The organism is Falcatimonas sp. MSJ-15 (assembly GCF_018918265.1).
In the GTDB taxonomy this organism is placed as follows: Bacteria; Bacillota; Clostridia; order Lachnospirales; family Lachnospiraceae; genus Falcatimonas.
This window is the reverse complement of record NZ_JAHLQC010000006.1, coordinates 57,672-173,014: the sequence shown is the minus strand read 5'-3', so window position 1 is coordinate 173,014 and position 115,343 is coordinate 57,672. Positions and strand designations below refer to the sequence as shown.

The 115,343-nt window shown below is 33.3% G+C and carries 99 protein-coding genes and 1 pseudogene (2 of these 100 cut by a window edge); 15 read left to right on the top strand and 85 right to left on the bottom strand.

The genetic code is table 11. The annotated features are described in order from the left end of the window. Positions 1-1,278, top strand: partial view of a CTP synthase gene (locus KQI85_RS06435; RefSeq protein ID WP_216575262.1) — the 3' portion only. The gene continues 327 nt to the left of window position 1, outside the view; only the last 1,278 of its 1,605 coding nucleotides appear in the window; its start codon lies off the left edge, out of view; the stop codon is at positions 1,276-1,278. 848 nt (positions 1,279-2,126) lie between these two features. On the opposite strand, the gene KQI85_RS06430 is transcribed toward KQI85_RS06435, so the two are convergent. Both KQI85_RS06430 and rbr read right to left on the bottom strand, forming a co-directional pair. Next, the gene (locus KQI85_RS06430) at positions 2,127-2,936 is read right to left on the bottom strand and encodes a CAP domain-containing protein (RefSeq protein ID WP_216575261.1); all 810 of its coding nucleotides are present in this window, start codon (positions 2,934-2,936) and stop codon (positions 2,127-2,129) included. 395 nt (positions 2,937-3,331) lie between these two features. Then, on the bottom strand, positions 3,332-3,871 hold the full coding sequence (gene rbr / locus KQI85_RS06425; RefSeq protein WP_216575260.1) for a rubrerythrin: 540 nt from the start codon (positions 3,869-3,871) through the stop codon (positions 3,332-3,334). A 490-nt stretch (positions 3,872-4,361) separates the two neighbouring features. Between rbr and KQI85_RS06420 the strand changes: the two genes are divergently transcribed. Next, a complete protein-coding gene (locus KQI85_RS06420) occupies positions 4,362-5,423 on the top strand; it encodes an SGNH/GDSL hydrolase family protein (protein ID WP_216575259.1) in 1,062 nt (353 codons plus the stop codon). A gap of 239 nt (positions 5,424-5,662) precedes the next feature. Here the strand turns inward: KQI85_RS06420 and KQI85_RS06415 are convergent, their stop codons facing one another. From KQI85_RS06415 to KQI85_RS06375, 9 genes are all read right to left on the bottom strand, one after another. Further along, entirely contained in the window at positions 5,663-6,262 is a 600-nt protein-coding gene (locus KQI85_RS06415) for a DUF4340 domain-containing protein (protein WP_216575258.1), read from the bottom strand. Next, complete coding sequence (locus KQI85_RS06410) at positions 6,262-8,385, bottom strand: Gldg family protein (protein ID WP_253293770.1); 2,124 nt, start codon at positions 8,383-8,385, stop codon at positions 6,262-6,264. Before KQI85_RS06410 ends, KQI85_RS06415 begins: the two co-directional genes overlap by 1 nt. Beyond that, positions 8,369-9,352, bottom strand: a complete 984-nt coding sequence (locus tag KQI85_RS06405; RefSeq protein ID WP_216575257.1) for an ABC transporter ATP-binding protein — start codon at positions 9,350-9,352, stop codon at positions 8,369-8,371. Before KQI85_RS06405 ends, KQI85_RS06410 begins: the two co-directional genes overlap by 17 nt. A 221-nt stretch (positions 9,353-9,573) precedes the next feature. Next, complete coding sequence (fliB, locus tag KQI85_RS06400; RefSeq protein WP_216575256.1) at positions 9,574-10,743, bottom strand: flagellin lysine-N-methylase; 1,170 nt, start codon at positions 10,741-10,743, stop codon at positions 9,574-9,576. 53 nt (positions 10,744-10,796) lie between these two features. Continuing rightward, positions 10,797-13,580 carry an ATP-binding protein gene (locus KQI85_RS06395; protein ID WP_216575255.1) on the bottom strand — a complete coding sequence of 928 codons (2,784 nt, stop codon included), beginning with the start codon at positions 13,578-13,580 and terminating at the stop codon, positions 10,797-10,799. Positions 13,581-13,670: 90 nt separating this feature from the next. Then, complete coding sequence (locus KQI85_RS06390; RefSeq protein ID WP_216575254.1) at positions 13,671-13,838, bottom strand: hypothetical protein; 168 nt, start codon at positions 13,836-13,838, stop codon at positions 13,671-13,673. A gap of 1 nt (position 13,839) precedes the next feature. Then, positions 13,840-14,343, bottom strand: coding sequence for an RNA polymerase sigma factor (locus KQI85_RS06385; protein ID WP_216575253.1), 504 nt, complete (start codon positions 14,341-14,343; stop codon positions 13,840-13,842). A 30-nt stretch (positions 14,344-14,373) separates the two neighbouring features. Further along, entirely contained in the window at positions 14,374-15,306 is a 933-nt protein-coding gene (locus tag KQI85_RS06380; protein ID WP_216575252.1) for a GDSL-type esterase/lipase family protein, read from the bottom strand. Positions 15,307-15,319: 13 nt separating this feature from the next. Beyond that, positions 15,320-16,660: an MBOAT family protein gene (locus KQI85_RS06375; RefSeq protein ID WP_216575251.1), complete on the bottom strand. Its 1,341-nt coding sequence runs from the start codon at positions 16,658-16,660 to the stop codon at positions 15,320-15,322. 150 nt (positions 16,661-16,810) lie between these two features. Between KQI85_RS06375 and KQI85_RS06370 the strand changes: the two genes are divergently transcribed. Beyond that, positions 16,811-18,010: an FKBP-type peptidyl-prolyl cis-trans isomerase gene (locus tag KQI85_RS06370; RefSeq protein WP_216575250.1), complete on the top strand. Its 1,200-nt coding sequence runs from the start codon at positions 16,811-16,813 to the stop codon at positions 18,008-18,010. Positions 18,011-18,190: 180 nt separating this feature from the next. After that, positions 18,191-19,198, top strand: coding sequence for a sugar kinase (locus tag KQI85_RS06365; RefSeq protein ID WP_216575249.1), 1,008 nt, complete (start codon positions 18,191-18,193; stop codon positions 19,196-19,198). A gap of 172 nt (positions 19,199-19,370) precedes the next feature. On the opposite strand, the gene KQI85_RS06360 is transcribed toward KQI85_RS06365, so the two are convergent. From KQI85_RS06360 to KQI85_RS06315, 10 genes are all read right to left on the bottom strand, one after another. After that, the gene (locus KQI85_RS06360; protein WP_216575248.1) at positions 19,371-20,873 is read right to left on the bottom strand and encodes an aminotransferase class I/II-fold pyridoxal phosphate-dependent enzyme; all 1,503 of its coding nucleotides are present in this window, start codon (positions 20,871-20,873) and stop codon (positions 19,371-19,373) included. Between the two features lie 226 nt (positions 20,874-21,099). Continuing rightward, entirely contained in the window at positions 21,100-23,238 is a 2,139-nt protein-coding gene (locus KQI85_RS06355; protein WP_216575247.1) for a YhgE/Pip domain-containing protein, read from the bottom strand. Further along, a complete protein-coding gene (locus KQI85_RS06350; protein ID WP_216575246.1) occupies positions 23,238-23,570 on the bottom strand; it encodes a hypothetical protein in 333 nt (110 codons plus the stop codon). The genes KQI85_RS06355 and KQI85_RS06350 overlap by 1 nt, the downstream gene beginning before the upstream one ends. Before the next feature lie 100 nt (positions 23,571-23,670). Next, positions 23,671-25,794 carry a YhgE/Pip domain-containing protein gene (locus tag KQI85_RS06345; protein WP_216575245.1) on the bottom strand — a complete coding sequence of 708 codons (2,124 nt, stop codon included), beginning with the start codon at positions 25,792-25,794 and terminating at the stop codon, positions 23,671-23,673. Between the two features lie 88 nt (positions 25,795-25,882). Then, entirely contained in the window at positions 25,883-26,839 is a 957-nt protein-coding gene (locus tag KQI85_RS06340) for a DMT family transporter (RefSeq protein WP_216575244.1), read from the bottom strand. Between the two features lie 21 nt (positions 26,840-26,860). Next, the gene (locus KQI85_RS06335; protein WP_216575243.1) at positions 26,861-28,222 is read right to left on the bottom strand and encodes an MATE family efflux transporter; all 1,362 of its coding nucleotides are present in this window, start codon (positions 28,220-28,222) and stop codon (positions 26,861-26,863) included. A 481-nt stretch (positions 28,223-28,703) separates the two neighbouring features. Continuing rightward, a complete protein-coding gene (locus KQI85_RS06330) occupies positions 28,704-30,497 on the bottom strand; it encodes an oleate hydratase (RefSeq protein WP_371820561.1) in 1,794 nt (597 codons plus the stop codon). Positions 30,498-30,900: 403 nt separating this feature from the next. Further along, positions 30,901-31,761, bottom strand: coding sequence for a type II restriction endonuclease (locus tag KQI85_RS06325; protein WP_216575241.1), 861 nt, complete (start codon positions 31,759-31,761; stop codon positions 30,901-30,903). Between the two features lie 2 nt (positions 31,762-31,763). After that, positions 31,764-32,582 (bottom strand): site-specific DNA-methyltransferase, encoded by an 819-nt coding sequence (locus KQI85_RS06320; RefSeq protein WP_216575240.1) that lies wholly within the window; start codon positions 32,580-32,582, stop codon positions 31,764-31,766. A gap of 57 nt (positions 32,583-32,639) precedes the next feature. Next, on the bottom strand, positions 32,640-33,482 hold the full coding sequence (locus KQI85_RS06315) for a DNA adenine methylase (RefSeq protein WP_216575239.1): 843 nt from the start codon (positions 33,480-33,482) through the stop codon (positions 32,640-32,642). 238 nt (positions 33,483-33,720) lie between these two features. Here KQI85_RS06315 and KQI85_RS06310 point away from each other — a divergent pair, with 238 nt between their 5' ends. Next, on the top strand, positions 33,721-36,636 hold the full coding sequence (locus KQI85_RS06310) for an insulinase family protein (RefSeq protein ID WP_216575238.1): 2,916 nt from the start codon (positions 33,721-33,723) through the stop codon (positions 36,634-36,636). Between the two features lie 453 nt (positions 36,637-37,089). Here the strand turns inward: KQI85_RS06310 and KQI85_RS06305 are convergent, their stop codons facing one another. Further along, entirely contained in the window at positions 37,090-38,922 is a 1,833-nt protein-coding gene (locus KQI85_RS06305; RefSeq protein WP_216575237.1) for a DUF6055 domain-containing protein, read from the bottom strand. 702 nt (positions 38,923-39,624) lie between these two features. Here KQI85_RS06305 and ndk point away from each other — a divergent pair. Next, complete coding sequence (gene ndk / locus KQI85_RS06300; protein WP_216575236.1) at positions 39,625-40,053, top strand: nucleoside-diphosphate kinase; 429 nt, start codon at positions 39,625-39,627, stop codon at positions 40,051-40,053. 145 nt (positions 40,054-40,198) lie between these two features. On the opposite strand, the gene KQI85_RS06295 is transcribed toward ndk, so the two are convergent. Continuing rightward, positions 40,199-41,170 carry a DMT family transporter gene (locus KQI85_RS06295; RefSeq protein WP_216575235.1) on the bottom strand — a complete coding sequence of 324 codons (972 nt, stop codon included), beginning with the start codon at positions 41,168-41,170 and terminating at the stop codon, positions 40,199-40,201. A gap of 164 nt (positions 41,171-41,334) precedes the next feature. Here KQI85_RS06295 and KQI85_RS06290 point away from each other — a divergent pair, with 164 nt between their 5' ends. Then, positions 41,335-42,216, top strand: a complete 882-nt coding sequence (locus KQI85_RS06290) for a LysR family transcriptional regulator (RefSeq protein ID WP_216575234.1) — start codon at positions 41,335-41,337, stop codon at positions 42,214-42,216. A gap of 58 nt (positions 42,217-42,274) precedes the next feature. Here KQI85_RS06290 and KQI85_RS16515 read toward each other — a convergent pair whose 3' ends face one another. The 16 genes from KQI85_RS16515 to KQI85_RS06210 all read right to left on the bottom strand — a co-directional run bounded on the left by KQI85_RS16515 (position 42,275) and on the right by KQI85_RS06210 (position 57,801). Then, complete coding sequence (locus tag KQI85_RS16515; RefSeq protein ID WP_253293769.1) at positions 42,275-43,405, bottom strand: GGDEF domain-containing protein; 1,131 nt, start codon at positions 43,403-43,405, stop codon at positions 42,275-42,277. 143 nt (positions 43,406-43,548) lie between these two features. Beyond that, a complete protein-coding gene (locus KQI85_RS06280) occupies positions 43,549-44,493 on the bottom strand; it encodes a M15 family metallopeptidase (protein WP_253293768.1) in 945 nt (314 codons plus the stop codon). A 155-nt stretch (positions 44,494-44,648) separates the two neighbouring features. After that, positions 44,649-45,506, bottom strand: coding sequence for a hypothetical protein (locus KQI85_RS06275; RefSeq protein ID WP_216575233.1), 858 nt, complete (start codon positions 45,504-45,506; stop codon positions 44,649-44,651). 393 nt (positions 45,507-45,899) lie between these two features. After that, positions 45,900-46,193, bottom strand: a complete 294-nt coding sequence (locus KQI85_RS06270; protein ID WP_216575232.1) for a hypothetical protein — start codon at positions 46,191-46,193, stop codon at positions 45,900-45,902. Positions 46,194-46,282: 89 nt separating this feature from the next. Beyond that, positions 46,283-48,688 carry a ferrous iron transport protein B gene (feoB, locus tag KQI85_RS06265; protein WP_216575231.1) on the bottom strand — a complete coding sequence of 802 codons (2,406 nt, stop codon included), beginning with the start codon at positions 48,686-48,688 and terminating at the stop codon, positions 46,283-46,285. A gap of 487 nt (positions 48,689-49,175) precedes the next feature. Continuing rightward, positions 49,176-49,607: a flavodoxin gene (locus tag KQI85_RS06260; protein WP_216575230.1), complete on the bottom strand. Its 432-nt coding sequence runs from the start codon at positions 49,605-49,607 to the stop codon at positions 49,176-49,178. Positions 49,608-49,666: 59 nt separating this feature from the next. Further along, entirely contained in the window at positions 49,667-50,263 is a 597-nt protein-coding gene (locus KQI85_RS06255; RefSeq protein WP_216575229.1) for a DUF3793 family protein, read from the bottom strand. 347 nt (positions 50,264-50,610) lie between these two features. Continuing rightward, the gene (locus tag KQI85_RS06250; protein ID WP_216575228.1) at positions 50,611-52,683 is read right to left on the bottom strand and encodes a heavy metal translocating P-type ATPase; all 2,073 of its coding nucleotides are present in this window, start codon (positions 52,681-52,683) and stop codon (positions 50,611-50,613) included. A gap of 95 nt (positions 52,684-52,778) precedes the next feature. Next, on the bottom strand, positions 52,779-53,117 hold the full coding sequence (locus KQI85_RS06245; RefSeq protein WP_216575227.1) for a DUF6110 family protein: 339 nt from the start codon (positions 53,115-53,117) through the stop codon (positions 52,779-52,781). A 281-nt stretch (positions 53,118-53,398) separates the two neighbouring features. Continuing rightward, positions 53,399-53,764, bottom strand: a complete 366-nt coding sequence (locus tag KQI85_RS06240) for a heavy-metal-associated domain-containing protein (protein ID WP_216575226.1) — start codon at positions 53,762-53,764, stop codon at positions 53,399-53,401. Further along, on the bottom strand, positions 53,737-54,234 hold the full coding sequence (locus KQI85_RS06235; protein ID WP_371820558.1) for a transcriptional repressor: 498 nt from the start codon (positions 54,232-54,234) through the stop codon (positions 53,737-53,739). The genes KQI85_RS06240 and KQI85_RS06235 overlap by 28 nt, the downstream gene beginning before the upstream one ends. A 92-nt stretch (positions 54,235-54,326) precedes the next feature. After that, complete coding sequence (locus KQI85_RS06230; RefSeq protein WP_216575225.1) at positions 54,327-54,464, bottom strand: FeoB-associated Cys-rich membrane protein; 138 nt, start codon at positions 54,462-54,464, stop codon at positions 54,327-54,329. A 37-nt stretch (positions 54,465-54,501) separates the two neighbouring features. Further along, entirely contained in the window at positions 54,502-54,639 is a 138-nt protein-coding gene (locus tag KQI85_RS06225; RefSeq protein ID WP_216575224.1) for a hypothetical protein, read from the bottom strand. Next, complete coding sequence (locus KQI85_RS06220; protein WP_216575223.1) at positions 54,629-57,031, bottom strand: ferrous iron transporter B; 2,403 nt, start codon at positions 57,029-57,031, stop codon at positions 54,629-54,631. Before KQI85_RS06220 ends, KQI85_RS06225 begins: the two co-directional genes overlap by 11 nt. Positions 57,032-57,339: 308 nt before the next feature. After that, entirely contained in the window at positions 57,340-57,561 is a 222-nt protein-coding gene (locus tag KQI85_RS06215) for a ferrous iron transport protein A (protein WP_216575222.1), read from the bottom strand. A gap of 30 nt (positions 57,562-57,591) precedes the next feature. Continuing rightward, positions 57,592-57,801, bottom strand: coding sequence for a FeoA family protein (locus tag KQI85_RS06210; RefSeq protein WP_216575221.1), 210 nt, complete (start codon positions 57,799-57,801; stop codon positions 57,592-57,594). A 281-nt stretch (positions 57,802-58,082) separates the two neighbouring features. On the opposite strand from KQI85_RS06210, the gene KQI85_RS06205 reads away from it, so the two are divergent. Further along, positions 58,083-58,454: a metal-dependent transcriptional regulator gene (locus KQI85_RS06205; RefSeq protein ID WP_216575220.1), complete on the top strand. Its 372-nt coding sequence runs from the start codon at positions 58,083-58,085 to the stop codon at positions 58,452-58,454. A gap of 178 nt (positions 58,455-58,632) precedes the next feature. Here KQI85_RS06205 and KQI85_RS06200 read toward each other — a convergent pair whose 3' ends face one another. From KQI85_RS06200 to KQI85_RS06070, 27 genes are all read right to left on the bottom strand, one after another. Then, complete coding sequence (locus tag KQI85_RS06200; RefSeq protein ID WP_216575219.1) at positions 58,633-58,851, bottom strand: cation transporter; 219 nt, start codon at positions 58,849-58,851, stop codon at positions 58,633-58,635. A gap of 199 nt (positions 58,852-59,050) precedes the next feature. After that, on the bottom strand, positions 59,051-61,795 hold the full coding sequence (locus KQI85_RS06195; protein WP_216575218.1) for a heavy metal translocating P-type ATPase: 2,745 nt from the start codon (positions 61,793-61,795) through the stop codon (positions 59,051-59,053). Positions 61,796-61,817: 22 nt separating this feature from the next. Further along, a complete protein-coding gene (locus KQI85_RS06190; RefSeq protein ID WP_216575217.1) occupies positions 61,818-62,189 on the bottom strand; it encodes a metal-sensing transcriptional repressor in 372 nt (123 codons plus the stop codon). Positions 62,190-62,520: 331 nt separating this feature from the next. Beyond that, on the bottom strand, positions 62,521-62,889 hold the full coding sequence (locus KQI85_RS06185) for a helix-turn-helix transcriptional regulator (protein WP_216575286.1): 369 nt from the start codon (positions 62,887-62,889) through the stop codon (positions 62,521-62,523). 22 nt (positions 62,890-62,911) lie between these two features. Then, positions 62,912-64,777: a heavy metal translocating P-type ATPase gene (locus KQI85_RS06180; RefSeq protein ID WP_216575216.1), complete on the bottom strand. Its 1,866-nt coding sequence runs from the start codon at positions 64,775-64,777 to the stop codon at positions 62,912-62,914. A gap of 181 nt (positions 64,778-64,958) precedes the next feature. Further along, positions 64,959-66,143, bottom strand: coding sequence for a sodium:proton antiporter (locus KQI85_RS06175; protein WP_216575215.1), 1,185 nt, complete (start codon positions 66,141-66,143; stop codon positions 64,959-64,961). Between the two features lie 18 nt (positions 66,144-66,161). Continuing rightward, complete coding sequence (locus tag KQI85_RS06170) at positions 66,162-67,835, bottom strand: AAA family ATPase (protein ID WP_216575214.1); 1,674 nt, start codon at positions 67,833-67,835, stop codon at positions 66,162-66,164. Between the two features lie 206 nt (positions 67,836-68,041). Further along, positions 68,042-68,575: a hypothetical protein gene (locus tag KQI85_RS06165; protein WP_216575213.1), complete on the bottom strand. Its 534-nt coding sequence runs from the start codon at positions 68,573-68,575 to the stop codon at positions 68,042-68,044. Further along, positions 68,575-69,075 carry a sigma-70 family RNA polymerase sigma factor gene (locus tag KQI85_RS06160; protein WP_216575212.1) on the bottom strand — a complete coding sequence of 167 codons (501 nt, stop codon included), beginning with the start codon at positions 69,073-69,075 and terminating at the stop codon, positions 68,575-68,577. The genes KQI85_RS06165 and KQI85_RS06160 overlap by 1 nt, the downstream gene beginning before the upstream one ends. 362 nt (positions 69,076-69,437) lie before the next feature. Next, entirely contained in the window at positions 69,438-71,954 is a 2,517-nt protein-coding gene (locus KQI85_RS06155) for a transglutaminase domain-containing protein (RefSeq protein ID WP_216575211.1), read from the bottom strand. 114 nt (positions 71,955-72,068) lie between these two features. Further along, entirely contained in the window at positions 72,069-74,774 is a 2,706-nt protein-coding gene (locus KQI85_RS06150) for a translation factor GTPase family protein (RefSeq protein ID WP_216575210.1), read from the bottom strand. A 269-nt stretch (positions 74,775-75,043) separates the two neighbouring features. Beyond that, entirely contained in the window at positions 75,044-76,972 is a 1,929-nt protein-coding gene (locus tag KQI85_RS06145; protein WP_216575209.1) for a DUF5050 domain-containing protein, read from the bottom strand. A gap of 27 nt (positions 76,973-76,999) precedes the next feature. Further along, positions 77,000-78,055, bottom strand: a complete 1,056-nt coding sequence (locus KQI85_RS06140; RefSeq protein ID WP_216575208.1) for a hypothetical protein — start codon at positions 78,053-78,055, stop codon at positions 77,000-77,002. 99 nt (positions 78,056-78,154) lie between these two features. Continuing rightward, positions 78,155-79,000, bottom strand: coding sequence for an ATP-binding cassette domain-containing protein (locus KQI85_RS06135; protein ID WP_216575207.1), 846 nt, complete (start codon positions 78,998-79,000; stop codon positions 78,155-78,157). A 19-nt stretch (positions 79,001-79,019) separates the two neighbouring features. After that, complete coding sequence (locus KQI85_RS06130) at positions 79,020-80,003, bottom strand: hypothetical protein (protein ID WP_216575206.1); 984 nt, start codon at positions 80,001-80,003, stop codon at positions 79,020-79,022. A 41-nt stretch (positions 80,004-80,044) separates the two neighbouring features. Next, positions 80,045-81,193 carry a hypothetical protein gene (locus KQI85_RS06125; RefSeq protein WP_216575205.1) on the bottom strand — a complete coding sequence of 383 codons (1,149 nt, stop codon included), beginning with the start codon at positions 81,191-81,193 and terminating at the stop codon, positions 80,045-80,047. A gap of 134 nt (positions 81,194-81,327) precedes the next feature. Next, a complete protein-coding gene (locus tag KQI85_RS06120; RefSeq protein ID WP_216575204.1) occupies positions 81,328-81,735 on the bottom strand; it encodes a LytTR family DNA-binding domain-containing protein in 408 nt (135 codons plus the stop codon). A gap of 420 nt (positions 81,736-82,155) precedes the next feature. Beyond that, entirely contained in the window at positions 82,156-83,340 is a 1,185-nt protein-coding gene (locus KQI85_RS06115; protein ID WP_216575203.1) for a pyridoxal phosphate-dependent aminotransferase, read from the bottom strand. Between the two features lie 89 nt (positions 83,341-83,429). Continuing rightward, positions 83,430-84,323: a thiamine pyrophosphate-dependent enzyme gene (locus KQI85_RS06110; protein ID WP_216575202.1), complete on the bottom strand. Its 894-nt coding sequence runs from the start codon at positions 84,321-84,323 to the stop codon at positions 83,430-83,432. Further along, complete coding sequence (locus tag KQI85_RS06105; protein ID WP_216575201.1) at positions 84,313-85,491, bottom strand: transketolase C-terminal domain-containing protein; 1,179 nt, start codon at positions 85,489-85,491, stop codon at positions 84,313-84,315. Before KQI85_RS06105 ends, KQI85_RS06110 begins: the two co-directional genes overlap by 11 nt. Position 85,492: 1 nt before the next feature. Next, positions 85,493-85,786 (bottom strand): 4Fe-4S dicluster domain-containing protein, encoded by a 294-nt coding sequence (locus KQI85_RS06100; RefSeq protein ID WP_216575200.1) that lies wholly within the window; start codon positions 85,784-85,786, stop codon positions 85,493-85,495. Next, positions 85,779-86,315 (bottom strand): 2-oxoacid:acceptor oxidoreductase family protein, encoded by a 537-nt coding sequence (locus KQI85_RS06095; protein WP_216575199.1) that lies wholly within the window; start codon positions 86,313-86,315, stop codon positions 85,779-85,781. Before KQI85_RS06095 ends, KQI85_RS06100 begins: the two co-directional genes overlap by 8 nt. Before the next feature lie 97 nt (positions 86,316-86,412). Further along, a complete protein-coding gene (locus KQI85_RS06090) occupies positions 86,413-87,267 on the bottom strand; it encodes an amidohydrolase family protein (protein ID WP_216575198.1) in 855 nt (284 codons plus the stop codon). Continuing rightward, positions 87,236-88,636: a phenylacetate--CoA ligase family protein gene (locus KQI85_RS06085; RefSeq protein WP_216575197.1), complete on the bottom strand. Its 1,401-nt coding sequence runs from the start codon at positions 88,634-88,636 to the stop codon at positions 87,236-87,238. The genes KQI85_RS06090 and KQI85_RS06085 overlap by 32 nt, the downstream gene beginning before the upstream one ends. A gap of 160 nt (positions 88,637-88,796) precedes the next feature. Continuing rightward, entirely contained in the window at positions 88,797-89,705 is a 909-nt protein-coding gene (locus KQI85_RS06080; RefSeq protein ID WP_216575196.1) for a LysR family transcriptional regulator, read from the bottom strand. Positions 89,706-90,080: 375 nt separating this feature from the next. Further along, positions 90,081-91,730 carry a glutamate--tRNA ligase gene (gltX, locus tag KQI85_RS06075; RefSeq protein ID WP_216575195.1) on the bottom strand — a complete coding sequence of 550 codons (1,650 nt, stop codon included), beginning with the start codon at positions 91,728-91,730 and terminating at the stop codon, positions 90,081-90,083. Between the two features lie 62 nt (positions 91,731-91,792). Continuing rightward, positions 91,793-92,944: an ATP-binding protein gene (locus KQI85_RS06070; protein ID WP_216575194.1), complete on the bottom strand. Its 1,152-nt coding sequence runs from the start codon at positions 92,942-92,944 to the stop codon at positions 91,793-91,795. A gap of 381 nt (positions 92,945-93,325) precedes the next feature. On the opposite strand from KQI85_RS06070, the gene KQI85_RS06065 reads away from it, so the two are divergent. The 5 genes from KQI85_RS06065 to KQI85_RS06045 all read left to right on the top strand — a co-directional run bounded on the left by KQI85_RS06065 (position 93,326) and on the right by KQI85_RS06045 (position 99,813). After that, the gene (locus tag KQI85_RS06065) at positions 93,326-94,480 is read left to right on the top strand and encodes an ROK family transcriptional regulator (protein WP_216575193.1); all 1,155 of its coding nucleotides are present in this window, start codon (positions 93,326-93,328) and stop codon (positions 94,478-94,480) included. Positions 94,481-94,568: 88 nt separating this feature from the next. Continuing rightward, positions 94,569-95,174, top strand: a complete 606-nt coding sequence (locus KQI85_RS06060) for an HD domain-containing protein (RefSeq protein WP_216575192.1) — start codon at positions 94,569-94,571, stop codon at positions 95,172-95,174. Positions 95,175-95,176: 2 nt separating this feature from the next. Continuing rightward, on the top strand, positions 95,177-96,529 hold the full coding sequence (locus tag KQI85_RS06055; RefSeq protein WP_216575191.1) for an MATE family efflux transporter: 1,353 nt from the start codon (positions 95,177-95,179) through the stop codon (positions 96,527-96,529). A 449-nt stretch (positions 96,530-96,978) separates the two neighbouring features. Further along, positions 96,979-97,581 (top strand): hypothetical protein, encoded by a 603-nt coding sequence (locus KQI85_RS06050; protein ID WP_216575190.1) that lies wholly within the window; start codon positions 96,979-96,981, stop codon positions 97,579-97,581. Between the two features lie 549 nt (positions 97,582-98,130). Beyond that, the gene (locus tag KQI85_RS06045) at positions 98,131-99,813 is read left to right on the top strand and encodes a S8 family serine peptidase (protein ID WP_216575189.1); all 1,683 of its coding nucleotides are present in this window, start codon (positions 98,131-98,133) and stop codon (positions 99,811-99,813) included. A 54-nt stretch (positions 99,814-99,867) separates the two neighbouring features. On the opposite strand, the gene KQI85_RS06040 is transcribed toward KQI85_RS06045, so the two are convergent. The 10 genes from KQI85_RS06040 to KQI85_RS05995 all read right to left on the bottom strand — a co-directional run bounded on the left by KQI85_RS06040 (position 99,868) and on the right by KQI85_RS05995 (position 106,469). Next, positions 99,868-100,797 (bottom strand): GTP-binding protein, encoded by a 930-nt coding sequence (locus tag KQI85_RS06040; RefSeq protein ID WP_216575188.1) that lies wholly within the window; start codon positions 100,795-100,797, stop codon positions 99,868-99,870. Positions 100,798-100,905: 108 nt separating this feature from the next. Beyond that, the gene (locus tag KQI85_RS06035) at positions 100,906-101,076 is read right to left on the bottom strand and encodes a zinc ribbon domain-containing protein (protein ID WP_371820560.1); all 171 of its coding nucleotides are present in this window, start codon (positions 101,074-101,076) and stop codon (positions 100,906-100,908) included. A 14-nt stretch (positions 101,077-101,090) separates the two neighbouring features. Then, a complete protein-coding gene (locus KQI85_RS06030) occupies positions 101,091-101,303 on the bottom strand; it encodes a hypothetical protein (protein WP_216575293.1) in 213 nt (70 codons plus the stop codon). A gap of 1 nt (position 101,304) precedes the next feature. Continuing rightward, the gene (queE, locus tag KQI85_RS06025; RefSeq protein ID WP_216575186.1) at positions 101,305-101,970 is read right to left on the bottom strand and encodes a putative 7-carboxy-7-deazaguanine synthase QueE; all 666 of its coding nucleotides are present in this window, start codon (positions 101,968-101,970) and stop codon (positions 101,305-101,307) included. Between the two features lie 15 nt (positions 101,971-101,985). After that, positions 101,986-102,405, bottom strand: a complete 420-nt coding sequence (gene queD / locus KQI85_RS06020; RefSeq protein WP_216575185.1) for a 6-carboxytetrahydropterin synthase QueD — start codon at positions 102,403-102,405, stop codon at positions 101,986-101,988. Between the two features lie 274 nt (positions 102,406-102,679). Continuing rightward, the gene (locus KQI85_RS16510; protein ID WP_371820557.1) at positions 102,680-103,048 is read right to left on the bottom strand and encodes a hypothetical protein; all 369 of its coding nucleotides are present in this window, start codon (positions 103,046-103,048) and stop codon (positions 102,680-102,682) included. A gap of 342 nt (positions 103,049-103,390) precedes the next feature. Beyond that, positions 103,391-103,951: a hypothetical protein gene (locus tag KQI85_RS06010; protein ID WP_216575184.1), complete on the bottom strand. Its 561-nt coding sequence runs from the start codon at positions 103,949-103,951 to the stop codon at positions 103,391-103,393. A 21-nt stretch (positions 103,952-103,972) separates the two neighbouring features. Next, a complete protein-coding gene (locus tag KQI85_RS06005; RefSeq protein WP_253293767.1) occupies positions 103,973-105,802 on the bottom strand; it encodes an AAA family ATPase in 1,830 nt (609 codons plus the stop codon). A 38-nt stretch (positions 105,803-105,840) separates the two neighbouring features. Then, on the bottom strand, positions 105,841-106,242 hold the full coding sequence (locus KQI85_RS06000; protein ID WP_216575182.1) for a type II toxin-antitoxin system VapC family toxin: 402 nt from the start codon (positions 106,240-106,242) through the stop codon (positions 105,841-105,843). Continuing rightward, positions 106,239-106,469 carry an antitoxin gene (locus tag KQI85_RS05995; protein ID WP_216575181.1) on the bottom strand — a complete coding sequence of 77 codons (231 nt, stop codon included), beginning with the start codon at positions 106,467-106,469 and terminating at the stop codon, positions 106,239-106,241. The genes KQI85_RS06000 and KQI85_RS05995 overlap by 4 nt, the downstream gene beginning before the upstream one ends. A 494-nt stretch (positions 106,470-106,963) precedes the next feature. On the opposite strand from KQI85_RS05995, the gene KQI85_RS05990 reads away from it, so the two are divergent. Continuing rightward, positions 106,964-108,166, top strand: coding sequence for an ATP-binding protein (locus KQI85_RS05990; RefSeq protein ID WP_216575180.1), 1,203 nt, complete (start codon positions 106,964-106,966; stop codon positions 108,164-108,166). Between the two features lie 166 nt (positions 108,167-108,332). Here the strand turns inward: KQI85_RS05990 and KQI85_RS05985 are convergent, their stop codons facing one another. The 8 genes and pseudogenes from KQI85_RS05985 to KQI85_RS16905 all read right to left on the bottom strand — a co-directional run. Continuing rightward, on the bottom strand, positions 108,333-108,647 hold the full coding sequence (locus tag KQI85_RS05985) for a hypothetical protein (RefSeq protein ID WP_216575179.1): 315 nt from the start codon (positions 108,645-108,647) through the stop codon (positions 108,333-108,335). A gap of 51 nt (positions 108,648-108,698) precedes the next feature. Further along, positions 108,699-109,154 carry a hypothetical protein gene (locus KQI85_RS05980; RefSeq protein ID WP_216575178.1) on the bottom strand — a complete coding sequence of 152 codons (456 nt, stop codon included), beginning with the start codon at positions 109,152-109,154 and terminating at the stop codon, positions 108,699-108,701. Between the two features lie 123 nt (positions 109,155-109,277). After that, the gene (locus tag KQI85_RS05975; RefSeq protein ID WP_216575177.1) at positions 109,278-110,042 is read right to left on the bottom strand and encodes a hypothetical protein; all 765 of its coding nucleotides are present in this window, start codon (positions 110,040-110,042) and stop codon (positions 109,278-109,280) included. Positions 110,043-110,055: 13 nt separating this feature from the next. Further along, the gene (locus tag KQI85_RS05970) at positions 110,056-110,553 is read right to left on the bottom strand and encodes a hypothetical protein (protein WP_216575176.1); all 498 of its coding nucleotides are present in this window, start codon (positions 110,551-110,553) and stop codon (positions 110,056-110,058) included. 113 nt (positions 110,554-110,666) lie between these two features. Next, the gene (locus KQI85_RS05965; protein ID WP_216575175.1) at positions 110,667-111,530 is read right to left on the bottom strand and encodes a single-stranded DNA-binding protein; all 864 of its coding nucleotides are present in this window, start codon (positions 111,528-111,530) and stop codon (positions 110,667-110,669) included. Positions 111,531-111,681: 151 nt separating this feature from the next. Next, complete coding sequence (locus KQI85_RS05960; protein WP_216575174.1) at positions 111,682-111,819, bottom strand: hypothetical protein; 138 nt, start codon at positions 111,817-111,819, stop codon at positions 111,682-111,684. Between the two features lie 9 nt (positions 111,820-111,828). Next, entirely contained in the window at positions 111,829-112,026 is a 198-nt protein-coding gene (locus KQI85_RS05955) for a hypothetical protein (RefSeq protein ID WP_216575173.1), read from the bottom strand. A gap of 20 nt (positions 112,027-112,046) precedes the next feature. Next, positions 112,047-112,148 (bottom strand): annotated as a pseudogene (locus tag KQI85_RS16905) (helix-turn-helix domain-containing protein); the annotation flags it as partial. 386 nt (positions 112,149-112,534) lie between these two features. Here KQI85_RS16905 and xylB point away from each other — a divergent pair. Then, a complete protein-coding gene (gene xylB / locus KQI85_RS05945) occupies positions 112,535-114,007 on the top strand; it encodes a xylulokinase (protein ID WP_216575172.1) in 1,473 nt (490 codons plus the stop codon). A 97-nt stretch (positions 114,008-114,104) separates the two neighbouring features. Here the strand turns inward: xylB and KQI85_RS05940 are convergent, their stop codons facing one another. Further along, on the bottom strand, positions 114,105-115,343 hold the 3' portion of the coding sequence (locus tag KQI85_RS05940) for a methyl-accepting chemotaxis protein (RefSeq protein WP_216575171.1). Its footprint extends 807 nt past the window's final position; the window shows 1,239 of its 2,046 coding nt (coding positions 808-2,046); its start codon lies beyond the right edge, outside the window; the stop codon is at positions 114,105-114,107.

Sequence of the window (115,343 nt, the reverse complement as noted above, 5' to 3'; positions counted from 1 at the left end):
GGAGGTACTGTTCAGGTAATTCCTCACATCACTAATGAAATTAAGAGCCGTTTTTATCGTAATTATACAACTGACGAAACACAGATAGCAATTATTGAGGTTGGTGGTACAGTCGGAGATATCGAAAGCCAGCCATTTCTTGAATCAATCAGACAATTCCAGCATGACATCGGAAGAGAAAATGCAATTCTTATTCATGTAACACTTATTCCTTACCTTAAATCATCAGGTGAGATGAAGACTAAACCTACTCAGGCAAGTGTTAAAGAGCTTCAGGGTATGGGTATTCAGCCAGATATTATAGTATGTCGTTCTGAACATCCTGTTGACAAGCAGTTAAAAGAAAAAATTGCATTATTCTGTAATGTTCCAAGTTCACATGTATTGCAGAATCTTGATGTAGATATTCTCTATGAAGCACCACTAGCAATGGAAGAAGAACATCTTGCACAGGTTGCTTGTGAATGTCTTAATCTTGATTGTCCTGAACCAGATCTTACTGAATGGAGAGCTATGTGTGATGCATGGAAACATCCAAAGACAACTGTAAAAGTTGCACTTGTTGGTAAATATATTCAGCTCCATGATGCTTATATCAGTGTTGTTGAAGCACTCAAACATGGTGGTGTTGCTAATTCAGCTGATGTTGAAATTAAATGGATAGATTCAGAACTCCTTAATAATGATAACGTAGGTGAGATGCTGTCAGACGTATCAGGTATTCTTGTTCCTGGTGGTTTTGGCGACAGAGGTATTGAAGGTAAGATCACTGCTATCAAATATGCTCGTGAAAACAACGTACCATTCCTTGGTCTATGTCTTGGTATGCAGCTTGCAATTGTTGAATTCGCAAGAGATGTAATTGGTTATAGTGATGCACACAGTGTTGAACTTAAGCCAGATACAACACATCCTGTAATTCACCTTATGCCAGAACAGGAAGGTATAGACGATATCGGTGGTACATTAAGACTTGGTTCATATCCTTGTATTCTCTCTAAAGATTCTAAGGCATACGCATTATATGGCTCAGAAGAGATTCATGAGAGACATCGTCACAGATATGAAGTAAATAATGATTATAGATCTCTTCTTACATCTAACGGAATGATGTTATCAGGTATGTCACCTGATGGAAGAATTGTTGAGATGATTGAGTTAAAAGATCATCCTTGGTTCCTTGCAACACAGGCTCATCCAGAACTTAAATCAAGACCTAACCGCCCACATCCATTATTCAAAGGATTCATTGAAGCGGCATTAAAGAATAAAAAATAATTGTATCTCATACAATATTCTTCTTAAATAAGCAAAAATCCATTCGCATAAGTTTACTTATACGGATGGATTTTTTTTAATATGTACTTATGCGAAACTCATATATAGATATCTAAGATTACCGGAGTATATATGGCATCAACAAAAACACGCTCTCGCTAAGTGTCCATCGTAGCGGTACTAAGTTTGTTGGAAGTCTTTGCCTTCCAACGCACTAAGTGCCGACGATTACCACAATGTTTTCTTTTGATGCCATATATACTCCGGTAATCCAATTTTCGTTTCGATGAGTTTCGCAGCTACGTTTTCGCATGGTATTCACATAATAATATCTATTTAAAGTGCTAAAAATTCTATCATTAAAACCAAAATACCACGTCTATAACACTTGCAAGATATAATAAAATAATGATATTCCGTATAATCGTATATCGTATGCCGATAATTCGTTTAAAAATCTCTGAAAAACGTATATTAGCTACGCACGAATTAATATGTATCAAAAGAAAACAATGTGGTAATCGTCGGCACTTAGTAAGCTATACATCTAAGATGTATGGCGAACTTAGTACCGTTACGATGGACACTTAGCGCAAGCGTGTTTTTGTTGATACATATTAATCCTGGCGTAGCTCACAGAGTAGCTAGTGAGATTTTTAAACGTATCCTTTTAAAAAATAAAATGCCATGAGCGTTCTCTTTCGAATCACCCATGACACTTTCTTCTAATTTATATCATTAACAAAATATGTAATTTATCATTATCTTAAATCTATGTCTATCGACATATTACCTGTTGTATTCATTCATACTACAACTTTTTATATATTATAATACTGCCTGTATTATTAGTTTGTAAAACACTGTACCCAATATATTGTTCCATCTCCTGCAACACATACACCGATACCAATCTTATTATAATCACCAATCATTGTATTGTAATGACCTGATGATGCAACCCATGCGTCAACTACTTCCTGTGGTGATTCCTGACCGTATGCTAAATTCTCTCCAGCACACATATATACTACACTGTAATCATCAAGAATTGAGAAACATGATCTTCCATCTGGTCTTGTATGTGAAAAGCAATTATTACTTGCTATCTCATACGCTCTTGCACAAGCTATATTAGTAAGTTCACTGTCAAGTGATAATGACCACTTTCCGGCATTAGCTCTTACTGAATTAGTAAGATTATATACTTCATTAATCATTGAGCTGTTCTGTCCTGCTAGTGCACTTCCCTGAGAATATAAATCATTATAAGAAGGTGCTGCATTAACTGCTTCAGGCTCTGCTACAGCTATTGGTTCAGGCTCAGTCTCTGCTTCTGTCTGTGGCTCAGTAGCTACAGGTGTAGGGGCTTCTGTCTGTGGTTCTGTCTGAGCCTCTGTCTGTGCTTCAGTAGTTAATGGTGTAGGGGCTTCTGTTACAAGAACAGTTTCTACTTCATCTGGTGCTGCTGCCACAACCTGAATGTCATGACTAACAATCTCTGCGTCATCTTTTAAGTTTACGTCAAATGCTTCATATACCTGGCTGTTAGCTTCAACAGCATCTCTTGATGTAATCTTTGCGCTACATCCTGTTGTTGATAATAATAATGTTAAACCAAGGATACCTGCTAATATTTTCTTATTACTATGTCTCATAATTATCTGTCTCCAAACTCTTAGGCAATTTATTTTTGTTATTTATTACTTACAATACATTTATATCAATTTTAGTTTCCAAACTCAATAGGTATTAAGTCCTAGTTTTAAAAAAAACCTATTACTACTTTCCTATTTTTTGATGAAAAAGGACCGATTTATGCCACTTTTTCAAGAAACAATTTTTTTTCTGTTAGTTTCGCACATAAACGTGTCGGTTTTGGATGAATTAGTTTCCATGCCCATTTTATGGGCTTTAGAGCCATTTTGGCTTTCATTTTTCACCCTAGCCGACACTCTTTTTTATCTTTTAGTATATTCAAATTTTTTGAAATTTATTTTTTTCGATAGGTTTTGTCAAAACCATCTCAAAACCTATACCTAGTGCTTTTGTACTAATAGTTTTCTGCTTTTACTCTAAAATAGCTCTGAGGATGTGCACAAACCGGGCATATTTCAGGTGCTTCCTTGCCAATACATATATGTCCACAATTACTACATTGCCAAACAGTTTCCTCATCTTTACTAAACACAACTTTCTTTTCAATATTATCAAGAAGTTTTAGGAAACGTTTTTCATGTTCTTCTTCTATCTTAGCTACGTCTTCAAACAACTCAGCAATCTCATCAAAGCCTTCCATTCTAGCCTCCCTTGCAAAGGTAGCATACATATCTGTGAACTCAAAGTTCTCTCCACTGGCAGCATTTTTTAGATTCTCTTTTGTGTCATTAATACCACCATTTAAAAGTTTATACCATATCTTAGCATGTTCTTTTTCATTCTCTGCTGTTTCTTCAAATATCTCTGCTATCTGCACATAACCGTCTTTTCTTGCTTTTGACGCAAAATAAGTATACTTATTTCTCGCCTGTGATTCACCTGAAAATGCAGCTCTAAGATTATTTTCCGTCTTACTTCCACTAATATCCTTCATACTATATTACCTCCATATTAATTTACACTTTTATATTTGGGAACTTCTAAAAACTGATCTGTGACTATCAGTTTCACAAACATTGTAAATTTTGCATCTACTTATTAATCGAATATATGCTAAAACATATTAATATTTTCTGCTTATTTTATATTTTTATACACATATATATGTCTTTAGATACTACATAACAGTAACGTATCTGGTCCTCGAGTTTCCTATATATTTTTTTATATCAAAAAACTATTTTTTTAATTTAGGTCTTTGCAGATTACTATTTATCTGCTATTCTAAGTACTGTAATAATTTTTGATGACACAAAATGAATGTAAAAAAAGCCGTTAAAAACACTCTATTTTAAGATAGAGTTTCCTAACTATTATAATTTACTTCATTCAATATTTATATGAAGAAGTATATATAACTTCTTCTTTACTCAAATACACTAACTGGATTATATGTGTCATCACAGTTTTGGTGGAGGATATATATGAAATACTTATTTGACGAAATTGAACACATTAAACTACTTGGCAGAAACGCCGGCAAATCTGCCATAACACATTGTTATCCGCTATTTTATACCGGAAGTGGTGTTGAACTTAATGTTAAAGGCAGCGAACTTTATGTTGAATTTGATAGTAGTTTTTCTACTAATGAAAACTATATATGTATATATATTAATAACGCTCTTATCCAGCGTAGAATGATTGATAACTGCCATGAAAGAATCTGTATATTCAGAGGCATGGATTCTTCTAGTATTAAAAATGTAAAAATTCTTAAAGCAACACAGGCTTTTGGTTGTGATCCTGTTAATTATCTCGCAATCACAGGTTTTGATTCAGATGGTGAATTTCTTCCTATTAATGAAGCTGTATTTAAAATAGAATTTATAGGTGACAGCATCACTTCAGGCGAAGGACTTTGTGGTGCAAAAGAAGATATGGAATGGCTTCCTATGTATTTTGATATCGATGGCAATTATGCCAAACTGACTGCAGATATGCTTGATGCAGACTTTAATATAATCTCACAAAGTGGCTGGGGTGTTATGTCATCATGGGATAATATAACTGATAATCGAGTTCCTGCAATATATGAATATGTATGTCCACCATTAACTGATGAACGCAATGTCCAAAATGGTAGCCAGGAAAAATATGATTTTTCATCATTCCCTGCTGATTATGTAGTAATTAATCTTGGCACTAACGATTTTACCGCAATGAATGGTAGTTTTGATATGGAACGAATTAACAATCTTACTCATGCTGTAAGTGATTTTATTGCAATGGTAAGAAAAAATCAGCCTAATGCTTCTATACTATGGGCATATGGTATATTAGATGATTCACTTGAATCTGTTATAAGTGATGGTATTGCTGACTATATCAGAGAAACTAATGATAAAAAAGTATACTACCTTCCTATCGAACCAATAAGTGAAGATGATTTTGGTTCAAGAGAACATCCAGGACGTGCAGCTCACGAAAGACTTGCAACTACGATAAGCAATCGTATCATAGGACTGCGTATTCACGAATTATGAAAGACATATATCCCAGGATGCATAAGAAGATAATATGTAGACTTGCCTATGGAATTTGCCACTAATTCATAACAATGCTTAATTTAACATACATATACTAATTTTGATTATCTATAATATAGATATTTTTATTCTATTCAAAAGAAGACAACTAAATGCCTGTCTGGTATTTATTAATTGATAATAATACCAAGCAGGCAATTAGTTGTCTTTTCTACTGTAGTCTATTCTACTGTAGTCTATTCTGCTGTAGTCTCTTCCATTGTTGTCTCCTCTGTTGTAGTCTCTTCCTGTGTCGTCTCCTCAACAAAATCATCAAGTGTCTTGTCAAGTTTCTGAACTGCTACAGAACTTATTGCATACACATCATCACTATCATTAAGTGTCATATAATAGATTGATGATACACTATTATATCCACCAATAGTATAAGTGTAAACTGTATCATCTAAAAGAGTTACTGTAAGTACATTTGTAGGTGTACTCATCTCATATTCTTCATTATCTTTTTCACCATCTAATCTGCTTTTTGCTTCAAGATGATTAAAAGTCTCAAGAAATGCTTCTATATCTGATGTGCTAAGATTAAGTGATGCATCTGATGCACTTGACCATGTATCATTATCTTTTACAAGTTCTATCTCTTCACCATTACATGTATATGATACTTTTTTTACATCACTTACTTCATAATCTGTCACATATATCTTATCTGCTTCACTTTCGGCTTCATCTTTTGCCTGTTTCTTATCTGCAAGAACTTTTACGCCAAAATACATAATAACAAGAACAACCAGGCATATTATCCCTATAATCAGATGTTTCTGTTTCTTTTCCATTATCTTCTCCTCCTCTTAAGCCATATTACAAGACCTGTAATTAGCAGAGCAAGCGGTATTATAACAGTTACAAGTGCACCAATTATTACAACGCTCTTTGAAGGTATTGTCATCTGTGCAAGAGTATATTTCTTAACAGGAATTGTAAATGCTGCTGCGTTATCGTCTGTATTGACAAGTTTTCCAAGAAGTCCTGAGAACAGACTTAAGTTATTACCTGATACCATACTATCTGCACTTGATGTAAAGAGATATGATGATGCGAACACTGCTACTGTTGCTTTAGTGTCCTCTGAACCTGAAATAGTTTTTTCAACAAGCATACCTTCTGTGAATGGTCCTGTTATATCACTATCTGTTTTTGTATAATCTGTCATCTGTGATACATTCTTCTTAGCATAAGCAGCATCCGATGTCTCAAGCAGTTTAGTATATGTGTAATCTGTATTATCTGTATCAAATGTAAGTGCTACTGAATATGGTGAAAAGATATATTTACTACTGCTTACTGCTGATGTATAGTCACTTGACTGTACTGTTGGTAATGTAAAGAAAGGTGACTGATAATAGTTAGATGAGTTTCCTTCGGCAATCATTGCATAAGTATTAGTTATACCAAGTGTGCTAAGTATCTTATCAAAATTAGGTAATTCCTTATCTGTATAAGCTGTTGACAGTATAACTTTTCCACCACCGTTAATATAATCTATAACTTTATTAGCATCATCTTCTGAAAAATCTGATGATGGTGCAAGTATTGTAATACATTCAGCATCTTCTGGAACTGCATCATTCTCCATAAGATTAAGAGACTTAACTTCCATATTTAGTTTCTCTGCTGCATCTGTAAATGTATCTTCAAGTTCGACTTCATCATGTCCTTTTACCTGATATATAACAGGCATATCATCTGTTGTTACATAAGATATTGCACTTGTAAGTCTTCCTTCACCGTCATATCCTGTTGTTGTCTGTGTATATGTTGTATAATCAACACTATACTCATACATATCACTATAATTTATAACTTTTGATTTTTCACCACATACAACAACTATACTCTTCTTAGTCATTGATGATGAATATTCTTTGTAAAATGTTGGATATACTGTTGGATCTTTGTATTCAACATTTATATGTGATGACATATCAGCATACCTCTCAAGACTCTTATTAATGGCATCATCCTGCTCATCTTTTGATGATATTACATATATATTAACATCTTTTGTAAGTCCTTTTATATAATTCTTAGTATCACTTGTAAGTGAATATAATTTCTGTGATGTTATATCAAACTGTGTATATTCAATAGGTACTTCCTTGATAACAAGATTGACAAGAACTGTTGCTACAATTCCTATGATTATAAGACCTACACTATATGCACCTGTTTTTAAACTCTTTGATGATACACTCCATCTTCTTTTCTCAATGCTTTGACATGTAAGAAAGATAAAAAGTAATATAAGCGTTACATAATATACAAGACTTGACACATCAAAGATACCATTAAGAAAATTCTCAAGTGGTGAATCAAGGTCAAATACGCCTAATATCTTAGTTATAAAATTACCATTAGCAGATATAAGACTACATATATTCTTCATCATATATCCAAGGAATAACACACCAAATGATAATACTGCTGCTATTACCTGGCTCTCTGTTATAGATGAGATAAACATACCAATAGCTATTGATACTGCACCAAGTGCAAAATATCCAAGTATCGCAACATACGACTGAAGCATTGGTACTGTTCCAAATCTTGATAATACAAGTGGATAAATACATATAACTACCATTGCTATTGCAAGAATTGATAACATCGCAAGATATTTACCAAGTACTATCTTACCAATTGATACCGGTGCTGTAAGAATAAGCTGGTCAGTCTTTTGTTTTCGCTCTTCTGCAAGAATCTTCATTGTAAGTACAGGTATTGTTATAAAATACAAAAATGATACACTAGTCAATGCATACGATATATATGGATATCCATATAACAGACAATATATTGTAAAATAAAGTCCTACAAGGCAAAGTGTTGCTGCGAGGAACAGCCAGCCAATACCTGTGTTAAAATAAGATTTTAGTTCTTTTTTATAAATTGCTGACATTCTCTTCTTCCTCCTTATTACTCTCTTTTTCGTCATTCTGACTCTCTGTAAGTTCAAGGAAGATCTCCTCAAGTGAACTTTCTTTCTTATTAAGGTACATAATCGGAAGCTTTCTCTCACTTAATGCATAGAACAGTTCTTCTCTTATATCTCTGTCGCCACTGGTATTAATAACAACTTTCCACATTCCATCATCAGTCTTTTCCATATTGCTTGACGTAATAGCATCTATGCCTTGTAGTGCCATATTAATATCAGTCTCTTCACCCTTTATAACCGCTTCTATAACACCTTTTTGAGAAGCATAGTTTCCTATATTTTCAATGTTATCAGAAGCTACGAGTTTTCCTTTTGATATAATAAATACATAATCACATACAGCATTAATCTCCTGCATAATATGTGAACTTAATATTACTGTATGTTTTTTCTTAAGACTTTTAATAAGTTCTCGTATTTCGATAATCTGCTTTGGATCAAGGCCTACTGTTGGTTCATCAAGAATAATTACATCCGGATATCCGATAAGTGCCTGTGCAAGCCCAACTCTCTGTCTGTAACCTTTTGACAGATTACGTATCATTCTGCCTGATACATCATTAAGTTTTGTCATATCAATTATCTCATCAATATGTGCTTTTGTATCTTTTTTAGGTATCTTCTTAAGTTCAGCAACAAATTTCAGATACTCCATAACTGTCATATCCATATATACCGGTGGCAATTCAGGGAGATAACCTATACTCTTCTTCGCTTCTTCAGGATTCTTAAGTACATCATAACCATTAACTTTTACTTCACCACTTGTAGCGGCAAGATAACCAGTTATAATATTCATAGTTGTTGATTTACCTGCACCATTAGGTCCTAAAAATCCATAGATTTTTCCATCTTCAACCTTGAGTGATAAATCATTTACAGCAACATGATTGCCATATTTTTTAACAAGATGATTAATTTCAATCAAAATAAAAACTCCTTTCATATCTGCGTCTATGTCCATATTATGGCAAATATGTGAAATTTAGACGTTCAAAATATGAAAAGAGTGTGTTCATTTGACAAACTTTTAGTCACAAATTATAGACAGCACCTTATCATATATATGCTAAATGCTGTCTACTAAAATATTATATTATTTTATATAATATCAGTACTACCTAATAGACCATTTTATTTCCTTATAAACTACAAACTGTCTATAAGAAGACTTATAAGAACATGATATGAGAATCTCTCATCTTCAGATAGCATAAGTGATAACTTTTCAAAATTCTCATAAGAATGTTCTATCTCTCTTGAATAAATATGCATTATATCAACCTGCTCTTCAAAAGAAAGACTTCCTTCATTGTCACAGAATCTTAGCACATCAAGATCCTTTATAATAAGAAAGCTCACTACTGCCATCTTAACTTTCGAGAATACATCATCATCATTAACAGCCTTCAGATAATATCTGAATATAAAATATACTAAAAGCTGCTCATACTCATATTCTTTTTCATGATAATATTGTTCAAATCTGTTATATCTTGACTTATATTCTTCATTTGAAGATTGTTCATACATATATTCTTTTTCATGATTAACCATATCAGTCCATGATTTGTTAATTATCTCAAAATCGTCAAATATTTTTAAATATTCATATATATATGAATATCTTGTATATTCCTCATTATGTAAAATATTAAATGTCTTAGTTCTCTCTCTAAGATATTCTTCATTGCTATAATTATTCTTAATATTCATTATCTTTGATAAAGTACCTTTGTCTATCATCTCCTGGATATCTTTAGCATATTCAAGTACAAGACAGTATCTCATTACAATATCAAAATCTCTATTCTGTGCTATGTCAAATGCTGTCTTTCTTGATGCCATTAACATCATATATAGTTCAGGATCTATATCATTATATGTACTTACCATCTCATCATTTTCTGTAAGTTCAAACGTAACTTTTTTATCTGACTTTAATATAAGCTCACCGGCAGTCTTACATGAAAGTGCAATTCCTATCTCTCTAAGACTTCCATATTCTTCTATAAATCTTGGATAATTAGTACATGTATCACATAATTTATCTTCTCCAAGTTCAGTATACAGATCACATAAGTTATTATCGTTAAGGAATGGACATCTTCCATTATTAAGTGTAAAACATGCTTCCTCTTCTTCTGTAGGTGGTACCATTACAGACTTGATTCTATCACCAAATGGACCTGTTACAGTCTTATAATATTCATAGGAATCATCATCAACATCAACTTCCCATCCGGCACAGCATGTATCTTCACATTTATCTGCTATACATTTAAAATCTTTATAATAATCAGGAACTCTTATCTTCACTTTCGTCTTACTCCTTTTTTCTCATATAAAACTCAATTTTACATTTGTAAAATTTAAACTATCTTATTATAAAACTCTTTTACAAGAATGTCTACCACTTCTCTTCTCTCAAATGGTTTAGTTATATGATAATTAATAGCTGCTTCTTCAATTCCTTCTTCATCTTCTATGTATGAATTAGCTGTCATCATTATTATCACAATATTCTTTCCTCGTTCTGTCTGCCTGATTATCTTAGATGCTGTTATTCCATCTATCACTGGCATAAGCACATCCATAACAATAAGATCTATATCTTCATTTTGTTTAAATTTCTCAACAGCCTCACTTCCATCTGATGCTTTGACAACTCTCATGCCAAGTTTGGCAAACATATTCTCAGCTATCTCCATATTAATATCATTATCTTCTGCCACAAGAACTGTCATATTCTTAAATCTTATATTATTTGCTTTCTTCTCTTCTAACCTCTTCTTTTCAACAAATCTAATATCTGTAATTCCATTAAATATCATAAGTATTGTAACTTTTGTTCCTTCTTCTTGTTTGCTGTCTATCTTTATCTTGCCATTCATAAGATCTACAAGTTTCTTAGTTATCGCAAGTCCAAGTCCTGTACTATCTGATTTGCCCTGATGTTCCTGTTTGAATGGTTCAAAGGCATGTGCCAAAAATTCTTCGCTCATACCTATACCATTATCAATAACCTGAAAACTCACTTCTACAAGATTATCTTTTTCTAAACTTCTCTCCTCAATATTAAAGATTATCTTTCCATTCTCAGGTGTATATTTCACTGCATTTGAAAGTATATTAAGAAGTATCTGTTTAAGTTTTTTATCATCACATACAACACATTCATAGATTCTATTATAATGATTACATTCAAGTGTCTGATGTTTTTTTGCTGTAAGTGGTTCAATTACCGTCTTAATATATTCTTCAAGTTCATCAAAATGTGTCATTTCTTTTTGTAATTCCATATTACCACTCTCAATCTTTGAATAATCAAGAAAATCATTAATGAGTGCAATAAGGTTATTCGTTGCCATAATAGCTTTGTCTATATATTTTTCAACTTTGTCCGGTTCATCTTTTATAATCTCAAGCAGTCCTTTTACTCCATTAACCGGTGTTCTTATCTCATGTGACAAGCTTGACATATACTTTTGTTTCTCATTATTTCTATTCTGTGCATTCATAAGTGCATTCTCTAGCCTGTTTTTATTCTCAACTTCACGAACCATAAAATCATCTATGTTACGTTTGAGGAGAAGTATTGTATTCTTATCTTCATCAAAATATGTAAATTCATATTCATACCACAGTACATTTCCATCTGATATTCTTCGAAATTCCATGATATATTTACCGTCATTATCAACAATCTGTTTTTTTATATTCTCAAGTTTTATATCTTTCTTATAACGTTCTCTGTCTTCTTCTACAACGGAATCTATTCCAACCAAAAAAGCTTCTTCATAATCATGAAGATATTTTCTGTTACTATATTTTCCATATTCAAAATACATAAAACCTTCTCTTGTATTAACATCTATAAGTATTACCTTACTAAATTCCTGTTTTACAGTAAAATATACAATATTTCTAAATACATTTATATCTTTTTCAAGCATCTGTGTTTTCTCTTTTGACTCCTGTTCTATTCTTATTGATTCATTAAGTCTTTGCTTATTTTTAACTTCTTTGAGTAATATAAGCACAAATAGAACTGCAAATACTATACTTAGTATTATAAATGGAAGTATTATCTTTAATTCACGTCCGCTTATCAACGATTCTCTATTAAGTATTGTACTGTCTTGTGGTAGCATAACTTCAGATATCCCATATTTTTCCATCATCTTGTAATTGAATATATACTCACATGGTGTACTCATAATCCTAGTTCTGCTTTCTATATCAGATCCTGACAATGTTGATTTGATTATCCCTGCTGCAAGTTTCCCTGATACATAATGTGATACTACCATACCACCAAATACACTGTCTGTTATTCCGCACTGATTCATTCTGAATATTGGAACATTACAATAATTCTTAAATATCTCTTCTCTCTCATCTAATGTATATACATTGCCATCTTTGTCAGATGACATAATAAGATAGAATATTACTGTATTATTACCATATTCTGATAATTTTTCTTTTACTGTATCTTTATCATAATCAGAAACGTTGAGTTCTTCAAATGTATATTGTGGATATTTTTTTGATGCCTCGATAAACTGTCCTTTTTCGCCTATTCCAGTATTAGTTGAATCTACAATTCCTACAATTGTATCAACTTCAGGAAAAATAGATCTTATAAGATTAATATTAGCTTCATACGGAAGAACTTCTACAACTCCTGTAATCTTACTGTCAGATGCCATTCTCTCAGCAAATTCTATATCATTAATTCCAAGATATGATACTGGAATATTTTTAAAGAATTCATCTTTATATTCATCTATAAAATGAAGTGCATCATCATCACCTACAATAACTGCATCATATACATAACCATTTTTTCTCATATTTCTAAGTTTGTTGCTTAATTCTATTGATGCAACATCGTATGAGACTCTCTTCGTGTCCATAAATTCATATATTATACTATAACATTCAGACAGCACTTCATCTACGCCCTGCATCTGTAATGGGACTGTTCCCCAATCATACGAATATGAACTTATATATAGAATATTCTTAGCATGTTCTTCATCTTTTGCACTAACCTTGGCACTGCCACGCATAAAAAATAAACATAATAACATCGACATTGTAAATGTTATTATGACTGTTGCTTTTAAAATTTTCTTTTTATTTTTCATGCGCCCACCTCCAAAGTATTTTTCGGTCGTGTCGCATTAATAGTATAGTAATCTTTACTACAGTAACTCCAAAAATTACCTGTTTCTTAATTATAGTTTACTATTAATATTAACAGGTTCCTCTTTTTGTGGTTTTCTTGAACTGTTGTAAGACTCTTGCCCTTTCGCAACTGCTTCTTCAATGCAGTGTAACAGGCACTCAGGAATATTAATCTTCATATATGCATCTTTAATATTCCAAATATCGTCTTCACTCATTTCAAGAGCCTCCTCCCGTAATTTCTGTTTTTAATTTTTTTAAACTTCTATATAAAACAGATTTAACTGTATTAATATTCTCTCCAAGGCATTGTGCCACTTCGCTAATCTTCATATCTTCAAAATAACGAAGTATAACTACTGCCTTTTCTCTGTCACTTAATATATCAAGTGCTTTTAGCATATCTATATCTTCATATATATCAATAAAAGGTTTGTCAACCATAATCTCTTCATTATCAGAGATATCAGAGATTATCACTTCTCTTTTATTCTGTCTTACATAATCAATCGCTGTATTAACAAGGATTCTCCAAATCCAGCTTTTAGCTGACTCTATATTGTCTATCTGATCCGAGTTCTTAATTGCCTTATATATACTCTCCTGCACTATATCAAGTGCATCCTGCTCATTCTTCACATAAGTATATGCAAGGCGATACATCGATTCATAAGATGTAAGAATTATATCTTCAATCGCATGATGTACTGTTTCGTAACTCATTGCAATACCTCTTTCTATTTGTCGATATTATTATTTTATAATACCATGCTCCAGATAGAAATTCTGCCAGTCCCCAACATATCTTGCAAGTATATGCACTCCGTCTGCTGTATAGTCCGGATTTAACTTGCCTGTCTGTGGATCATCGAATAATTGGTTGTTGTCTATATAAAATACATTCTTATTGTCTGCTAATGTCTTTATTTTATCATTTCTGGCATTAATCTCATCATTATTGATGTATGTTCCTTTGTGGTCAATCTCATCTGTAACATGCATAATGCTCTGAATAAATATGACTGCATCAGGCTGTAATTCCCTTATCGTTGAAATTACTGTCTTAAATTGTTCAAAATACGTATCTGCTGTTCCTGTTCCTAATTCATTTACTCCTAGCATAATATATATTTTACCATACTTTTTAGCTGATAATCCATCATAAACTGAAATTTTTTCATTACTTCCCGGAACACTAGCTATTGGTGCATCAAGAACATCCCATATTGTAAGTCCATACTCAACATAAAAATCTGTATTATCCCATCCTGCATACTCATAAAGTGTCGAAGTTCTTGAATCTCCTATAAAAAGTGCGTCATCCAGATAGCTTATATCAACCTGTGTGAATTCATATGTCTTATCAGATTCATTAGTAATCTCAGGTGCTTTTGCTTGTGTTACTGACTCTGTAGCTTCTTCAGTTTGTGTTTCTTCAATATTATCTGCTTCTTTTGTATTCTCATCTGTTTCTGTAACTGATATACTCTCGCTTATATGTTCATCACTTTTTAAAGTATATGTTGCATACTCATTATCTTCTTTCTTTCCTTCTTCACTAACTATACTGCCATTTATCTTATTCTCATTCTTCTCAACATAACTGTTAAGCATCTTAAATTCTCCATATATAATACTACTTAATACAATTGCTGAGAAAAATGGATATTTAATACGTTTATTCATATCTTTTTCTCCCTTAAAATCTAAAGTACAAAAATGGATTGGCGGCACTTGTTGCCATTCTATATACACATAACCAGAATACAACAAGGAGAATTCCTGCCAAAATATATGTTTTTCCATATTTTTTATATAACTTTTCACCTATTGGTGTGCTAAATATAATCCCAATAATAAGGAATAATCCATATCTTTTTAATGCACTTACATAATCCAAACTGTTAATATATGCCGATGCACTACCTTTTATCACAGGACACATTCTTAAAAGATATGTCTTAACACTCGTTAAATCTTCTAATGAGAATATAACCCAGCTTATATTAATAAATAAGAACATATAGATGGATGATATAATCTTACTCTTATCAAGTATCTTGTGTAAAAAAACTTTTTCTAAAGCTATTAATAGAAATGTTGATATTCCCCATAACACGAATGTTACTCCACATCCATGCCATATTCCTGTAAGAATCCATACTATAAGAAGATTTCTTATTGTATTAAATCTGCCCTTTCGGTTACCTCCAAGTGGTATATATACATAATCTTTAAACCATCTTCCAAGTGTAATATGCCACCTTCTCCAGAATTCACTTACTGAACGTGATATATATGGATTATCAAAATTTCTTGGAATATGAAATCCTAACATTCTGCCAAGACCAATTGCCATAAGTGAATATCCATTAAAATCAAAATAGATCTCAATTGAATAAGCTATCGCACCAATCCATGCCATTATCGTTGTTATACTATCATATCCGGTAACTTTTATCTCATTAACAAGCATTGCAAGAACATCTGCCACAAGTACTTTTGATGCAAGTCCAATGACAAATATCTTTAGTCCTTCTTCTATATTTTCAAAATTATATTCTCGTTTTTCTATCTCTTTATCTATATCAGTGTATAGTATAATCGGTCCTGCTATAAGCTGTGGAAACATACACAGATATGTTCCAAGATTCACATAATTATGCTGTGCTTTAGCATCTGTTTTATATACATCAATAACATACGCAGTTATCTGAAACGTATAAAAACTTATTCCAAGTGGTATATGTTTTGCGAATCCTTTGTAATATATAAGTATCCCAAAATCTACAAAAAGTATTATAGAAAGTATAATTTTTTTCTTGATATTACTCTTAGAATCTTCAATTAGTTCTGCTGCAAAATAATTAACAGTAAGCATTCCTATCATAAGTGGAAGATATTTTAACTCTCCTATTGAATAGAATATTATACTTCCAATAAAAAGTACTGCGTTTCTGTATTTTTTGCCTGCTATATAATAAATGATCATAAAGATCGGTAAAAATGCAAATATAAATATCTGGCTTGAAAATAACATGTCTTTTTTTCTCCTAAATAATCTTCTCAATATATAGACGCATAACCATTATAAAAAGTTTCAAAAAATTTAATTTTTTTCACAAAAGTAACATAAATATATGTTATAATAACGACGTTGTACAAAACTATACAGGAAGAGGTTATATTAATGAAGGAAGAAAAAAAAGTTGATACTTCTGGATTAAGTCTTAGTAAGCAGCGTAAAATCCAGAGAGAAAAAGAAATTAAAAAAATGAAACGTAACAGGATACTTTTAAAAGCTGCAAAAATTACCTTTTTAACAGTTGTTATTGTAGGTTTTGCATCAGTTGCAGGTATTAAAATCTATCGTGAAGTTACAAGAATCAAACCTAGCAGTGATTTCAGTGCTTATCTTGATGACAATGGATTCATATCAGGTATTAATGCAACTGACGTTTTAGGAACTTTTGATTATAAAGGTCTTGAAGTACCACAAAGTGAAGTTGAATATACAGATGAAGATGTTGAGACCAGTATCCAGTCTATCTTAAAAAGCCATAAGACTGAAGACACTTCAACCGAGACTAAGATAAAAGATGGCGATACTGTTAATATTGATTATGTCGGAACAGTAGACGGCGAGGAATTCAGTGGTGGAAATACTAATGGTTCCGGTGCAGATCTTGAGATTGGCTCTGGTACATATATAGATGATTTTGAACAGCAATTAATCGGACATGCACCTGGCGAACATGTTACAGTTAATGTAACATTCCCAGATCCTTATGATACTAATACAGAACTTTCAGGCAAAGATGCTGTATTTGAAGTTACTATTAATAGTGTATATCAGATTCCTGAATTCACTGATGATTTTGTAAAAGAGAATCTCTCTGATTATGCAACTACTGCTGACGGATATAGAGAATATCTAAAAGAGACTAATTATAATCAGAAGCTTGAATCTTGGATTTCAACATACATTGATGAAAATATAACAGTTAATACTGTTCCTGAGAAATATTTCTCACACCTTAAATCATTACAAAAATATGTTGATGAATCTAATTATAACTACTACAAATCAATGTATACATCACTTTCAAGCTTTGAAGATTATGTAGGAAAATCAGAATCACAGTATGACAAGAGCCTTGATACTTCTGTTTTAAAGACTCTTAAGACTAATCTGTTCTATCAGGCTATAGCTGAAAAAGAAGGCATATCTGTTACTGAAGATGATTATAAAGCATACTTAACAGAACAAGGTAAATCAGAAGACGATTATACTTCAATGGTTGAGACTTATGGCAAGAGTTATCTTATGCAGAATATGATTGCCGAAAAAGCCCTTGAAATTGTAAAAGATAATATTGTTGTAAAATAATATATCAGGTAAAAATATCAGCAGTTCTTATATTTATGTATATAAGCTGCTGATGTTTTTTGCTTTTCTATACTAAAGGTTGTTAAAAAAAATATTCAATTTTTAGTACAAGCCACTAAAAATATGCTATAATATAATTTGTGGGAATTATTTAAAGATTTATTTGAGAGGTGCAATTTAATGAAAAACAAAATTATTACTTTTGGCGAAATTATGCTTCGCCTTTCACCTAACAACAATGAACGTTTTACACAGTGTCATTCATTCGAAGCTGTATATGGCGGCGGTGAAGCTAATACTGCTGTTTCATTATCTCACTTTGGTATTAATACATCTTATGTTACAAAGCTTCCAAAGCATACAATCGGTCAGAGTGCTGTTAATGCATTAAGACAGTATGGTGTTGATACAAGCAATATCGTTCGTGGTGGTGATCAGATAGGTATCTACTTCCTTGAGAAGAAGACAAGCCAGAGACCTTCTAATGTTATATATAACCGTGCTGATTCTGCAATCGCTCTTGCAAGCAGAGATGATTTTAACTGGAACGAGATATTTAAAGATGCTACATGGTTTCATTTTTCAGGAATTACTCCTGCACTAAGCGATGAGATGGCTGTAATCACACTTGAAGCCTGTAAAGCTGCTAAAAAACTAGGACTTACAATAAGCTGTGATCTTAACTATAGAAGTAAATTATGGAGCAGTGAAAAAGCTAAAAAAGTTATGTCTGAAATCTGCCCATACGTTGATATATGTATTGCTAATGAAGATGATGCTATCGGTATCTTCTCCATCGATCCTTCACAGGCTAACGGTGAAGAAAAGAATGCTTATATTGCAAAAGAACTTCTTAAGATGTTCCCATTCAAAATAGTAGCTTCTGTATGGCGTACAGAGACATCTATTACAACATTTAAGCTTCAGTCTATGATCTATACTAAGGGCAAAGCTTACTACAGCAAAGAGTATTATATGAGTATTCTTGATTATATCGGAGCAGGTGATGCTTATTGTGCAGGTATCATCTACAGTTATATTCATGGATATGATCCTCAAAAAGCTGTTGAATTCTCTAATGCAGCAAGCTGTTTAAAACATACAGTAAGTGGTGACTTTAACCTTGTTACAGTTGACGAAGTTAATAGACTTGCATTCTCAGCAAGTGGTAATGAAGTTCAAAGATAATTCATTACAATAAGAACATTAAAATAAAAATGCAAAAACAGATGGATTAAGATATAATTTAAATCCATCTGTTTTTATTTAAAGTGACTTATATTTTATTGCTTAACTTTTTATTATCATCTTTTCTACAAATACAATCTTGCAATCAGTATTATAGGCTTATATGCATCTTCTATTTCTGCTGATAATGTGCAAAGAAATCTGCCATATTCTTCATTGATTCATCAAGAACTTCTATTCTTGGAAGATATACTACTCTAAAGTGATCAGGCTCTGCCCAGTTAAATCCACTTCCAGGAACAATCAATACTTTTTTCTCTTTAAGGAAGTCAAATGCAAACTTCTCATCATTATATATATTGAACTTCTTAATATCAATCTTAGGGAATATATAGAATGCTGCTTTTGGCTTAACTGCACTTATTCCCGGTATATCATTAAGTGCTTTGTATATGAACTCTCTTTGTTCATATATTCTTCCACCAGGCTGAATGTAGTTATTAACACTCTGATAACCCCAAAGCGCTGTCTGTACTATTGACTGCGCCGGTACATTAGAACATAGACGCATATTAGAAAGCATATTAATTCCAGCCATATAATCTTTTGCCATTGCTTTATTACCACTTAATATCATCCAGCCAACTCTAAATCCAGCTATCATATGTGACTTTGAAAGCCCACTGAATGTAACACAGAACAGATCCGGTGCAAGTGAAGCTATTGAACAATGTTCCTCACCATCCATACATAATCTGTCATATATCTCATCTGAGAATATTATAAGCTGATGTTCTCTTGCTACTTTTACAATCTCTTCAAGAACTTCTTTTGGATATACTGCTCCTGTTGGATTGTTAGGATTAATGATTACTATAGCTTTAGTTCTGTCTGTAACTTTTTTCTTAATATCTTCAATATCAGGATACCAGTCTGCACTCTCATCACAGATATAATGTACAGCTTTACCGCCTGCTAATGTAGCTGTTGCTGTCCATAATGGATAATCCGGTGAAGGAATAAGTATCTCATCTCCATCGTTAAGAAGTGCCTGCATACATAAGTTAATCAATTCACTTACGCCATTACCTGTATATATATCACTTATTGCTACATTAGGTATATGTTTTATCTGAGCATATTGCATGATCGCTTTTCTTGCTGCAAAAAGTCCTCTTGAATCTGAATATCCTTCACAGTCTGTAAGCTGCTGACGCATATCATATATAACTTCTTCCGGTGCTCTAAATCCAAATGGTGCAGGATTACCTATATTGAGTTTTAGAATATGCATCCCTGCTTCTTCCATTCTTGCTGCTTCATCTACAACCGGTCCTCTTACATCATATAATACATTATCAAGTTTTGTTGATTTCTTAAATTCTCTCATACCATTCTCTCCTATCGTATCAGGCATATATTTTTTGCCGCTCTTCATATCTACGTCTTCACCCATAAGCCATAATTCACTTACATCAAGTGTCTTAGCAAGCACTGCTATCACATCAATTCGTGGTTCTGTCTTACCACTTATATACTGACTTATATGACTCTTGCCAAGTTTTATTCCAACTTCCTTGCCATAAGGTTCTGACATCTTTATTATATCAACCTGCTTAAGACCTTTTAGCTCCATTATCTCTTTTAATCTCTGCGATACTGTAGCTTTTGCCATAAATGTCACCGCTTTCTTAATCTCTATTCTGAATATATTTGTTTCACAGACACTGTATCTATATCTGTGCATATATAAAAGACGACATTCTTATACTACTTATTATATATACTGCTTATTATATATACCACATTCCGTCTGTACCCGTTTAGAATAGCACAAGTTCAATTTAAGTTCAATATTAGTTCAATAAGTTGAACCATTTTCGTATAAATATAATATTAGATTATATCATAAATCCTGTCTTCTCTTTACTATGCTCAATCATCTTGTTAAGTCTTCTAAATGGTATCGCTACAAGAATTCCTATTATAAGTGAAATTCCTACATAAGCATACAAAGACATTATACTCTTAAGATAATCTAGTCTGTACATTCCACCTATTGTCTCTTTGATTGCTGTCATTCCAAATTTGAATGGCAGATAATTATATATAAGCTGATATGCCTTTGGTAATACTTCTATAGGAAATGTTCCACCAGCTCCTGCAACCTGTATTACCATAATTATTACTGCTAATGCTTCACCAACATTACCAAATGCTACTGTCAATGAATATATGAAGATTGTAAACATAAAGCTGCATTGTGAAGTTGCAAACCAATACAAAAACGGATGTATACACTGTATCTCTATATAATATACATTACCGAGCACTGTTAATAATGCCTGTACCTGACCAATAAGGAAGAATGTTATATATCTTCCAAAATATGCCTGCCATGGTTTTACTCCTGTAATGCCATCTCCTTCATGAACTGTTACATGTATAATCGCAACAAGAATAAGTGAACCAAACCATATTGCAAGTATCGTATAGAATGCTGCCATCTGTGATCCATACGTTTCTATCGGATATATCTTCTCTGTCTCCATATATACCGGAGATTCTGCAAACTCAGATGCATTAACAGAATCTGAAGTAATTATATTAATCATCTCGTTAAATGATTCGCTGTCAGACAAAACTTTTAGTCTGTCAGATATCATATTAATATTGTTAAGCACTTCTTCAGCTTCAGCTCTTGATGCTTTAAGACTATCTGTTCCTTTTGTTATTGAATCTGAATATTTTGATATATCAATCGTAAGATCTGTAAAATCTCCAGACATTGAAGCTAATAATTCTGACGCATCCATAAGTGATGCCTGTAATCCATACATATCCTCATTAAGTTTTGGTTTTACTGTATAATTGTATGAATTTTTCACACTTTGTACTGCCATTAAGCATCTGTCGGTTTCGCTCTTAATGCTGTCTTTGACTTTCTTAATCTCTGAAATTGTAAGTTCTTTTCCAGAATTAAGTGAATTAATCTCATTCTCTAATCTGTCAAAATCTGCACGAATCGCTGCAATCTCACCTGCATATTTATTCTCATCAATACCTGTATTAGTTATTGTTCCATTAAAAAGCTCTCTCATATAAGGAACTACCTGTGTCACACCATCTACACTAATATCTACAAAATCTCCTGTATTCGTCAGTACTGTTAATGTATTCTCAATCTTTTTAGATATTCCGGTAAGATTATCTTCTATAAGATCAAGGCTATAATTAACAAGCATTGTCATAGTCTCTGTTGTCTGTGACGCTGTAAGAAGCATACTCTGCATTCCTGATATAGTACTTCTTCCTGCTGATGTTATAGTATTAAAATTAGATGTAAGTGCATCTGTCGATGCTACTGTACCTTTTGCAGATTCAGTAACTGTAATTAATGAATCAATTATATTAATATATTGCACAAAGCTACTATTAGTCTTAGCTAACTGTGAATCTAATTCGCTCATAACAGTCCCACCAGTTATATTACTTATACCACTTCCAATTTTAGTTACAGTCTCTGCTATTGTTCCAATGAATGTGGCATTAACCTGATTCTGTACCGCTGTCTTTGCCTTAGCTGTAATCTTTGGTGCTATTGCATTCTTTTTATCATTCTCATAATATATAATCTCTGGATTAATAACTTCGCCTTTTGCAAAACTTATAATATTCTCTGTAAAATTCTCAGGTATAATGAGTGCTGCATAATAATCTCCTGCATATACACCATTAATTCCATCTGATGCACTTTGTGTAAATACCCAGCCTATTGTAGTATTACTCTCAAGTGCTGATACAACAGATGCTCCTACATTAAGTTCTATTCCGCTTATGTCTATTCCCTTATCCTCTGAATATACAGCAACTTTTATATTCGATGTCGCATCTGCACCATACGGATCCCAGTTAGATATAATATTAAACCACGCATACAGACATGGTAATATACAAAGTCCCATTATTACTACAACTGCAACTACATTAGTACTTATTCTTCTCGCATCTTTTCTAAATATCTGCAATATCATCTTCATTACATATCACCTTCTCTTTGCTTTATTCTCTTAAGTGTCTCATGTACCTGCATAAGATCATCACCTAAAAGTCCATCAAATTCTGCATCTTCATCACCTGTGAACTCTTTAATCTTCTTTTGCAGATTATAATCCATATATTCAACAGCAATAAGATAGGATGCTATTACAAATAACGACACTATCCATAGTATCAAAAATATTACCTTTGAACTCTCTGTAACAAAAAGTAAAAATAAAAATATCATAGGAATTATTATTATACATCTAAGTCCTATTTTAATTCTTTTCTCATTTTTAATATGAATTTTTCTCTCATATTCAATTATCATATCATATCATATATCTCTTTATATTTTATAGTATCTTCATCATTAACCCTAACATCTGTTTTTTGATTATTTTTCTTCTCTCTGCTCATACTAATTCCTCCTACATCATCTTAGTATCCTTCATTCGTTTCTCCATAAAGTGATTAACTTTTATAAAAGGTTTTCGTATTACAAGCCCTAATAAGAGTGATGCAACTGCAAATATAAGAAGCTGTAATATTGACATAACGTATGTATCTCCATACATTCCTCCTACAGTTTCTCTTAATGCATTGATTGCATACGGGAATGGGAAGAATATATATACAGCCTGGTAGAATGACGGAAGTATCTCTATCGGATATGTTCCACCTGAACCTGCTATCTGAAGAACTATCATTACAACCGATATTGCTTTACCTACATCACCAAATGATATAGTAAGTGCATAGATTAACAATGTAAATGTTAGGCTTGTAAGACATGAAGCTAGTAAAAACAGTCCCGGATATACTACCTGACATTTTATAAGATATATGTCTCCAAGTACGCATATAACTGTCTGAACCTGCCCAAGCAGGAAAAATAAAAGATATCTTCCAAAAAACAGCTCATATAACTTTGGATTATCAAGCCCTTTTTTATCTGCATCGACTTTTATCAGTGATACAAGCACAAGTGCACCAACCCATATTGCAAGTACTGTATAAAATGGTGCAACGCCTGAACCATAATTTGCAATCTCATATATAAGCTCTGTATGTACTTTAACAGGCTCTGAGAAAAATTCTGAAAGTGTCTTTGGATCTCCTGATAAGAGATTAATAAGTATCTCTTTTTTCTCATCATAATCTTTATCTCTCATCTCATTAATTGCTGACTGCAGCTTATTATTAACATCATCAACAACCTGTTTAGTCGCTATAAGGCTGTCATTAATGTTATTAACTGTAGTATCTGCGCTATTAATCACATCACTCACTCCATTGACAGTAGATGCTATTCCTGTAAGAAATGTATTAACATCATCAATTACTGTCGTCATATTATTAGTAAGTGTCAAAAGTTGTGGCTTCAGACTGTTATTATATATTTTTTTCAGATTATCAACCTGTGTTATGCTATTATCTAAGATCTTCTTTATTGAATCACCTGTAATATCAGGTATTATGTCAAGATTAACTTCTATCTGTGATAATATCTGATTTATCTGATTTATGTAATTTTTTATATTCTGAATTGTATCTGATGCAGCTATTCCTGTATTTTCATTAATTACCGCTTTTACAAGTGTATTAAGATCATTCTCAAGATTCTTCGTATCATTAAGAGCCATAGATATACTTGTCTTAACAGTATCTAAGCCTTCATCAATCTTTGCATTATTAAGTGTCTGCCTGATTGTATCAGCTGATTGTGATATGCTGTCTGTCATGGCTGATAATTCACTTGCAAATAAATCTGCATCTTGTGTTGATGTTCCAAACTGTGTCTTTGTCTGATTAAGCTTATTAATACCTGAATCTATTCTGTCATTAATAAGAGGAATCTGTGACTTCATATCTGACATAGACTGTACAAGTTCATTATTATTAGATATAAATGTATCAATTGTTGTACTCATCTGTGTAAGCTTATCACTTATCTCTTCTACTTCTGATATCATATTATCTATTGATTCAGAGTTATTAAGCTTATCAGCGACTACATTAGTCTTGTCAAATACTGTTCCCGCCATAGTCTTAATAAGGCTTGCATTAATACTTGTCTTAAGTGTTGACACTGCTGTATCTGTTATCTTAGCTGCAACAGCATTCTTCTTAGAATTCTCATAATAAGTGATTGTAGGATTCTTATAATCCTGTTTAGAAATGTTATATATATTATAAGTAAAACTGTTATTTATAATAACAGCCGCATAGTATTTTCCACTTTTTACGCCCTCTATTGCATCATCTTTTGTATCAGTAAATACCCAGCCGATACTCGTACTTTTCTTCACACTTTCAAGTACCTGCTCTCCTATATTACTATAATTACCATCTTCATCTGTATATCCTTCATCTTCTGAAAATACTGCTATATTAACTGCCGAAGTATTAGCATAAGGATCCCAGTTTGAGTATATATTAAACCATGCATATAGCGAGGGAATAAAACATAATCCCCCCGCTATTAAGAGTGCAAAAATATTAGTAACGAGATTCTTCATATCCCGTTTAAATATAAACATTATATTTTTCATATTATATCATTCCCCCAGATATGTATTCCTATTTTTTACAAGTTATACACAATCTATCGGCAAAACATATATAATGCTATAATTTATTTTATTCTGTAACCTTATCTTTTCGATTAACTATATATATTCCAATACATACAAATACAAGTGCTATAAGTGCTTTTACACCAAGGTCATTACCTGTCTCATTAAGCCACCATGCTGATAAGATTACTCCAAATACCGGATTCATAAAACCAAATACTGCGACTTTAGAAACCGGATTATATTTTAATAGTACTCCCCATAGTGAATATGCAACTGCTGATATACATGCAAGATATATAAGCATCATTATTCCCTGTGGATTTACTTGTGTAATTCTTCCACCCATTGCAAAACCTGCTATCATAAGAAGGATTCCACCAAATAAGAACTGATATCCACTTAACATTACAGGGTTATCATCCTTTGAATATATCTTAATAAGTCCTGAAGATATCGCATAAGCTACGGCTGACATAAGAATTGCACCTTCACCCATGAATGTCATATTCATATCAATTCCATCTTTTGTTATATTAACAAGTACAACTCCGGCAAAACCTATAACACAGCCTAATATCTTCTTAAGATTAAGTTTCTCCTGTTTAAATACTAGACAAGCTATTAATATTGCTATGAATGTATTAGAGCCTTCAATTATAGAAGATTTTACGCCACTTGTTCTTGCAAGTCCCATATAAAAAAATATATATTGTAAAACTGTCTGAAACATTGACAATTTTATTATATTAGGTATTGACTTTTTCTTAGGAACAAGCAATTCTCTGTTTAGTACACTTCCAATTAATATTGTAAGTATTCCTGCAAGTGTAAATCTGATTCCTGCAAACAATATCTGCGTATATGTATTATCTGACGGAATATCAAAAAGACGATATCCTATCTTAATACATGGAAATGCACTTCCCCACAGGAATGTACATATTGCTGCCAACAATGCAACTACAAGTGTCTTTTGTAGAAAATTTTCTTTTTCGTTAGTATTCTTTTTGTTTTCCATTTTCCCTCTTTTTCCTCACTTTTACTTTTTACCAAGACCAAGCCTCTGTCTGATTATTATATATGTAATAACATGTATTGTAAATGTAATTGCCCACGATATTGGATATGCAACATATACAGTTGTTACATTATGATATTGTGGTATCTGAAATACAGTTGCTATCCAGATAAGTCTTAATCCACATGCACCAACAAGTGATACAATCATAGGAATTATTGAATATCCAAGTCCTCTCATTATTCCAACCATTACGTCCATCATTCCACATAAAAAATATGTAGTTGTTATAACAATCATTCTCTTCATTCCTGCTTCTATTACTTCAGGATTATTAGTATATATTCTAAGAAGCCATCTTCCGCTAAATAATGCTGTAAGTCCAAGTATAAGTCCTGTAAGTATAACAAGAATCTGTGCTGATATTGCAATCTTTCTAACTCTTTCTTTTTTACCTGCTCCCATATTCTGGCTTGTGAATGATATTGCTGCCTGATAGAATGCATTCATTCCTACATATATAAAGCCTTCAATATTCTGTGCTGCTGAATTACCAGATACAATGATATTACCAAATATATTAACTGATGACTGAATTACAACATTAGACAGTGAGAAGATAACGCCCTGAAAACCTGCCGGGATACCCACTCTTAATATTGGCATAAGTTTGTCTTTGTGTATCTTAAGCTTTGATATATGAAGTTTGATTCCTTCTGATTCTCTCATAAGACATCTTATTACAAGAAAAGCAGATATATATTGCGATATTATAGTCGCAAGTGCAACTCCGGCAACATCCATATTAAACACAATTACAAATATAAGATTAAGTATAACATTAACTATTCCCGCTGCAAAAAGAAAATATAATGGTCGTTTGGTGTCTCCAACTGATCTTAATATAGCACTTCCAAAATTATATGCCATAGATGCAGGCATACCAATAAAATATATCTTAAGATACAATGACGCTAACGGAAGTATCTCATCTGGTGATTTCATTAATATAAGTATCTGTCTTGAGAACAAGACCCCTACAAATGTAAGTATAATTCCACTTATTATACTTAACATCATAGATGTATGAACAGTCTTACTAAGTTCATCCTTGCGATTGCCACCATAATCTCTGGCTGCAAGAACATTAGCTCCTACAGACAATCCCATAAAAAGATTAACTAACAGATTAATAAGCGCTGTTGTCGAACCTACTGCTCCAAGTGAATTATCACCAGCGAACTTACCTACTACAACAATATCTGCCGCATTGAATAATAACTGCAATATACTAGAGCACATAAGCGGTATTGCAAATATAAGCATCTTACTAATTATTGGACCATTGCACATGTCCATTTCATATTTCTTTTTCTCCTTCATCAGTTCTCCTCTTTTCCATATCATTATTAATTATCATTCTTTGTAATCATCGGTCAATATTATTCTTTTAATAATTTGGCGAATTTTGTTTTAACACAATTCTTTGCAGATGTCAATTGATAATATGATTCAAGAGTCAAAAGGTATCATCGACACATGCTTGCATGTATTTCGATGTATACCTTATTGACTCGCACTACACCAAGAAAGTAGCAATTTACTGCTCAAAGGCAGTAAATTAGCGGATTTCGAGGTGTAGTCAGATTACAGGAATGCGTAGCATGTAGTAATCTGATGAATCATAAATGACGGGCAAAATACCTTTTGACCGTCATATCATAATATTTTTTCATTAATTCATCTCAACACAAAAACTACTGCCATCTCTGACAGTAGTTTCCATATTAGTTATATAATTTATTAAAGATACTTTAATATATTTTATAAAATTTATGCTATTATAATATCATAAATTCTATCTCTATTTTAGCATATAGTCTTTAAGAACATCATGGTCTCTTAAAAGTTTTTCAATTACAGTTCCTTTTATCGCCTTAATTACAGGTTTTTTAAGTGCATTAAGTGGTCCAGGAAGTTCTATCTCTAATGGTGATTTGCCATCCATTAACTTAACTGAACTATCAAGAAGCTCTCGTACATCATATACACTTCCCCATACTTCAGGTACACCTCTGTCTACACCTAACAGGCCATATACAGCTTCCATACCTGTTCTTACTGAATACTCTGTTGTAAAGATTGTATCTCTTGGTGTCTCTGCAAACTGTCCAAGGAATGCAAAGTTAACACATCCATCAGGAATTACATCCGGTCTGTCACCTTTTCTTCTTGGCATGAAGAATGCTGTAATATATGGCATCATTGTAGGTACACATATTGCACTATTCTTAGCAAGATCTGCTATCTCATTAACAGGTACTCCAAGATGATATAACCATTCCTGTGTAATCTCTTCACCAGTACATTCTTTCATAGGTTTCTTAACGAAATCACCGATTGCATCTGTGAATAATCCATATACCCATACACATACCTGATCTTTACTCTGTTCTTTGAACTGTACCTGTCTGTTGATTGTCCAGCTAAGTAACCAGCTTGAATCTTTACAGCTTACAATACCACCTGTTACTACTTTACCACTTCTTGGATCTCTCTTACATATTCTCTCAATATATGGAATAATCTTATCATCAAGTGTTGTAACTGTAGCTGACTCCCAGTTAGTCTTCTCTATATCTGAACAGAACTTCTCAGGATGTCCAAATGATGGATCCTGTCTTGCTATGTTCTTCCATAGATCCCAACATCCACTATTTCTTACTTCTGCATTACCAACAGGTGCATGTGTCTGATCTCCATAGATTGTTCCTTCTGTACAACTTCCATTTGTTACAAATACAAGGTCATTCTCTGTAAGTGGAATCTCTTTCTTCTCACCATCTATCTTGCACTCAATTGTCTTTGCAATCTTCTTATCGCCTTCAAATTCAAATACAACATTAGTTACCTGTGTATTAAACTGGAATTTTACACCTGCAGCTTCAAGATATCTCTTCATAGGAAGAATAAGTGAATCATACTGATTGTATTTAGTGAACTTAAGAGCACTAAAGTCTGGAAGTCCTCCAATATGATGAATAAATCTTTGGAAGTATAACTTCATCTCAAGTGCTGAATGCCAGTTCTCGAATGCAAACATTGTTCTCCAGTATAACCAGAATGTTGAATCGAATACTTCTTCATCAAATACATCTTCAATTGTCTTATCATATAGATCTTCATCTTTTGTCATAAAGAGCTTCATAATCTCCATACAGCCTTTCTGACTAAGATTGAATTTGCCATCTGTATGTGCATCATCACCACGATTCTCTGTTGCACGACAAAGTGAATAGTTAGGATCATGCTTATTAAGCCAATAATATTCATCAAGTACTGATACACCCGGTGTCTCAATTGATGGAATACTTCTAAATAAATCCCAAAGACATTCAAAATGGTTCTCCATCTCACGTCCACCACGCATTACAAATCCTCTTGTTGGATCATTAATGCCATCACATGCACCACCTGCTATATCCATAGCTTCAAGGATTGTTATATGATCTCCAGGCATCTGACCATCTCTTACAAGGAAACATGCAGCTGCTAATGATGCAAGACCACTTCCTACAAGATAAGCATATTTATTATCAACGCCTTCAGGTTTTTCAGGACGTGCAAATGCTTCATAGTTACCATTACTATAATATATTCCCTTACTATTTTTCTGGTTCTTTCCTCTCTCTGTATTTCTATAGTTACTTCTCTCTTCTTCTGACTGCTTCTTAGCATTCTCACGTTCTACATTAGCCTGAGAACTCTTTTTACTCTTTGCTACAACAACTCCTGCACCTGCTGCAGCTGCTACCATAAGACCTAATTTTAATTTCGATTTTTTTGCCATAATAATACCTGCCTTTCTTAAGCAAATAAATATAATATTACTTACTGATAAACATTTGTAAATGACCAATCGTCATTTTTTATTTTGCATTTTTTTATATTAAAAGTCAAGCATCTAGGAAAGGTTTCTACACATTTTAAGATGTGTAGTACTCTTTATCGCTAAAGGCATTATCCTCTATCTTTTAATAATAAAAAAAGTATTAAATCTATTATTTTATTGCTTTTTTTATTATATCATTCTCAAGATCTTCTATACTGTAAATATGTTCCATAATGTCAAAAGTCTCACGAAGATTACCTTTTGCGCTTTTCCATCCAATTCCGTCAGTAAACCATACAAATGTAAATCCATTGATTGTATCGGCTTCTGTTGCTAACATCTTATAACTTCTGGCTGTCTCATTTAGTTTAGATCCACCACTTCCATAAAAATTAGTCTCAATACCATATATCATATTCTCTGTCTTTATGACATAATCAAATCTCTTGGCAGCTTTGCCCTGATTAGATAATGCACTAAGATCTATATTCCATTTTTGTTCTACTTCTCTAAGATACATCTCTTTGTAATAATTCTCATCCCTTATAAAGCCGGCTTTAATTATATAATTCTCAACAAGATCTTCCATCTGATGTCCGCCTCTGTTCTTACGGCCATTAGAATCAAGACCTGTCTCAACACCAAGAACATAATCGACAAGATTATTAACAATATGTTTTGACAACATATCAAATAATCCTGTCTTTCGCATAAACATCTTATATCTGTCAATATCATGATTCATATTCTTAAAATTATACAGATATGCTCCATCTTCATCCTGTGCATATATCTCCTCACCACGAACTGCAAGAAGAATTGGTATACATGAAAGTGTCTCCGGATATCTCTTAACTATATGCTCAAATTCATCTTCAATGTTATTAGCACCTACAAGTGTATTAAGAATATTAAGTTCTATCTTTATACTATCAACATTGCGTATAACTTTTTCAAAATCAATATAATAATCATAACCGGATATACTTGCCCGAAACCCACTTAACCATTTATCAAAATCTCTGCTCATACTTATTCCTCTCTTATATTCACTGTCTTATCAATCCTTTTTCTTGATATATCAAGATATTCTTCTTCCAGATCTATTCCTACAAAGAATCTGCCAAATCTCTTTGCTACTACACCTGTTGTTCCAGAACCACAGAATGGATCTAATATAACATCTTTTTCTTTTGTAGATGCTAATATAATCCTTTCAAGAAGATATTCCGGCTTCTGTGTAGGATGCTTTCCTTCCTTTTTCTCTGATGCTCTTGTAAGACTTCCTGTCCATACATCTTTCATCTGCTTGCCATCATTTAACTCTTTCATCTTTGCATAGTCAAAATAATGTCTGGCTTTTTTATCATTCTTCTTAGCCCACAATATCGTCTCCGTTGAGTGTGTAAAACAACGACACGCAAGATTAGGTGGTGGATTAGTCTTTTGCCATGTTATATTATTAATTATCTTAAATCCTTCTTCTTCAAGTGCCATTCCGATTGAATATATATTATGAAGTGTACCACTAATCCACATAGTTCCATTTTTTTTAAGAAGTTTTCCACAAAGTCGTATCCATTTTCTGTTGAATTCGTGCTTATCATATACAGAAGTAACTTCGTTAACTCCAAGCTTATCCCATTCTCCTTTATTAACAGATACCATCTTGCCACCCTTACAGGTTATCCCATTATTACTCAAAAAATAAGGTGGATCTGCAAATATCATATCCACCGATTCAGGTTCTAGCTTCTCTAATATATCAAAGCAGTTACCCTTAATCAATATTGTATTGTCTGTCTCATAATAAGCAGTTACTTTCTCACTGCTCTTAATAATTCTATTCATACTCATCCCATTCTCAATATACTTTTTATTATCTATCTCTGACTTAGACTAACAGCTTTAATAATTTCTTATTATAACTTCCTTGCCTTTTCTATTGCTTGCATCAGAATTAATCATTCTTCTTACACTTACAACATCTATTGTATATCCTTTATTACTGTACAGTTCATTAATAAGTTCAGTATTATGATTAGTAAGCATACAATAACATCCTCTCTTAGTCAGTTCATCAAAAAGTCTTGCTACTCTCTTATGACTCTCTATATCAAAGCCTTCCTTAGTATATGACTCAAATGAAGTCGGATTAAGCGGTGCATAAGGACTGTCTATAAATACAAAATCACCTTTACCTGCCTCCTTACATGCTACTTCAAAATCGCCTTCCATAATCGTAACATTCTTAAGGTAAGCTGCTGTAAGCCTTAATGATTCTTCATCACATGATACTCTTCTTGCTTTGTTGCATGGAACATTAAAAAGACCTTTTCCATTAACTCTGTAAAGGCCATTAAAACAATGCTTATTAATATATACAAAAAGTGTTGCCATCTCCATGTCAAACTCTTCTTTCATAAGCTTGTCATTATATTGTTCTCTTAATGAATAGTAATAAGTATCAAGCTTCTCTATATTATTATCCATTCCCTCGTCAAGCACTTTTATTTTATCAATAAATTCTTCCGGATAATCTCTTATCTGCCTGTAAGTGTTAATAAGAGCCCTGTTAATATCATTAATCAGGGCATTCTCTGGAAGCAACTCAAATATTACTGCACCACCACCAACAAATGGTTCATAATAGTTATTAAATTGTTCTGGCAGTCTCTCTTTTATCTGTGGCAGAAGCTGTCTCTTTCCACCTGCCCATTTTACAAATGGTGCTGCTTTTGCTTCACTCATACAATCCTCCCGTATCTTTATATAATGATACTTCTATTAATAATCAATTCTCATCACCTAAAAGGTGAACACTTATACTATTATAAGTTGAAAGAAGTAAAATGACAAGCATTTTTAGAATATTACTATTTGTAATTATCATACTCTTTGATATAATATTTCTCATAATGCAAAAGATATCAGTTAATGAATTTGTAATTATTTATCATGTAATATATTAAGGAGACTATACATTTTTATGAATAATTATATTTTAAAAGAAAGCTATACTCTAAGTCGTCCCAAAAGCGACTTAAGCTTATGGGTACATAAAACAGGAGCAAGAGTTGTTTTTATTAAAAACGAGGACAAACACAGAGCTTTTACAGCAGCATTTTGCACACCACCTGAAAATAGCAGAGGTATTCCTCATATCGTTGAACATTCTGTTTTCTGTGGTTCTAAAAAATATCCATTAAAAGATCCATTTGTTCAATTGATGAAAGGATCTCTTAATACATTTTTAAATGCAATAACATACAGCGACATGACTCTTTTTCCGGTTGCAAGTACTAATAAAAAAGATTTTGACAATCTTACTGATGTATATCTTGATGCTATATTCAATCCGGCTATCCTTAACGAACCAGCTATATTCGGTCAGGAAGGCTGGCATTATGAGTATGATTCGGATAATAACTTACAATATAATGGCGTTGTATTTAACGAGATGAGAGGACTTAGCAATGATTGTGATTTTCTTCATAATAATGCAATTCTTCAATCTCTCTTTGAAGATACATGCTATAACTATGTATCTGGTGGACTTCCATGCGATATCATCAATGCTTCATATAAAGAGATGAAAGACTTCTATTGTTCACACTATCATCCTGCTAACTGTATCCTTATAATGTATGGTGACAATGATATAGAAGAGAAGCTTGAATACTTTGATAAAAACTATCTGTCAAAATATTCTTATATTGCTAATGATATCAAAAAAACATATCACATTGATATGCAAAAACCTCATAAAAACACTGTACGGCTTGAAAAAGTATATCCTATTGATGACGAAAGTTATCTTGATAATGGCTACTGCTTCTCCTACAATATTGTCTATTCTGACAACCACAACTTATTAGATTTTATTACTATGATAGTCATCAATCATTGCCTATGTTCAGCACAAGGTTCATATATAAAAGAAGCTCTTATAAAAGAAGGCATAGGAGAACTTACCGATGGTATAATCAATACCAAATTAAGGCAGCCAATCTTTAGCATCATGTGTTATAACTGCCATGAAGATGATGAAAAAATGTTCTTTAAGACAATAGAAGATACTCTAGAGAATGTTGTTAAAAAAGGTATTGATAAAGACCGCCTTCATTCAGTTATAAAAAGTTATGATTTTCATAGTCGTGAAGATTCATCTGACTATACTTCAAAAGGAATCTCTATGGCTGAACAGTTACTTGATACACTTTTATATTATGAAGATAATCCTCTTGAGATCCTTGATGTCACTAAAGCTATCGATTTTCTAAAAGAAATGGCTGATACAGATTATTTTGAACGATTCATTGAAGACAGACTTATTAATAATACATTCAAATCTAATGTTGTAATGAAACCAGTAACTGATGCCATAGATGCCGAGAATGATTATATTACTGACAAAGCACTTGCATATTATAATTCATGTGACAAAGATGAACTTGACCTTGCAATAAAAAAACAGCTTGAATTTCAAAAAACGCCAGACAGTGAAGAAGCTCTAAGTCTTATTAAAACTCTGACTAAAGATGACTTAGATCCTGAATTTGATTATACAAAGCCAAAGATTACAGACATTAATGGAACTACTGTATATCTTCTTGATAATGTAACAACCAATGGAATAGGATATCTGTCACTTATGTTTGATCTGTCAGGTGTTAGTAAAGAACATCTCATATATGCAAGATTTCTTGGAGAATTAATTGGTGCACTTAATACTATTAACTATTCTTATGATGAACTTAATTCCCTAATTAATTATCATACCGGTGGAATATATCATAAGCTAAGCTGTACTCCTGACTTTGATAATGAGAATTTTCCATTCTATCTTATACAAAAGAGTTCATTTCTATATGAATCATGTGAGAAAAATATGGAACTCAATCTCGAATTCATCAATGGCAGATTGTTCAATGATAAAGAGCATATATATGATCTTCTTCTTAGTTCACTCAACTCAATGCGTGAATATTATCAGTCATCACCATATATGGCATGCACTGAATTCGGAGAAAATCAATATTCCAAATATGGCATACTCAATGATCAGTTTACAGGCTATTCATACTACCAGTTTCTTAACAGTCTTATTGCTGACTTCGATGCACGATATGCTGAATTCATCAATCTGCTTTCTGAGACTGCGGATGAACTTTTTACAAGGCAAAACTGTATTCTAACTTACATTGGTGAAAAAGGTTCTTATGAACAATGCTTAATATACTTTAAAAAATTCTTAGATGAATTGCCCTTAGGTAATAATAATGAACCATATCCTATTGCCTGCTACTATGAATTAAGTCCAAAAAGAAATCTTGCATATTGTCTTAATTCAACTGTATGTAATGTAACTTTAGCAGGAAAAATTGCACCTGACATTATGCAACAGTACCGAGGACACTTTATAGTTCTTGAACAGATACTTAATTATGAATATCTATGGCAGAATGTAAGAGTAATGGGAGGTGCTTATGATTGTGCAGCTAATCTTCGTTATGATGGATTTATAACAATAGCTTCTGTTCGTGATCCACATATAAAAGAAACTCTTGATGTCTTTCATAACATAAGCACATTCATAAGGAATCTGTCACTTACAGAACGTGAATTAACTCAATATATAATAGGTGCATATAACAATATGACTCTGGTATTAAATCCAGTTGAATCTGCCGCCATAGATATATCAAAAACACTTTGCAATATAACACATGAATCTGTTGTTAATATACGAAAACAACTTATAAATACAACGCTTAGTGATATTAGAAATCTTGCTGATATATTGGATGACTATATTAATAATGCATCCGTTATAGTATCTGGTAACAGTGACATAATTGATAAAAACAGTTCTATATTTGATGAGATAAGTGAGCTTTTATAATAGACTATGCCTATAATCAAATCTGGTATGCATAAGTATATATTTTATAATATTCTTTATTATAAGAACTCTTTATCTTATACAATGTTTTTAACTAAAAAACATTGCATAATTGACAAAAAACATTGCATCTAAGATAAATGTCCTTAGATGCAATGCTTTTAATTGGGTATTTTTTATTTTTGGTGTTCTTTACTTTATTTAACTTTATAATAATTCTATTCTAACATCTCTAGATGATGCCACGTTCATCATTATCCTGTCATCTAAAATATGATGTCTATATCATTATTGATTATCATCTTCTGACTTTCAAACCCTTCAAATTCTTCCGTCAGAACATATCACGTTCGCTTAATTCTTATTATCTATTATTATCATAATCTAAGTTACTATTTATATATCCTGTATCTTAGATTATAATTCTTAATCTTATTCTATATTATATGGTATCTACTTTGTCACAACAATTTTTACTGTATCACTATTCTTACCGTCCGCTGTATATGCAGTAATTGTAAATGTGTAACCATCTGAAAGTCCACACCATGTATTAATTGAGAATGTATTAGTCTTATTATTTATCATAATATGATTATAATGACTGTTCCATACATCGACAAATCCATTAACCGGTTCAAACCACCATCCGGCATTATTCAGTTCAAAATAATAATCGCCATCTGATACTGTATCAAATGATACTGTCTGTCCTGCTTTTACTGTAATAGTATCTTGTGTTATGTTAATTGCACCTGAAGCTGTTCCTTCTGTTGCTTTTTCTGTAACTTTTTCAGTTGCTTTCTCTGTTGGTGCTTCTGTCTCTTTTTCTGTAGATGTCTGTGTTGTTGCTTCTGTTATTGTCTCAGCTTTCTTATCTGAGTATGTTATCTTAACTTTATATGTATATCTTGTACTTGCATCTGTTGATTTACTATTTGCATCTACTGTAAAATCTTTAATCTCATCTGGTGTTGCACATACTACTAAGTATGCTTTTGTCTCATCACCTTTTAGATTAATTGACGCTGTACCATTACTTACTGTATTAGAATATCTTGTCTCATTAGCTGCATTCGCTGTAACGATTGTAGCTCTGAAATCTGCTTCTGAAGCTGTTGATGTATTAACAAAATCAATATTAATACTTCCCTTAGAGAAATCTGCATCTGTAAGTGGAATAATATTGAATCCTGTCTGCATTGGTGCTCTATCTGATGGTACGCTCTGATATCCCTGTGAATCTGCAGCATTAAGTGTTGTATATATCTTAGCATAGTTACCATCTACTGTTAATGCTTCTTCATTAAGATGCTTAAGGTATGAATCCTGTCTTTCAAAGTCCATTGTTGCCATTCTCTTTGACATTCCTGCAAGAATTGTCTTGATTGATACACCTGAGAACTTCTCAATTGTTGTATACATTGATGTTGAAGAATCTCCTTCTTCAAGAATCTTATGCATAAGGTCAAGACCAAGTCCATCTATATTATCAGGATTCTCTGTAATATATAAGAATATTGGCCATGTATCATACCAGTTTAACATATGCGGAACATAACAGTCTGCACTTGTCATATATGGTGTAAAAAAGTCTGAAGTTGGTCCATACACATTATCTCCATAAGCATAATATGTACTTCCAAGATACTGATCTCTGAACCAGTTTGCCATTGATTCATACCATGTTCCAGGAACCTGTCCACCCTGATGATATGTGAATGCATGTGCAAGTTCATGAGGAAGTACCCAGCTTGGTTCGTCAACTCTCATAGCACCTGGCGCAACAAAAAGATATGAGAATCCTTCATAATCTGCAGACATATATGCCCAGTCATCTGTAAACTGAGTAAGTCCTGTCGCTGAGATATATAAGTTCAATTTATATTTACCTGATATAGCACCTGTTGTTGATGTTGTAACATCTTTCATTCCAAGTTCATTAATATAAAATGCCCTGATATTCTCAAGATTAATAAGGTTACCTTTTACAAATTCTGTGTTAACAGTTCCTGTTGTGTCTCCATTACCCCAGATAATCTGGAAGTGTTCTGATGCCATTCTGTTAACCGAGCTGTCCGTAAGGCTGTAAAAGCTGTCTCTTACTTTGTACTCGTCTTTTGCTGTAAGTTCTGATATTGTCTTAGATGAACCTACAGTTGTTACTGTTGAAACAGTCTTCTTATATCCGGTTGCTGCAAATACCGGTTTTAGAAATACTGCCGAAGTAAGTATTGCCATTGCAGTTATAAAAAATGCAAGGACGATACCAAGAATTTTCTTCATTCCTATTTCCTCCCTGTTTGGTTCTTAACTATCCATGTCATTATCATATTCTATTAATTAGCATAATACTTCTGGTTTTTGATAAAAACATATTGCGAATAGTCAGAATAGTGGAAACCAAATTTCAATTTTTGGTCTTACTACACGATTATTATACAGTTAGTTTCCAAATTTATCAATGAGACTATAGTACCATTTTTATATAATTAGTTTCCCACTTTTTTAAGTTTTCCAGTTTCCCGACACTACAGCTATTCAGTTTCCATATCTATCGCATTTACAGTCTTTTAGCCGAGTACCACTATTTTGAGTATTTTAGTTTTTATCTCAAATCCACAGGTTTTCTAATTTTGTTTTCCTATATGCATGTTAAATATCTATTTTTAAAAAGTCATCTGACTATATCTATGTTTTCATTCTATAAACATACGACTGTCGTTCGTTTTATTCTTATTAATTGTACTTAAAAATATACATGTATATATAAGTATTAGTAATATCTAAATATTTTGTTCAAATATTATACTTTTTTGACTTGTGCGAATTAGATAACTTATGTATTTTTATTTGTGTACTTTTCCCATTTTTCAATATTAGCCATAATATTTTTCTAAAAATATGCATAATTTTTAGTTACAAGCCGAATATTTTATGGTATAATAACTTTATAATACTTAATGTAAACGAGGAGGTACACTAGTTATGGTTGAAAAAACATTAGCTCTAGTAAAACCAGATGGGGTAGAAGCAAATCACGTTGGAGAAATTCTTGATATGTACGAAAAGGCCGGTTTAAAAATAAAGGCTCTTAAAATGATTAAAATCAATAAAGAATTTGCACGACAGCACTATATTGATCTTAAAGATAAACCTTTCTATCAGGAACTTGTAGACTTTATCTCAAGAAGTCCACTTGTTGCAATGATTCTTGAAGGTGAGAACGCAGTTGATACAGTTCGTCACGTCAATGGTTCAACTGATCCTAAGACTGCAGCTGAAGGAACTATCCGTTATAAATATGGACATGGCAAGACAGATAATACAGTTCATGGTTCTGATTCTGTTGAACACGCAAAGAGAGAAATCTCAATGTGGTTCCCTGAATTCCTTGATTCTTATCTTGATGATTAATTTTACCTGATTAAGTAATTAATTAGTAAAATGAGATATATTAAATAGAATATGCGGGATTAAAATAAGCCTCGAAGAATATCTATATCATATTGAATATTAATATAGATATTCCTGAGGCTTATTTTTATTACATTACTGCATATTATTCATGTTGCAAAAGTGCAGCTGCTTTTCCGCCTTTAAGCACTTTAGCATGAACTTTAAGCTGTGACTCATTATCTGTATCTCTGTCTTTTGATAATACAGATGCAATCACAACACCAAGCATTACAAGAACAGCTCCTGTATATCCTTGTGTACTTAATTTTTCTCCAATGAATATGTAAGCAAGAACAGCCGAGAATACCGGTTCAAGTGCAAATAATAATCCTGTATGTTCTGGTGTTGTATACTTCTGTGCTACAGGCTGTACTACAAATCCAAATCCACTGCATATAAGTGCAAGTCCAAGAATTGCTCCCCACTGTGCCATACTCTGTGGAAGTGATGGTGTCTCAAATATCAGTGACATGATAAATCCATACAAAGCTGCAAATCCAAGCTGCCATATTCCTAGTAAAAGACCTTCTTCCTTCTTGCTATATACATCTGTTAAGATTATATAAAAAGCATATGATACAGCACCAATAAGACATAACGCATCTCCACTGTGTAATACAAGTGAACCCTGAAGACTTAAAAGTGCTATTCCTGTAAGAGTTACAAGACAGCCTGCTATAACAGGACGTGCCGGCATCTTCTTAATTATAAGAGCATTGAATATTGGAACAAATACAACTGTCGTACTTGTTAAAAAGCCGGCATTAGAAGCAGTTGTTGACTGCATACCATGTAACAAAAATGCAAATAGCCCAAATAGCATAAGTCCTAATAATGCACTATGCATAATAATCTTCTTCGTCGTATTCTTAAGTCTTTTTGCAAATAACAAAGCAACTGCAATAAATGCTATTCCAAATCTTAAAGCTATTATAGTATATGGTGATATACCACCAAGCCCTATCTTCATAAGAAGATATGAGCTTCCCCATGTCATAGCTACAATTCCAAGCATAAAGTCTGCTTTTGTCTGCGACCAGCCACCCAATAAAGATATTTTTTTACCAGATTTCATATTGTTTCTCCCTCGCTACATTTATTATCACTTAATAATTCATGAATATATTTACTATTCCAAAAAGTTATTATATACTGATATATGCATTTGAAAAGAGAATGTTATGAATGTATACCATTCCGAAAAGTTATGGTATCTAATATTATCAGGGGGAATTATATATGAATCTTAATAGATATGAAATATTCTTAAAAGTCGCTGAGATTGGCAATATAACAAGAGCTGCTGAGATCCTTAACTACACTCAGGCCGGAATAAGCCATGCTATATCCGCACTTGAAAAAGAAGCCGGTGTTACTCTGCTTATACGAAGTTCAAATGGTGTCACTCTTACAGATAATGGCTTACGACTTATCGCACCTATTCAGGCACTTGTCAATGAACAGCGTAATCTTACACAGACTATATATGAGATTAATAATGTTGTTGCAGGAACACTTAAGATTGGCATATTCACAAGTATATCTACATGGTTTCCATCTGTTATGAAAGGATTCCACAATCTATATCCTGATACAAGATTTGAATTATTCTCTGGTGATTATGATGATATAACGGACAATATTATATCCGGAAGAATCGACTGCGGTTTTCTGTCCACTTCCGTAACATCAGTAGACAAAGGACTACTATTTACACCAGTATATGACGATCCTATGCTTGTACTTATGCCACCTTCACATCCACTTACAGCTAAAGAGGCACTAAGTATAGAGGACATAAAAAATGAATCTTTTATACTTCCATCAAAAGGCTCAGATAATGATATTCTTGCTGTTCTAAAATCTATGGAACATAACATTAATGCCCGCTATATATTAAATGATGAATTCTCTGTAATGTCCATGGTCGCCGGTGGCTTTGGCATAACTATAATGCCTGAACTCATATATCAGAACTTTAAACTTAATCTTGTTGCAAGACCACTTATGCCTAAATCTCACAGAACAATAGGTGTTGCATCACTTCCTTCTAATAAGATATCAATTCTTACAAGAACTTTTATTAAATATCTGGCTGATACAGGATTTTCATTCAAGTAAAATACTTTAAATCCAAAGTTTCAGTTTTCATAAAAAAACAGAGAAGAAACCTGCGCTTTTAGTTTCTTCTCTGTTTTTTATTCTCATACATCTTCTTATCCGCTTCTTCTATGACCTTTTTCAAACCGGCATACTTGCCTATCGCATATCCTACCGAAGCTGACAATGGAATATCGCTGTCTTTTGCCATCTGCTCTATAACTTTTTTCCATCTGTCTATAATTATCAACACTTCCTGCTCTGTTGCATCCGGTATTAACATTATAAACTCATCTCCGCCATACCTGTATATCGGCATATCTTTTTTAGCAACACTTTTTATTGACTTTGCAACCTTTGTAATAAGCAAATCTCCATAATAATGTCCATAACTATCATTAACATATTTTAGTCTGTTAACATCCCAGTATACTACTGCAACAAACCTGTCTATCTTACTATTTTTGGCTATATCACTTATAAGCCTGTTTTTATTATAGAGTCCTGTCATATCATCTCTTTCTGCTCTACTCTCCATTATGACTGCATTCTCCATAGTTCTTCTAATCATAATACTAACACTGTTGCTTAGATAAGCAAATGCTACTGCTATAACACTTCTTGGAAAAACATAATACAGTGCAAGTGTTGATATAGGATGTCCATTCACTTTATTTAATAAGAATACTCCATCTTTTTGAAGTTTATCAAGTGATGTTGTTGTGATTAGTACCATATTAGCATCACATACTCCCTTATAATATCCTACATACGTCGTTACTGTAATCGATATAATAGATAGTATAAATGCATAACCAAACAATTTCTTAGATGAATACATACTTGCAATAACAATAGGTACTAATGTAAGAGGAAACATGTGATATGTAAGTCCACTTCCTGTAATTGTTACTGTAAGTGCCATTGCAGTTATACTAAGATACTTACTATATCTGTTCTCTATTCCCATATACGCAAGCACCAGAACATAGAGAAATATAAATATAATTTCTAATATATATGTAGTCAAAAATATTTTTTTATCAATTATAAATATATTTAACTGATTAAGTATAGTCTCAACAGTATAAAAGATCACACAAACAAATGCAAATCTGCATACAAAAATGTTCTGCATCACATCTTTTTCCTGAAAATCCGATTTTTTAGAAAATACTTTTTGCATTAACACTTTAAGTTTTTCTAGCATATCTTTCCTCCATATACAACTGACAGTCAGAATATATACTTATCTAACTATCCTAACTAACAATATTACTCTTATATACATTGTATCAATACTTTTATTTTAACATATATAATTGTTCGGCATTTATATCCTTTTTAACAAGTTTATTTTAGCCCATTAACATATGCTTCACTTACTGCATCAGATACTTCAAAATGTTGGTAATCTTTGGCACTGCTCCAGTCTCCACCCCATTCAAAACCATGTTCTGTAAAAAGTCTGTAGCATAGATCATTATGATCTATCTTATGTTCAAACTCTTTATCTCTATCTACATATTCTGTCGCATTAGCCGGTTCTATGTTAAGTGCTCCATTAACAGTCTTTACATAAGGATTGTAAAGTGTATTAATATCAATTGCAAGTCCAAGACCATGCTTAGATATTGTCGTTGTATATGATATGAATCTAAAATTAAATGCTGATGAATTATTATCACTCATCGAAGCTTCATCATCTGCATTATATTCATCAACAAGTTTCACTTTTTCAATAGGATAGCTCTGATTATATAATTCTCTAAATATCTCAAGAATATCTTCTGCTATAAGTCTGTTAACTACAAGTTCACCTTCCTTAGTATTGCCTTCAAAATCCTTATGAAGAATATGAACATATCTAAGATCTTCATAAGGAACTGTACAATTATCTTTGTATGATTTGCCTTGCATTAAAGCAAATATCTCATTAGGAATCTCTGATATATAGAAACTATTCTCTATATATTCTTTTTCTGCTGATAACTTATCTGTATTCTCTTCATTATTAACTTCTGATTCTATACTATTATCCGATGATTCTTTTTCTATATCTGATACTGATTCTTCTGTATCTGATATATTATAAACATCCGATATTGATTCATTATTCGTAACTTCTTCATCTGTCTTTGATGTCATTTCATCAGTAGTTATATCATTCTTATCAGCTATATCCTTCTCATCAGCTATATTTTTATTATTCTTATTCGCATGAATAACAATTCCACCAATCGCAACTGCTGCAACTGCTATTCCTGTCAAAGTTCTCACTAATGTTTTTTTCTTCATGACTATTCACTCCTTTAATATTACTTTTTAAATATTACTTCTTGTTATTATTCCTTAAATATTACTTCTTAAATATTACTTTTTGTTTATTACTCCTTAAATATTACTTCTTAATTATTACCGTTTAATAATTACTAGGTTGCCCACACTCATTACTATTTTTTGCTTATCTTCTCAGGCAGCTTAACTTTTGACAAATCAACATCAAGTAATACTTTAACAAGCCATATAAAGAATATTATTACAAGTATTGGTATTACACATGATGTAATAATCATAACTGCAATAGCTTCAACAAAATTATTAAGGCAATTTTGAACTTTGTTAACAAGTTTATCTGGTGAGACAAGCACTGTCTCAACACTGTTAGTAACTGAACTTCCGGCTTTTTTAATACTATCTGCTATGCTGTTCCAAAAGCCTTTGTCATCCTTAGCAGCACTGCTGTCAGTATCACTCTTAATGTCATCATCATCTATAAGACCATCTGTATTACCTGCTTCTTCAATAGCTGCATCTATCTGAGATCTATAAGTATTCTCTATAAGATCTGACACTTTTATACTAGCCGGTACAACAAGGAATACTGCAATTGCAAATACAATAAGTCTTCTTGCAAGTTTCTTCACTGTAGCATTATCATATACAAGTGTTATTATAAATAATATACATGCTACCGGTATAAGGATCTTAAAGGCTACATAACCTGTGATTGTAACAAGATATTTTTCAAGAAATACTGCACACAATACTATAAGCAGGTATTGACTAAGATCTGCAACCTTATCTGCTATCGGAGTCCCTGTATCTCCAGGAAGAAGTGTTATAAGAGCCGAAGTTGTCGTTGTCGCTGCTGTAAGTTCAAGAACTGTTGTCTTCTTATCATCAAGTGATGCGATAGTATTCTTATGATAGTCAGGTGATGCTGCATAGCCTGCTATTACAGCAAATGACAATATTCCAACTATTAACAGCACTGCTGTCATCATACACTTTTTAGTATTAATCTTCATATATTACTCTCCATTCTATAAGTATATCATTGAAAGCATATTATTAAGTAACTGTAAAACCAGATTTTTACATTATAATTTAATAAAAATGATTTTGATAATCACTCAATATATCATCACTGATAATTATACTTGTTTATCGTAAAAATGTGAATACCGGAATTTAATCGAATATCATTAAATTCCGGTATTTTTATATTAGTAATTATATTTTTTCTTCTTTCCAATAAGGAATGTAACGGATATTATACTTGCACATATCTCTGCAACTGCAAGTGAATACCATATTCCATCTATGTCAAATATTATTAATCATGCAAAAACACCTGATACATTAAGCATCAGGTGTTCAATTTGGGACTTTATCCCACTCTTAACAATGAGCATATAATATCAGCCATGTAATCCTGCTGACTGACGAATCATATCTTCTACTACTATATCATATATCTCACCGATTGTATTGCAATATTCAAGCACTTTCCAAGGCTCATTAGTATGGAAATGTATCTTGATCAGATCTTCATCTCCTGCTGCAATAAGACAGTTACCTTCAAAGTGATCTGTTATATAATCTGCTATCTCGTCCTCATCAAGATCTTTATCTCTTCTATCAATAAGAAGCTGTGTATCATAACGATATGCAAACTGATCATCTTCGACATCTATGCTATTAACATCTGCCATCTCAATTCCTCCCTTATTCACGAATTTTCCGAATATTATTCTATCATATATAATGATAAATCGCAATTAGTCATCACAAACTCTTATGATTAAAATCCAATAAGTGTTCCTATAATCTTCACAAGGAATGCCATAATCCATGCTATAACACATTGTAATATAACTACTGTTACTGCCCATCTTCCACCAAGTTCACGCTTAACTGCTGCTATCGCTGCAACACATGGTGTATATAACAGACTGAATACCAGAAGGCTAAGTGCAGATAATGGTGTAATTACATTCATAAGATTGGCTGTTGTTCCAAATAGTACAGATATTGTTGCAACAACACTTTCTTTTGCCATAAATCCTGTAATTAATGCTGTTGATATTCTAAAATCTCCAAATCCAAGTGGTGTAAATATCGGTGCTATAATACCTGATATCTTCGCAAGCATACTGCGACTTGCATCATCAACCATATTAAGATGCGTATCAAAGTTTTGGAAAAACCATATAGCAATTGTCGCTATAAATATAACTGTAAATGCTCTCTGTAAGAAATCTTTTGCCTTATCCCACAGAAGATGGCTTACATTCTTAATTCCCGGCATACGATAATTAGGTAACTCCATTACAAATGGAACTGCTTCACCTTTAAAAGTAGTCTCTTTCATTATTAATGCCATTATTATTCCGACTATAATTCCTGTTAAATACAAACCAATCATTATAAGTGCACCATGTCCCGGGAAAAATGCTGCTGTAAAGAAAGCATATATCGGAAGTTTTGCTGAACAACTCATAAATGGTGTAAGTAATATTGTCATCTTACGATCTCTTGCTGATGGTAAGGTTCTAGTTGCCATAACACCCGGAACTGAACAGCCAAATCCTATAAGAAGTGGAACAATACTTCTTCCTGACAGACCTATTTTTCTAAGAAGTTTGTCCATCACAAATGCAACTCTTGCTATATATCCACTGTCTTCCATTAATGATAAAAAGAAAAATAGTGTTACAATAACCGGCAAGAAACTTAATACACTTCCTACACCATTAAATATTCCATCAATTACAAGCGAATGTACTGCTTCATTAACATGTCCTGCCGTCATAGCTTTATCGCACAGATTACACAAGTTATCAATTCCTATCTCAAGAAGTCTTTGAAGCCCGGCACCTATTACATTAAACGTAAGCCAGAATACAAGTGCAATAATTCCTATAAATGATGGAATTGCTGTATACTTTCCGGTAAGGACTTTATCAATCTTTCTGCTTCTTATATGTTCTTTACTCTCTTTTGGTTTTACAACTGTATTATCACATAACTCTTTTATAAATGTAAAACGCATATTAGCAATAGCTGCTGCTCTGTCTCTGCCATTCTCTTTTTCCATCTGCACAATAATATGCTCTATCATCTCTTTTTCATTCTGATCAAGATTAAGTGCTTCTAACATAATATTATCGCCTTCTGCAATCTTACTTGCAGCAAAACGAACCGGTATATCATATTTCTTAGCATGATCTTCTATAAGATGCATAATTCCATGAAGGCATCTGTGCACTGCACCACCATTCTTATCTGAATTGCAAAAATCAACTCTTCCCGGTTTCTCCTGATATTTAGCAACATGAACTGCATGCTTTACAAGTTCATCAATACCTTCATTCTTCGCTGCTGATATTGGAACTACCGGTATTCCAAGAAGTCTCTCCATCTCATTAACCAAGATTGAACCACCATTATCTCTTACTTCATCCATCATATTAAGTGCAAGTACCATTGGTATATCAAGTTCTATTAACTGCATCGTAAGATAAAGATTACGTTCAATATTTGACGCATCAACAATGTTAATAATTCCTTTTGGATGCTGCTTTAATACAAACTCTCTTGTAACAATCTCTTCACTTGAATATGGCGACATAGAATATATGCCTGGAAGATCTGTAATTAATGTATCTTTATATCCTTTTATCTGACCATCTTTTCTGTCTACGGTTACTCCGGGAAAGTTACCAACATGCTGGTTAGAGCCTGTAAGCTGATTAAAAAGTGTTGTCTTTCCACAATTTTGATTACCTGCAAGTGCAAAAGTAAGTACTGTACCTTCCGGAAGTGGATGTTCTTCTTTTTTTCTATGATACTTTCCTTCTTCTCCAAGTCCGGGATGTTCTACATCTTTTTTTATATCAGCTTTCTTTTTTCTTTCAGATAATCTCTTTTTGTCAAATTCTTTACTATCATTCTTAACAGTATTATCTATATTCTGTCTATTAACAATGTCCTCTATCTCTATCTTCTTCGCATCATCAACTCTTAATGTCAACTCATATCCATGGATTAAGAACTCCATCGGATCGCCCATCGGTGCATATTTGACAAGTGTAATATCTACACCCGGAATTACACCCATATCAAGAAAATGCTGTCTTAATGCGCCTTCTCCACCAACGAAAGTTATCGTTGCAGTCTTTCCTATCTGTAATTCACTCAATTTCATAGGAATTACTCCTCTCCTGTGTATTTTTTCATATAATGTTATATAAACTATATTTCGTATAAAACAATCTTGTTATAATGTTTATATATTGATAATCGATACTCAATAATCATTTTTTAACTCCAATATTTTTTTCGAATTATACCAAGATTATTTAACAGATATAGGATAATCCACAAACAAATTCAAGTCAATACCAATGATCTATATGTCTTACTACACAGGCATTATACTATTCATAGTATGTAAAAAGACTTTAGAATTACCCTTATATATAATAATTCCAAAGTCTTAATTATCTTCTCTTTCTTAATTATCTATAATCTTCTCGCTACAAACTATCTATATAATATACTCTTATATATTACCAACCACTGATTTTCACAATACAAGTTCTCTATATAATATATTAAGTATATTCTCCACCAAACATATTACTTCAAATAGCTTAAATATAGTCTTTTAATATATTTATTCAAAATATATCCTACAAAGATGCCAACTTCTTGCCAAGTTCATTAAGTTCCTTAATTGTTGTATCATCTGGTGCTTCTTCGCATATAGTTCCTTCTCCATTAACAACTTCTGCTCCTGCACCTGTCATTCTATCTACCCAGTCACGCATCCATGTTCCATCTCCCCATCCATAAGAACCAAACAATGCTATCTTCTTGCCACTTACTTTTCCTTCAAGTTCGGTTACAAATGGCTCAACTTCTCCTTCTTCAAGGTTCTCAGCTCCCATTGCAGGACATCCAAGTGCAAATACTTCATTAGCTGCAAGTTCATCTGGTGTTATCGCACTTATCTCGCATACATTAACTTCTGCTCCTGCACTCTTAACACCATCTGCAATCGCTTCTGCCATTGCTTTTGTATTACCTGTCATTGACCAGTATACTACATTAATTTTACTCATATCTATATCCTTCTTTCTTTTTATTTGCTATAACGCTTATCATCTTTAACTCTTAGCTGTTATACTGCTAAAAGCTCAACTGCTTCATCAATGCTTACACCGTAGAACATCATTGTTATAAAGCTCTCTCTTACCTGTTCAAATCTTTCAAAAAGTCTTATCTTAGCCGGTACATTCTTATATACTTTCCAATATCCTGTATACAGACTATCTCTCCCCTCATTCTCTATGAATCCTTTAACATCCTCAATCGGATAACCTAGAAATACTCCCATCTCATGTGGAAAATATCCACCATGTATCATATATTCTCTATACCTTCTTATAAAATTCTCAAGCATCCCACACTCTGATGTTATGTAATTTAAGTCTATATTATGCAAAAGTTCTACTACCTCATCATCCTTAAGATATTCTGCAAGTTTCTTTTCCCTATACAAAAAGAAAGATATTCTTCCTCTCTTTGCAATGAGTGTTATAAGACTTATATCCGTCCCCAAAAACAATTCTCTAACTCTGTCTGTATATTCTTCATCAATTGTAAGAATATTAGATACTACAAGTCCGGCTATAAGTGGTGCACACTGCATAGCTATCTGTCTGTCGAATTCATCCATATCCGTACCCCTGACAATATCAAGAACTTCCCTGCTCATACAATCTCCCTTCAAGATTAGATTTTCTAATCTCCAATCAACTATCAGATCTTTTTAGTTATTGTTGTATTTTTTATGTATAGTTTTTGCTATCTTTTGTTAGCTGTATCTAACACAAGTTAATAATAACTATTTACAATTCAAATGTCAATACTTTTTTGCCCATAAACTGCTTTGTGAGATTTTTTAATCTATAATTTTACAAAAAAACTAACTATATATTTTATAAAAAAGACTAACCATCTCATAAAAACATTATGTTTCTATTGATACTGTTAGTCTTTTTACTTTGTAATATTCTATTTTTTATATTCTTTTTTGTAATATTCTGTAATCCAAATTATTACTTATAGTATATCTTCCATACTCTTAAGGCTTATAAGAAGTGTTGATGAATTATGTAAAAGTGCTGATGTTGTCGGTGCTATAATGCCTAATACGCCAAGTGCAATAAGCAATGTATTAAATGACACTATCTTCTTGTAATTACGGTTAATTCGTTTCATCAGACCATTACTTATCGCTTTAAGTGTCACTATCTCATAGAGATTATCAGGACCTATTGTTATGTCTGCTATCTCTCTTGCAATCTCAGCACCATCGCTTATCGCTATTCCTGCATCTGCTGCCGAAAGTGCCGGTGAATCATTAATTCCATCACCTATCATAATTACTTTTCTTCCTTTTGATTTCTCAAGTTCAACAAATCTTGCTTTATCTTCCGGAAGAACTTCTGAATAATATTCATCTACACCAACTTTAGCTGCTATGGCATTCGCAGTTCTCTCACTGTCACCTGTCATCATTACAACTTTCTTAATTCCGCTCTTTTTAAGTGAATTAATAACAGCCATCGCTTCTTCTCTTAATGGATCTTCGATACATATAACAGCTGACAATTTTCCTTCTATTGCCATATACAGATGTGAATATTCTAATGGAATATTGTCAAATATACTCTGCATTCCGTATGGTATCTCACATCTCTCATCTTCAAAAATAAAATGATAGCTTCCTATTATCGCTTTTTTGCCTTCTATAGTCGTTGATATTCCATGTGCTACTATATATTCAACTTTTGAATGCATCTCATCATGTATAAGTTCTCGCTCCTTAGCTGCATTAACAACAGCATTAGCAATAGAATGTGGAAAATGTTCTTCCATACATGCTGCTATTCTTAGAAGTTCATCTTCATTTCTTCCATCAAAAGATATAACTCTTGCAACTCTTGGTCTTGCTTTTGTAAGCGTACCTGTCTTATCGAATACGATTGTATCTGCATCAGCCACAGCTTCAAGATATTTACCGCCTTTTACAGTTATATCATAATTACTCGCTTCACGAATTGCTGATAATACTGCAAGTGGCATTGACAATTTGAGTGCACATGAAAAGTCTACCATAAGAACTGATATTGCTTTTGTAACATTGCGTGTAATAAGATATGTAAGTCCTGTACCAAGTAATGTATATGGAACAAGCTTATCTGCAAGATGTTCTGCTTTACTCTCGACACCTGATTTAAGTTTCTCAGATTCTTCTATCATCTTAACTATCTTCTCATATCTTCCCTTACCGGAAGCTGCAGCTACTCGTATTGTAATCTCGCCTTCTTCTACTATCGTTCCTGCATATACAGTCTTACCACTAATCTTTCTTACCGGCATTGACTCTCCTGTAAGTGAAGCCTGATTAACCATCGCTTCTCCATCTGCCACTATTCCATCAAAAGGAATCATATTGCCCATATGTACAACAACTATATCATTCTCTTTTATCTCACTTGTCTTAACCTGAATAAGAGTATCGCCTTTCTTTAACCATACTTTATTAATATTAAGTGACATACTTCTTGCAAGATCATCTACCGATTTCTTATGTGTCCATTCTTCAAGAATCTCTCCAATTCCAAGTAAGAACATAACACTTCCAGCTGTATTATAATCATTTCTTAGAACTGATACCGTAATTGCTGTTGCATCAAGAACCGGCACTTCTATTTTACCTTTTCTAAGACATTTTAATCCTTCATAAATGTATTTTACCGAACATGCACATGTGTACCATGCATTAAGAGGATATGGTAAAAATAATTTTCTTGCATATCTTAATACTACTTTATTAATTAATTTTTCTCTGTATGTACTATTAAGTTCACGACCGGAATTATCAAGTATCTCTGACGGAACATCAACTTTGTCATATGCAAACTTCTTAAATGCACTTATTACTTCACTTCTGTTACAAGTATATGTAATCATTGCGTCAGATGTATTCTCATATACTTTCGCACTCGTAACTCCACTAATGTTTTGTAAATAATAGCAAAGTATGTCAGCCTGTCTGTATGACATTCTATTTTGAACCATATGGACTCTTATTCGTCCCTTTGATTCATGTTTTATAACAAATCGCATACTATCACCTTCACTACAATATAAGTGTCAAAAAAAGCTAACTTCTTTGACACTTATATATTCTCATTATATTAACAGACAATACCTTTTAGCTGTTATTCTTCTACTGAACTACAATCACATCCACATGATGTCTGTTCTTCTTGTGTACTTTTACATTCACATGATTCATCTTCAACAACTACATCTTCTGCAGCTTCTCTTTCTTCATTGATAGCTTTTGCATCTGCGAGAATATCTTCAGCATTCTCCTGAATAGTTGTTGCTGTCTTCATAACTGTCTTTTTTGCACGAAGAACAGCTGCTGTACAATTAGTATAAAGTTTTTTTGCATCTTTGCTTGATAAAATTTTAATACCTGCTGTACCAAATAATACTCCTGCTGCAAATAATCCTGTCTTTTTTAAATTAGCTCCTTTAAAACAATCTAACATAAAAATGTCCTCCTTTTTTTTTGACAATTATTTTTATTTTCACTTAGCATATTCCTTTTTTCGACATTTTAAAAGCATTATTTTACTTTTTGAGAAATCTTATCAATAACGCATTAAAGCAGTGGTATACGCAACATTTTTATACTATCTGTCACTTACATCACTGCTTTTTTAATAAATAACAATATTAATTATTTTAACTATCCATTATATATTCTCTAACCATTGCGAAGTATATTATTATATTTTATAAATAATAATATATTAATCTGCTGTTCCTATTATGCAGTATGTATTGATTTTATAAAATATCCACTACCTGCAACAATATCTTTTATCTGTTCTTCGGATATGCTTTGCTTGGCATTAAGTCTTGCAACTTTTTTCTGTAAATCTACTTTTGCATACATTCCCTCATTAGTATTAAATGCGTTTTCAAGTCTTTTTCTGCAATTATCACATACAAGACCATCTACCTCTATATTATATTTATATTTATAATTATTTTCATTCTTATCTGTAACTTTTACGGACTTTACTTTTTCACTTCCACCGCCACAACATCCGCTTTTTACTCTCTTCATTGTACTCTTAATCCCTATATAGCACAATATTATTATTATTCCACATATAACTGCTGTTCCCATTTTTCATCACACTCACATTCTCTTACAATCACACTTTTTATATTTCTGCTCTTATCATAACCGCAGGCTCTAAGTCCTTCTGTAATTACTGTGTTTAATTTACTTGCTGACAAGTGACATACTGTACTATCATCAAATTCTATTGTACATGCCTCCATGTCACACTTCTCATTGCATGCTATCTTATACATATTTCTTCGGCTTATTGCACCGATACTCTCTAACGTATTAATCATTCTGTAAACTGTTGCTGTTCCTATTCCATATCCCATCTTGCAGGCTTTATAGTATATCTCCTTGCAGCTTGAACAGTCTTCTTCAAGTATGATATCTAAAAGTCTTAATCTCTGTTTTGTAATTCTGCATCCTTCATCTTTAAGTCTCTGTATAACTATATCTTTTTGCATCTTCGTACGCTGATATTCTCTTGCTTCACCAGCTTTACTATCAATACACTTACATTCCTGCACCTTAACCTCTCCTCTCTATCGTCCTAATCAGTAATTAATACTGTCATATATTAATCTCTAATCCCCATTTGCCAAATATGTAATATCACTAACTAATGGCAGTGTCCACCACAATTCTTACAGTCACCACCACATGATATTGACTTTCCATTTTTCTTATCACGAATCATGCTCTTAATGATAACTCCCACTATTGCTATCAATATTATCAGTACTACTGCTGTTCCCATAATATCTACCTCTTTTCTACTACAATATACTTTACAGTTAATATAGTTCATCTTGCTTATTATTACCACCTGATTTTTTAAACCCGGCTGCAGATATTCTCGTTGCAGGTCTGATTCTTTTTATAGCAGGCTGTGACAACTCTGCCACAGCCCATATAATTATATTATTTAGCACCTGCTACATTTTTTAAATCAACACTAAGTGTCTTACTCTCTTTGTATGGTCTTACTAATAAGTAGATTATTGCTGCTACCAATAAGAATGCTACAACTGTACCAAATCCAAATGTTCCATAGATGATAAGTGAACCAATCTGGAAGATGATAAGTGCTACAACGTATGCAAGTAATGTCTGATATCCGATTGCGATCCAGAACCATTTTGCATTGTTCATCTCTCTCTTAATAGCACCCATAGCTGCAAAACATGGTGCGCAAAGAAGATTGAATGCAAGGAATGAATAAGCTGCTATCTGTGTCATGCTCTCAAAGTCAAGTACACCGAATACACCAACTACCTCTTCTTTTGCTACAAGTCCCATGATAGTTGCGATTGTTGCTTTAATATTATCAAATCCAAGAGGAGCAAATATCCACTTAATAGCTCCACCAATTATACCAAGTACACTTGATTCAAGTTCCATCTCTGTATCAAATAAGAACTTGCCATCTACAACACCAAAGCTTGAACCAGCCCATATAATGATTGATGATAATAAGATAATTGTTCCTGCTTTTTTTATAAATGATGAACCACGTTCCCATACACTTCTTGCTACGTTACCAACTGTTGGCCAGTGGTATGCTGGAAGTTCCATAACGAATGGTGCTGGATCTCCTGCGAATATCTTAGTCTTCTTTAAGATAATACCTGAGATAATAATTGCTGCTATACCTAAGAAATAAGCACTTGGTGCTACCCACCATGTGTTATTGAATAATGCTGCTGATATTAATGCTATAATTGGAAGCTTAGCTCCACAAGGAATAAATGTTGTTGTCATAATTGTCATCTTACGGTCACGATCATTTTCGATTGTTCTTGATGCCATAATACCTGGAACACCACATCCAGTACCGATTAACATTGGAATGAATGATTTACCTGAAAGACCGAATTTACGGAAGATTCTATCCATAATGAATGCAACTCGTGCCATGTAACCACATGCTTCAAGAAATGCAAGGAATATGAATAATACAAGCATCTGTGGTACGAAACCAAGTACTGCACCTACACCACCGATGATACCGTCTAAGATTAATCCTTTTAACCAGTCAGCACATCCGATTGCGTCAAGTCCGCTTTCTGCAAGAGCTGGGATACTTGGAACCCATACGCCATAGTCTTCTGTTGCTGGTGCCTCTTCAAGTGACGCTTCTACCTGCTCTGATACATCAAATCCTTCTTCTGCAAGTGAATCTGCATATGTACCAAATGCTTCATCAAAAGCTGCATAATCGCCATCTTCAATAGCACCTTTTATATCTTCAGCACCGATAACGCCTGCTTCTTCTGCTGCATCGATTGTCTTAACAACATCATTTGTCCATACATTCTCTGCTGCATATTCATTGATTGCTTCTTCATACTGACTTGTTCCTATTCCAAAAAGATGGAAACCGTCACCAAATACGCCATCATTAACCCAGTCTGTTGCGGCTGTACCAACTGTTGTTATTGATACATAATATACAATGAACATAATTAATGCAAAGATTGGAAGTGCTGCCCATCTGTTAGTAACTACTTTATCAATCTTATCTGAAGTTGTTAACTTCTCTTTTCTGTTCTTTGTATAACAATCTTTAATTATTGAAGCAATATATGTATATCTCTCATTAGTAATGATACTTTCTGTGTCATCATCCATCTCTTTTTCAAGAGCATCTATCTCTGTTTTAACATCTGGAATCTCTTTTAACTGAGTTCCAATCTTGTCATCTCTTTCAAGAAGTTTGATTGCAAAGAATCTTCTCTGTTCTGCTCTTACATCTGCACCAAGTTTTGCTTCTACTGATTCAATAATACTCTCTACTTCATTGGCAAACTTATGAACTGCAGGTCTTACATTCTTATCTTTTGCTACTTTGATTGCTCTTTCTGCTGCTTCTTTAATACCTGTTCCTTTAAGAGCTGATATCTCAACAACTTCACATCCAAGTTTCTTAGATAATTTGTCAATATGAATCTTATCTCCATTCTTAGCTACAAGATCCATCATATTTACAGCCATAACAATTGGAATTCCAAGTTCCATCAACTGAGTAGACAGATATAAGTTTCTCTCAATATTAGTACCATCAACAATATTAAGTATTGCATCCGGTCTCTCACCGATTAAGTAATTTCTTGCAACTACTTCTTCAAGTGTATAAGGTGATAATGAATAGATACCAGGTAAGTCCATGATAATTACATCTTTATTACCCTTATATTTTCCTTCTTTTTTCTCAACTGTAACACCAGGCCAGTTACCAACGAACTGATTTGAACCGGTCAGTGCATTAAACAGAGTTGTTTTACCGCAGTTTGGATTACCTGCTAATGCAATTTTAATCGACATAATGTTCTCCTTTTTCTTCCTCAAATTTTATTTATTGTTTTAAAATTTAATACCCTTAATCAATAGAACCTTTAACGCATTTCATATCACTATTCAGTGTTTTATACTGCTATTTGATATTTCATATCGCTACTTGATATTTTGCACTACTATCTAGCATTTCGTATCACTACTTTATATTTTGCATCGCTATCTAGTATTTTGTATTACTACTTTATATTTTGTGGTTCTATCTTACATTTTCTTTCGCTACTTATAATTAGTCTTTGCTAACTATATAGTAAAAAAATATGCAGAAATAAATGTCTTTATTCAACTGCAATCATTTCTGCATCAGCTTTTCTAAGTGAAAGCTCATAACCTCTTACAGTTACTTCTATCGGATCTCCAAGAGGTGCTACTTTTCTTACAAATACTTCTACACCCTTTGTAATTCCCATATCCATAATTCTTCTTTTTACTGGTCCTTCGCCTGTAAGTTTAATGACTTTAACTGTCTGGCCACAAGCTACTTCCTTTAATGTCTTCATCATAATCCTCCTTTATTTAAAATCCGGTATCTATACCAGAATCTTATTAGCCATGTCTTTTCCAATTGCCACTCGTGAGTCTTTTATGTTAACTATCATATTGCCACCGATTTCTGATACAACTGTAACTTCGCTGCCTTCTACAAAGCCTAAGTTCTCTAAAAATCTTCTAGTTTCTTCTTTTCCACCGACTTTTTTAATAATTCCAGGCTCACCTGTCTTCATCATTGATAATGGCATATACTCATCTTCTTTCTTTTCTTATTGATAATGATTTTCATTTCTCTTTTTTCAATGTTAGTATAGTCTAACTGATAATAGTTGTCAAGAACCTTTTTCTATTTTTTTGTATATGTTATTGATAATTTTTCTCATTAGTTTTTATTTTTTAATTGCGTTTTATAAGTGTTTATGCTATACTTGAATAAGTTATATATAACTAACTTAAGTTTGTGATTATATTAAACTTATTCTAATTAGTTATAATTAACCGGATTATAATGATTGATGAGGTGAAAACAATGCATACTAATGAATCAGCAGAGAACTATCTTGAAACAATACTTGTACTTAGTAAAAAACTTCCTGTTGTACGTTCTGTAGATATTGCTAATGAGCTTGGATTCAAAAAACCAAGTGTCAGTATCGCAATGAAGAATCTTAAAGAGAAGAACCATATTACTGTTACTGATGCCGGTTTCATATATCTTACTGAAACTGGTAAAGAGATAGCAGAGATGATCTACGAAAGACATGAACTTCTTACAAAGTGTCTTGTAATGCTTGGTGTTGATGAAGCTATTGCTGCTGAAGACGCTTGTAAGATCGAACACGTTATTAGCAAAGAAAGCTTTGACGCTATCAAAAAACATGTCAAAAATGTAGATAAATAATCTTATTATTAATTGTATCATAATCAAAAAAATAACAAATTGTAGTCGTATAAATACAGATTGTATATATCTATTATATGTATCTGTCTTTATACAGTAAGAGTGGGTAACTTAATCGTTATCCACTCTTTTGCTATCATATAATAAAACTTGCCAATATAATAATGTAATCACATAATTAGAAGAATATCTCACAATCTGATTCAACTTTCTTACATTCTTTTAATACTGTATCCATTACAGGCTGTGCTTCAACGCCATCTTCAAATTCAACTTTCATCTTCTGTGTCATGAATGAAACTGTTGCATCCTTAACACCTGTAACCTTCTTAGTAGCTTCTTCCATCTTTAATGCACATGCTGCACAATCAACTTCAATCTTATATGTTTTCTTCATAATAAAAACTCCTTCCGATATTATATATTATTATTTATTAAGAGCCCTTCAATGTTACAAATGATATTAACGATATTAATATTCTATAATAACATTAATTAATATAATTCTGTTTAACATCGTAATCATTTGAATTCTTGTTTATATGAACATTTAAACATATATTTAATTATTTGTCAACTACTATTTAATTATAATCTTACTCTACATTAACTACTTCGTAACCTTCATTAGCTACAACATCTCTTAATGTATCAGCTGTTACTTCATCTGATGCTTTTACTATTGCATTCTTATTCTCAAGGCTTACAGTTACTTCACTTACACCTGCTACTCCCTTTAATGCCTTTTCGACACGTCCTGTACAGTGTCCACACATCATTCCTTCGATACTAATTGTAAAAGTCTTCATATTATCTACCTCTTCTTTCTTAACTGCACATTCTCTTTTTGATGTGCTTGTTATATAATTATTATCTATCTCACCGGCTGTTTTTTTACTAATATCACATAATCCATTATTAGATACTGTGTTATTACATGCCTTAAATGATTCATTATTACTTATCTTCTTATTATCTTTTTGCTCAGTACTATTATTATTTCTACTATTATTAGTTCTATTATTCTTAAACTTAAGATGTCTTAATCTTAATGCATTACTTACAACGCATATACTGCTAAGGCTCATGGCTGCTGCACCAATCATCGGATTCAGTTTTATTCCAAATGCCGGATATAATACTCCTGCTGCAACAGGTATTCCTATTGAATTATAGAAAAATGCCCAGAATAAGTTCTCCTTTATATTCTTTATTACAGCTTTGCTAAGTCTTACTGCATTAACAGCATCATACAGATCACTATGCATAAGCACAATATCAGCACTCTCTATTGCAACATCTGTACCTGCTCCGATTGCTATTCCTGTATCGGCTGACGCAAGTGCCGGTGCATCATTAACACCATCACCAATCATTGCAACATTGTGTCCTGCTGCTTTAAGTTTTGCAATCTCAGCTTCCTTCTCATCAGGAAGTACACCTGCTATTACTTTATCAATTCCGACCTGCTCTTTTATGGCATTGGCTGTAACTTCATTATCACCAGTTAACATAACAACTTCAATGCCCATATTCTTAAATTCCTTAATAGCAGCTTTAGAGCTTTCTTTTACAACATCAGCAACTGCTATTATACCTATCACTTTATCAGTATCGGCAAATATAAGTGGTGTCTTACCATTTCTTGAGTATCTGTCTGCTACATTCTTAATACTGTCTTTAAGATGGACTTTAAGTTCTTCCATATATCTTATATTACCGGCATAATACTGTTTTCCATCAACTTTACCACTTATTCCTCTTCCAAATACTGCGGTAAATTCTTTTACATTCGATAATTCGATACCATTATCTACACACCAGTTTACAATCGCTTCTGATAATGGATGTTCACTTCCTTTTTCAAGAGTGCCTGCTATATAGAGAAGTTCTCTGTCACTCATTCCATCTGCTGTAATATCAGTAACTACCGGCTTTCCTTTTGTAATAGTACCTGTCTTATCCATTACTACTACATCTGTAAGATGTGCCGTCTCAAGTGCTTCACCCGACTTTATAAGTATTCCATTCTCTGCACCTTTGCCTGTTCCTACCATTATAGCAACCGGTGTTGCAAGTCCTAATGCACAAGGACATGATATTACAAGAACTGCTATCGCACTTGACATTGCGAATTCAAATGTTGCACCACTTATAAGCCAGATAATTCCTGTTATGAGTGCTATTGTTATTACAACCGGAACAAATACACCGGCAATCTTATCTGCAAGTTTTGCAATCGGAGCTTTGCTCTGACTTGCTTCTTCAACAAGTTTTATAATCTGAGATATTGTAGTATCTTCACCAACTCTTGTCGCTTTTGCTTTTATAAGTCCTGACTTATTAATAGTAGCTGAGATAATATTATCGCCTTCGCTCTTTAGAACTGGTATACTCTCTCCTGTAACAGCTGACTCATCAAAAGATGATTTACCTTCTGTTATTATTCCATCGACTGGTGCTGCTTCTCCCGGTTTTACTATAAAAATATCATCTTTTACTATATCTGCGGCTGCAATTACCATCTCTTTGCCATCTCTTATAACTGTCGCTTTCTTAGGTGCCATATCAATAAGCTTAGTTATAGCTTCACTTGTTCTGCCTTTTGAACGACTCTCAAGGTACTTACCTACTGTTATAAGTGTAAGTATCGTTCCTGCTGATTCAAAATACAAGTCATGATTATATTTCATAACAAGTTCCATATCACCATAACCAAGTCCATATCCTATTCTATATATTGCATATATTCCATATAGAATTGCTGCACTTGCTCCGATAGCTATAAGACTGTCCATATTAGGACTCTTATTCTTAAGTGTCTTAAATCCATTAATAAAATACTTCTTATTAACAGCAAGTATTGGAAGTAATAGCAAAAATTGTGTAAATGCATGTGTTATCGCATTACTGTTACCATGAATAAACTTCTCATCAAATGCCGGCATCGGAAGATTAAGTGCATTATATATCATATGTCCCATCGACACATACATAAGTGGAATAAGACATACTACTGATACTATAAGTCGCATCTTCATATTCTTCTTCTCGTTAGCAATCGCATCTTTTTCTCTACGACCTTCCGCACTATTACTTCCTGCATCACTATTTTTAGCATCTCCCCTCACGTTCTGCACACTTGCACCATATCCTGCATCTTCTACAGCTTCTATAATATTATCTGCATTAGTCTTATCCTCTTCATATTCAACCAGCATACTATTAGTAAGAAGATTAACACTAACTTTTGTAACTCCGTCTACCTTCGATACGCTCTTCTCTACATGTGATGAACACGCAGAACATGTCATACCTGTTACATCAAACTTCTCCTTCATAATAATCACCTCTTAGTCTATGTTACTTCATAAGCTTCTTAAGTAACTCACATAATTCATCCACAGCTTCTTCATTGCCTTCCCTGATATCATCTGCAACACATGACTTAATATGTCTTGCAAGCAATTCCTTGTTAAAAGAATTAAGTGCTGCCTGAATTGCTGATACCTGTGTAAGAATATCTACACAATATCTGTCATCCTCAACCATCGCTTTAACACCTCTTACCTGACCTTCAATCTTGGCAAGTCTTGTCATAAGTGCCTTTTTCTCACTGTCTGCTCTTAACTTGTGTTTTACACCGCCTTCCTCTGTCTCTGTATTTGCATCTATCAGCTTCCCATCTTCCTTATATATTTCTCTCGTACTATCATTGCCACATTTACAACTCATATACATCATTCCTTTTCTCATCTATGCATGAAATATTTCTATCACTCCTAGGTCGGGTATACATTTTTATCGGGCTTTGTATACCCCCTAGGGGTATCTTTAAGATACACTTATTTTACACAAGTGTCAAGATTTTTTTATAAAAAAATACCGACCTCAAATCGTTAGCTTTTTATTTCTAACTTTTCAAGGTCGATATATAGAATTACATTGATATTTTATATTGTTATTTATTATTATTTATTTTACAATTCTCGGTTTTAAGCACGTTCATATATAAAATCTTTCGTTTGTCATAGGCGAAAAAACACTGCCTTTAGGTGGTTTAAAGTTAACTTTCTGTGCAAGGACACTCTACTTCAAACAGTCTATCCATAACTTCATGAAGCAGCTTAGTCTGTTCATTATCTGCAATCTTATAGTATACTTCCTTGCCATCTCGTCTGCTAGTTATAAGCCCAGACTTCTTAAGTACGCTAAGATGATGTGAAACTGCCGGATCGCTCATCTGCATAGCAGCTGATATATTACTCACACATTCCTCACAATGGCACAAAAGCCACAGTATTCTAAGTCTTGTACTATCTGACATCTGTTTAAACAATGCAGCTACACTTGTAAAAGAATCCATACATGGCATTCTCTCTAAGACTGTATCTATATTCTGTCCATGATCATGTGGCATATTATAATGTTTCATTCCATTAATCACCTTTCTTACTCTATTTGCCAACTCTTAATGCTCTTGTTGCATTAAGAACTGCAATAACCATTACACCAACATCTGCAAATATTGCCCACCACATATTAGCAACACCTATTGCACCAAGGATAAGACAGATAGCTTTTACTAAAAGAGCAAATACAATATTCTCATATACTATTCTAAGTGTCTTTCTTGATATCTTCATTGCAAGTGCAATCTTAGCAGGATCATCATCCATAAGAACAATATCCGCTGCTTCTATTGCTGCGTCAGAACCAAGTGCTCCCATTGCAATACCTATGTCTGCTCTTGATAAAACAGGTGCATCATTAATACCATCACCAACGAATGCAAGTCTCTCTTTGTCACCTTTCTTTGCTAATAATGCCTCTACTTCTGCGACTTTATCTGCCGGTAAAAGTTCACTCTTAACTTCATCAATACCTATCTCTTTTGCTACAGACTCGGCTACTTTTTTTGAATCTCCTGTAAGCATAACTGTCTTTTTAACACCTGCAGCCTTAAGACCACTAATTGCTATTTTTGAATTACTCTTAATAACATCTGATATAATAACATAGCCTGCATATTTGCCATCAATCGCTACATGAACCTCTGTACCTGTTTTTGATGGAATCTCATAAGATACATTCTCTTTTTTCATAAGCTTTATATTACCGGCACATACTCTATGTCCATTAACGTATGCAATTATTCCATGACCTGATACATTCTCTACATCACTTACTTTTGTCTTATCAATATCTTTGCCATAAGCCATTTTAAGACTTTTACTGATTGGATGATCTGAATAACTCTCTGCATAAGCTGTATATTCTAGAAGTTCTTCCTTACTCATTCCATTAGGGCTAATATCTGTAACTTCAAATACACCTTTTGTAAGTGTTCCTGTCTTATCAAATACGATATACTTAGTCTGTGATAAGAGTTCAAGATAATTAGAACCTTTTACAAGAATACCTTTTGATGAAGCTCCTCCGATTCCTCCAAAAAAGCTAAGTGGTATTGATATTACAAGTGCACATGGACAGCTTATTACAAGGAATGTAAGTGCTCTTATAATCCACTCACTCCACATAGGCGATATGCCCATGAATATCATTCTTACAACTGGTGGAAGTATCGCAAGTACAAGTGCACCTATGCATACACAAGGTGTATAATATTTAGCAAATCTTGATATAAAATTCTCTGTTCTCGCTTTTTTCATACTTGAATTCTCAACAAGATCAAGTATCTTAGATACTGTTGAATCACCGAATTCTTTTGTAGTCTCTATCTTTAGAAGACCTGTAAGATTAACACATCCGCTTATAATCTCATCGCCTTCCTTAACTTCTCTTGGAACACTCTCACCTGTAAGAGCACTTGTATTAAGTGTTGATGTACCGCTTACAACAATACCATCAATTGGCACTTTCTCACCCGGTTTTACAACAATAACTGTTCCTATCTCAACATCATCAGGATCAACTTCTACAAGTTCGCCGTCTTCTTCAATATTAGCATAATCTGGTCTGATATCCATAAGTTCTGTTATATTCTTACGACTCTTACCAACTGCATAACTCTGGAATAATTCACCAATCTGATAGAATAACATAACTGCTGAACCTTCCTTATAATCACCAAGAGCCATAGCTCCAACTGTCGCAATCGCCATAAGGAAATTCTCATCAAACACCTGACCATGAATAATTCCAAGTCCCGCTTTCTTAAGAATATCATATCCTATAACGAGATATGGTATAATATATAGTAAAAGACTAAGATAACCATCTGCAGGTATGAATTCAATCACTACAAGAAGTACCAATGCAATAATAATTCTATATAGAACCTTTTTCTGCTTCTTCGTCATAATAACTCCTCCAATCATTAATATATTTTTATTCAAATATCTTTTTCTTATATGAACATTTAAACATACGTTTAAATGATTGTCAAGGAGTTTTTCTATTTCTTCATATTATTTTTATAATGTTATTGGTTGATAAGCTATTTTCTCTAATTTGTGCAAAGATTTTACTAACTCTATATACTTAGTCTTTCTCTTTATTTAATAACCTTTTATAAGACATATCTATCGCAAATGCTCCAAGTGGTGCAGTAAGCACTATTGCAAGTACCGCCACAGTAAGTGTTATCTCTCCACATGCAAGTCCCATACTAAGTGGTATTCCACCTATTGCCGCCTGAACGGTTGCCTTAGGTGTATATGCCATCATAGTAAACATACGCTCCTTACTATCTAGCTTTGTTCCAAGAAGACTTACATATACACCTGCCATTCTGAACATAATTGCACATATTATAAGAATAACTGCCCTAAGCCCTACATTAGACAGATATCCTATATTAACTGTTGCTCCTACAAGAACAAATAGAAATACTTCTGCAACCACCCAAAGTTTATTATATTTTTGTGAGATTCTTAATGATACTTCTTTGCGATATCTCGAAAGTGCAACACCTATGAACATAATTGCTATAAGTGCAGAAAATGTAATCGGAGTATTAAGTGCATCTTCTGCTGTTACAAGAAGAAATGACACCGACAAAATAAGTGCAACTTTAATAGTATCTCTTATATGCATTTTTTCAAAATATCTTGCAAAAAGATATCCTATAATAAGACCTATAAGTATTCCAAGTATAATTGATACCGGAATATTAATAAAACTCATAACAGAGATGCCTTTACCCTGCATTATTCCTGTAAAAGTTGTAAAAAGAACAATTACATATACATCATCAACTGATGCACCGGCAAGAATAACCTGTGGTATACCTTTATCAGTTCCATACCCCTCTTCCATAAGTTTTACCATTCTTGGAACTACAACTGCCGGTGATACTGCTGCAAGAACAGCGCCCATAACTGCTGCTTCCATATAACTTACGCCAAGAAGTCTTGGTGCTAATATTAACATTCCAATAAGTTCGAATGTTGCTGGCACAAAGCACATCATAACTGCCGGTCTTCCAATCTTCTTAAGTCCTGATATATCAAGTCCAAGCCCTGCTCTTGTAAGTATAATTATAAGAGCAATCTTCCTAAGTTCTGATGATATTCCAAGTATGGAATCATCAATAAGATTAAGTACATACGGGCCAAGTATAATTCCCGTAAGTAACATTCCAAGAAGTGATGGCAATTTGCACCTGTTACATATCCATCCAAAAGCCATTCCTACTATTAATATTAATGCGATACTGTACAACATATTTTTTCTCCTTATATATCATCCTATAAGCACTTTCTTGCCATCAAATGCGAATCCATAATGTAGTATTCTCTCCTTTTTTACTCCAAAAGTAAGTAATTCCTCATCATAGTTATTCTCTTCTATCTGTGTAAGTGCCGCTTTTACTGTCTCTTCAAGTGTTCTCTCCTTACGACTGCTTCTTACTTTAAATTCCATTATTATTCCAGGAAGTTCTTCTCTTTTTGGTATCATCATAACATCATATCTTCCAAATCCACTCTCTCTATTTGATCTTAGAATATAATTCTCTGTCTGCTCTGCCATAAGCCCAAGCACAAATCCATGATAGAATCTCTCTGGTTCCTGATATTCTCCTCCAACATCAAAAAAACTGAATGTCGATAGTGTTATTCTGTTCATATAAGCATTCATACTCTCTATATCACCTTTTATAAGCGCCTGCACCAATCTTCCATAAGATTCCTGCACACTTCCAAACCAGTCAATGAACATCTGATTAAACATCGCTCTTGTCTCAAGGTTGGTTATCTTAAGATGATACCATGGTGTTCTAAGTTCACCCCTGTATTCAACTTCACTGGCTGTAAGATATCCTGATGCCATCATAAGACTCCATATTGCACTGTCATTCTTGCCTAACTGGTCAAATACTATCTGTTCGTCAAAATTAACTACTATCTCTTTACTATTTAGCAAATCTTCCATCTTACACTTTATATCAGATGATGCTGTTCTTATTATTCTATTAATCAGACTGTTAGAACTTGTATATGCCCAATATGCACGATACTCTCTCTTATCAAGATAATTCGTTATCGACCATGGATTGTAGATACCACTTATATCTCCGAATGTAAATCCATCATACCACTTCTTAACTTTTTCTTTTTCATCAGACATATTATATACTTCAAGTGCCTTATATACTTCTTCTTCTGTGAATCCAAAACAGTCTTCATACTCTTTAGAAGTTGTCGTAACTACATTAAGATTATTAAGATCAGAGAATATCGACTCTTTAGATACTCTTGTGATTCCTGTCATAAGTGCACGTTCAAGATATGGATTGTTCTTAAATGTTGCATTAAAAATACTTCTTATAAATACTGCAAATTCATCCCAGAATTCACCAGTATAAGCCTCCTGCATCGGTGTATCATATTCATCAAGAAGTATTATTACTTTCTTACCATAATATCTATTAAGATACATACACAAAGCATTAATCGACAATGAAGCTTCAGCATCACTCATATTCATAGTAACACTCTTATATTGCTCTTTTTCATTATCACTTAATAAATCCCAAAGAATCATTTTATTCTGTTCATAAAGTCTTGCTATAAGTGCCTTTATATGCATCTTAACATCATTAGAATTGCCTTCTTTAACGCCTGCAAAACTTAAGAATATAACCGGATATGTTCCCTGAAGTTCTCTGTATTTTACATATCTCCATATATTAAGATTATTAAAAAGTCCACTTTTTTCTGAATATTCAACAGAGAAAAAACATTTTAGCATATCCATATTAAGAGTCTTACCAAAACGTCTCGGTCTGGTTATCAAAGTTACACTATCACCCGACTCCCACCATTCCTTAATCAGGCCAGTCTTATCTATATAAAAATAATTATTTGTAATTAGCTTTTCAAAATCCTGATTACCTATCGTTACAACCTGTCTCATCCTCTCCACCTCTTCTACTATTCAACCGTATATATATACTACCACACCAATATCACATTTTACAAACTTATATTTAATTTACATAACTAATTACCTGCATATAGCAAAAACATAGACTTAAAGTCTTCCCTAATCTTCTAACTTATAACAAAAAAAGATGGCTTGCCATATAGCTAACCATCTTTTTCTATCATACTATCAATCTGCTACTTCTCAATCACTGCAACTTTAATATTCGTCTTATCAGCAGAATATATTCTAATCTCTATATTCTTCTTACCCTCACAGTAATATGAAGTATACTCTCCCTGTGTATCTTCACTTACAATTATAGCATTCTTAAGCTGACCTGTAATTACTTTTCTAGTTGTCTGTGATATCTCATTACCATTAGCATCTGTTATCTTAACTGAATAATTATCAACATATTTTCGTGCAAGTTCAAGCTTGCCACTTATATCTATATTCTGCATATCATCATCAGATTCACTTTTGCTTGCAAATTCAACCTTGCTATCAGTAATATTATCCCCTGTATTACTAATTCGACTTATTCCAAATACGCCAAGCGACACGCACAATATAACAGCTGCTGCCGCAAGCACCATTCTCTCATAATAGACTCTAGGTCTTTTTCTTCCTGTTGGAAGACTCTTAAGACGTTCTGTCAGCTCATCTGAAGCTGTAATCTTATCTGAAGCTTTTGCAAAATCTTTAAAAAATTCTTCTTCGTTCCACATTACGCATCAGCCTCCATCATCTCTTTTAATCTCTCACGTCCACGATGTAAATAGGATCTTACTGTCGTTTCCTTAGTCTTCATAATCTTCGCTATCTCATCAGTCTTTAACTGTTCATAATAGAACAGATTAATCGCTACTCTATACTTCTCTGGAAGTTTCATAACATATTCATAAGCATATCCCTCATTATGCTTATCTTCGTATGAAGCTTCTTCTAATGCATCAAGTCCCTGTGTTCTTCTGTTCCACATAAGATTAAGTATAGACTTACCTCTGTTAGTCGCAACAGTAAGAAGCCATGCTTTTAAATGTTCCTCATCATTAAATATATTACCCTTATTAACTTCATATATCAGTTTTAAGTAAGTATCCTGGACAACTTCCTCAGCGTCCTCTTTATTACCCATTCTAATCATAGCAAGTCGCATAAGCATATTTGAATATTTATCCACAATACTCTCAAAACTATATGTACTTTTTCCACATTGTATGTCCACTTATATACCACCTTTGTAATCTGAATGTATCTAAAACGTCCATTCTTACAGATGTAGTTACAATAATATATTCACAGATATTGTAAAATAATATCATTGTAACCTCTGCATCTGTAAATCCAACCACATTAGGATAATAAATTTTTAATATTAAATCAAGTTTTTTTTAATATTTTATATGATTTAATTATACAATGTTCTTTTCTGTTATAACCACTTTGCTAATTATCATCTCTACTCCCCAACTAATTACGGGATATATAATATAAATAATTCTAATTTAATCACATACATTCTAATGTCTAATTAGTTAAATCTTATACAATGTAATTAATCAAACATCATACATATAATATAATTAATTAGTTAAGTTTCACATATATCATGTCCTGTGCATACATATACTTACATGATTCTATATTAGCTTTAGTAAGTGCATCTGATATGATACCATCAACATCATCCTGTGTTAAATCTGATGCTGTACGGACAACTATACTATCTCCACCTTTAGTAAGTTCATTAGCAAGAATATCAGCTACTTTTGTTTTATCTTCACTATAAAGACCATTAACATTGTAATATTCATAATCCATACCTTCTGAAGTATATTCTGAAGCTACATTATCCATATATGCTTCTGTACTCTTCTGTACATATAATGATGCTACATCATCTGGAAGGTTAACATACATATTTTTAATCATATCGCTGTCATTATTAGTTACATCTAACATATACCAGCCACCGTCAAGTTTTACTCTGTTCCATTCATGATTAACATTCTGCATCTTACCAGTCTCAATAATAGCTTCAAGTCCACATTCCTGTGCTATAAGAAGAAATGCTTCTGCATAAGATTCACATACACCTACATTCTCACATAAGATACCATAAGGTGTGAATGAATTAGGATATTCATATACAACATTATCATCAATAGTTCCTTCATCACTTATTGCTTCTAAAATCTTATCATTATAAGCTGCATTCTCACACAGATAATCATTAATTGCTATCTCTTTCTCATAATCACTCATTCCATCTTTTATTATTGAATCAGATATCTCTTTTGCTTTAGCAAGAGAATCTTCCTGCATCTTGTCAGTAGCATCTGCATCAAGAACATAACTTATAAGAAGATCATTATTAGCATAATCAAGTCTTACATCATCAATAATACCTATAAGAGGATTCTGATTATATGCTTCAAGATAAGCATCAAGAAGATAATCACTATCAGAAGCTTCATTGAATTCAGAAAGACTAATCTTCTCTTCATGATTTAACATATTAACTGCAAGCCACTCACTTAATGCATTATTAGCAGTTATTTTAAAATCATGATTCATCTGTATTGATGAATTAGTACTACTAGTATCTTTAGTATTATCTTTAGAAGATGCTGATTGTGATTCGTCTTCCTTAGTATCTTTTTCTGTTTCTTTATCTGTTGTTTTTTCTGTAGTTTTTTCTGTAGTTTTCTCTGTTACGTTCTCTTTAGTAACTTCTTCTGTTTCTTTATCTGTTGACTTTTCTGTATCTTTCTCTGTTACATCTTCTTTAGTATCTGTCTCTGGTTCACCGTCTTCTGTATATTTTTCATCATCTTTATTATCAGAAGTTCCATTATCATCTACATCATTACCTGGAACATAAGGTATATCAATAGTTGGAGTTACGCCACCTGACTTACCACTTATCTCATCCTGTCTGTCTGTAAGTTCTGACATCTGTGCTCTGAATGTATTTTCATCCATTCCGTCAAAACGTATACTCGACATTGATATATTAAGTCCAACAATTGAAGGCTGAATATAACCACCACCCGCTGGATAGAATACTATCTCTTTGTCACGATAATCAATAGGATATTCTGCAAGTGATCCATCAAGCATCTCAACTGTTACATAAGCAGGAAGATCAAGCACATTATGAATTGTATAATTATTTTCAAAATAAAAATCATGTCTTACAGGTATCTGATTAGCAATATCATCAATATCAACAATATTACTCATAGGAGATAATGTTCCGTCAGCTTTCTTAGCTACTACAAAATAGCCGCTGCCAGTCATAAGTGTAGTATTCATTGACATTAATTTACCTTTATCAAATGCAGATTCTGAATTAGGTCTGTCTTTAGCTGACTGAAAGTCATAGTAATTACATACTGTCTTATCTGTTGTATATTGAAGCCTTGCATAATCCATATCATAATAATATACATCATAAGAATCAGCACCATCAACAGCTGTCCAGCTAAGTGAATATACTCCATCTGTACCAACTGACTGTGTAAGTGTAGATGTCTGCATCTCATTCTTAATTGTAAATACTGTAACTATTGGTTTATCAAGCTTACTTCCATCTTCTAATGAAACATACTGTACAAGATAGAACTTACTCTTAGCTCCCCATGTTCCATCCTGTGCAGACTCACTTTCTCCATTCACGAGATCAAAAGCAAGTGTTGGACTGATCTTTATTGTTCTGTCTGAATAATCATCATCAATATTAATACTTACTTTTCCAATATCTTTAAAGTCAGGATCAGTAAAGACTGCAAATGTCTCTACAACACCTGCATCCCAAAAGCCTTCAGGTACATCTGTATATTCAAATACATAATCCTTAGGTACATTATATACAGGCTCTGCATATTCATAAAGCTCACTTGATGCATAATTAGCTTTGATATCAAGTACAGTCTGATTTCCTGACTTTTTAGCATCAGTCTTTTTCTCTGCAATCTCTGTTTCTACTTCTGTCTTTTTGTCAAAAATATTATCAACTTTTGTCTCTTTTGCATTCTGGCAGCCTGTTGCCATACTAAGGCACAATGTAAGTGCCACCATTTTCTTCCAATTTTTTTTCATCTTTATATCTCTCCTTTTATATAAGTGCATTGTCATCTTAATAACTAATCTTCTTAATATCCAGATAAGTCCTGGTTAATCAATACACTACATCCCTCTTTTTATATCTGTTTCTTAAGTGCTTACATATATAACACTTTCTAGAGATACAAAATGTTGCAAAAAAAGAAAAAAATTTTTAACTTCATCTGAAGCCCCAGTAAATAAGCCATTCTTAAGACTTACTGACTGTGATGTCTTCTCTTTAATAAGTTCATCATTAGCCTTAATATACTCCTTAAATTCTCTTGCTGAGATAAGTGTACATCCCTGCCCCTGAATAATTATCTGCTCTAGTCCATCTGACGTTACAACAGTTACATCATATCTTCTTCCATTCTCATGTGCGAACTTCTCAATATACTGGTCTGCTGTCTCTGCCTCCTTAGTATATACAACATGAATATTATGATAATCAAAAAACTCTGTCTTATGATTCTCCACTCTATAAGCATCAAATACAACAATAAGATTACACTTCTTAACTCCCTGATAATTGCACATAATATCAAGCAGTCTGTCTCTTGCTCCGTCTATATTAGTCTTAGCTAACTCATTAAGTTCGTCCCATGCAAATATAACATTATAGCCATCTATAAGAAGATACTTCTCTTTGCCTGCATTATTCTTAACATTCTTCTTAACACCAAAATCTCTTGATATAGCGAATTCCATATCTTCTTTAACACGCTTATTTCTTCGCCATTTGGCATTAGATGCTCCTCTGTTGGCAAAAAAAGTCTTATTAATGATATCATCTATCTCATCAAGATCTATAACACCCTCAGACACTCTGTTAAGAGGATTATTCTCTATTATATCAAGATTATTCTTATTCTTAACTGCAAGAACACTCTCAACGTGCATATATGAATATACTTCATTCCATGGTACAAGATATCCCGAACCATGTGCACAAAATACTGATCCTGTAGGATTTGCAATGTCACTTTCAGAATCATAATTATACTTAGCAATAACTTCATCTTCATTATGACATAGGTCATACCCTTTAAGAGTAAGATTAAGTCTTCCATGACCTTTTGAATAAGCTATCACTTCATTCTGATAATCATGCATAAGTGATACCGGAGCACTTCCTGTTATAACAGCCATTCCATTAGAAGTTACAGGCATCTCAAACTTGCCATGCATCTTCTCAATATCCATCATTGCTCGTCCAATATTAACTTCCGGAACTTCAAGTCTGAACTCATAATAAGGCTCAAGAAGTCTCGACTTAGCCATCTTAAGACCTTGTCTTATCGCTCTGTAAGTAGCCTGTCTGAAATCACCGCCTTCAGTATGCTTAATATGCGCTCTTCCTGTTACGAGTATAATATTAATATCTGTCACCGGCGAACCTGTAAGAACACCTCTGTGTTCTCTCTCTTCTATATGTGTAACAATAAGTCTCTGCCAGTTCTTATCAAGAATATCTTCACTGCAATCTGTATATACATGCACACCACTTCCACGAGGAGCAGGTTCAAGTATAAGATGAACTTCAGCATAATGCCTTAGTGGTTCAAAATGTCCAACACCTTCAACTACATTCTCAATAGTCTCTTTATATACAATATTACCTGCACCAAAAGTAATATCAACACCAAATCTCTCTTTTATAACACTCTTTAATATCTCAAGCTGGACTTCTCCCATTATCTTTGCCTGAATCTCTTTTAATTCCTCATCCCATACAATGCTAAGCTTTGGATCTTCTTCTTCAAGCATTCTAAGTTTTGGCAACATCTGTGTCTCACTTATACTATCCGGAAGATTAATCTTATATGTAAGAACAGGCTCTAGATAGCTCTGATTGTCCGAATATTCATATCCAAATCCTTCCCCACAATATGTATAATTAAGTCCTGTTAGCGCACATACCATTCCTGCACATGCTTCATTGACAGTCTCATACTTATCACCGGAATACAGCCTAATCTGATTAATCTTCTCTCTCCATTCTCTGCCATCCGTATCTCCTGTTAATTCAGTCTTAACTCTAAGAGTTCCACCGGTCACTTTAATATGAGTGAGTCTTGTTCCATCAGCTTCTCTTGTTATCTTATATACTCTTGCTCCGAACTCTTTGCTATACTCTGGTCTAAGTGTATATGTATATAATCCCTGCATGAACTCATCAATGCCTGTAAGCCTTAATGCTGAACCAAAAAAACATGGAAATATCTTTCTCTCAACAATAAGTCCCTGTATATCTTCAATACTAACAGTCATATTATCAAGATAATCTTCCATGACATGTTCATCACTCATCGCTATATTCTCATAGAATTCTTCACTGTCTGTATCTGTAAAATCAACACATGAATCTGTAAGCTTCTCTCTTATATCTTCAAGTATCTTCTCTTTATCTGTTCCATTCTGATCCATCTTATTAACAAATATGAATACAGGAACATTATATTCCCTAAGCAATTTCCAAAGTGTCTCTGTATGTCCCTGTACACCATCTGCGCCACTTATAATAAGTATCGCATAATCAAGCACTCTAAGTGTTCTCTCCATCTCTGCTGAAAAATCGACATGTCCCGGTGTATCAAGTAATGTTATATCAAGGTCATCAATCTTAAGTTCTGCCTGACTTGAGAATATTGTTATTCCTCTCGCACGTTCAAGCTCGTTCGTATCAAGGTGCGCATCTTTATTATCTACACGACCTATCTTCCTTATCGCACCAGACTTATACATAAGTCCTTCGGACAGAGTCGTCTTACCTGCATCAACATGAGCAAGTATTCCAAATATTAATCTATTCATAAAAAATCATCCCATATACTATAATTTTATTATATGATGCCAGGGTCTAAAGGTCTAAACCCAAATGAGCTTGCTCATAGGTGGGTGAAAGACCTTGGGACCCGCCCCGATATGAGCATAAAAGTGGGATGATAATCCCACAATATGCGAATACCCGGTAGAATTGTGTGAGTGCGTAGCACGGAACAATTCGTAGGCATCAATTAAGTATACATTATTTTGATATTCTATACAAATAGTTATTATTTATGTATTTTTTTACCATCTGTTCAATTAACATCTGTGCTACTATTTCTTATACCATCTTTTGTATACCATATAAGTTCATTATTATTAATAAACACTACCGAAATTTCTCTATCATCCACAACATTCTCATTCTCTTTAGAATAGCTCTTAAGTCTTCCATCACTAATATTAACATATACAATCATATCTTTCCAAAAGACATAATTACTTATATAATTATCCATAACTTTCTCTTTGTCACCCGTTGTAAGATTATATCTTATAAGTTTAGATGTCCTATCTATATAGTACAGCCAATTATCCTTAAGCCCACATTCACTTCCTGCTTCGTCAATAATCTTTTCTTCCCTAGTTTCTATATTATATAGATGAATACTGTCTATTGCTGTATATACAAGAAGATTACCTGCCACGAATTGAAAGTTTGGCAACATAACTTCATTATTAACCGTTACAATATCTTTCATATCAAGATAGCTATCTTCTTCTGTTTTGCTCTTATATATACACTCTGACAAAAAAGTCTCCTTATCAAACTTGTATATTGCAAAATAAGTCTCTGCATCATTATCATAGTCTACACTATAATATATATCACCATCGCTTATACATACTTTACTAACAAAACTTCCATTATCATATATTTTGTCTATTGGCTCATTATTAAATGGAATTGTAGCAGTACCGGTATCAATTACATAATTCATATCTTCCATTTTTATACTATAATCATCACATATCATACTCTCATATGCCAGACAATCTCCGGGAGAATATATAACATTATCAATATTATATCCTGATGAACAACCTGTTAATGGACACAACATAATTATTATTGCAGCTACTTTTTTTAACTTTATAAAACGTTCATTATTCTTCAGGGATATTTTTCTTTGACCTATTATTATACATACTATTAACATCATAATAAATATTAAAGAATATCTTGTAAGTTCTCTTCTTCCATATATACACAATTCATCCATATAATCATCTACACCTGCAATATAACCACCATCTGTTACAAAACCTGATGGCATTAATAATTTTAATCTAGTTGATTTACTCATAACCATTACCGGAATAATTGTATATATAAACAGAAAAATATGTGTAAAAAATCTATTTCTAATAAAAACAGAAAAAACAAAACCTTCAAATATTAAAAGTGACAATCCTAAAAACCACTGAAACACCTTTAACATATATATTACTATTAATGAACTATTAAATACAACATTCTCAAACACTTCAATATTATGGACTTTAACCAAATAATCATTAAATCCCATTCTCACAAGATAATATATATATTCTATCACACCCATAAATATACTTATAATTGCCGCAAATATTATCAATGCAACTATTTTACTACTATATAATCTCATTTTTCCATTCTTACTTGTTGATGTAATCATATCCATCCTGCTCTCATAATCTCTTGTATACACAGGAACCATCACAAGTATAATAAGTAACAAAAGTCCATATCTTGTAATCTGACCTGCCAATAGATTAACCCATGAATTAGGATATATTATTCGATCTGCATCCTTAGAATTAGTAACATAATCTGCCTGATTTTTTATATAATTGAGAACTCGGATATCCTTTTGATAAGGTACAGTCTTTACAAGTGTTTCTTCAAATTCAGCAAATGACACTTCTTTATTATCAAATGCTTTTGAGATCTTGTCTTTATAATCAAACATATCATTTATCTCATGTATCTTTGTATCAAGTGCTTCAATCTTAACACCATTAATTATCCCACCATACTCGCTAAGATACTGAGAATAGATATTATAGTTTCTTTCATTAAATGCTTCACATCGCAATGTTCCTGCATTGTTAAGCATTACTATCTCCAATCCAAAACATAATATTATATATATCCAATTTTTCCTGCTCCTAATAATACTCTTAAATTCATACATCCACATAATATTCTTCTCCATCATCTGTATATATTATATCACTGATTTGTAACATCTTAATATAACTAATAGCATTAGCATAGACACTAGTGGTATAATTCCTATTAATATCATAATGCTAATGTCCGTAAATAGATAATCTTTAATAATATACACATTTCTACTTCTAAACATTCTATAATTGTCAAAAGACTTAACCGGATACCTCAATACAATACTTAGAATAAAAGCTAAGCCATATGCCAATATCGTATTTCTAACAAGAAGAACACATATTGCCACTATCAGTGACACCATAATACAACCTAGTATTTTAAGTAACAAATCTATTAGCATAGCCGATATTATACTACCATTATATAAAGTATCTGCATATTCTTTTACACTATAAAGTGGCTGTGATATACCATCAAACCTATATATAATATAAAAAGTAATCAATTCAAGTATTCTAAAGAAAATCTCTGATATTACTGTTATAATCAAAACACTAATTACTTTAATTACATTAAGTCTATTTTTTCCATAATATGTTGTATTAACAATTCTATACATCTCTGTTTTTCTGTCATTAATCCACAGTATATTGATTGACATAATTATGATTATAATTACTATTATTGTCGAATAATCATATTTTAGATATTCATCTATTCCATCTGTTTCATAATAGCAATCTATATGCCTGTCTCGAAATATATTCGCAATACATATGCTATTAATATATCTATTCTGTTGATTAATAAGATTATATGTATACGCATTATCAAGTGCCATATCCACAACATCTTTTGCACGCTTTTCATAATCTCTATTATTGTTAATTGTATTAATCGCCACTTCAGGATACAGACCATAAACTTCCATATTCAACTTGGCTTCCTGTAATGTCTTCACCTTTTCACTTGTTATATCTCCACGAATATCATTATATAATCTACGATAATTATCATATTGTTTACTACTTATATAATTAATCTGACCAATATTCTTACTAATCATTACAAATATATCAAGGCAAAAAAATAAAACCAGAAATACCACAATAAATTTGTTATTCACTATTTTTTTAAGTTCATATCTTATCATTGCTTCTTATCTCCCAATTATCCACCTGTTCACAATATCAATCAGTATTGTAAAACACATAAATTAATATATATCCGTCCTCATAGATTAATACTCTAGTTACAGCATATAATAGAGAAATACATCTTCAAGTCCAGGCTCTACAATAATCGCATCAGTTATATTATCAAGAAAACCTCTCACTTTATAACTTCCATCCTCATATATTGCATTACTAATTCTCTGCCTATTAATCCTATGATACTCATCTTCACTTATCACTGCTTCTTTTACTTTACCATTAATATTATTAATAAGATTATCTGATGTGTCTATTGCAAGTATCTTTCCTCTATGCAAGAATATAATATTCTTTGCAACATTCTCAATATCAGGAATTATATGTGTTGCAAGAAGCACTATCTTATCTTTTGATAAATCTGTCAAAATATTACGGAATCTTATTCTCTCACTTGGATCAAGTCCTGCTGTCGGCTCATCTAATATGAGCAATTTGGGCTCATTTAAAAGAGCCTGTGCAATTCCAAGTCTTTGTCTCATTCCACCAGAAAAAGCTCCTATTTTTTTATGTTTTTCATCTGATAATCCAACAAATTCCAAGAGCATATCTACCCGCTCCTTATACTCCTTTTTTTTCATTCCTTTAATAAGTGCCATATATTCAAGAAAATCCTTTGAATAAAAGTCACTGTATAATGTTGGAAATTGTGGTAAATATCCTATATTATCATAATAGCTATTTCCAAGCTTATTAATATCCTTGCCATTCCATGTAACACTGCCATTTTTAGGTCTTAGCAGACCTGTTATAAGACCAATAAGTGTTGTCTTACCTGCACCATTCTCTCCTATAAGTCCATATATTCCAGCTTCCAATTCAATATTAATATCATAAAGTACCTGATGTTTTCCATAGAATACATCTGCATTATTAACATTAAGCATACTCACACCACCTGTCAGTCTATTTTTTTAAAAATAATTTATCTGATATTATCGGGGATATAATACTGTCCTTATATTCACCGTCCGCAACTGCAATTGCATATACTATAGAATATTTGCCAATATCCATATCAGATATATCTGCAGTCACATCTACAACAGATAACTTACCATCCTCGACTGTAACTTTAGCACAATCATGTCCGTCAAATGCTTTAACTACTTTATTATCAACAAAAAAATACACATTATACTTATTATACTCTCCACCCATAATATCAATTTTTATGTTAATCTTATTATCTTCTGATTGAATCCATTTACTATCTTCATCTTCTCTTTCGAATCTAAAATATGCTTTACTACTAAAAGGATTGTTATCATCCGATATCCCATTTTTACTCTTAAATTCTTCACTCATATCCTGCTTATTATCCATTAATACATAATCATTCATCTCTACATCTTTAACTGCATCAAACGTCTGCGCAACCGGTGAAGAAGTTCTAAAACTTAATCCTTCATCTACAGTATTCTCTGTTATTTCATAGGTTGGATTAAGCAAAGACATTATATCAACTCTGATTTTTTCATCTGCCCTAGATGAGATTACACCTAATGCTATATCATACATATCCTCTTCATCTGTATTAATAATATTAACAGTCTGTTCTTTTTCTCCATTAATTGATACTGGTTGAAGATACCCATCTACAAAACAGATAACTCCCATATCTACATTCGGCTCTGATGTACTTAGAATAATCTTATCTTTAACAATTCCATTATCATCTGAACTTAAAGCCACATTATCACTCCATCCAAAACCGGAAGTCAGACCATTCAATCTATCTGTTTCATTATATATCTGTTCTGATGTTTCAGCACTCTCATTAACATCACTAACTTGTGTCATATTATTTACTTTCGTACAGCCTGTTAAAGCTGTCACTAATACTGCTTCTAATATTAAAAAATTTTTTAATACCTTTTTATTCATCATATCATATTCTCCCTGCTCTTTTTCTTCATCTATATATTCTACTAATATTCAACTGTATGAACTATAATATCAGCTCCGTTTTTTACTTCTCCATCATATTCATAATTCATAATAAATTTATATTTTTCACATATCTTGGCATATATAAACCATTCATTTTCTTCATTATCAATTACTTTTTCTACTTCACCAGTTGTAACATCATATATTCTTCCTATCATCTTAGCATCTGTTATCATAACTTCACCACTATTTGACAATACTATTAATTCTGCTTCCTTGCTGTCTTCAAAGTTTCTCTCCTGCTCATCGCCATTAATAGATACTACTGTATACTGTGTTGTTAGAGTACTCTGCTGACCATATATTACGCTCTCTTCTCTGTCTGTAATAATAAGAGTATTATCCGCTGCAATAATTCTACCAGCTTCTGTATCTAATGTATCTTCTGCCTTATCTGATAATGCCATCTTTAACACCCCATAACTACTCTCATCTGGATTGATTCCAAAATAACTTACCTGCGCATATATGAATTCATTATTAATAATCTCTATTTTATCAATATCTATTATCTGATTTCCATAAACTGTATCTTCGTCAAATCTCCTTATACTCTTCTTCTCTCCATCTCTATCTTCTATAAATGAATTATCTGCCATCTTATAATAATACATTGCATCATTATTATATGTATATACTCCAGATATATCATTATATTCTGCTATCTGATTCATTGATGTATCTAATACAATAACTGTTCCACTATCTAATATATCAAGTATATTATCAACTAATATTCTATCATTATGAATATAAATATTCTCAGTATCTCCTGCTTTTATATCAATCTTCTTGCTATTACTTTCACCGGTTTGCATATCATACCTAAGAAGTTCTATTCCTGTTTCTTTATCTGAACTTAATATATATGCATAATCTTCATAAAAATCTATTCCTCTGATAATAGCATGTTCTGATATTTCATTTATTTTATTTTCTATAGATGATATTATCTCTTTTGAAGTCTTTGATTCATATAGACTATTCTCTTGTGCACTATCTGTTACATTATCCATGGTACTATCTGTTGTTACATTAATATTTTCATTAGCAGTATCACTATTTTGTACACTACAGCCTGATATTATAAATGTTAATGCTAATACTGCCAACATTGTTCTCTTCATAAAAACACCCTCTCTCTATTTTTTCTTTTTCATATAAATATTATCTTATTGTTGCCCATTCGTCCATGTCGTTCGTGTCGTTTAAGACGTCGTTCGTGTCGTTTTGCATATTTTTGTATACGCATTATCCGACATCAATCGTCTTCTTCTCCATTACATAGCAATTCGTGAAATTTTCTGGTAAATATCTGCTTGTACTTTCTTCCTACTGGTATAATATGGTTTTTAATTCTTATTATACTAGCAGTCCTGTCATATGTATCTATCGCTTTCATATTAACAATATACTGCTTATGTACTCTCTCGAATTCTTTTCCCCAGCTAATTACAACATCTTCCATGGAGTATTGTCTTGTATATATACATTTATCAGTGCAATATATTATTAATACATGTGCCTTGGATGTTATGTATAATACATCTTCTTCATATATATGATGTATCACTCTGTTAACATCTGTCATTTTTATTTTACTACTATCAATATAACTTATCTTCTGTAATTCTTCACTTCTTTCTACTAATCTAATCCCTCTTTGCATGTCACACCTCATTCGCTTTATATATATATATATATATATTGTATCATACACAATTTAAAAAATCTCACATTTTGCGTACTTTGCACTTATTCTTGCGTACTTTGCATTTTTAACACTTTCTCCATAATTTATTCACCTTTATTTTGCATTTTATCCATCATTTATTCACAATATGTTCGCTTTTTGTGTTTTTCTTTTTAGAAGTTTTTAGATTTTTTATCATTTTTGTAATTCTTGTCGCATTTTAAATTAGAATTGTATATCCACCATTGTTGTGATTTTTAACTGCATCGCACGCATTTTAATATACCAAAAACGCTATGCTGAATTTTAGATATCTAAGAAGTTAACTTAACCTATCTGAATTTTGCATAGCGTTTTTGTATATTATATTATTGCATTAACTATTGTTATTGTTCTTTATCTCCAATCCACGTCTACGGCATTTAATGCTTTTTCTCTAAGTGTTGCAAGCCTTTTTAATGCTTCGATTAATGTATCATCTTTCTTAGCATAGTGAAAACGAATCAGATTATGTACATCTTCCTTGAAGAAGCTTGAACCCGGCACTGCTGCCACACCTACATATTCTGCCATCCATTCACAGAATCTGACATCATCTTTTACGCCGAATTCACTTACATCAACAAGCACATAATATGCCCCCTGTGGCTCTGTAAATCTAAGTCCAAGCGATTTAAGTCCTCCGACAAATAATTCTTTCATATGTGTATAATGAGCTTTGAGTTCATCATAATAACTATCATCAAATAGTAACCCTGTCACTGCTGCTTCCATAAGTGGTGCTGCTGCTCCTACTGTAAGAAAATCATGGACTTTCTTAACTCTATCTGTAATCTTTTTATTTGCAATTACATATCCAAGTCTCCATCCTGTAATCGAATATGTCTTAGATAATGAATTACATACAATTGTTCTCTCTCTCATACCAGGAAGTGATGCCATATATATATGTCTGTTCGGCTCATATACTATATGTTCATATACTTCATCTGTTATAACATACGCATCATATTTTTTAGCAAGTTCTGCTATTATCATAAGTTCATCGTATGTAAATACTTTACCGCATGGATTAGATGGATTGCATAATATAAGTGCCTTTGCTCCCTGTCTGAATGCTTCTTCAAGAACTTCTCTGTCAAAGTTGAATTCTGGTGGTACAAGTGGTACATATATAGGCTCTGCCCCGGATAGAATAGTATCTGCGCCATAATTTTCATAAAAAGGTGAGAATATCACAACTTTATCTTTTGGATTAGTAATACTCATCATTGCCGCCATCATAGCTTCTGTGCTTCCACAAGTAACGACTATCTCTGATTCAGGATCTATATTAATTCCTGAGAAATGTTCATATTTTCTAGCAAGTGCTTCTCTAAAATTCTTCGCTCCCCATGTAAGTGCATACTGATGAGGACCACTCTTTGCAACTTCACTTAATCTGTCCGTAATCTCTCTTGGTGGATCAAAATCCGGAAAGCCCTGTGACAGATTAACTGCACCATATCTATTAGCGATTCTTGTCATTCTTCGTATAACTGAATCTGTAAAATTCGCTGTTCTATCACTTAATTCTCTCATTTTTTACCTCTTTCATATATTTTATTATACATTTGTAATACTCTTAATCTTAGCAAAATTACTATATAATCTTAGTTTCACAAGTACTTTTATATCCACTCTCGTCTAATCTTGGCCCATTTTGCATCTCGACCTTCTACTATATGCTCTATATCTTCATCTGTAAGATGTGCAAATCTTGTCTGACATCTAAGATATTCTGATACGTCTGTGAATTCTTTTGGATCTCTGTTAAGATGAAATTCTCCAGCATAATATTCGGCGAGATACCATAAGCCGCAGTCAACCATCTTCTTAGCTGCGTTAATCGTCTCATCAACTGGTATTCCCCAGCCTGTAGGACATGGTGCTATTACATGGATATATGATGGTCCGTCAACTTCTGATGCTCTTTTTACTTTTGCAATAAAATCTTCTATATATGCAATACTTGCTGTTGCTGCATAAGGAATATCATGTGCAGCTACTATCTCAAACATATTTTTCTTATTCTTAAGATTGCCATGTTCGTTCTTACCTGCCGGCGTTGTTGTTGTTCTTGCACCAAATGGAGTAAGCCCACTCTTTTGAATTCCGGTATTCATATAAGCTTCGTTATCATAACATATATATATCACTCTATCATTGCGATCTATTGCACCTGAAAGTGCCTGAATTCCAATATCAGCTGTACCACCATCGCCTGCCATTCCAAGCACATGATAATCTTTAAGTCCAAGTGCTTTAGCACCTGCTGCCATTCCCGTAAGAATCGAACCTGTTCCTGCGAATGTTGATATTATAGCATTGTTAGCAAAACATAACTGTGGAAAATTGAATCCAACTGCTGACATACATCCTGCCGGAAGTGCGATGAATGTTCGCTCTCCAAGTGTCTTTAATGCCATTCTTACTGCAAGGCTTCCGCCACATCCTGCGCAGGCTTTGTGTCCATAGAAGAATTCATTATCTGTTATATTTCTTGCATTTATCTTATCTGACATCATCAACAACCCCCAGTCCAATCCATACTTCTTTTTCTTCATTACCTTTTATAAGTGTCCCAAAGCACTCTTTTATATCTTCATAAGATATATCTCTTCCACCAAGTCCACCTATGAAATTATATGATGGTACTAATACACCATTTCGTATAAGTGCAGAGTTGACATTCGTATATACAGTTCCTTCATAACCAAAAGATATATCTTTTTCAAGTGTACCTATAGCTTTTGCCCCTTTAACAAGTGCAGCTATCTCTTCGTGTGGAAATGGTCTTACAAATCTTATCTTAAGTACTCCCACTTTTACTCCTCTATCTCTAAGTTCATCGACTACTTCTCTTGCAATACCTGTTATACTTCCAAGTGTTATAAGTATGTATTCTGCATCTTCTATCCTGTATCCTTGTGTCATCGTTCCATGACTTCTTCCAAATATCTGTTTAAATCTCTCGTCTGCTTCTTTTACAACATCTTTTACTCTTAACATTGCTTTGTGATGCAGAAGATGGAATTCTTCATTGTCTGCAGGACCTACAGAGAATCCCATATTAACAGGATTATCAAGATCCATCTTATTATCAGTGACATATGTAGGCAGGAATTCATCAGCCTGTGACTGTGTTGGAATATCTACCGCTTCATAAGTATGTGTAAGTACAAAACCATCAAGGTTCACCATTACAGGTACCATTACATCTGTATGCTCTGCTATATAATAACTCATAAGTGCCATATCAAGACTCTCCTGTGCGTCTTCTACATACATCTGTATCCAACCTGAATCAAGCTGTGATAATGAATCTCTCTGATCTCCATATATATTCCATGGAAGTGCTGTTGAACGATTGGCATTCATCATTACTATAGGAAATCTTCCACCTGCTGCATAAGGGAGACATTCAGCCATATATAGAAGTCCCTGTGATGATGTTGCTGTAAAGGTTCTTGCTCCTACGCTTGCTGCCCCTATGGCTGCTGACATTGCTGAATGTTCTGATTCTACATGTATGAATTCGCTCTTAAGACTTCTATCTTCCACCATCTCTGATAATCTCTCTACTACTATTGTCTGTGGAGTTATAGGATATGCTGATATTACATTAGGCTTTGCAAGTCTTATTCCTTCTGCAAAAGCGTCATTACCTGATATAAATTTTCTCTCACCCATCTTATTCATCCTCCATCTGTATTGCTGTTATAGGACAAGTCTTTACACATATTCCACAACCTTTGCAAAAATCATAATCAATATCTACTTTACCGTCTTTTTTAAATATAACTCCATCCGGGCAATACATATAGCATCTAAAACATCCTACACACTTGTCTGTATTGACAACAGGTCGCTTACTTCTCCATCCACTATTCTTAGTAACAAGATGACCAGCCTTATAGCAGGTTGCCTGTGGATATTCTGACAATTTCTCCGGTCTTTTATAATCTGTTAACTCAGGCTTAATCATTGTTATTACTCCTTTCAATAGTGATAATCTCATCTATTACGCTCTTATTTTTCTCTACTATTTTCTCTGGAAGATAATTCTTAAGCACTTTCTTGGCACTTTCGCTGTCAACGATATGTGTATGTGCAATAAGTGTCGCAAGCATCGCTGTATTGCTCACTGCTCTGCCTATTATCTCTTTTGATATACTATCTGCATCTATTGCTATTACGTTCTTATCTCTGTATCTATCTATATCTTTAGTATTAACGAAAATAAGCCCGCCTGCTTTTAAGTCTTCTTTTGCAGCCGGACTATATAATGTCTCATCAAGATATATAATATAATCGCCTTTTGTAATAACACTTCTATCTGTTATCTTCTTATCATCAATCTTAGTAAATGCCTGTATTGGAGCTCCTCGTCTCTCTGGACCAAATGAAGGAAAACTAAGTGCATATAATCCATCTGTAACTGCTGCCGCTCCAAGCAATTTAGATGCTGTGAATGCACCCTGTCCACCTCGTCCATGCCATCTTATCTCTATCATGTCTTTACCTATCCTCTCACTCATATTCTATCAAGTGTCTACATTATCAAGTACTTATAAGACTTATTATCATTATTAAGTAATCATATAATTATCCTTAATTACAAGTCTGATATTCTTCTATGAACTTTGCAAAATTGTCATATTCTATGGCTCTTAGTTCTTCTTGTGTCAGATTGAACTTCTCTAGCTTATATAATTCTTCAAATGGATTCCACATTGGAAAATCACTTCCAAAGAATATGTGGTTTATTCCATATTTATTAATCATCGCTCTTAATTCTTCATCTGTCATAAATGATATAACACTTGAAACATCAAAATACACATTCTTACTGTATGGAAGTGTATATGCTTCTTCAAAGTGTCTGTAACCTCCAAGATGGGCTGCTATTATCTTAAGATTACTTACTCTCTCAATTACTTTTCTAAGTCTTAATGGATTGGAATAATCTACATTCTGATCTCCCATATGGAATAATACGAACATATTACGTCTTGCAATCTCTTCGTATATGTCAAACATCTTCTCATCATCAATATTAAACTGCTGAAAATCAAAATGGAACTTGACTCCCTTAAGTCCAAGTTCTTCTATTCTGTCTAATTCAGCTATATAATCTTCATTATCTCTATGTAGTGTTCCAAGCCCTATAAGGCTATTATCTTTGTCACATATTGATGCAATAAATGTATTAATACTCTTTGTCTGAGATGGAACTGCAGCCGGTGAACACACCAGCTGCTTTACTATCTCATATCTGCCTGTATCATCTGTTCCACTTACTTTTTTTAATTCATCATAAGTTCCTTTTGTATACATTGGCAGATTATAGAACTCTCCAACCGTTATCTTAGCTTTATCAGCTATCTTATCGGGAAATATATGAGTATGTGCATCTATTACCTTATATATTTCACTATTTTGCTTCATATTTCGACTTTCTTTCATCTATTATTCTCTTTGATTTGTGTTCTGAACGTGTGTTAAGTCCACCATCTTCATGAACAACAACTTTATCTGGTTTTACACCAATTCTTGCTTTTAATGCCTGTGATACTATTGCTGCAACTTCTTCATCTGTCTGTATATTATCAGCATTTTTCTCTATCTCTACTGAGTACTTGCAAGTATAATCTTTATCAAATACTCTTATTAAGTATTCTCCTGTAATTCCTTTTAATTCTCTTATAACAGCTTCAATATCACTTGGGAATACATTAACTGCTGATACAATGAACATATCATCTTTTCTTCCATTAATGTGTATTCTTCCATGTGTACGACCGCATGAGCAAGGTGTATTATCAATCCATCCTATATCTCCTGATCTGAAACGAATCATTGGTCTTGCATGTTTTCTTAATGTTGTATATACAAGTTCTCCGACTTCACCCGGCTTTAATACTTCTCCTGTGTTAAGATCAACTGTTTCAACAAGTATCTGATCTTCTGCTATATGAAGTCCGTCTTTGGCATCACACATGGCTGCACATGCTCCGAATATATCTGATAATCCGTAGAAATCATATACTTGTGCACCCCACAGATCTTCGATTGCTTTTCTTGTTGACTCTATTGAACCGCCAAGTTCTCCTGCAACAATAATCTTCTTAATTGCAAGGTCTTTCTTAGGATCTATTCCGGCTTTGATTGCCTTCTCTCCTAACTGCCATGCGTATGATGGACTTGTCCATATTACTGTTGGCTGGTATGTCTTAAGAATGAATAACAATCTCTCGCTTGGAAGTGTTCCACCCCATATACATAATGCTCCAAGATTCTGAGCACCTATTACGTCAGGTCCTCCTACATATAATGAGAAGTTAAGTGCATGCACATATCTGTCATTAGGTCTCATACCTACCTGCCAGAACCATCTGCTCTCTGTCTCCTGAAATTCATCAAAGTCCTGTTTTGTAAAAGGACTCATTGTCGGTACACCTGTTGAACCTGTTGATGTTGAGATGAATACAACATCTTCTTCAGGTACTGCTGCAAGCTCTCCAAGAAAGCTTCCAACTCCCTGTGTATCTCTCTCTGTCTGCTTATTAATAAATGGAAATCTCTCAATATCTTTAAGTGTCTTAATATCTTCAGGTTTTACTCCTGCTTCATCGAATGTTCTTCTGTAATATGGAGAATTCTCATAAGAGAATTTTACTATCTCTTTAAGATCCTCTAACTGTTTTTCTTCAAGTTCTTCTCTTGAAAGTGTCTCTAACTTCTCATTCCAATATTTAGAATATTTCTTAACTTTCTTATTACCATCAATTACTTCAAATTCTCTTTCTTCTTCAAACTGTGTATATGCTTCCATTTGTTTTCCACCTTTCATCTCTTCTCATAACATGTTAATGTTCCTCATATTTCAAGCCTATATTTCCTATAGATTAAGTATGAATTGATTATACATGATTTTTTCAAAAGGTGGTAATTGCTAAATTTTATTATGTGTTATAGATTAACCTTATAGCACATCAAAGCACATACTGTTCATATTTTTTTAGTTCATTAATATACATCTCGCCAAGACGGCTAAGTGGCATCTTCTTTCTCTTAATGTATCCTATTGTCATAGTCTCATCTTTAGCAAGCGGTATTGCAGCATAGTCATCACCATTAAGTTCCTGACAGATTATTCCTGAACATAATGTATATCCATTAAGACCTTTCATAAGATTTAACATTGTAGCTCTGTCATCTGCTTTGATTATCTTCTTATAATCATATGTACTAAGCACTTCTTCTGCAAAATAGAATGAATTATTCTGTCCCTGTTCGAATGAGAGACATGGATAATCTTCTAATTCTTTCATTGTCACACTTTCTTTACCTGCAAGTGGGTTACTCTTACTTATATATGCATATATACTACAGTCAAACAATGGAATGAATTCCAGCTCGCTTTCTTTAAATATCTTCTCTATTACTTTTCTATTAAAGTCATTAAGATATAATATTCCTATCTCACTCTTCTGATTCTTGACATTCTCTATTACTTCTGCTGTCTTTGTCTCATGTACTGCGAACTCATATTCATCAAGCCCGAATTCTCTTGCCATTCTTATAAAAGCTTCGACTGCAAATGTATAATGCTGCATAGATACGCTGAACTTCTTCTTAAAGTTCTTATTCTCAGTATATCTCTCTTCTATAAGTTTGTAATGTTCAAGCATCTGTCTTGCATATCCTAAGAATTCTTCACCTTCCGGTGTTATAACTATTCCTCTGTTAGATCTTAAAAAAATAGTTATATTAATCTCATTCTCAAGATCCTTTATCGTACTTGACAGACTAGGCTGAGTTATGAACAGTTCTGCTGCCGCTTTATTAATTGACTTATTATCTGCTATGCATACTGCATATCTTAACTGTTGTAATGTCATATAATATCCTTTCTACTATTTTAGTCAGTGCTAATTGCCAATCAGTACTTCTTATTGACAAGCTGTCATTGTGTTTATTTATGTAACATAGTAACATGTGAAAGTATTTTTTTCAATAGTATGTAGCAACTAAAAAAATATCTTAAAATATCCTCCAAATATCCATCATATATCTACTTATTTTTCTGCAATAAACTATTTCTATCCTATCTAAATTGCCATTTTACTAAGTATAAATAATATTAATGTATATTATTGAATATTCTTTTTGTTACACTTTATTATGTAAAAACAGCTATGCCTACAAAATATATCTTAAAATCTATTATTAAGATTATTCTGTTATGCATAGCTGTCTTATTATTTATTCATATTCTATTTTACAAAACGTGTTAAACGTGCTCTCATCTCGTCTTCGCCAATTATATGATTAATTGTCCAAAGGTCTGGTGAATTAGCCATTCCTGTTACACCTATACGGATAACTTCTGCTATATCTGATACATTACCCTTATAGTTCTCAGGATTTGCCTTATATGCTTTCATATCTGATGCAAAACCAAGTTTTTCTGCTGTCTCTTTTAACTTGTTAAACCATGCTGAATTATCTTCTTCATGGTTATATGAAGCAAGATATGTCTTAATTATATCTGATACAGTATCTTCATCGAATTTGAAGCTGTCTTTTATCTCTTCTGCAACGAAGAAATATCTTATCATATCTGCTATCTGTGTTGCATATTCAAAGTCTTTTCTTCTTCTCTTCTGTCCGATACCCATACATAATCTGAATACATTAAGCATCTTCTCTTTGTCACTTAACCATTCAAGGACTTCTGTCTTGTCATTGTTCTTAGCCCAGTCTTCCATGAAATCATACATCTCATATTCTGATAACTTAGAAAGTTCATTTTTACATATACTATGTAACTTATCTTTATCAAAAAGAGCACCTGACTGATTCATCTTATCTATTGAGAATGGGAATTCATTAATATCTTTATCAGGATATTTTTCATGCCATTCTTCAAAGTTAGAGTTAAGTAATGTAAGAAGATATACTTTCATCGCTAATGGATGATATCCATCTTTACGGTAATAATCAAGTGATAATTCAGGATCTTTTCTCTTTGATAACTTTCTCTTACCACCTGTCTCTTCATCTATCTTCATAAGATGTGCTGTATGACCATATTTTGGCATCTTAAAGCCTAATACATGGAATAATTCATAATGAATTGGTACTGATGCAAGCCACTCTCCACCACGAATTACTACAGTTGTTCTCATAAGATGATCATCAATCGCATGAGCAAAGTGATATGTTGGAACTCCATCTTTTTTAAGTAATACTACATCATGAATATTCTCTGGAAGTTTAATCTCGCCTTTGATACTGTCTACGAATGTAATCTCTTTTTCCGGATCTCCATTTGAACGAAGTCTTAATACATAAGGTTTGTTAGCTTTCAAGTTCTCTTCTATCTGCTCTAATGTAAGATTACGGCATGTTGCATACTTACCATAGTATCCTGTTAATACTTTTGCTTCCTCCTGCTCCTGTCTTACTTTTTCTAAGGCATCTTCTTCACAGAAACATGGATACGCAAGTCCTTTTTCTACAAGATCTTTGGCATATACATGATATATGTCAACTCTCTGTCTCTGCACATATGGTCCATACTGGTTATTAGGTGCATCATCAGGGAATCCTGCGCCTTCATCAAATTCAATATTAAAATATCTTAAGGCATTAATTATTATATCAACTGCTCCGTCAACTTTACGTTTCTCATCTGTATCTTCGATACGAAGATAGAATACACCACCATTACGATGAGCGATTCTCTCATCTGCAAGTGCGCTGTACAGATTACCAAGATGAATAAAACCTGTTGGACTTGGACCCATTCTTGTTACTTCAGCTTTCTTTGGCAGATCTCTTTCTGGAAATCTCTTTTCCATATCTTCTGGTGTAGCTGTTACATCAGGAAATAATAACTGCGCTAATCTCTTATTATCCATTATCTTTCACCTTTCATACTTCATTTTTTCGCTTTGCTAATTATATCATACAGTGTTTTTTTTTACAATTGTGTTTCCTTATTGTCATAAGTATCAAGAAAATGATGTTTCTCGCCTTTTGTCTTATAAGCTATAATTGTACTGAGATTAACATTCTCAACGCTCTTGAATATATTCGCTTCAACAAATGGATTGCTCTTCTTCATCTCAGCTATAAGTCTCTTAACTTCCATTCGCTTTGACACACTGCTGCCATCAGGACGGCATGTTGTACATGTATCTGTAAAGCGACATGCACACTGAATAAACTTAAGATTATTATAATCTCTCCAATGCTTTATATCGTCTTCTCTTATAAGATACATAGGTCTTATAAGTTCCATGCCTTCAAAGTTAGTACTGTGTAACTTAGGCATCATCGTCTGAACCTGTGCGCCATATAACATTCCCATAAGAATTGTCTCTATAACATCATCATAATGATGTCCAAGTGCAATCTTATTGCATCCAAGTTCTTTTGCCTTACTGTACAGATGTCCTCTTCTCATTCTTGCACATAGATAACATGGTGATTTCTCAACATCATATACTGCATTGAATATATCTGATTCAAATATTGTAACTGGGATATCCATAAGCTTTGCATTGCCTTCTATAACCTGTCTGTTAGTCTCACTATATCCCGGATCCATAACCAGAAATACAAGTTCAAAGTGGCATTTTCTATGCCTTTGTAACTCCTGAAAAAGCTTTGCCATAAGCATTGAATCTTTACCACCGGATATACATACAGCTATCTTATCTCCTTCTTTTACAAGCTCATACTCATTAATAGCTTTTGTAAACTTAGAAAAAATATCTTTATGAAATTTTTTTCTGATACTTTGCTCTATCTCTCTTGCTCTCTCTTCGTTCTTCTCTGCTCTTATACTCTCGGCTATATATGAATTATAACCGCCCTTAAAACTATATGCATCAAAGCCTTTTTCTCTTAACTGTTCTGCTATATCAAGGCTTACTACACCTCTTGCGCAGTAGAGTATTATCTTCTTATTCTTGTCAAAAGTATCTGCTCTGTCTAATACTTCATTCTCATCTATATATATAGCACCTTTTATCATGCCATACTCTGTCTGAATGGCATCTCGTATATCAATTAATATATAACTGTCACTGTCAAGCTGCATAAATTCTTCGTATGATATTTCACACATAATATTACCTGTATCTATCCTTTCTTACTCGCTGCTATTTTGGCAATTACAATTGTCAAAAACAGATCAATAACGCCGTTCTAATTCTATCGATATACGCTAGGTGTGTCAAGTATCAAGTATGCTATACTAGCTCTAACTTTCGAATCTGTCTGCCTGCTTTTTTAGGCAATTATTATTAGTTCACTTTTTTAACTAAATATGATATTCTATTACTTGCAATACTTTATAGACTAATTTACTCACAAAAGATGTTGTAAACTTAATTTAGATCCTATATATAATAAGTAATTACTATACTTCGCTTTTTGCAATTACTTATTATCTTATACCAAAAAGGAGGGTGCTATACAGTTTTTACACTATATGGCTGATATTTATATGATAAAAACAGGTAAAACCAGTATGATAAGAGATTATAACCAGACTCTTATCCTCGAAAATATTATAAAAGAAAAAGTTATCTCAAGAGCTTCTCTCTCTAAGAAACTTGGACTTACTAAGGCTACTATCTCTGCTATAGTTGACGTTCTCATTAATAACAATCTTGTAATTGAGACAGGCAATGAAGATACATCAAAAGGCAGAAAGCCTATTAACCTTATGCTTAATCGTGAAGCCGGATATGTAATTGCTATTAACCTTGATGTTGATAATGTAACAGCCGCAATCTCAGACCTTACAGGAGAGAATATACAGACTGACCGTTTTGCTATGGATATTAATCCGGCATATATTATTAAGAATCTTATCAATGTAATTGAAGGAATGGCAGGATATGTTGACGGTGGTCTTATTCGCATAAAAGGCATAGCCATCGGCATTCATGGTGTTGTGTTTGATAACAAAGTCAAATTCACTCCTTATTATGACCTTGGTGACGTTGATGTAAAAAAAGAACTTGAAGAATATTTTAACATTCCTGTCTACCTTGAGAATGAAGCCAATCTCGCTGTAATAGCTGAACTTACATTCAGCAAGCGTTTTGACAACATGACTCTGTTAAGTATTCATACAGGCGTTGGTATCGGTCTTATTGCAAATGGTGAACTTTATTCAGGTTACAGTGGTCATGCAGGTGAATTCGGTCATACCACTATCGAAGTTGACGGAAGAGAATGTCCTTGCGGTAACAGAGGATGTCTTGAACAGTATATCTCTGAGAGAAGTATTCTAAGAGAATATAGAAAAGCTTCTAAGATATCTGATGCTTCTTTTTCTGATTATATAGAAGCTTATAAAAAAGGTGACTCTACTGCAATTGTCATAATGGATGAGTTCATAAAATATATGACAGTTGCTGTACGAAACATTATTAATATGTTCAATCCTGAGATAATACTTGTTAATAGTATTATTACTAATGAATGTCCTGAGATTACAACAAAGATCACTGATAGTCTTAATAGTAATCTTAAGAGTATATGTAACTTAACACCTTCTGCCATCTCTAAAGATAATATTCTTAAAGGTGGAATTGCAAAAGCTGTATGCAGTTTTTTAAATATTAATAACCTTGATTTGCAACGCTATTGATTTATAGAATGCCTATAATTTATAAAGCATTTATAATTCATAAAGTACTTACAATTCATACAATATTTATTATAAGGAGATACTTAATATGGATAATTATACAACTGATGAACGTTTAAAGAAAATATTTGATTTTATATTAGAGATTGATAAAGAAAAGGAAATATTTCGCCAGACTTATCTTGCTGATGCTTCAAGAAAAGAAAATGATTCCGAGCATGCCTGGCACATGGCTATTATGACTGTTCTTCTAAGTGAATATGCTAATGAAGAGATTGATGTCCTTAAGACAGTTACTATGCTTCTTATTCATGATCTTGTTGAGATTGATGCCGGTGATACTTATGCTTATGATGAAGAAGCGAAAAAAACTCAGGCTGATAGAGAAAAAGCTGCTGCTGACAGAATATTTTCTCTTCTTCCTGACGACCTGGCTGTTAAGTTTAGAAGTCTTTTTGACGAATTTGAAGCAAGGGAAAGTAAAGAAGCAAAATTCGCAAGGACTATGGATAACATTCAGCCAATCATGTTAAATGCTGCATCCGATGGCAAATCATGGGCTGAAAAAGGTGTTCATCTCTCACAGATTCTTGAACGCAACAGAAGAACTTCTGAAGGTTCTTCCTCTCTTTGGGATTTTGCTTATAATGAATATATTGAACCTAATATTGAAAAAGGAAGAATTAAAAGATAATTATGAATAAAGCTGTTAAAAATACTCCGCTTTTTAGTGGAAATGATCTGATTAAATTAATAATACCACTTATAATCGAACAGACACTTGCTGTAAGTATCGGTCTTATCGATACAATTATGGTATCATCAGTCGGTGAAGCTGCTGTATCCGGTGTATCCTTAGTTGACAGTGTTAATACACTCCTTATTCAGATTCTATCTGCACTTGCAACCGGCGGTGCAGTTGTATGCAGCCAATATATGGGAAAAAATGACAAAGAGACAGTCAAAAGATCTGCTGGACAACTTGTATATGTTATGACACTTTGCTCTGCATTTCTTATGCTTGTTGTTCTATTTTTTAACAGACTTATACTTCGTGGCATATTTGGCAAGATAGATGCTGATGTTATGAACTATGCAAGAATATATTTTATATTGTCAGCTATATCATATCCATTCCTTGGACTGTATAATGCCGGTGCTGCCCTGTTTCGAAGTATCGGTGACAGTAAGACAAGCATGATCTCAAGCCTTATTATGAATATCCTTAATATAGGTGGCAATTATATTCTTATCTTCATATTTAACTTAAGTGTTACCGGTGCTGCAATAGCGACACTTATAAGTCGTATCATATCAGCTGTATTTATCATGTTCCTTATCATGAATAAGGATACTATGGTTCGTATTGACAATATCAGATATCTAAAACCTGATAATTATATTATTGGAAAACTTCTAAAGATTGGTATTCCAAGTGGACTTGAAAATGGTATGTTCCAGATTGGCAAACTTGCTGTATCAAGTCTTACATCAACATTTGGAACTTCTGCGATTGCTGCTAATTCCATAGCTTCTAACGTAAGTTCTTTTTCTAATATACCAGGTAATGCAATGGGACTTGCAATGGTCACAGTTGTAGGAAGATGTATCGGTGCAGGCGAGCGAGAACAAGCGAAAAAATACAGTAAAAAACTTCTTATGTTCTCATATATGGGATTATGGACAACTAACTTCATTATGACTGTATTTGCAAAGAATATTGTCGGAATATTCAATCTCACACCAGAAGCCACTCATATTGCAATTAACTTAATTCACTCATTCTCATTGATTGCAATATTCATCTGGCCACTAAGTTTTACTCTGCCTAACACATTAAGAGCAGCAGGCGATGCCAAATTCACTATGATTGTAAGCATCTTCTCTATGTGGACTTTCAGAGTATTAAGCAGTTATTTTCTTGCCGGATATCTAAGCATGGGTGTACTTGGTGTATGGCTCGGAATGTATATTGACTGGGCTTTCAGATCAGCTCTGTTCCTTATAAGATATTGTCGTGGACGATGGCTTGATATTAAACTTGTCTAATTGATAATCTAATTGATATAATTATCAATTCTAACTAAAAGATTTCCTAAAACTGTTAAACATAATTTTATGTTTGAAAGCTTAGGGAATCTTTTTTTAATAAGTATATTTCAACCTGCACTCTCTTATGCAGCTAATATAGGTCTTGATATATTTTTATACCGGTTATTCACAGATATCAGTAGATGTTACACTTAACTAATCTAAATCTTCATATATTTTTATACTTTTGAATAAGTTTACATAATTTGGTACGATAAATTAAAAAGACTTTTTTTACATCGTTTTTTTTGAAAAAAACTGACATTTTAATTGACATATCGATATATATCTTGTATTATTAAGATGTATCTTACATGTCACAGCTAATAAACATACTATTAGCTAAAGATAAATATAATGGTTGTGACATCAATAATTATTATTATAAACCAAAGGAGGGGCTTTCCATGAAACGAAAAATATTAACATGTATCGCAACAATCTTATGTATAATAATGGCTGTCGGATGTGGTAACAAAAGCACTACGGATGATGGAATTGATATGCTCATAGATGGTAATTCGTTTCGATACAAACCTTATCCATTTGGCTATGATTTTGCTAAAGCCAAATCAGATAATGAACTCCGAAGTGAAAACGAAGTCTGCTTAGCATTACAAGATGAAGTTACTATTCTAGGCGAAGATGGTGGTATTATTCAGTTATATAGTGATAGCAATTCTCATACTGAAGTAATAGGTGTCGCTATCAATTTCCTATATACAGATGGCAATGCACTAGAAGAATCACAAAAAGTATATGATAGAATGTTCGAAGAATTATCGCAAAATGCTCCAGCAGACTGTGAGACTCTTGATAAACGAACTACGGGTGATCTACTACATGTAACAGATAGCAATGATTCAACAATATCTCGCATAGCTCCTATATATGTATGGACGGATTCGCAAGGCAATACACTCTCATTATCCATGTTACCATATTCAGATGACTATTCAGCGGTAATTATAACACTCACTCGTGCAGGACATACACTTATTGCACATTAGTTAATTATTCATTTTTACCACAATACATAGTAATAATATTATTCATTTTTACCACAATACATAGTAATAATATTATTCATATTGTAACTATATAATGCATAAAATTAAAACAGGTGCAACGGAATCTCTTCCATGCACCTGTTTCAATTACTGTTATTTGACTAAGCGATGTTCTTATGGCAAGTTAACGTCTAAAGCGATATCAGCTTGCCTGACATCTTACATTTTTTATTCTAACATAATGTACTTTAATAATATATAGTCCTTAAGTACGTTTTTTATAGATATTTTATCCCATATTAATGTACTAAACTACCAATTTTTAACCGATATTTTAAGATACACAGCCTGCCAGATATACTATATTACAAGCAGTGGTCTTTGCAATCGTCGGTACTTAGTAAGCTTATACATCGAAGATGTATAGCGAACTTAGTACCGCTACGCTTGCAATGAAGTGAGAACGCCCACTGTGGTAATATAGTATATCTGGCAGGCGTTTCATATAAAATCACTTTATTTTTTAACTATATAATAATGGAGGGAACTATGTATAATCAGAAACTGTCAGAATCTCTTAATCTTCTCTTATCATCACTACCATCTGCCACAGATTATGTTGAACTGATACTTATATATAATGGCGATATCAGTGAGATTACAGATAGATATAATATTACTATTCTGTTAGGTGGATATGCAACAGCTAATGTTATGATTAGAGATATTCCATCACTTGCTTCATACGATTATATAATCTATATATCCATTCCTGAACCAGTATTCTTCTCAGTACGATTCGGACTTATGAACTCATGCCCATTAAGTGGAGGTTCACAATCTATATCTTCACTAACCGGACGTGGTGTTATTATCGCTATTATTGATTCCGGCATCGACATATTCCATCCGGATTTTCTAGATACTGACAAATCAACACGAATCATCGCTTATTGGGATCAGAGTGTTGCCGGTACTCCTCCTTCTGGTTACAGATATGGTAATCTATATACATCTTCTGATATTAATCGCATTATTAATTCTTATAGCAATTCTAAGGCATCATCAATTACTCCAATTCCAAGAGATGTAAGCGGACATGGAACTGCTGTAGCCGGAATATGTCTTGGTAATGGTGCATCTTCAGATGGCGTATATGCCGGTGTTGCACCTGATAGTATGATACTCGCCGTCCGATTAAGAAGCAGTATAACTTCATCTTATCCTAATACTGCTGCACTTATGGAAGGAATTGATTTTGCTGTAAAATATGCCAGTGAACGTAATCTTCCTATTGTTATTAATCTAAGCTATGGTAATAATTACGGACCTCATGACGGATACTCGCTAGTAGGCAATTATCTTAACACTCTTAAGTCTTATGGTCGCAATGTTATTGTATGCGGAAGTGGTAATGAAGGTGCGTCTTCAATACACGCAGGTGGAACACTTAGAAGTAGTGAAACTGTTACTATTCCTTTTTCAATATCAGAACGTGAGACTTCGCTAACTATGGAATTATGGCAATTTTACGCAGATATGCTAGATTTTTCAATAATATATCCAGATGGCAGCAGACAGAATATAAGCCCCTCTGTTAATCGATTCCGATACCGTAATACGAATATTGGTATACTGTATGGTATGCCATCACCTATCTCCGTATCACAGAATATATTCTTTAGTTTTAACAGTGATAGTTATTATATCGATGGTGGTCTGTATTCGATAGAGATTAATGCACGTCTTATAAAAAATGGCAGATATGATATATGGATGCAAAGTTCTGGTTCAATTAACCAAGGTACTAACTTTCTATATCCGGACGAATATACAACACTTACAACACCATCGGATACTATGAATGTAATTACTGTCGGTGCTTATGATTATACTAACGATTCTGTCGCATTCTTCTCAGGTCGTGGATTCACAAGACTTCTATCTGCCATCAAACCTGAGCTTGTCGCACCGGGTGTTAATATAATCAGTACCAAATCCGGTGGTGGATACTCATCATATACAGGCACTTCTTTTGCAACACCATTTGTAAGTGGTGCTTGTGCACTTCTTATGGAGTGGGGAATTGTTAATGGTAATGATCCTTATATGTATTCAGACAAGATAAAAGCTTTCTTAATCAGAGGTTCAAGAAAGCTTTCATCAATATCTATATATCCATCAAAACAAGCAGGATGGGGCGCATTGTGTATAAAGGATTCTTTTTTGTGAACTACCCATCACCTAAAGGTAATGGGTTTTCTTGCTGACAATTTATAAATTATATTAAAACATCTTCTCAATAAGTTCCTTATTAAGTCCTTCTCCTATTACTATTATAACTTCCTGTCCTTTTGCGATCGGTGTTATTGTCATATCCTTTCTGGTTGCATTAACTTCTATCCAGGTACCATCTTCGTTATGAAGAAAACCTTTTACTCTAAATACATTACCATATTCTGTATTATTCATCATCATATTAGTCTTATCTTCAAACTGTTTTACCGTAAGTGTCTTATTAAGAAAATATATTGATTCAAAACCACTCTCATCCTGTGACCATGTCTTCTTATAACTACTCATGTTATATCCTGAAGTACTTATCTTATCAAAGTCTTCATTTGTAAGACTTAAAGTTTCTTTATATATCACAGCATCATCAATATCTCTGTTACATTTGCACTCTATAAGTGCATCCTTAATTCTTTTGACAGTATCTTTTGCTTGGTCTATTCCTGCTTCTTCAAGCCTTGTAAGAATAATACTACCTGCTACAGATGCCTGAGATGCAAGCAGATATCTTGAAGCTTCTGACAATTCACTCTCAAGACTTGCATTAACAAGCGTAATCACATTATCAATCTTGTACCACTTATCTAATGGTTCTTCATGCAATGTATCGAAGAATTCATCTACATCATATATTCCTGATGGCTCTACAATTACTCTGTCATATCCACACATTGCCATAGCTATCAGCTTAGTCTTAAATCGTCTTCTGTGACAATCCACATCGCATCCACCCGATACCATCTCAAGCTCGCACTTATCTCCTTCTAATTCCTGAAGTAACATCATATCTACATTAACTGCACCAAAATCATTTTCAAGTATACCTATATTCTCACCTTTATCCATAAGGTATTTCGCATATTTTTTTATAAAAGTAGTCTTTCCTGAACCAAGGAAACCTGTAATCAGATCTATCTTTACCATAATAATCACTCCTTACTTATAATACACTAATAATGATGTCGGGGGCAAAAGCCTTTCACCCACCTATGAGCAAGCTCACGTGGTTTTAGACCTTTTGACCCTGGCATCCTAATAATACCTTTGTGAACTACCATGTGTCAACATCACATTTCCTTGTCTATTAACTATATTTTGTGCGGCATTAATGTCCCTGTCTATATTTTTTGTACCACAGGCAGGACAAGCCCAATGCCTTATAGATAAATCTTTAAGTTTGGAATTCTTTATTGCTGTCCACATATAAGCCATTTGATTTATAATCCAATCCAATGGCAACTGTATCTGTAGATTCTATCTTCGAGTTCTTTCTTGCCTTCCACACTGATTCCAATATCCAGTTTGTAAACAATTGCTTCTTTAGATGCACCCTCAGATTTGAGCAGAAGGATCCTTGCACGTTGATAAACGCGAATTTCCAGAAAGCACAAATTTGCACGTGAAAAATCTTTGATATAAGGATTTTTCACATTATACGCCCCTTTCCTCTGGGTTCCAGATTACCTTGTGCATCTGAATCTGAAGACGCACATCATTCATCCTTTTACTGGTCATGAAATTCACGATTTCCACTGGCTCAATTGAACCAAATACTGGACTTATGAATACCTGGCATCTTTCTGTCAGATGAAATTTTTCAATTATTTTCTCTGCACATTCCAAATCATTAATGCTGCCCGAAACGAACTTGACTGTGTCCTGCTTTCTTAGAGCTTCCATATTGGAGAGAAGCATTTTCTCCTCACAGCCGCTATATGGCAGCTTGTAATCCATAGTAAGGCTAAGTTTTTCTTTTGAAAATGCATTGGCAATGGGAGCAATATCAACAGCCCCATTAGTTTCAATCTCTACTCGAATGTCCGATTTGTTCAATAATTTTTCTACTAGACTTCTGATATCCTTCTGTAATAAAGGCTCTCCCCCTGTCAGCGTCACATTTTTAATGCCTGTCTCACTGACATATTCACAAATCTCATCTGGTGACAGCTCCTCGTAATCACATGCTGGCTCATTGGCCCACTTTGTGTCACAGTAGGAGCAGTTTAAGTTACAGCCCTTGAATCTGATAAACACCGCCAATTCTCCGGCTCTTCTTCCTTCTCCATTAATACTTATAAATTTCTCAACAACTTTCATATTAGTTTCTTTCCTTTATTCTTCGTATGCTGCTATATTATTAAGTGTCTCGTATACTTCCACTCTGTGGATTGGAAAGCCTTTTGCACTCATCAGCTCATAGAAATATTTTGAAAAATGCTCCGCAGTAGGTCTGAAGCCAACTTCAATCATACGAAACTCCTCCGCCTGTAATGCAGCAATTGTCGCACCTTTTAGAGAGCCTTTTTCATAAATCAAGCTGTGGTCAAAATCATCACAGATATCCTTCAAAGCTTTTTTTAAATCAGAAAAATCCACAAGCATTCCTCTTGTCTGGCCCTCATCCTTTAACTTGTCTGCTGCTATTTCAACAACAACTCTCCAGCGGTGACCATGAAGATTCCTGCATTTTCCGTCATACCCTTTAAGAAAATGTGCAGAATCAAAGCTGTTCTCGGTTTTTAAATAATACATTTTAGTTTCTCCTCTAATTTATTTGGGAATAGGTAATTACGAAATTATTCGCAAACACCTAATCTGGGAATTATAAAAACAGAATTGCTTAGAAAAGAACGTGCCCCACTGTGAGCACATATAGAAAGCCCTGTAAATGTATACACACCTACAGGGCTAAATTACATAAAAAGTCTTCTTAGCAGCCCTGGTTTTATTTAACGACAGGATGGTACAAACGAACTGTCGCGCATTTTTATGCGATATGTTTATTATAAGTATTTTTCTGGATATGTCAATCTAAATTTTCCCCCAGCAGCTGCACCTTTATCACGTTCATTATGCGTGCCGGGTATGTTTCCTGAATTTCTCCTGCAAATGTTATTGAAACCATATCATTTACTGCCAAGTCGGACAGCTCAATCTCTGTTCCTCTCCACACCAAAGCAGTTTCTTCCGCAAGTGAAAACACAAACTCAAAACGTCCAGAAACCGTATTCAGATATTCCTTGGGTTCTTTGGAGGTATGTGCAAAGTGATTATCCAGAATAATCCGAATAATATCGCCCTTTTGATATTTTTCATCAAGTTTCTTTAAAAAAGTCACAAAGTCAGAACTTTCAACACCGTTCTCTTTAAATTTGTTAAGACAACATTTTACCACACTGATTTCAATATCCAGTTTGTCAGCAATTGCTTCGTTAGATGCATCCTCAGATTTGAGCTAAAGGATCCTAGCACGTTGATAAACGCGAATTTCCAAAGTGCTCTGAGTCGGCAGTTTATTTAAGTAAGATTTATCATCATCTGTTAAAGAAATAGTTTTAATTGTATTAGGAATAATTGGCACCTCCGATGGTTCAATTATACCATAATAGAAATGTGAATTAAAATAGTTTGGTATTTAAAGTGGATTATACTAGTATTATGGGAGAAGATATAAGAAAAGTTCAAACGGTATTAAAAAAAGCCTTTCCTATAAAGGAAAGACTCTTTGGTGGTATGACTAAATTTCTGCAATATTATATTCTTCCAGTGTTTTTCCAAGCAATCGCATAATCTCAAGCTCATCAAACGCATCATATAATGCATTATGTACTTCCATATATTTGCAGTTTCCAGTTAACAACTGTATCATAGGCTCTACGCCATAATTACGTTTCATTCTTCCTGTCCGGTAACATTCTATACTGTCAGAAATTTTATCATTGTACTGCCTGTATGCCGCAATTTTCATAATATCATACCATCTATAGGTATTTAGCTCTCTTAACATATTTCTGTCAAAAGAAGCATTATAAGCAAACAATTTTTTGACATCATATTTTTTAAAAACCGCTTTGATTTTTTCCATGGATTCTTCGCGTGAAAATAAAACATCTTCAGGATTTCTCTCTTTTACTGGAAGTACCCTGGAAAACATACCACCGACCTTATATTCCGGAATAAATATAAAATATAGATCATCCACTTTTTTAAATGTATCTTTTTCCGCTATCACGACACCTATGGACATCACTTCATTGTCCCAATTTGTCTCTGTATCAATTACAGCAAAATAATCCATACAATTTTTCCTCCTTTTAGTCTATTCTGTTAGCAACTTGGCAAGTTGAATTTTCTCATCCGACGGTTTATTATACTTCTTTATTACCCCTTTTGTTATTGCATTTGTAACAGCATCCATGAAATGTGTTTCATTCGGCACAGTTATCTCAAACAAAGTGTTATTTTTTGTATTCCAAAGAATTCCCTTTTTCTTTTTCATGGCAACAACGTAGCTTGCGCACTGAAGAAAATGTTCATGGGTAAGTTCTGAAACGAACTTTAATTCATATACAACATCATCCTTTACTACATCTGCCATTCCAAGTGCTGTAAAAAGCAAATCGCCATTTTTTCTGTCAGAAAAATACAGTGCGCACTTCCCTTGAACATCTTCGTTTTTCGACAATTGTGTAGATAAACGTTCACAAATAGCATTTCTTTCAGCGTCGCTAATAAAAGGAACTGTTACTTGGTTTCTATATCTGTGTTGATTCGTTTCTATCGAGGTCATAAATAATATTTTTTCTTCTAAAGAAGATTTTTTTATTTCATCCGTATACAAAAATGCTTTATCATCATAGATTTTCATATAAAACTCAATTCTTTCGTCTATTGAATATCCATCGAAATAAGTGGATTCCTGAAAAATACCTATACATGGTGAAAGATCAATTAAACCATCCTTATTCTTTATTTTGATAGAACTATTGTCTTCAACTTCAATCTTCTTGATTTTAATTGTTTCAAAACACTTTTCCACAGCTTCTTTAAACTTGAATTCGAACATTTTTGATATATCTTCATCTTTAAATTTCATATTCATGTTTACAGGTGTAGCTAGTGTTTTTTCAGATAATTCTTCATCATCGCTATCAACAAATATAATTCGTTCCTTGCCTCTGCTTGCAGCAACACAAAAAATATTTCTTAAAATCTCATACGATTGAAGAGGCTTCTCAATTCTTGTCTGCCAATAACTTTCTGTATAATCAAAAATAACAACTATCTTTCTCTCTAACCCCTTACTGCTATCATAAGTTGTAAATATCGCAGAATCTTCTTTAGGCGCTGTTGAGCCTAAAGAATCTGAGTCTGCAATACTCGCATAAACTGTATTTTTATTATAGGTTTCAGGATATTGCTCTTCTAGTTCGTTAAGCACATCAGACAAGCAATTGGTTCGTGGACCTAAGCAAAGAATATCTTCTGGCTTTTGCTGTGACAAAAGTTTTATAACCTGTTCTTTATTCATTCTCTCTACACGACATTCTTTATTTACACCTATAATAGGCTTATTCCAAATACGTCCTAAACGTGCCGCTAGTTCTGAAGACAATCGAAAGCATTTAGTAAACTCTAATAATACATGATCACCCAGAAACTCATTTATAAACTCTGATACATTAAGAGTTGTTTTATCATATATTTTTTGCTGCATATCACCCACTGCAATTATCTGCATTGAAGGATTTACAGACTTAACTATCTTTAACAATTCGGCCAACTCTTGCTCTATATCCTGATATTCATCAATAATCAAAATATCGTATGGACGAATATTAGGTTTCACAGCAATAAATCTTTGAATGAGTTCTGGAACAGCAACTTTAACCCCTATACGAGCCAAACTGCTGTATGCAAAACCATGATAATTTGTTACCAGAACGTTTTTCTCTTTTATTTTAGATTTTGCATCAATTTTTAAAAGTTTGTTATAAGTTAAATATAATATCCTTTTATTTTTTGGCAATTCATTGCAAAGTACCTGAATGGCTGTAGTTTTTCCACTACCGATACATGCATCAACAAGAATGTTTTTGCCTTCTTGTGCGATTTTTAAAAATTTGTTTTGTTCTTCTGATAAGTACATTTCTGTCAGCATCCTCATTTCTCAAGTCTTTTTAATAGCTATTCAGCCCAGTTTTCCAATTTTAATCCGTCTACTCTCTCAAATTCTTTTGTATTGTTGGTTACTACTGTATAATTAAGAGATTTTGCATGACCGGCAATCATCATATCTAATGGACCGATAGGTGTGCCTTTTCTTTCTAAAGCTGCTCTTATTTCTCCATAACTTTCTGCTGCTAAAGAATCAAAGCTTATGATTTCAATATTTGCCAATAACAGAGTTAATGCCAATCTGTTCTTTTCTACAGCCTGACTTTTTTCAACACCATGCACCAATTCCGCATAAGTGACAGAAGATATACAAAGTTCTGATGGGTTATGAGCTTGCAAACGAAGAAATACCTGTTCCGGCTTGTTTTTAATTGCATAGATACAAATATTTGTGTCTAACATATATCTCATAGTTCATCTCGCTCCTGTACTTTTCCATCATCTCGTCCATTTTCCATGAAATCATCGGAAAACATATCTATTGCTTGCATAAAGGAACTCCATTTATTCGTCTTTGGCATGAGTAACACAATATCGCCTATTCTATTAACAACGACTTCATCTGTATTAAATCTGCACTCTTTTGGAAGTCTGACAGCCTGGCTTCTTCCGTTTTCAAAAATCTTTGCAGTCATCATAGAAATCAACTCCTTTCCTCTGCTATTAGTATATACCATGATATATATTTTAGTCAAGAAAAACGAAAATAACGGAAATAAAGAGCCACCAGAAATGAGGCTCTTTTAATGATGATGCTTCAATTTTCAGAATGATTTCGCCATCGTTACTAATATGGTCGAAATACCAAAATCCCACCCGATTTTGAGATAGAGAAGAAAAAAACTCTGTTTCAGATTAAGGTGGGATTTTTTATTATGTGGCTCAGACAATGTCCGCTTTCTGGAATAGTATCTGTCAATATTGAATATAATAATGGTATCCAAGAAAAAACAATAAGAGAATAGTTTTTGGAATGAAATCCAATAACTATTGAAAATAAACAAGTTTTTGGATATAATGAATACAGCAAATAAAAAATAAAGTAGTCATCGAAAATGGATTCATAAGAAAGAAGGTAAATCCTCTCCTCATCACAGGACTTGGATTTTGCTTCGCAAAACAGGAGGATTATATGAATAAGATAATACTTAGAGACGAGTATCTTCAAACTTTGAAGGAATTTAAAGATAAAGACATTATAAAGATTGTAACAGGTATCAGACGATGTGGCAAATCCACGCTTATGCAGATATTTCAGGAGTATCTGAAAGATTCAGGGGTACAAGCAGACCATATCATCGCCATCAACTTTGAAGACTATGATTATGAAGATTTGAAGCAGCCAAGAGAATTATATAAATACATCAAGGACAGGCTTGCAAATGATGATATGTACTATGTGTTCTTTGATGAAATACAGAATGTGGAAGATTTTCCAAAGGTTGTGGATAGTTTGAATCTAAAGCCTAACGTGGACTTGTACCTGACAGGATCAAATGCCTATATGCTATCTTCTGAGATTGCAACATTTCTTTCAGGAAGATATGTAGAGGTTAAGATGTTGCCACTTTCTTTTAAAGAATATGTGAAGGCAACGGGAGATAAAAAAGAGCTTTCGCTAAAGTATCAGAAGTATTTGAAATTCAGTTCATTTCCATATGCTATGATGTTAGATGAGAAGGAAGAAGTAATTAATCAGTATCTTGAGAGCATCTATAGTACTGTGATGTTAAAGGACATTATTTCAAGAAAGAAGATTGCCGATGTGATGATGCTTGAAAGTGTGATACGATTTATGTTTGATAATATTGGTAATCTTACATCGACAAAGAAAATCAGTGACACTATGACATCTGACGGAAGAAAGGTGGATGTGAAAACAGTTGAGAAATATATAGCAGCACTAGAGGAGTCTTTTATTATATATCAGGCAAAACGATATGATGTGAAGGGGAAAAATTATCTAAAAACCCTTGATAAATATTATGTGGTTGACATTGGACTTCGTTATATGTTACTTGGTTCTAAAAATGCAGACACCGGTCATATTCTGGAAAATATCATCTATCTGGAACTTATCAGACGTGGATACAAGGTTTATGTTGGCAAGGTGGAATCAGAGGAAGTGGACTTTGTTGCCATGAATAGTAAGGGAACTGTTTACTATCAGGTGGCTGCCACAGTCCGAGATGAAGCAACGCTGGCGAGAGAACTAAGACCATTGCAGAAAATTACAGACCATTATCCAAAGTATATCATAACACTGGATGAAGATCCTGATGCTGATTACGATGGTATCAGGAGAATTAATGCGCTGCAGTTCTTACTTGGTTAGGAATAAGATTGAGGGATAAAATTCCAAAATCCCACCTAATTTTACAAACAGAAATTGGTCAGATAAAAAGACCTACCGACAGATTTACTCTGCTAATAGGTCTTTATTTATTTAGAGTCACCTTAACTAATTAGCATTATCGTTAAACAGGACTCTTTTAATGGCACTAAAGAATTTCAAACATTGTAATAAGTTCTTCGTCTTCAGCCTGCTTATAGCTAGTAAGTCCAAGATCTTTTGGCTTGGAAAAAGATTCGCCATGAAGCATAAGATTTCGAAGTTTGCTGATTGCTTCGCTATAATCTCTTTGAAGAGTTGTTGCAGACGAAATTTCATAACCGAGATTCTGTGCAAGAAGACGTATTCTTTTGAAGGAATTGTTTTCTGTTGTTTCTAATATACCATTAGAATAAGCTACTCCATTATAAGCTGTAACGAGTAATCGTTGATAAGGAGTAAGTTTATTTAAACAGGCTAACAATTTGTCTGTTTCCTCAACTTTTAACAATTCTGCGTCAACTTGTTCTGTAGTTCATATTGAAAACTCTTCAACATCGTCGATGTTAGAAACATTTGTACATGAAGCTAATGAGTCTATCACTGTCTTAATAGAAAGCTGTGTATATTCAGCAAGCTTAGATGCCGGACATTCTCTAAAAACTTCTCCTGAAGTAAAAAGCTCTCGCCCTATGCCCCAGGACATTCCGGCACGTTTTAATGAATCGTTAGCAGTACATTTTGCTGATATTCCTTCGCCAATTTCCTTGCATTCAACCCATACTTTTTTCAGCTTATCCCATATTGAAATTTTACACACATTTTCTCTTGAGAATGTAACCTGATAGTCAGTAGACTCAATGGTTTTATCAAGAATGTCAAGATCAACAAAGTTATTCTTCCATAAAAGAATTGTTACACCTTCACTATTTACTTTTGCGATAGCAGGTTTGATTTCACTTGCTTTTAAATTTCTAAATTTTAATTTCATAATCTTTTTTCTCCTTTGAAATCATAAATATTTTTTTACACCTTGATTATGGGAGAAAATACAAGAAAAGTTCAGCAAAGAAAAGAGAGCCTTTCCTTATGGGAAAAGGCTCTTTTAAAGGGCTTATTTTTTGTATTTCTTGATTAATTCTGCTAGTACATCAGGTGTGTGAAATGCCTCACGATGAAACGACAATTGAGTACTTGAGTCGAGCTCATCAAACATAGAACTGGCTTCAATGATTTTTTTAGCAAAATCATAATAATTATAATTTTGCCAGCCGTATAAAGAACAAGATATTTTGTCAAACGCATCTGTAATACACCTCTTAGACATAACAGCATTATAAACAGCTTTCAAGGCATCATTAACGATGGTATCAGCGTCCGTTGTCTTTTGAATTATATCTTCGGTACTAATTGCTTCGTCATCTGCATACCCACAATATGGAATATATGCTTCTTTTAAGCTCTTCATTTTATCAATAAAGTCGCTCATATCAAGTTTTTTTCTTGCAGCTGCAAACATATCAAGTATTCTATCTGAATTAAGTCTTGATGAATGTTTCGCAGATTCTTCAGATTGTACAACGTATGAACCATTGATAAAGAAGACATTCCTTACAGTAAAGTATGAGCAGCCGACATCAGAGTTAAGAATAATAATTCCTGGAACAATACCGGTGTCAGTATCAGCGTCAGGCTTTATAAATATTGCCTGTGTAAGAAAATTAGTTATCTTAAACTCTTTAAACACAAAATCCTTAAATGGAAAATCCGGATGTTTCATCGCTGTAATGAGGATATCCTGTTTGGAACGAGGATAATACTCTGAAAAAACGGAGAAAAGCTTAATTGTACCTCCAACTTTTCGATAAACGAATTTCATACGTTCATTTCTGTTAAAAATCGAAGAAGCAAGTAACATATCTCGAAACACACTTTTTTCGCCGAATATTGCGCTTCCGGATATAGCAGCTCTTTGAGTTAGTGTCTTTAAACAATTTGTTGAAACGAACATTTTTTTTAGATGTCTCATAAACATCCTTATCAAGTTTGTCTGCACATATAACTAAACCAGTTTTATCAATTGTTTCAGCAACAACATCATCATTATAATCTCTTTTTCTCAGAAAACCTATACCAAACATTGTGTTTTTTAATTGAAAATTCCTAACTGTATCTTGTGAAATGTATCTGAAAGGGATAATCTGACTTATATCGGTACCATCATATCCTTTCAAATTTTTTCCACTGTAAGCTGATAAAAAAGCAGTATCTCTGCCATATACGGATGAGATATAAGTTCTATCAGCCATTTGCTGTAAATTATCATAAAACGCATTAATATCAGTTCCCTGAACACAATAGCTGTCAAGCAATACATTTTCGTTTGCCATATTCAATTTCTCCTTTGAAATCATAAATTTTATTTACAGTGTAATTATGGGAGAAGCTATAAAAAAAGTTCAGTAAAAAGCTGCGCAAAGACTAGCAATGCGCAGCGAGAAAATTAGTTGATAATATCGTCTGTGTTCATATCTTCAGACATTTCATCATGTATGCAACATCTGTAGAGTTCATTTCTTAAATCTTCAACTTTCTTTCCTTCTTCAAGACTTAGGATTTCATCTGTCTTATAATCTTTTATGTGCTCTACATCAAATGAAGCAATTTCCATTGTCTGATCTTTCCAAGGATAAATTTCCTGGCAACATGAACACTTTGTTTTTCTGTTTACGATTCTTCCCTGTATGTAGCCATCAACTATTACTGTTGAGCCTTTTTGAAGTCGTAAGCGATCTTCTATCGCCTGGGCGCCATATGACTTGATCCAAGGATAGTCTGTTTTAGTTTCAAGATTATCACCGATAACTCGGAATTTTCTGGTTGTATATATTTGATACTGTGTTACGAGAGTTCCGTGCTTTGTTTGGAAATACTTTGGTTCCTGAATGAGGTTTCCCGTCACTATTACTTGATTGGAAAGTTCTCTGGCTTTTATGATCTCAACAAGAGCTTCTTCATAACTTGCACACTCCTTAAATTTCTTAATGAAAATCGGAGTAACATAAGTCAACAGTCTGGTTCCAGCATTTAAAGTGCCACAATTTGGACAATTAGATTTTTTGGGGATTGATTTGGTGTTCACAGTTCCCTTAACAAAAACGATGTTAAAAGGTTTAAGTTCAGACATCTTTTCAACAATCTTAGGATTCATTGAAACTATAAGCGGATGATCATGTTTCATGTAATTAACATTGTCATGTGCATCTCTTACGCCTCTTACTACATGAAGATAAAGGCTGCCAAAGCTCTTGCTAGAATCTCCGTTGTTGTTTGTTTGAACAGTTGCTTCTTTTTTGACTAGGCCCAAAAGCCATACTGTGTTCTGTCTACTCATTTTAAATACCGGTACAGTTACGCTTGCAAAAAGAACTGCACCTACTCCTTTCTTTTTTTATGTTGTTTGTATACTATAATTATGGGAGTTTTCCCAGCAAAAACTTCTCTCCGTATAACTTTTCTTAGCATTCACTTTCTTTTTCCAGTACTTTTTTTCTAGTACCAGAGTGTTCCTGTGACATTGCTATTGCTTTGGCATTCTCTATACGCTGGTTTATTCCACCCAAAGATTTATTAGGCTCTTCCTTTTCTTTAGTCAAATTAGCTTTTTAACTTTTTTCAAGAATTTTTTCGAAGTATTTATCGTATTCCCCACTTTTACAAAAAACTTCTCTTTTAGCTTCAGGAAGTTTCTCGACTTTTTTCTCGTATTCTATTATAGCGTCAAGAATTTGTTTATTTTTCTCCCATGGATTTCCTTTATCTGAAAAAAATTGAAGATACTTGCCTGTAGAATTATAACTCAAAATATCTCGTTTAAAACGTGTCACCAGACATTCAGATATATCTTCGTCAAGCAGAGCAAGGGTATCACCTGAACTGTAAGCATCTGATTATACACAAATCTGCAACAGCCAAAAGTCTTTTGTCATTGTTCATTCTGTTTGTTGTTTGGATATATAGCATAAATAATTACTTTATTAGCCATCAGACTTCCTCCCTTGTGACTGTATGTACTGTTTTATGTTACACTATAACAATATTGTTAATATAACGGTACTAACCCCTCCCTACTTCGTAGAGGAAGGGAATTGCGTACCTGATTTTTTGTTCAATAAAAATTAATATTATATTGACTTTTTACTATATGGGATGTAGAGTATTTTATATAGTTTATCATCTAAACTAATTATTTTATACAAGTATATTTAACTCGTTGTTTGCATAAATACAACCGATTTAATATATATAATGTCGAGGACATAGACTTTTTGACCCTGGCATAATAATACAACACAAAAAGGAGGCTTCTTTATGTACTACATAGGTGTAGATCTTGGAACTTCTGCTGTTAAATTATTATTAACAGACAACCAAGGTAATATTAAAAACTGTATCTCAAAGGAATATCCAATATATTTTCCTGCTCCAAATTATTCTGAACAGAATCCGACAGACTGGTATAATGCTGTAATTGATGGTCTTAGAGAACTTCTAGGCGATGATTATGGTTCTCTCGTTAATGGCATAAGCTTCAGTGGGCAGATGCATGGACTTGTAATCCTTGACAAAGATGATAATGTTATACGACCTGCTATTCTCTGGAATGACGGAAGAACTACAAAAGAATGTGATTATCTTAATAACTCGGTCGGAATTGATACACTTGCTGTTAATACTGCCAATATCGCTCTTACAGGCTTTACAGCCCCTAAACTTCTATGGGTTAAGAATAATGAACCAGAGAACTTTGCTAAGATAGCAAAGATTATGCTTCCGAAAGATTACATCGCCTATATGCTCTCAGGTGTATTCGCAAGTGATGTATCTGATGCTTCCGGAACACTTCTGTTCGATGTTAAGAATAGATGCTGGTCTGATACTATGATTGATATTGTAGGCATTAACAAGGATATGCTCCCAACAATTCACGAAAGTTCTGATGTTATTGGTACTATCAAAAAAGAGCTTGCTGACAAACTTAAGCTTAATCCAGAAACTGCTATCGTAATAGGTGGTGGTGATCAGGCTGTAGGTGCTGTCGGAACAGGTACTGTCGGCAATGGTCGATGCTGTGTATCTCTTGGTACTTCCGGTGTTGTATTTGCTGCAAGTGATACATTTGGAATGAAGCCTGAGACAACACTTCATTCTTTTTGCGATGCTAACAGACATTATCATTATATGGGCGTAATGCTAAGTGCCGCTGCTTCTAACAAATGGTGGTGTGATGAGATTCTTAAGACTAATGATTATGGTGCTGAACAGAAGAATATTAGTACTCTCGGACATAATAATGTGTTCTATCTGCCATATCTAATGGGTGAACGTACTCCTCTTAATGATCCATATGCACGAGGAACTTTTGTCGGTATGAGTATGAATACTACAAGAGAGGATATGACACTTGCAGTCCTTGAAGGAGTTGCTTTTGCTCTTCGTGATTCATTTGAACTTATCAAATCTCTTGGTGTTAATATAGATCGTGTAAGAATTAATGGTGGTGGTGCAAAAAGCTCACTTTGGAAGAAGATAATCGCTAATGTATTCAATGTCCATGTAGATACAATTAATAGCGAAGAAGGACCTGCTTTTGGTGCTGCAATTCTCGCAATGACCGGCTGTGGCGCATATCCTGATGTTGTCACTGCTACTGATTCACTTATAAAAGTAGTTGGAAGCGTAAGCCCTGATACAGAACTTGTTGACTTATATAACAAACAATATGCAAAATTCAAGAAGATATATCCGGCTCTTAAACCTATATATAAAGAACTTGCTGATTAATTTTTTTATTGGGCTAAAAAATATTTTTGTTTAGACAAAAAATATACGTAAATGGAAACAAAAAAGTTTCCATTTACGTATAATATTATCATTATTATTAATTCTGTTTTTTAAAGTTGTCAACTTCTATCTTAAGTTCTTCTGCTACATGGTAGTTCTCGCTTACGCTTGTCTTAATGCTGCCCATTGCACTTACCATATCTGATACATTACCCGCAACAAGTGTAACACCGTTAGCTCCTTCATCTATAGCAGATGTCATATCTTCTATTCCTTTTCCTGCTACTACCATATTCTTCTCTATATCTGCTGCCTTATCTGAGAAGTCTTTGAGAATATTATTAACATTGTTAATATCTCCTGAATAGCTACTAGCTGTTGTTACATAATTATCATAATCAGCAATTACTTTTTCATCAATAACTTCTATCATTCTATTTGAATTATTAGCAAGGTCTGCTACTGATGTTGTAACTATCTCACTTATCTGCTTAATATTATTAGCTGCAACTTTACTATTCTCTGCAAGTTCTCTAATCTCATCTGCAACAACTGCAAATCCTTTACCTGCTTCTCCTGCTCTTGCTGCTTCTATTGATGCATTCAGTGCAAGAAGGTTAGTCTGTGCTGCAATATTTAATATCTCGCCTGTAAAGCTTGATATCTTATCGACTTCTCTACTATTCTCAATCGACACTGTAAGCACATCTTTTATCTCATTAATTGCACTTACTACTGTCTCTTTTCCTTTTAATGCTGAGTTATAGCTTTCATCTGCTCTTTCTTTTACTTCATCCATTGAGTTAGAAGATTCTTCTGCCTGTTTTGCTACTTCTTTTATAGTTACTATTGTTCCCTGTGTTCCTTCATTCATCGTAGTAACTGTTGCTGCAAGTTCTTCCATACTTGCGGATAATTCCTGCATTGTAGCACTTACGTCTCCAAGATTAGCATTAGTTATACTTACTTCATCATCTATCTGTTTTGATTTATCTCTTATCTGTTCAGAGTTATCATCTACTTTTGTTATCATTCCATCAAGCACACTATATAAATATTCAAGTTTTTCATACAATACAGATATCTCTTTAGTTCCCATAAGTCTAAGCTTAGTAGGAACGAACTTAGTATCTCCACCTGCAAGTTTATCAATATTCTTCGCTGTCCACTCAATAGGTTTTGTAATTATCTTCGCTATTATATATAATGATACAATACTAATCAAAAGTATAAATGCCATCTCACTTAACATTCTTATCTTTAATGATTCAGCTGTTGCAAAATATTCTTTATAAGGTGATACCATACATATAGACATTCCTGTATCCCCCACCTG

What these genes read in the sequence shown, in the direction of transcription:
- KQI85_RS06100 (WP_216575200.1), bottom strand. Translation starts at nt 85,786, where the DNA reads ATGATTAAGCCTGAGTTAACAGATTATAAAAGACCGGAGAAATTGTCA.
- KQI85_RS06035 (WP_371820560.1), bottom strand. Translation starts at nt 101,076, where the DNA reads ATGTGGACAGCAATAAAGAATTCCAAACTTAAAGATTTATCTATAAGG.
- KQI85_RS06370 (WP_216575250.1), top strand. Translation starts at nt 16,811, where the DNA reads ATGAAGGAAGAAAAAAAAGTTGATACTTCTGGATTAAGTCTTAGTAAG.
- KQI85_RS06050 (WP_216575190.1), top strand. Translation starts at nt 96,979, where the DNA reads ATGAAACGAAAAATATTAACATGTATCGCAACAATCTTATGTATAATA.
- KQI85_RS06345 (WP_216575245.1), bottom strand. Translation starts at nt 25,794, where the DNA reads ATGAAAAATATAATGTTTATATTTAAACGGGATATGAAGAATCTCGTT.
- KQI85_RS06040 (WP_216575188.1), bottom strand. Translation starts at nt 100,797, where the DNA reads ATGGTAAAGATAGATCTGATTACAGGTTTCCTTGGTTCAGGAAAGACT.
- KQI85_RS06180 (WP_216575216.1), bottom strand. Translation starts at nt 64,777, where the DNA reads ATGACGAAGAAGCAGAAAAAGGTTCTATATAGAATTATTATTGCATTG.
- KQI85_RS06290 (WP_216575234.1), top strand. Translation starts at nt 41,335, where the DNA reads ATGAATCTTAATAGATATGAAATATTCTTAAAAGTCGCTGAGATTGGC.
- KQI85_RS06085 (WP_216575197.1), bottom strand. Translation starts at nt 88,636, where the DNA reads ATGGAAGCATATACACAGTTTGAAGAAGAAAGAGAATTTGAAGTAATT.
- KQI85_RS06230 (WP_216575225.1), bottom strand. Translation starts at nt 54,464, where the DNA reads ATGGGAACAGCAGTAGTACTGATAATATTGATAGCAATAGTGGGAGTT.
- KQI85_RS06385 (WP_216575253.1), bottom strand. Translation starts at nt 14,343, where the DNA reads ATGAGTTACGAAACAGTACATCATGCGATTGAAGATATAATTCTTACA.
- KQI85_RS06165 (WP_216575213.1), bottom strand. Translation starts at nt 68,575, where the DNA reads ATGTGGAACGAAGAAGAATTTTTTAAAGATTTTGCAAAAGCTTCAGAT.
- KQI85_RS06205 (WP_216575220.1), top strand. Translation starts at nt 58,083, where the DNA reads ATGCATACTAATGAATCAGCAGAGAACTATCTTGAAACAATACTTGTA.
- KQI85_RS06320 (WP_216575240.1), bottom strand. Translation starts at nt 32,582, where the DNA reads ATGAATAGAATTATTAAGAGCAGTGAGAAAGTAACTGCTTATTATGAG.
- KQI85_RS06295 (WP_216575235.1), bottom strand. Translation starts at nt 41,170, where the DNA reads ATGAAATCTGGTAAAAAAATATCTTTATTGGGTGGCTGGTCGCAGACA.
- KQI85_RS06315 (WP_216575239.1), bottom strand. Translation starts at nt 33,482, where the DNA reads ATGAGTGAAGCAAAAGCAGCACCATTTGTAAAATGGGCAGGTGGAAAG.
- KQI85_RS06105 (WP_216575201.1), bottom strand. Translation starts at nt 85,491, where the DNA reads ATGGGTGAGAGAAAATTTATATCAGGTAATGACGCTTTTGCAGAAGGA.
- KQI85_RS05995 (WP_216575181.1), bottom strand. Translation starts at nt 106,469, where the DNA reads ATGATGACTGCAAAGATTTTTGAAAACGGAAGAAGCCAGGCTGTCAGA.
- KQI85_RS05970 (WP_216575176.1), bottom strand. Translation starts at nt 110,553, where the DNA reads ATGGCAAACGAAAATGTATTGCTTGACAGCTATTGTGTTCAGGGAACT.
- KQI85_RS06325 (WP_216575241.1), bottom strand. Translation starts at nt 31,761, where the DNA reads ATGAGCAGAGATTTTGATAAATGGTTAAGTGGGTTTCGGGCAAGTATA.
- KQI85_RS06145 (WP_216575209.1), bottom strand. Translation starts at nt 76,972, where the DNA reads ATGTGGATGTATGAATTTAAGAGTATTATTAGGAGCAGGAAAAATTGG.
- KQI85_RS06340 (WP_216575244.1), bottom strand. Translation starts at nt 26,839, where the DNA reads ATGGAAAACAAAAAGAATACTAACGAAAAAGAAAATTTTCTACAAAAG.
- ndk (WP_216575236.1), top strand. Translation starts at nt 39,625, where the DNA reads ATGGTTGAAAAAACATTAGCTCTAGTAAAACCAGATGGGGTAGAAGCA.
- KQI85_RS06390 (WP_216575254.1), bottom strand. Translation starts at nt 13,838, where the DNA reads ATGAGTGAAGACGATATTTGGAATATTAAAGATGCATATATGAAGATT.
- KQI85_RS06200 (WP_216575219.1), bottom strand. Translation starts at nt 58,851, where the DNA reads ATGAAGAAAACATATAAGATTGAAGTTGATTGTGCAGCATGTGCATTA.
- KQI85_RS06005 (WP_253293767.1), bottom strand. Translation starts at nt 105,802, where the DNA reads ATGTACTTATCAGAAGAACAAAACAAATTTTTAAAAATCGCACAAGAA.
- KQI85_RS06090 (WP_216575198.1), bottom strand. Translation starts at nt 87,267, where the DNA reads ATGAAAGAAAGTCGAAATATGAAGCAAAATAGTGAAATATATAAGGTA.
- KQI85_RS06065 (WP_216575193.1), top strand. Translation starts at nt 93,326, where the DNA reads ATGATAAAAACAGGTAAAACCAGTATGATAAGAGATTATAACCAGACT.
- KQI85_RS06215 (WP_216575222.1), bottom strand. Translation starts at nt 57,561, where the DNA reads ATGAAGACATTAAAGGAAGTAGCTTGTGGCCAGACAGTTAAAGTCATT.
- KQI85_RS06070 (WP_216575194.1), bottom strand. Translation starts at nt 92,944, where the DNA reads ATGTGTGAAATATCATACGAAGAATTTATGCAGCTTGACAGTGACAGT.
- KQI85_RS06095 (WP_216575199.1), bottom strand. Translation starts at nt 86,315, where the DNA reads ATGATAGAGATAAGATGGCATGGACGAGGTGGACAGGGTGCATTCACA.
- KQI85_RS06395 (WP_216575255.1), bottom strand. Translation starts at nt 13,580, where the DNA reads ATGAAAAATAAAAAGAAAATTTTAAAAGCAACAGTCATAATAACATTT.
- KQI85_RS06260 (WP_216575230.1), bottom strand. Translation starts at nt 49,607, where the DNA reads ATGAGTAAAATTAATGTAGTATACTGGTCAATGACAGGTAATACAAAA.
- gltX (WP_216575195.1), bottom strand. Translation starts at nt 91,730, where the DNA reads ATGGATAATAAGAGATTAGCGCAGTTATTATTTCCTGATGTAACAGCT.
- KQI85_RS06175 (WP_216575215.1), bottom strand. Translation starts at nt 66,143, where the DNA reads ATGTTGTACAGTATCGCATTAATATTAATAGTAGGAATGGCTTTTGGA.
- KQI85_RS06240 (WP_216575226.1), bottom strand. Translation starts at nt 53,764, where the DNA reads ATGGGAACAGCAGTTATATGTGGAATAATAATAATATTGTGCTATATA.
- KQI85_RS06155 (WP_216575211.1), bottom strand. Translation starts at nt 71,954, where the DNA reads ATGAAAAAAAATTGGAAGAAAATGGTGGCACTTACATTGTGCCTTAGT.
- KQI85_RS06190 (WP_216575217.1), bottom strand. Translation starts at nt 62,189, where the DNA reads ATGAGTTGTAAATGTGGCAATGATAGTACGAGAGAAATATATAAGGAA.
- KQI85_RS06250 (WP_216575228.1), bottom strand. Translation starts at nt 52,683, where the DNA reads ATGCGATTTGTTATAAAACATGAATCAAAGGGACGAATAAGAGTCCAT.
- KQI85_RS06415 (WP_216575258.1), bottom strand. Translation starts at nt 6,262, where the DNA reads ATGGAAAAGAAACAGAAACATCTGATTATAGGGATAATATGCCTGGTT.
- KQI85_RS06140 (WP_216575208.1), bottom strand. Translation starts at nt 78,055, where the DNA reads ATGATAAGATATGAACTTAAAAAAATAGTGAATAACAAATTTATTGTG.
- KQI85_RS06280 (WP_253293768.1), bottom strand. Translation starts at nt 44,493, where the DNA reads ATGAAGAAAAAAACATTAGTGAGAACTTTGACAGGAATAGCAGTTGCA.
- KQI85_RS06360 (WP_216575248.1), bottom strand. Translation starts at nt 20,873, where the DNA reads ATGGCAAAAGCTACAGTATCGCAGAGATTAAAAGAGATAATGGAGCTA.
- KQI85_RS06380 (WP_216575252.1), bottom strand. Translation starts at nt 15,306, where the DNA reads ATGAATAAACGTATTAAATATCCATTTTTCTCAGCAATTGTATTAAGT.
- KQI85_RS06245 (WP_216575227.1), bottom strand. Translation starts at nt 53,117, where the DNA reads ATGTTAGATTGTTTTAAAGGAGCTAATTTAAAAAAGACAGGATTATTT.
- KQI85_RS06080 (WP_216575196.1), bottom strand. Translation starts at nt 89,705, where the DNA reads ATGACATTACAACAGTTAAGATATGCAGTATGCATAGCAGATAATAAG.
- KQI85_RS06410 (WP_253293770.1), bottom strand. Translation starts at nt 8,385, where the DNA reads ATGTCAGCAATTTATAAAAAAGAACTAAAATCTTATTTTAACACAGGT.
- KQI85_RS06000 (WP_216575182.1), bottom strand. Translation starts at nt 106,242, where the DNA reads ATGAGATATATGTTAGACACAAATATTTGTATCTATGCAATTAAAAAC.
- KQI85_RS06255 (WP_216575229.1), bottom strand. Translation starts at nt 50,263, where the DNA reads ATGAGCAGGGAAGTTCTTGATATTGTCAGGGGTACGGATATGGATGAA.
- KQI85_RS05990 (WP_216575180.1), top strand. Translation starts at nt 106,964, where the DNA reads ATGAATAAGATAATACTTAGAGACGAGTATCTTCAAACTTTGAAGGAA.
- KQI85_RS06220 (WP_216575223.1), bottom strand. Translation starts at nt 57,031, where the DNA reads ATGTCGATTAAAATTGCATTAGCAGGTAATCCAAACTGCGGTAAAACA.
- KQI85_RS06210 (WP_216575221.1), bottom strand. Translation starts at nt 57,801, where the DNA reads ATGCCATTATCAATGATGAAGACAGGTGAGCCTGGAATTATTAAAAAA.
- KQI85_RS06170 (WP_216575214.1), bottom strand. Translation starts at nt 67,835, where the DNA reads ATGAGACAGGTTGTAACGATAGGTAATCAGGATTTTGAAAAGCTAATT.
- KQI85_RS06120 (WP_216575204.1), bottom strand. Translation starts at nt 81,735, where the DNA reads ATGCAAAGAGGGATTAGATTAGTAGAAAGAAGTGAAGAATTACAGAAG.
- queE (WP_216575186.1), bottom strand. Translation starts at nt 101,970, where the DNA reads ATGAAAGTTGTTGAGAAATTTATAAGTATTAATGGAGAAGGAAGAAGA.
- KQI85_RS06060 (WP_216575192.1), top strand. Translation starts at nt 94,569, where the DNA reads ATGGATAATTATACAACTGATGAACGTTTAAAGAAAATATTTGATTTT.
- KQI85_RS06355 (WP_216575247.1), bottom strand. Translation starts at nt 23,238, where the DNA reads ATGAAGATGATATTGCAGATATTTAGAAAAGATGCGAGAAGAATAAGT.
- KQI85_RS06185 (WP_216575286.1), bottom strand. Translation starts at nt 62,889, where the DNA reads ATGAAACATTATAATATGCCACATGATCATGGACAGAATATAGATACA.
- KQI85_RS06430 (WP_216575261.1), bottom strand. Translation starts at nt 2,936, where the DNA reads ATGAGACATAGTAATAAGAAAATATTAGCAGGTATCCTTGGTTTAACA.
- KQI85_RS16515 (WP_253293769.1), bottom strand. Translation starts at nt 43,405, where the DNA reads ATGCTAGAAAAACTTAAAGTGTTAATGCAAAAAGTATTTTCTAAAAAA.
- KQI85_RS06310 (WP_216575238.1), top strand. Translation starts at nt 33,721, where the DNA reads ATGAATAATTATATTTTAAAAGAAAGCTATACTCTAAGTCGTCCCAAA.
- KQI85_RS06305 (WP_216575237.1), bottom strand. Translation starts at nt 38,922, where the DNA reads ATGAAGAAAATTCTTGGTATCGTCCTTGCATTTTTTATAACTGCAATG.
- KQI85_RS06375 (WP_216575251.1), bottom strand. Translation starts at nt 16,660, where the DNA reads ATGTTATTTTCAAGCCAGATATTTATATTTGCATTTTTACCGATCTTT.
- KQI85_RS06055 (WP_216575191.1), top strand. Translation starts at nt 95,177, where the DNA reads ATGAATAAAGCTGTTAAAAATACTCCGCTTTTTAGTGGAAATGATCTG.
- KQI85_RS05980 (WP_216575178.1), bottom strand. Translation starts at nt 109,154, where the DNA reads ATGAAATTAAAATTTAGAAATTTAAAAGCAAGTGAAATCAAACCTGCT.
- KQI85_RS06115 (WP_216575203.1), bottom strand. Translation starts at nt 83,340, where the DNA reads ATGAGAGAATTAAGTGATAGAACAGCGAATTTTACAGATTCAGTTATA.
- KQI85_RS06195 (WP_216575218.1), bottom strand. Translation starts at nt 61,795, where the DNA reads ATGAAGGAGAAGTTTGATGTAACAGGTATGACATGTTCTGCGTGTTCA.
- KQI85_RS06130 (WP_216575206.1), bottom strand. Translation starts at nt 80,003, where the DNA reads ATGATGAATAAAAAGGTATTAAAAAATTTTTTAATATTAGAAGCAGTA.
- queD (WP_216575185.1), bottom strand. Translation starts at nt 102,405, where the DNA reads ATGTATTATTTAAAAACCGAGAACAGCTTTGATTCTGCACATTTTCTT.
- KQI85_RS06420 (WP_216575259.1), top strand. Translation starts at nt 4,362, where the DNA reads ATGAAATACTTATTTGACGAAATTGAACACATTAAACTACTTGGCAGA.
- KQI85_RS06275 (WP_216575233.1), bottom strand. Translation starts at nt 45,506, where the DNA reads ATGAAGATTAATACTAAAAAGTGTATGATGACAGCAGTGCTGTTAATA.
- KQI85_RS06010 (WP_216575184.1), bottom strand. Translation starts at nt 103,951, where the DNA reads ATGGATTATTTTGCTGTAATTGATACAGAGACAAATTGGGACAATGAA.
- KQI85_RS06045 (WP_216575189.1), top strand. Translation starts at nt 98,131, where the DNA reads ATGTATAATCAGAAACTGTCAGAATCTCTTAATCTTCTCTTATCATCA.
- KQI85_RS06365 (WP_216575249.1), top strand. Translation starts at nt 18,191, where the DNA reads ATGAAAAACAAAATTATTACTTTTGGCGAAATTATGCTTCGCCTTTCA.
- KQI85_RS06110 (WP_216575202.1), bottom strand. Translation starts at nt 84,323, where the DNA reads ATGTCAGATAAGATAAATGCAAGAAATATAACAGATAATGAATTCTTC.
- KQI85_RS06335 (WP_216575243.1), bottom strand. Translation starts at nt 28,222, where the DNA reads ATGAAGGAGAAAAAGAAATATGAAATGGACATGTGCAATGGTCCAATA.
- KQI85_RS06270 (WP_216575232.1), bottom strand. Translation starts at nt 46,193, where the DNA reads ATGGCAGATGTTAATAGCATAGATGTCGAAGATGATCAGTTTGCATAT.
- KQI85_RS06135 (WP_216575207.1), bottom strand. Translation starts at nt 79,000, where the DNA reads ATGCTTAATGTTAATAATGCAGATGTATTCTATGGAAAACATCAGGTA.
- rbr (WP_216575260.1), bottom strand. Translation starts at nt 3,871, where the DNA reads ATGAAGGATATTAGTGGAAGTAAGACGGAAAATAATCTTAGAGCTGCA.
- KQI85_RS05975 (WP_216575177.1), bottom strand. Translation starts at nt 110,042, where the DNA reads ATGAAATTCGTTTATCGAAAAGTTGGAGGTACAATTAAGCTTTTCTCC.
- KQI85_RS06150 (WP_216575210.1), bottom strand. Translation starts at nt 74,774, where the DNA reads ATGAATAGATTAATATTTGGAATACTTGCTCATGTTGATGCAGGTAAG.
- KQI85_RS06350 (WP_216575246.1), bottom strand. Translation starts at nt 23,570, where the DNA reads ATGATAATTGAATATGAGAGAAAAATTCATATTAAAAATGAGAAAAGA.
- feoB (WP_216575231.1), bottom strand. Translation starts at nt 48,688, where the DNA reads ATGAAATTGAGTGAATTACAGATAGGAAAGACTGCAACGATAACTTTC.
- KQI85_RS06125 (WP_216575205.1), bottom strand. Translation starts at nt 81,193, where the DNA reads ATGAAGAGAACAATGTTGGCAGTATTAGCATTAACATTTATAATATCA.
- xylB (WP_216575172.1), top strand. Translation starts at nt 112,535, where the DNA reads ATGTACTACATAGGTGTAGATCTTGGAACTTCTGCTGTTAAATTATTA.